Source organism: Mesorhizobium sp. B2-5-4, from assembly GCF_006441095.1.
Taxonomy (GTDB): domain Bacteria; phylum Pseudomonadota; class Alphaproteobacteria; order Rhizobiales; family Rhizobiaceae; genus Mesorhizobium; species Mesorhizobium salmacidum.
On the sequence record NZ_VFUR01000003.1, the window covers coordinates 1 to 112,487 of the forward strand.

Below are 112,487 nucleotides of genomic sequence, written 5' to 3' on the forward strand. Positions count from 1 at the left end.
TCGCTGGACTGCCTTCCCAAAGAATCTCTTCTCAGACCAATTTCAACTCCCAAAACGCCATATGCGATTCCCCTGCCCTCAAGGGGGAGATGTCCGGCAGGACAGAGGGGGGCGCTGTCCTGGGCGCTGTCCCGCCAACATCTCGAAATTTCGGCTAGGTGTTGACCCCGAGCTCGACCAGCCGCTCGACGCAAGACTCCTCGGCCTGATCGAGTTCGGCCAGCGTCTCCTCGAGGTCCCGGCGCTTTTGCCTGAGGTCCTCGCGCTTTTCCTCGATGCGCTTGATCATCAGCTTGAGCTGCCCGACCTCGCCCGGCGGCTCCTTGTACATCTGGATGATCTCGCGGATCTCGTTGATCGAGAAGCCGAGCCGTTTTCCGCGCATGATTTGCCGGATGAGGTGACGGTCGGAAGGGCGAAACAGCCGCGTACGGCCGCGCCGCACCGGCTGCACCAGTCCCTCGTCTTCGTAAAAACGCAGCGTCCGCGTCGACACGTCGAATTCGCGGGTCAGTTCGGTGATCGAATAATATTCCCGCATTGTCACTCCATGCCGGAATTCCGGGTGATCGCCATGCGGCGTCGCCCATCTGTCCCGAACCAAACCCTTGCCCGCCGGAATCGACGCGGCACCCCGCACGAGCCTCGCACGGCATTTACGTAAAAGTCAATTAAGACGCTTACCGGACGCCGAACCACCAGGTCGCAAGGCCGAGGAAGGCAAAGAATCCAACGACATCGGTAACGGTGGTGACGAAAACCGCCGAAGCGACCGCGGGATCGACCTTGAACCGGTCGAGCAGCAACGGGATCAGGATGCCGGCAAGGGCCGCCACGAACATGTTGATGATCATCGCCGCCGCGATGATGCCGCCCAGATTGGGGTCATGGAACCAGACAGCCGCGACGATGCCGATCAGGATCGCGAAGACGATGCCGTTGATGAAGCCGACGCCCATTTCGCGGCGGATAATGCGGCCGGCATTGTAGATGTCGAGATCCCTGGTCGCCAGCGCCCGCACGGTGACGGTCATGGTCTGCGAACCAGCATTGCCGCCCATGCCGGCCACGATCGGCATCAGCACGGCGAGGGCGACGATATGCTCGATCGTGCGATCGAACAGGCCGATCACCGATGCCGCCAAAAATGCCGTCAGCAGATTGACGAGCAGCCAGGGAACGCGCGAGCGCGAGGTCGCCAGAATGCTGTCGGAGAGCTCCTCGTCGCCGACGCCGCCCATGCGCAGCAGGTCCTCCTCCGCTTCCTGCTGGATGACGTCGACGACGTCGTCGATGGTCAGCACGCCGACCAGCCGCTCGTTCTCGTCGACGACGGCGGCCGACAAAAGGTCGTATTGTTCGAAGTCCCGCGCCGCCTCTTCCTGGTCCATGGTGGCCGGGATGGCGTGCCGCGTCTCATGCATGACTTCCTCGACCTTGACCGCGCGCTTGGTGCGCAGGATCTGGTCGAGATCGATGGCGCCCAACAGCTTGAAGGTCGGATCGATGACGAAGATCTGGCTGAAGCGGTCGGGAAGGTTCTTGTCCTCGCGCATGTAGTCGATGGTCTGGCCGATGGTCCAGAAAGGCGGCACCGCGACGAACTCGGTCTGCATGCGCCGCCCGGCGGTCTCTTCCGGGTAGTCGAGCGAACGGCGCAGCCTGATCCGCTCGGTGAACGGCAGCTGCGACAGGATCTCGTCCTGGTCTTCCGGTTCCAGGTCTTCGAGGATGTAGACCGCATCGTCGGAATCGAGTGCCTGCACGGCTTGCGCGATCTGCGCATTGGGCAGGTTATCGACGATATCCATGCGGATCGCCTCGTCGACTTCGGTCAGCGCGGAAAAATCGAAGTCGGCGCCCAGCAGCTCGACCAGCGCGCGCCGCTGTTCGGGGTGCAGCGCCTCGATGAGGTCGCCAAGTTCCGACTGATGCAGGTCGTCGACTTGGCGCTTGAGGGTCAGCGTATCGCGATCGGCGATCGCCGCACCAATCTGGGCAAGGAAGGACGATAGGACGGCACCGTCCTCGCCATAGATATCAGCGTGGTGCTCGTCGGCGGCCCTGGCGCCGGTCGTCCGTTCGTCCTGGCCTTCCACCAGCGCCTCCCGCCATCAGAATCCGGAAAAGGTGCAAATCAGGTCTAGACCATGAGTCCGCAAAGTGGAAACCGGTTTTCGGTCCGGTGCCCATACAAAAGTGACGGCGACCCGGAACGCTTCAACTTCGCAACATGTTCTTCCAACGCACGGGAATTTCAGGCCAAACACATGCCTGCCCGCTCACCGATGCCGAGTTGTCATGCCCGCGCGAACTGTCGATTTCATCAAAAGCAGGCCACGCTTCGGCTTCCTGCGGCGCGACAGCCGATGTCGCTGGGGAAAGAGCACCCCCGCGCCATTGGAGCAGAATCGTCATGATGCAGGTCCAGGCATCGGCTGGCCCGCCAGGCCGCAACAAAAAGCCGGAAGCCCTTGAAGATCAGGTCACGGACAGAGAACAAGGCAATCGAAGAGCGGCGCGTTCGCGTGGTCGTGGCCGAACGCAATCCGCTCGTCATATCGGCTCTGCGCGAAATGCTGGACTGCGACGGGCGCTTCGAACTTTTGGCCTCGGTACAAAGCGGCAGGCATTTCCTGGAGCTTGCAGCGGTACAGGAGTTCGATGTCGCCGTGATCGGCTGGAAGCTCTCCGACATGGACGGCGCGGACGTCCTGGCCGAGGTCCAGGGCCGCAAGCTCAACATCCGCATCGCGATCTTCTCAAATGACCATGACATCGGTATCCTGAAACAGTGTGTGCGCCTCGGCGCGCAAGGCTACTGCTTCCAGTTCGACGATCCCGCCATCATTTTCGACACGATCCTGGCTGTCGCGCACGGCCGCATCTGCATCCCCTATATCGACATCAACAAGGTCAACGACACGCCTCTGTCCCGGCTTACCGTGCGCGAGCGTGAACTGCTGGCGGTACTGTCAGATGGCTGGACCAATTTGCAGATCGCGACCCGGACCGGGATCTCCGAGAATACGGTGAAGTACCATCTCAAGAATCTCTACGACAAGCTGGACGTCCGCAACCGCGCCATGGCGGTCGCGCTCTATTCACGAGAGAGGCGCAGCCAGAAGCAGCCTTTCGGGTAGGGCAACCGGGTAGGCCATACCCACCCGCACGCGGCAAGTTCTTACCCGCCAAGGTATTGTTGACATCAGCCGTCGAAACGAAACTCCCCACCACCGCTTTGCTGGATCAGGAGGAGTTCGCACATGGCCGGTTTCACCCATCTTTTCATTCCCGGGCCGACCAATATCCCCGAACAGGTGCGGCAGGCGATGAACCTGCCGATGGAGGACATGCGCGCGGCCACCTTCCCCGACCTCACCCTGCCACTGTTCGAAGACATCAAAAGCGTCTTCAAGAACGAGACCGGCCGCGTCTTCATCTATCCGTCCTCCGGCACCGGTGCCTGGGAAGCGGCGATGACCAATGTGCTCAGCCCCGGCGACCGCGTTTTGATGTCTCGCTTCGGTCAGTTCTCCCATCTGTGGGTCGACATGGCCGAGCGGCTCGGCTTCGAGGTCGACGTGATCGACTGCGAATGGGGAACCGGCGTTCCGCTTGACCTCTATGCCGAGCGGCTGAAGGCGGACAAGACGCACCGCATCAAGGCGATCTTCTGCACCCAGAACGAGACGGCGACCGGCGTCACCAGCGACGTCGCCGGCTGCCGCGCAGCGCTCGACGATGCGAACCACCCTGCCCTGCTTTTCGTCGACGGCGTCTCGTCGATCGGCTCGATCGACTTTCGCCAGGAAGAATGGGGTGTCGACTGCGCCGTCAGCGGTTCGCAGAAAGGCTTCATGCTGCCGGCCGGCCTCGGCTTCCTGTCGGTCAGCAAGAAGGCGCTCGTGGCTTCCAGAACCGCCACCCACCAGCGCTGCTTCTTCTCCTTCGAGGACATGATCCGTGCCAACGATGCCGGCTATTTTCCCTACACGCCGGCAACACAGCTCCTGCGCGGCCTGCGCGCCTCGCTCGACCTGATCGAGGATGAAGGGCTCGACGCCATCTTCGCCCGTCACCATCGCCTCGCCGAAGGCGTGCGCAAGGCGGTCGATGCCTGGGGCCTGAAGCTCTGCGCCAAGGCGCCGAAATGGCATTCGGACACGGTCAGCGCCATCCTCGTGCCTGATGGCATCGACAGCGGCGACGTCGTCAAGCGCGCCTACCAGGCCTACCAGACGTCGCTCGGCGGCGGCCTCAACAAGGTGTTCGGCAAAGTTTTCCGCATTGGCCATCTCGGCTGGCTCAACGAGGTGATGGTGCTGGCCTCGCTGTCGTCAGCTGAGATGGCGCTGCTCGATTGCGGCGTGCGGCTGGCGCCGGGCTCCGGCGTCGGTGCCGCCATCCAGCATTTCCGCGCCTCGGCGGCAATGCCGGTCGCCGAAGCGGCCTGAGGGGACAGAAGATGAGCCACACCATCAACCACCTCAAGAAACTCAGGCTCCAGCGCAGCGAGCTGGCGGTTCCCGGCTCCAGCCCGGAGATGATCGACAAGGCGGCCAACAGCGCCGCCGACTTCGTCTTCCTCGACATCGAGGACGCTGTCGCCCCGCCCGACAAGGAACGCGCCCGCAAGAACATCATCCAGGCCCTGAACGACATCGACTGGCGCGCCAAGGGCAAGACCGTATCGGTGCGCATCAACGGCCTCGACACCCACTACATGTACCGGGACGTCGTCGACGTGATGGAACAGGCCGGCGACCGGCTGGACACCATCCTGGTGCCGAAGGTCGGCGTGCCGGCCGACCTCTATATGGTCGAGGCCATGGTCAACCAGATCGAGATGGCCAAGGGATTCAAGACCCGTGTCGGCCTGGAAGCGCTGATCGAGACCGCGCTCGGCATGGCCAATGTCGAGGCGATTGCCGCGACGCCAGGCCGGCTGGAAGCCATGCATTTCGGTGTTGCCGACTATGCCGCCAGCAACAAGGCACGCACCGTCAATATCGGCGGCCTCAACCCCGACTATCCCGGCGACCAGTGGCATTTCGCGCTGTCGCGCATGACCGTCGCCTGCCGCGCCTATGGGTTGCGCGCCATCGACGGGCCGTTCGGCGATTTCTCCGATCCGGAAGGCTACAAGGCGGCCGCCAGGCGCGCGGCCGCACTCGGTATCGAAGGCAAATGGGCGATCCATCCCTCGCAGATTGCCTTGGCCAACGAGATGTTCTCGCCGCCGGAGAAGGAAGTCACGCGCGCCCGCCGCATCCTCGAAGTGCTGAAGGAAGCCGAGGCGCAGGGCAAGGGTGCTGCCGCGCTCGACGGCAAGATGATCGACGCCGCATCGGAACGCATGGCGCGCAACGTGCTGGTGGTTAATGACGCCATCGAACGCGCCGGCCAGCTTAACTAGCCAACGAGAACCGCGCGTCGCGGCACTTCGACGATTTGGGGAGGAGAAAAAATGGACATCCACGAATATCAGGCCAAGGAACTGCTCGCCCGGCATGGAGTGCATGTGCCGCGCGGTGGCCTGGCTTACAGTCCCGAACAGGCGACCTACCGGGCGCGCGAGATCGGCGGCGGCAAATGGGTGCTGAAGGCGCAGGTTCATTCCGGTGCCCGTGGCAAGGCCGGTGGCATCAAGCTTTGCGCCAATGACGAGGAGATCTCCAGCGCCGCCGAAGCCATGCTCGGGCGCAAGCTGGTGACCCACCAGACCGGCCCGCGCGGCAAGCTGATCTCGCGCCTCTATCTGGAGGAAGCCGTCGACATCGCGCAGGAGCTCTATCTCGGCTTCGTGCTCGACCGCAAGGAAGAGCGCGTCATGATCGTCGCCTCGGCCGCCGGCGGCATTGAGATCGAGGAGATTGCCGAAAGAGCGCCGGATTCCATCATCCGTGCCACCGTCGATCCGGGCGTCGGCATGCAGCGCTTCCAGGCGCGCGAGATCGCCTTCGGGCTCGGGCTGGAGGACAGCCTGATCGGCAAGGCGACCGAGACCATCTTCAGCTGTTACCAGGTGTTCCGCGACTACGACGCCTCGATGCTGGAGATCAATCCGTTGGTGGTGACCCGCGACGGCAGCCTGGTCGCCCTCGACGCCAAGATGTCGTTCGACGAGAACGCGCTGTTCCGGCGGCCCGAAATCTCCGAATTGCGCGACAAGAGCCAGGAAGACCCGCGCGAAACCTTCGCCAGCGACCGTGGCCTCTCCTATGTCGGCCTCGACGGCAATATCGGCTGCATCATCAACGGCGCCGGGCTCGCCATGGCGACCATGGACATGATCAAGATCGCCGGCGGCGAGCCGGCGAACTTCCTCGACATCGGCGGCGGCGCTTCGCCCGAGCGGGTGGCGAAATCCTTCCGCGCGGTGCTCGGCGACAAGAATGTCGAGACCATCCTGGTCAACATCTTTGCCGGCATCAACCGTTGCGACTGGGTCGCCGAGGGCGTCATCAAGGCGATCCGCGAGGTCGGCGTCAACGTGCCGCTGGTGGTGCGGCTTTCCGGCACCAGGGCCGAGGAAGGGCGCAAGATCCTGGCCGATTCCGGCGAGGCGGTGATCGTCGCCGACACGCTCGCCGAAGCCGCCGAAAAAGCCGTCGCCGCGTGGCGCGCGGCCACCAAGAAAAAAGCAGCCTGAGGGAGGACAGAAAAATGGCAATCCTGCTCAACCGCAGCACGCGCGTCATCGTGCAAGGTTTCACCGGCAAGATCGGCAGTTTCCATGCCGAGGACATGAAGCGCTACGGCACCAAGCTCGTCGGCGGCGTCACCCCCGGCAAGGGTGGCCAGACGCATCTTGGCCTGCCGATCTTCAACACCGTCAAGGGCGCGGTGCGCGAAACCCGCGCCGAGGCGAGCATCGTCTTCGTGCCGCCGCCCTTCGCCGCCGATTCGATCATGGAGGCCGCGGATGCGGGGATAAAGCTCTGCGTCTGCATCACCGACGGCATCCCCTCGCAGGACATGATGCAGGTCAAGCGCTACATGCGCCGCTACCGCTTCGAGGACCGCATGCGGCTGGTCGGGCCGAATTGCGCCGGCATCATCACGCCCGGACAGGCGCTGATGGGCATCATGCCCGGCTCGATCTACCTTCCTGGCCGCGTCGGCATCGTCGGCCGCTCGGGCACGCTGGGCTACGAGGCCGCCTCGCAGATGAAGGCGCTCGGCATCGGTGTATCGACCAGCGTCGGCATCGGCGGCGATCCGATCAACGGCTCCTCCTTCAAGGACGTTCTGAAGCTGTTCGAGCAGGATGACGAAACCGACGCAGTGGTGATGATCGGCGAGATCGGCGGACCGCAGGAAGCGGAAGCCGCGATCTGGGCGCGTGACAATATGCGCAAGCCTCTGATCGCCTACATCGCCGGGCTTTCGGCCCCGAAAGGCCGCCGCATGGGCCATGCCGGCGCCATCATCTCGGCCTTCGGCGAGTCGGCGCAGGAGAAGGTCGAGATCCTGAAAGAGGCCGGCGTCATCATCGTGCCGACGCCGTCGTCCTTCGGCGATGTGGTGGCCGATACGCTGGAGCGAACGAAGAAGGCGGCCTAACCTTCACCAACAAGCGGCCGCGGGCCGTTGCCGAGCACGAGGCGGCGCGACTGGAATGCGCCGCCAACGGTCTCTTCCAATCAGCGGCAAGATCGAGTTGCACGACAACCAGCCAAGCGGCCTCGTCCTGACCATCGATCTGCCGAATGGACCCGAGGTCCGGCCCTTATAGGAAGGTCGGCACCGTACTCATGATCTGATGATCGCCAGATTGCCGGCGTTGACATCAAGGCGTCCGAAGGCTTGCTTCAGGAAATTTTGGTGCGGTCGAGAAGACTCGAACTTCCACGGGTTGCCCCACAGCGACCTCAACGCTGCGCGTCTACCAATTCCGCCACGACCGCACGTGGTAGGAGCCGGAACCGACCGGCTCGCGGCGTGTAGCAAATCGTTTCCGGCGAAACAAGTGCGCGATGAGCAATAATGTCCGGCAATTGGCATAACGTTCCACAGGATTGCAATGAGCATCCGGAACTGGACGTTTGCGCCTGATGTCGCCATATGGAGGCCAAAGGCATGTCGCCCAAAAGTGCAAGGCGGTTTTGGGACCACGACATGTATAAGCAAAAGCGACACACCATGACAGAACGCAGCCAGATCGCCACGTCGTTCCTCCCGTTGCCTGGTTCGGCGCCGGTAGAATGGCTGGTCGAACCTGGCCTTACCGCCTATCCCGATGCGCTGGCCTTCATGGAGGCGCGCGCCGAGGCGATCCGCAGCGGAGCCGCCGGCGAGATGGTCTGGCTGGTCGAGCATCCGCCTCTCTACACCGCCGGCACCAGCGCCCGCATCGAGGACCTGATCGAGCCTGACCGCTTTCCGGTCTTCGCGGCCGGTCGCGGCGGCGAATACACCTATCACGGGCCCGGCCAGCGGGTTGCCTATGTCATGCTCGACCTGAAGCGCCGGCGCGAGGACGTGCGCGCCTTCGTCGCCGCACTCGAACAGTGGATCATCGGTACGCTCGCCGCCTTCAACGTGCGCGGCGAGCGCCGCGAGGACCGGGTCGGTGTCTGGGTGGTGCGGCCCGATCGCCCCGCCTTGCCGGACGGCTCACTGGGCGAGGACAAGATCGCGGCAATCGGCATCAGGCTGCGGCGCTGGGTCAGTTTTCACGGCATAGCCATCAATGTCGAGCCGGACCTTTCCCATTTCGGCGGCATCGTGCCCTGCGGCGTGCAGGACCATGGCGTCACCAGCCTCGTCGACCTTGGCCTTCCCGTGACGATGGCCGATCTCGATCTCGCGCTGAAATCCGCGTTCAAGGATGTGTTCGGTGCAGCCGTGGCCTTGCCCGCCGAAGTGGCCCGCAAGACCGGCTGACCGCGCGTCAGATCAGTTGGGCCGACGCCCACAACACGCCGCAGCCATGGATGGCGAACACCGCCAGCAAGGCCCCTGCGATGACGAGACGGTCAACGGTGCCGATCGGCTCCAGTTCGTGACGTGGCTTCACGCCGCTGCCGACGGTGAGCAGGCTGAGGATCGAAAACACCGCACCGGCCGCCAGCAGGAAGCCCGACGAAAAACCAGCCCGCCAGCCGAGCGCCAGAAAGGCCGAAAGCAGCGAGAAGGACGCCAGCGCCAGGACGATTGGCCCCGGGCAGATCTGGCGCAGCACTTGGCCGCCGTCGAATTTCCACACCGGCACCAGATTGGCGATGTTGAACAGGGCCACGCAGCCCGCAAGCGCGGCCAGCAGCGCGGCCGCGGCCTTGTGGCCCTCGCCGCCGGCAAGCACGCTGGCGGCAATGACGATCGGCACCAGGAAGGCTGAGAACCCCGCCCCCATCAACGCCACGAAGGCCACTTCGAAACGGCTGTTGTAGGGCCGGCCGCCAATGGCGATGCCGCCAAGCAGCGGGATGAAGATCATCCGCGCCCTGCGATGGCCCGTCAGCCGAAACGCCGCCATGTGGCCGAGTTCGTGCAGTGCCACCACCGACGTCAGGATCGCGGCCAGCGCTAGCCCGCCGAGGTGAAGGCCGAAGAACGGCCACAGCATCAACGCCGACAGCACGGCAAAGCCGACCTGGCTCAGCGGATGCTCGAACCAGCCGCCCTTGCGGTACTGCCCGGTCCTTGCCCAACACTGCAGCTTGGAGAGCTCGCGGCGCATGGCGAAGTAACGGAACACCAGGAAAGCGACGCCGCGATACCGGTCTGTGCGGCTGAGCGTCACGCGTGTGCCGCCGCCCTGCGAAACCAGTTCGGCGGTCTCGCCATAATCCTTCCAGAACGAGCCATCGAGCGCGGTGTCCTCGATCACCCGCATCGAGAAGCGGCTGCCTTCGACGACGTCTTCAAACCGCGCCCTGCGCTCGATCGGCTTGCCGTCGCGGCCTTCCCACGACAGCATGATGCGGGCCACGCCCCCTTCGTCCAGCGGCTGCGCCGACAGGATCTCGCCGGACCAGCCGGCATCGCTGCCAAGTGGCCACAGCGCTTGCCACAGGCGCTGCCGGTCCATTGCCACGACGCGGCTCGACCGGACCGTGCGCAAACCGAGCGGCACGGTCATCAAGAGAAAGATCAGCCCGAGATTGCTGGCCACGAGAATGGCCGTGACGATAGGCGACACCTGGACGTTGCTCCTGCCTGGAGGCGCACCCTAACGTCGCGGCGGCAAGAAAAGCTTAACGGCGGAGCGGCTTACGGCCATCGGGAAATAGCGATGGCGGATGCCGCGAACTCACATGGCTCCGATCCAGATCGCCATGGAAACAAGAAACGCACTCATGCAAACCAGCGAGATGACATCCTGAACCAAATCGGTCATAACTCTCTCCTGTTGTGGATATGTTTCTAATTTGTTCTAATTTTGTTCCATTGTCAACGAACAGAATCCGACCGCATCCAAAATCTCCGGGCGATCAGATCGGCAGAGTTAAGAAAAGGTTGACAGCCCGCGCCTATCAACAGGCAGGGGAAATGGCGGGCGTCGGGCACTCGCGAAACACGCAGGTGTTGAGTTTCAGGTCAGGCCGGCAACACCTGACGCACAGACTAAAGCGGCACCACCTTGCCGTCGGAGAGTGTGACGCGCCGGTCCATGCGCGATGCCAGTTCGTGATTGTGGGTGGCGATCAGCGCGGCGAGACCCGATTGCCGCACCAGCGCCTCCAGCGCCTCGAACACATAGGAGGCGGTGACCGGGTCCAGATTGCCGGTCGGCTCGTCGGCGAGCAGCACCAGCGGCGCATTGGCGACAGCTCGCGCAATGGCGACACGCTGCTGCTCGCCGCCGGACAGCTCGGATGGTCGGTGCGACGCCCGCTTGCCGATCTGCATGTAGTCGAGCAGTTGCGCGGCGCGCTCGCCCGCTTCCTTGCGCGGCAGCCCCTTGATGAGCTGCGGCATCATGATGTTTTCCAGCGCCGAAAACTCCGGCAGCAAATGATGGAACTGATAGACGAAGCCGACATCGTTGCGGCGGATCGAGGTGCGCTCGTCGTCGGACAACCGGCCGCAGGCGCGGCCGGACAAGATCACGTCTCCGGCGTCGGGACGCTCCAGCAGGCCCGCCGTATGCAGCAGCGTCGACTTGCCGGTGCCCGACGGCGCCACCAACGCCACCATTTCGCCGCGCCGCAGCGAGAAGTCGGCGCCGTTCAGGATGGTGAGCTTGCGCGGCCCCTGGACATAGTGCCGCTCGACGCTCTTCAGCTCGATAATGACCTCGGCCACTACTCATACCTCAACGCTTCGACCGGATCGAGGCGGGCCGCCCGCCAGGCTGGAAACACCGTTGCCAGGAAGGACAACGCCAGCGCCATGATGATGACGTAGGTCGTCTCGCGCGGATCCATCTTGGCCGGCAACTGGCTGAGGAAATACAGCTCCGGATTGAACAGCACCTTGCCGGTCATCCAGGAGAAGAACTGGCGGATCGATTCGATGTTGGTGCAGATCAGGACGCCGAGCAGCACGCCGGCGAGCGTGCCCGTCACGCCGATCGCCGCTCCAGTCATCAGGAAGATGCGCAGGATGGCGCTGCGCGAGGCGCCCATGGTGCGCAGGATGGCGATGTCATGCCCCTTGTCCTTCACTAGCATGATCAGTCCGGAAATAATGTTGAGCGCCGCCACCAGCACGATCAGCGTCAGGATCATGAACATCACGTTGCGCTCGACCTGAAGGGCGGAAAAGAAGGTCTCGTTGCGCTGGCGCCAGTCGACGAGGTCGATGGGGCGTTGCGCCGCCTCTTCCACCTTCGGTTTCAGCGCATCGACATCATCGGGATTGTCGACATAGATCTCGATCGTCTGCGCCCGGCCGTCCATGTTGAAATAGAGCTGCGCTTCGGAGAACGGCATGTAGACGATGGAGCTGTCATACTCCGACATGCCGACTTCGAAGATCGCGGCGATCTTGTAGCCCTTCATGCGCGGTGTGGTGCCGAGCGGCGTCACATCCCCGTCCGGCGAGATCAAGGTGATGGTATCGCCGAGCGCCAAGCCGAGATTCTCGGCCATGCGCTTGCCGATGGCGACGCCCTCGCCGGTATCGAAATCGGCGAGCGTGCCTTGCTTGATGTTGCTGGCCACGATGGCGATCTTGCCGAGGTCTGCACCCCTGATACCGCGCACCAGCGCGCCGGTCCCGCCGCCGACATTGCCTTGCGCCAGCACCTGGCCATCGATCAGCGGAATAGCGTATTTGACGCCGGACACGCCGTTGATGCGGCTGGCGACCTGGGCATAGTCCTCGAGTGGCGAATCGAGCGGCTGCACGATCAGATGGCCGTTGACGCCGAGTATGCGCGTCAAAAGCTCGGCGCGGAACCCGTTCATCACGGCCATGACCACGATCAGCGTGGCGACGCCCAGCATGATGCCGAGAAAGGAGATCGAGGCGATCACCGAGATCACCGTCTCCTTGCGCCGCGAGCGCAAATAGCGCCACGCAACCGTGCGTTCGAAGATTGAGAACGGGCCGGCGCCCGCCGATCTCGCTGCCGCCGCCTCGCTCATGCGGCGGCACCGAAGCGTTTTGCCGCGTCGGCGATCGGCAGCGTCACGCGCTCGCCGCTCTTGCGATTCTTGATCTCGACCTCGCCGGCGGCCACGCCGCGCGGCCCGACAATCACTTGCCAGGGCAGGCCGATCAGGTCCGCGGTGGCGAATTTGCCGCCCGGCCGCTGGTCCGTATCGTCGTAGAGAAGGTCCTTGCCGGCGGCCGTGAAGGCAGCGTTGAGCTCGTCGCAGACGCGGTCGCAGTCGGCGTCGCCCGCCTTCATGTTGATCAGGCCGATATCGAACGGCGCCACCGCTTCCGGCCAGATAATGCCGTTCTCGTCGTGGCTGGCCTCGATGATCGCCGCGACCAGCCGCGACGGGCCGATGCCGTAGGAGCCGCCGGAGGCGAAATGATCCTTGCCGTCGGGGCCGGTCACCTTGGCGCCCATCGGCTTGGAGTATTTCTCGCCGAAGTGGAAGATATGGCCGACCTCGATGCCGCGCGCCGAGACCCGGTCACTTGTCGGGACCTTCTCCCAGGCCGCCTCGTCATGCATCTCGTCGGTAGCGGCGTAAGGCGTCGTCCACGTCTTGACGATGTCCGATATCTCGCCGTCATTGGCGAAGTCGGTGTTCGCGCCAGGCACGGCAAGCGACAGATAATCGCGATGGCAGAAAACCTGGCTCTCGCCTGTATCGGCCAGGATGATGAACTCATGGCTGAGATCGCCGCCGATCGGTCCGGTATCGGCCCGCATCGGGATTGCCTGCAGGCCCATGCGGGTGAAGGTCCGGAGATAGGACACGAACATCCTGTTATAGGCGGCCCGCGCGCCCTCGAAGTCGAGATCGAAGGAATAGGCGTCCTTCATCAGGAATTCGCGCGAACGCATCACGCCGAAGCGCGGCCGCACCTCGTCACGGAACTTCCACTGGATGTGGTAGAGGTTGAGCGGCAGGTCCTTGTAGGACTTGACGTAGGCGCGAAAAATCTCGGTGACCATTTCCTCGTTGGTCGGTCCGTAGAGCATGTCGCGGTCCTGACGGTCCTTGATGCGCAGCATCTCCTTGCCGTAGTCGTTGTAACGGCCGCTCTCGCGCCACAGATCGGCCGACTGGATGGTCGGCATCAGGATCTCCAGCGCGCCGGCGCGGTTTTGCTCCTCGCGGATGATCTTGCAGACCTTGTCCAGCACCCGCTTGCCCAGCGGCAGCCAGGAAAAACTGCCCTGCCCCTGCTGTCGGATCATGCCGGCGCGCAGCATCAGCCGATGCGAGACGATTTCGGCCTCGCGCGGATTTTCTTTAAGGATAGGCAGGAAATAGCGCGACAAACGCATGGACTGGTCCGTGAATGAGAATGGCCACGCCAGAATCGGCGGGGCGCAGGCTTGCTTGCCCCGGCTTCATAGCGATTTCATGACCGAATGGAAACCCGGCCATCCCACCACATCAGCCCCTTCCGTCCCGGAATCCCGCGCTCCGGATCAGTCCGCGCCGACAATGGAACGCACCGATCCTCTTCGGATTTGCCCACCAATTCTTTGCGCGCGTCAATCGCGAACATGCCGCAAAGGCTCTATCAACCCTGGCTATCCGTTTCAAAAGCAAAGCCTGCCGCACTATTGTGCAGTGCAGCACGAGAATGCCCGTTTCAAGGCAAAATTCTTCGTGACATTTTCATTTCCGTTAGGCTAATGTGCCCCGATAACCGAGAGGGCAGAAACAAATCTGCCTTCCTACGCGGTCAAAGTCTTGGGAGGATGCGATCTAGGCGCGGTTATTCGCTGCCGCCGGACACCGGAAACAGATCGGACGCGTTTAATTGCAAGGCCTTGTGCCTTGCATTTTTTTTGTGCAATCATCTGGTTAGCGCCGCGAATTGCCAGGCTACATGACCTTGCGTCAGCAGCCCGTGGCCGGCAGGCGGGGCGGCATCTCAATATCATCCGCAGCGCTCCGATCTCGTTGGAGCACCTTTGGGGAGCAGCCTTACCGGGCGCTCTATTTCGCTGGGGTCTGGCCGAAATCCGGCACGATGTGCGGGATGTCGTTGAGGCTATACCCCAGCCCGTGCGTCAAACCGTAGAAAATGCCCATCAGGATCGCCGTCGCGATGGTGGTGCGGATCACGGCACGCAACATATGCGGCCCGCGCGGCGCGCTCGCAACCGTGCCCAGCGTCACGTCATGATCGTCATCCTGCGTCTTGACGCTGAACGGCAGAACGGCAAACAGCACCACCCACCAAGTCGCGAAAAACAGGGCGGTGAACGAGACCCAGCTCATGATTGCTCCAGTTCGATCAGCGTACCGAAGAAATCCTTCGGATGCAGGAATAACACCGGCTTGCCATGCGCACCTGACTTGGGATTGCCGTCGCCAAGCACGCGGGCGCCGGCAGCCTTGAGCTGGTCGCGCGCGGCCAGGATATCGTCGACCTCGTAGCAGAGATGATGCATGCCGCCCGATGGGTTCTTCGCCAGGAATGCCGCGATCGGCGAGTTCTCGCCGAGCGGCTCCAGCAATTCGATCTTGGTGTTGCCGACATTGACGAACACCACGGCGACGCCATGCTCCGGCAAAGCCTGCGGCTCGGTCACTTCGGCGCCGAGTGTGTTGCGGTAAGCGGCAATGGCGGCAGTCAAATCCGGCACCGCAAGCGCGACATGGTTCAGTCGTCCGAGCATGGCGAGCTTTTTTCTCCCAGGTCCAAGGTTGGCGTCATACGTCAAATCAACCGAGACCGACAGCCTTTCACGAGGAGCGCACTGTCGCACCTGTTGCAAACGACATCAGCGAAGTACAAACGGCAATGTCCGGAATCAGCCCTGCCCGCGCCCGCGTGTTCACTTTCGATCTCGGGTCGTTCAAAGTTGCCGCTTTGCTCGACGCCGTTGATATCAGAGACAAGCTTGCATCGGCCTTCGCGGCCGGACAGCCGCCGGCGGCCGTGCACGAACTCGCGGTCTCGAATTTCATCGACCCGGATCGCTACGAACATTGCTTCGTCCCGACGCTGGTCGACACCGGTTCCGAAAAGATCCTGTTCGACACTGGCTGCGGAGATGAAGACAGTTCACTTCTGGGCTGTCTGCAAGCCCTTGGGCTCGGCCCCGATGACATCGATGTCGTGGTCATCACGCACGGGCATCCGGACCACATTGGCGGGCTTGTCCGGAACGGCGAACCGGTTTTCAGCCGGGCGCGCTATGTATTCGGCGCGGCGGAATTCGCCTTCTGGACCGAAGGAAATGCTGTGCGCGCGGCCAGGTTGGCCAACCGTGATCTCTTCAGGCGGATTTGCACCGGACTGGCCGATCGCGCGACATTCATAGCGCCTGGAGACGAAGTGATGCCGGGCATCACTGCCATCGATGCAGCCGGTCACTCTCCCGGGCTTTTGGCCTTCCTTGTCGAAAGCGGCGGGCAGCAATTGCTAATCTGGTCGGACGCTTTCCTGCACTATGTCGTGTCCATCCAGCATCCGGAGTGGCATGCCGATTTCGACGACGACAAGGAAAGGGCAATCGAGACCCGCAAGCGGCTGCTGAGGATGGCTTCGGAACGACGCCTGCTCGTCGCAGGTCATCACATGCCGTTTCCGGGCCTGGGCTATGTCGGGCAGATAGGCGGGTCCTTTCGCTGGATTCCGGTCAGCTATCAGTTGAACGTCTGACCAGCCCTGCCCCTCTCAACGGGTGACGAAAACAGTCACCAACGGTTTCTTGCCCCAGGCTTCGTTCGCCGCGCCGCGTACCGCGCGCCGCACCGCCTCCTGCACCAGGTCGAGGTCCTTGCGGCGCTGACGGGGGATCGAATCGACCGCGCCGACGGCCGCATCGATCATCAGGTCCTCGAGCGTCTCGCCACGGGCATCGGCCTCGGCGACGCCAATTGCGACCAGATCGGGATCGCCGGCCAGTTCATACTTATCGTCGAGAACGACATTGACCGCGACATGACCGGCAAAGGACAATTTGCGCCGGTCGCGAATACCCATCGCCTGGTCGGTACCGATCAGATTGCCGTCCTTGTAGACGCGGCCGAACGGCACCTGGTCGATGATGGTCGCGGGACCCGGCGCCAGCCGCAGCATGTCGCCATCGCGCACCTGCGCCACCTGGCCGATGCCCGACATCGACATCAGCGAACCCTGCGCCACCAGATGCGCGGCCTCGCCGTGTACGGGAACGCCTATCTGCGGGCGCACCCATTCATACATCTTGCGCAGTTCGCTGCGCCGGGGATGGCCGGAGACATGCACCAGCGCATCGCCGTCCTCGATGATCTTGATGCCGAGATCGATCAGGCGGTTCTTGATTTCGAGGATCGCCTTTTCGTTACCGGGAATGGTGCGCGAAGAAAACACCACCGTGTCGCCCGCCGTCAGCGACACCGATTTCATCTCATCGCGCGACAGTTTCGCCAGCGCCGCCAGCGGCTCGCCCTGGCTGCCGGTGCAGATGATGACCAGGTTCTCGCGCGGGATGAAACCGAAATCCTCCTCGGCGATGAACTCCGGCAGACCGTCCATGTAGCCAAGCTCGTCAGCGACATCGATGACGCGCTTCAGCGAGCGGCCTAGCACCAGGCACTGGCGGCCGGCATCGCGCGCCGCCCGGGCGATCGAGACGATACGTCCGACATTGGAGGAAAAAGTGGTGACGGCGACGCGGCCCTTGGCGGCCTGGATGACACCTTTCAGGCCCTCGCCCACGGCCACTTCCGAGGGTGAATCGCCTTCGCGCAGCGCGTTGGTCGAATCGCAGATCAGCGCCAGCACGCCCTTGTCGCCATAGGCGCGGAAACGCGCCTCATCGGTCTTGGGTCCGATCGTCGGTTCCGGATCGATCTTCCAGTCGCCGGTATGGATGACGGTGCCGGCCGGCGAGGTGATCGCCAGCGACATCGGCTCGGGGATGGAATGCGCCACCGGAATGGCTTCGATCTCGAAGGGACCGACGGTGAACTTTTCGCCGGCCCGGTAGATCGACAGCGGGATCTTCGGTGCGCCCTGCTCGCCCTGCCGCTTGGCTTCCAGCAGCCCGGCGCTGAATGGCGTCATCCAGACCGGCGCCTTCAGCTTCGGCCAAGTGTCGAGCAGCGCACCGTAGTGGTCCTCATGCGCGTGGGTGATGATGATGCCGCGCAAATTGGCGAGGTTCTCCTCGATAAAGCGCGTGTCGGGCAGGATCAGGTCGACGCCCGGATGCGCCGCGTCGGGAAAGGTGACGCCGACATCGATCACGATCCACTCGCGCGCGCTCGGCGGGCCGTAGCCGTAGAGGGCGAAGTTCATGCCGATCTCGCCGACGCCGCCAAGCGGCACGAAGACGAGTTCGGCGTTGTCCGCTTTCGCCATGATTTTTCCCTTCCTGGCCCTCAGGCCAAGCCGTTAAAGCAATTCCAGCAAAAGTGTCTAACCGTTTTCAGCCCGGAATTGCTCAAGAACAAAACTATACCCGCGCGGACGCGACCGCGCCGAAATGCACATCGCCGGCGGCGATCGTCAGAACAGACCCTTCATCGTCGCGGATCACGAAACGGCAGTCCTCGTCAATGGTCTCGAAGACGCCGCGCACCACATTACCGTCAATTCTGACAGCAACCTCGCCGCCAAGGCCAGCTGCGCGGGCCAGCCAACGCTTCCTGACGGCGGCAAGGCCACGCCCTTCGTCCCAAAGGCGGGCATTCTCGCTCCAGGCATCCGACAGCGCCAGAAACAGCGTTTCGGCATCGCAAGCCGCACCCAACGCATGAAGCGATGTCGCGGGATACGGCAAATCCTGCGGGTGCGCCACCACGTTGACACCGATGCCTACCGCCACCGCGAAACGGCCACCATCAAGCATCGCCGACTCCAAGAGGATGCCGGCGAGCTTGGCCCCGGAGGCGAGCACGTCGTTTGGCCATTTCAGCTCGAAGCGGTTCCGTCCCTGGCTCGCACCGTCGAGACCTATCGCGATGCGGCTCTTCGGCACCACCGCGTCGAGCGCGTCCGCCAGCGCCAGCCCGGCGACAAAGCCGAGCGTCGCGGCCAGGCGAAGCTCGCCGGCGGTGATGACAAGCAGCGTCGCCGCCAGATTGCCTTCCGGCGTTGCCCAGGCACGGCCACGCCGGCCGCGCCCGCTTTCCTGTTTTTTGGAAACGACCCAGAGCTTGCCCGGGTCGCCCGCCCGGGCATGGTCCAGCGCCAGCGCGTTGGTGGAGCCGACACTGTCATGCGCTTCGAGCCGGAACCCTTCCGACGCCGAGGTTGGAGCCAGCCGAAATGCCATCCCGTCAGAAAAATGTCTTGGCGGCGGCTTCGGCATAGGTGCCGATCGGCCCGCCGATCAGCACATAGAACAGCACGAACGCGCCACTGACGCCGAGCACGACACGCAATTCGCTGGCCATCGGCACGAAGCCGCCGACCGGCTCATCGAACCACATGATCTTGATGATGCGCAGATAATAGTAGGCGCCCACCACCGAGGCCAGCACGCCGATGATCGCCAGCGCGTAGAGATTGGCGTTGATGGCTGCGAGGAAGACGTACCACTTCCCCCAGAAGCCGGCGAGCGGCGGAATGCCGGCCAGCGAGAACATCAGGACCGTCAGGATCGTCGCCATCACAGGGTTGGTCGACGACAGGCCGGCGAGATCGCTGATCTGCTCGACATTACCTTCCTTGCGCCGCATGGCGAGGATGAAGGCGAAGGTGCCCAACGTCATCACCAGGTAGATCAGCATATAGATGGCGACGCCGCGCACACCGGCCTGGCTGTTGGCGGCGAGGCCGACCAGCGCGTAGCCCATATGGCCGATCGAGGAATAGGCCATCAGCCGCTTGATGTTGGTCTGGCCGATGGCGGCGAAAGCGCCAAGCGCCATCGAGGCGATCGAGATGAAGACGATGATCTGCTGCCAGTCGGAAGCGATCGGCTTGAACGCGCCCATGGTGACGCGCACGATCAGCGCCATCGCCGCCATTTTCGGCGCTGCCGCCAGGAAGGCCGTCACCGGCGTCGGCGCACCTTCATAGACGTCTGGCGTCCACATGTGGAACGGCACCGCCGAGATCTTGAAGGCAAGCCCGGCCAGCACGAAGACGAGGCCGACGACGAGGCCAAGCTGGCGCTCGCCGCCGCCAAGTGCGGTGGCGATCTCCTGGAAACCGGTGTTGCCGGTGTAACCATAGACCAGGCTGATACCATAGAGCAGCATGCCCGAGGACAGCGCGCCGAGGACGAAATATTTCAGGCCTGCCTCGGTCGAACGCAGATTGTCGCGGTTGATCGCCGCCAGCACGTAGATCGCCAGCGACTGCAGTTCGAGGCCGAGATAGAGCCCGATCATGCCGTTGGCCGAGATCATCAGCATCATGCCGAGCGTGCAAAGCAGGATCAGCACCGGATATTCGAACTTGTCGAAACGCTCCGCCTTGGCAAAGCGCATCGACATGATGAGCGTCACCGCCGAACCGACCAGCGCCAGCACCTTCATGAAGCGGGCGAAGGAATCCTGGATGAAGGCATTGCCATAGGCGGTGCCCTGCCCGGCGTGGAAGATCAGCCAGGCGCCTGCGATCACCAGCACGGCGACGGCAAGGCCGGTCACCGTATTGGCGGTGTTGGAACGCGAATAGGCCCCGACCATCAGCAGCGCGAGCGCGCCGATGGCAAGGATCAGCTCGGGCGTCGAGAGCGACAGGCTGGAGAGAAGGTCCGGCGTCATGGTTCGCAAAACCCCTGGGTCAGTTCGCCGCCGCGGTCTGCGCGGCGCCGATGGATGCGGTGACATTGGTGACGAGCGACTTGACCGACTGGGCCGTCGCGTCGAAGACGGGTGCGGGATAGACGCCGAAGAAGATGACCAGCACGACCAACGGATAGATGATCGCCTTCTCGCGGGTCGACAGATCGAGCAGTCCCTTCAGGCTGTCCTTGGTTAGTGCGCCGAAGATCACCCGACGATAGAGCCAAAGCGCGTAGGCGGCCGATAGGATGACGCCGGTGGCGGCGAAGAACGCCACCCAGGTGTTGACGCGGAACACGCCGAGCATGGTCAGGAACTCGCCGACGAAGCCTGACGTGCCAGGCAGGCCGACATTGGCCATGGTGAAGATCATGAACACGGTGGCGTATTTCGGCATGTTGTTGACGAGGCCGCCATAGGCGGCGATCTCGCGGGTATGCATGCGGTCATAGATGACGCCGACGCACAGGAACAGCGCGCCCGAGACCAGGCCGTGGCTGAGCATCTGGAAGATCGCGCCCTGCACGCCTTCCTGGTTCATGGCGAAGATGCCCATGGTGACGAAGCCCATATGGGCGACCGAGGAATAGGCGATCAGCTTCTTCATGTCCTCCTGCATCAGCGCCACCAGCGAGGTGTAGATGATGGCGACGACCGAAAGCGTGAACACCAGCGGCGCGAACATCTCTGACGCCAGCGGGAACATCGGCAGGGAGAAGCGCAGGAAGCCGTACCCGCCCATTTTCAAGAGGATGGCGGCCAGGATGACCGAGCCTGCCGTCGGCGCCTCGACATGCGCGTCGGGCAGCCAGGTATGTACCGGCCACATCGGCATCTTCACCGCGAAGGAGGCGAAGAAGGCGAGCCACAACCAGGTCTGCATGTTGGCCGGGAAGTTGTGCGTCAAAAGCGTCGGGATGTCGGTGGTGCCGGACTGGAAGAACATCGCCATGATGGCGAGCAGCATCAGCACCGAGCCGGCCAGCGTATAGAGGAAGAATTTGAACGAGGCGTAGACGCGCCGCTTGCCGCCCCACACGCCGATGATGATGAACATCGGGATCAGGCCGGCTTCGAAGAAGACGTAGAACAGCACGATGTCCAAAGCGCAGAACACGCCGATCATCAGCGTTTCCAGAAGCAGGAAGGCAATCATGTAGGCCTTGACGCGCTTCTCGATCGCTTCCCACGACGCCAGGATGCAAAGCGGCATCAGGAAGGTCGTCAGGATGACGAACAGCATGGAAATGCCATCGACGCCCAAATGGTAGGAAATGCCGGAGTCGAGCCAGGCGACCTTTTCGACGTACTGGAAGCCGGCCTGCGAATTGTCGAAGCCGGTCCAGATCAACAGCGACACCAGGAAGGTGAACGCCGTGGTTATGAACGCAATCGCGCGGATGTTGCGGCGCGCGTTTTCGCTGTCATCGTTGATGAACAGGATCAGCAGCACACCAACCAGCGGTAGGAAGGTGACCAGCGAGAGGATTGGCCAGGCGGTCATCAGAGCATCATCCAGGTGACGAGTGCGGCAACGCCGATCAGCATGGCGAAGGCATAGTGATAGAGATAGCCGGTCTGCAGCTTGACGACGCGGTTGGTGACATCGACGACGCGCGCCGAAATGCCGTCCGGCCCGAGCCCGTCGATGATGGTCCCGTCACCGGTCTTCCACAGGAAGGAACCGAGACGCTTGGCCGGCCGGACGAACAGGAAGTCGTAAAGCTCGTCGAAATACCACTTGTTGAGCAGGAAGGCGTAGAGTCCGCGATGCTGGGCAGCGAGATTCCTCGGCATTTCCGGGGACCGGATGTAGAACTGCCAGGCCACCGCGAGCCCTATCAGCATGGCGACGAAGGGCGAGAGCTCGACCCACAGCGGCAGTTCGTGGATCTCGTGCAGGATGTGGTTGTCCGCCAGCGTGAACAGCGAGGCCTTCCAGAATTCGGCATAGCCCTCGCCGATGAAGGCGCCGTGGAAGATGATGCCGGCAAACAAAGCGCCGGCCGCCAGGATGAACAGCGGCACCAGCATCACCGGCGGTGATTCATGGACGTGATGCATCACCTCGTGGCTCGCCCGCGGCTCGCCATGGAAGGTCATGAAGATCAGCCGCCAGGAGTAGAAGGAGGTGAAGCCGGCGGCGATGACCAGGGCCACGAAGGCCAGCCCCGCGACCGAATTGTGCCCGGCAAAGGCCGTCTCGATGATGGCGTCCTTGGAGAAGAAGCCGGCGGTACCGATAACGGTCACCGGAATGCCGACGCCCGTCAGCGCCAGAGTGCCGATCACCATCATCCAGTAGGTGGTCGGGATCAGCTTCCTCAAGCCGCCCATCTTGCGCATGTCCTGCTCGTCGGAGACGGCATGGATGACCGAGCCCGAGCCAAGGAACAGCAGCGCCTTGAAGAAGGCGTGCGTGAACAGGTGGAAGATCGCCGCGCCATAGGCGCCGACGCCGAGCGCCACGAACATGTAGCCGAGCTGCGAGCAGGTCGAATAGGCGATGACGCGCTTGATGTCGTTCTGGACCAGGCCGACGGTCGCCGCGAAGAAGGCGGTGAAGGCACCGATGAAGGTCACCACCGTCAGCGCCGAATGCGACAATTCGAACAGCGGCGACAGCCGCGCCAGCATGAACACGCCGGCGGTCACCATGGTGGCGGCATGGATGAGCGCCGACACCGGCGTCGGGCCTTCCATGGCGTCCGGCAGCCAGGTGTGCAGCGGCACCTGCGCCGACTTGCCCATGGCGCCCATGAACAGCAGCAGGCAGACGACGGTCATCGCCGCCTGCTTGTCCAGCGCATGGCCGAGGAAGGTGAGCACGGCGGCACCCTGCGGCGCGCCTTCAGCAGGAATGAACGTCGCCGCATTGGCGAAGATCGTGCCGAGATTGACCGAGCCGAACAGCACGAACAGGCCGAAAATGCCGAGCGCGAAGCCGAAATCGCCGACGCGGTTGACGACGAAGGCCTTGATGGCGGCGGCATTGGCCGACGGCTTCTTGTACCAGAAGCCGATCAGCAGGTAGGACGCGAGGCCCACCCCTTCCCAACCGAAGAACATCTGCACGAGGTTGTCGGCCGTCACCAGCATCAGCATGGCGAAGGTGAACAGCGACAGATAGGCGAAGAAGCGCGGCCGGTTCGGATCGTGGTGCATGTAGCCGATCGAATAGATGTGAACCAGCGCCGACACGGTGTTGACCACCACCAGCATCACCACTGTCAGCGTGTCGATCCGCAGCGCCCAGGAGACGTCCAGGCCGCCGGACTGGATCCAGTGCAGCACCGGCACGGTGAACACCTCGCCATGGCCGAAACCGACGCTGAAGAAGGCGACCCATGACAGCACGGCCGCGATCACCAGGAAGCCGGAGGTGATGTATTCGGATGCCTTGGCACCGAGCGACGTGCCGAACAGGCCGACGATCAGGAAGCCGAGCAGCGGAAGGAAGACGATGGCCTGATACATGGTGGTTCCGTCAACCCTTCATGGCGTTCACGTCTTCGACCGCGATCGAGCCACGGTTGCGGAAGAAGACGACGAGAATGGCAAGTCCGATTGCGGCCTCAGCCGCCGCGACCGTCAGCACGAACAGCGCGAACACCTGGCCGACCAGATCGCCGAGCGCCGCCGAAAAGGCGACGAAGTTGATATTGACGGCGAGCAGGATCAATTCGATCGACATCAGGATGACGATGATGTTGCGGCGGTTGAGGAAGATGCCGAACACGCCGAGCGTGAACAGGATCGCCGATACGGCCAGATAATGTGCGATGCCGACGACCATCTCAGACTCCTTCGCCCGACTTGACCTTGCGGATTTCCATGCCGGTCGCCGGCGTGCGGCCGACCTGGGCTGCGATCGACTGCCGCTTGACTCCTTCCTTGTGGCGTAGCGTCAGGACGATGGCGCCGATCATGGCGACCAGCAGGATGAGGCCCGAAATCTGGAAGTAGTAGAGGTAGTCGGTATAGAGGATGTCGCCGAGCGCTGCTGTATTCGAGCGCGCGGCGAGATCCGGAATGGGCTTTGCGACCGTCGAGGCGAGCTTCGGCGCGAAGGTGTAGCCGCCCAGCACGACGATCAGCTCCGCCGCCAGGATCAGCCCGACCATCGCACCGATCGGCGCGTATTGCAGGGCTCCTTCCTTCATCTCGGCGAAGTCGACGTCGAGCATCATGACGACGAACAGGAACAGCACCATGACGGCGCCGACATAGACGACAAGCAGGATCATCGCCAGGAACTCGGCGCCGGTCAGCATGAACAGGCCGGCCGCGTTGAAGAAGGTCAGGATCAGGAACAGCACCGAATGCACGGGGTTGCGCGACGAAATGACCATGAACGCCGACGCCACCGCGACAAAGGCGAAGAGGTAGAAAAAGGCCGCCTCTAGTCCACTCAGCATTGGGGATCCCCCGGGTTCCTGTCCGGACACGACGCTTGCGCCTATCCGATTTTCTGCCGCCGCCTCCGGCTGGCAAGTTGCTTGTCCTTAGACGAGGCCCCTCGCCCCGTCCATGCGTCAAATGTCAGCGATACGGCGCATCCAGCGAGATGTTGCGCGCCAGTTCGCGCTCCCACCGGTCGCCATTCGCCAGCAGCCTGTCCTTGTCGTAGTAGAGTTCCTCGCGCGTCTCCGTCGCGAATTCGAAATTCGGCCCCTCGACGATGGCGTCGACCGGGCAGGCTTCCTGGCAGAAGCCGCAATAAATGCACTTCACCATGTCGATGTCGTAACGCACCGTGCGGCGCGTGCCGTCATTGCGGCGCGGGCCGGCCTCGATGGTGATCGCCTGCGCCGGGCAGATCGCCTCGCACAGCTTGCAGGCGATGCAGCGTTCCTCGCCGTTGGGATAGCGGCGCAGCGCATGCTCGCCCCGGAAGCGCGGGCTGATCGGCCCCTTTTCGTGCGGATAGTTGATCGTCTCCTTCGGCGCGAAGAACTGGCGCATCGACAGGAAGAAGGCGCTGACGAAATCCTGCAGCAGCAGCGATTTTGCGGCTTGAGACAAAGCGGACATCACGCAAACCCCGTGATCTTGAGGAAGGCCGCCGTGGCGACGACCATGAACAGCGAGATCGGCAGGAACACTTTCCAGCCCAGCCGCATCAGCTGGTCGTAGCGGTAGCGCGGCACGAAGGCCTTCACCATCGAGATGCCGAAGAAGACGAAGCAAACCTTCAGCACGAACCAGATCACGCCGGGCACCCAGGTGAAAGGCGCGAAGTCGAAGGGCGGCAGCCAGCCGCCGAGGAACAGGATGGTGGCCAGCGCGCACATCAGCACGATGGCGACATATTCGCCGAGGAAGAACAGCAGGAACGGCGTCGACGAATATTCGACCATGTGGCCGGCGACCAGCTCCGATTCGGCTTCGACCAGATCGAAAGGCGGACGGTTCGTCTCGGCCAGCGCCGAGATGAAGAAGATGATGAACATCGGGAACAGCGCCAGCCAGTTCCAGTCGAGGAACGTGTTGGGCAGGCCAAGCCGCGTACCGAGCCCACCCTGCTGCGACAGCACGATATCGCTGAGGTTGAGCGAGCCGGCGGTGAGCAGCACGGTGACGATGACGAAGCCGATCGAGACTTCATAGGACACCATCTGGGCCGCCGACCGCAGCGCACCGAGGAACGGATATTTCGAGTTGGACGCCCAGCCGCCCATGATTACGCCATAGACCTCGAGCGACGAGATGGCGAAGACATAAAGGATGCCGACATTGACGTTGGCGATCGCCCAACCCTGGCTGACCGGAATGACCGCCCAGGCCGAGATCGCCAGCACGGCCGAGACCAGCGGCGCCAGCAGGAAGACGCCCTTATTGGCGCCTGACGGGATGACCGGCTCCTTGAAGACGAACTTCAACAAATCGGCGAAGGCCTGCAGCGTGCCCCAGGGGCCGACGACGTTCGGACCACGGCGAAGCTGCACGGCCGCCCAGATCTTGCGGTCGGCGTAAAGGATGTAGGCGACGAAGATCAGCAGCACGACGATCAGCACGACTGACTTCAGCAGGATCAGCAGCGCCGGCAGCACGTAGAAGGAGAAGAAGGTGTCCATGCTTATTCCGCCGCCTGCTTGAAGCCGCTCTTGGCCAGTGCCGAGCATTCCGCCATCACGGCCGATGCCCGCGCGATCGGATTGGTCAGATAGAAATCCTTGACCGGCGAGGTGAAGGTGCCCTTGTTCAGCCGTCCGCCTAGCTTCGCGACCCTGGCGATGTCCTCGGCATTACCAGCCGCGACCTGGTCGATGCGGGCGAGATGCGGGTATTCGCCATAAAGCTTGGCACGCAGTTGCGGCAGCGAATCGAACGGCAGTTTCTTGCCCAGCACGTCGGACAGTGCCCTGAGGATCGCCCAGTCCTCGCGCGCATCCCCCGGTGCGAAGCCGGCGCGGTTGGTCTGCTGCACGCGCCCTTCCGTGTTGACATAGGTGGCCGACTTTTCGGTATAGGCCGCCGCCGGCAGAATGACATTGGCGCGGTGTGCGCCGGCGTCGCCATGCGTGCCGACATAGACGACGAAGGCGCCGCCGGTCTTGCTCATGTCGATCTCGTCGGCACCGAGCAGGAACAGCACGTCCGTCTCACCCAGCATGCCGGCAACGGCCTTGCCGCCCTCGCCCGGTACGAAGCCGAGGTCGAGGCCGCCGACGCGCGCGGCTGCAGTGTGCAGCACGGCGAAGCCGTTCCAGTCGGCGCGGGCAGCATTGACGGCAGCGGCGAGCCTGGCCGCCTGGCCGAGCACGGCCGCGCCATCGGCGCGCGCCAGGGCGCCCTGGCCGACGATGATCAGCGGGTGTGTCGCCTTCTTCAGCGTCTGGAAGAACTTGCCGTTGCCATCCGCCAGATCCTTCAGCGAATCCGGCCCGGCACCCAGCTGTTCGTAGCCATAGCGCGTGTCGCCGACTTCGCCGATGACGCCGACCGGCAGATTGCCGAGGCGCCAGCGCTTTCGGATGCGGGCATTGAGCACCGAAGCCTCGAAGCGCGGATTGGCGCCGATGATCAGCACCGCGTCCGCCTGCTCGATGCCTTCGATGGTCGGGTTGAAGATATAGCTGGCGCGTCCGAGCGCCGGATCGAGCGCGGCGCCATCCTGGCGGCAATCGATGTTCTTCGAACCGAGCGAAGCCATCAAAAGCTTCAGCGCAAAGATTTCCTCGACCGCCGCGAGATCGCCCGCGATCGCGCCGATCTTCTCAGGCGTCGTCTTCGAAACCGCGTCCTTGATCGATGCGAACGCTTCGGCCCAGCTCGCCGGAACCAGCTTGCCGTCCTTGCGCACATAGGGGCGGTCGAGGCGCTGCGTGCGCAGGCCGTCCCAGATGAAGCGGGTCTTGTCGGAAATCCATTCCTCGTTCACGGCCTCGTTGACGCGCGGCAGGATGCGCATCACTTCGCGCCCGCGGCTATCGACGCGGATCGCCGAGCCGACGGCATCCATGACGTCGATGGATTCGGTCTTGGTCAGCTCCCACGGCCGCGCCTGGAAGGCGAAAGGCTTCGAGGTCAGCGCGCCGACCGGGCAGAGATCGATGACATTGCCCTGCAGTTCCGAGGTCATTGCCTGCTCGAGATAGGTAGTGATCTCGGCATCCTCGCCACGGCCGATGAGGCCAAGTTCGGAAATGCCGGCTACCTCGGTGGTGAAGCGGACGCAACGCGTGCAGTGGATGCAGCGGTTCATCACCGTCTTGACCAGCGGGCCGATATACTTGTCTTCCACCGCGCGCTTGTTCTCGTGGTAGCGCGAGGAATCGACGCCGAAGGCCATCGCCTGGTCCTGCAGGTCGCACTCGCCGCCCTGGTCGCAGATCGGGCAATCCAGCGGGTGGTTGATCAGCAGGAATTCCATCACGCCTTCCCGGGCCTTCTTGACCATGGGCGTGTTGGTGAAGATTTCCGGCGGCTCGCCGTTCGGACCGGGGCGCAGGTCGCGCACGCCCATGGCGCAGGAGGCCTGCGGCTTGGGCGGCCCGCCCTTCACCTCGATCAGGCACATGCGGCAATTGCCGGCGATCGACAGCCGCTCGTGGAAGCAGAAGCGCGGCACTTCCGCGCCCGCGTCCTCGGCCGCCTGCAGCAGCGTGTAATGGTCGGGTACAGTGATTTCTTTCCCGTCGACCTTGAGCTTTGCCATTTGTCTCAAACCCCTGCGGATTTCCCGCAATCTCATTTCCCGGACGCGACAGAACCAGCGCCCGATATTCCGTTTACTTCTTGGCGGCCAGCGCCGCGGCCTGGGCAGTCCAGCCGTCGCGGCCGATACGGCCGTTGAACGACAGATAATCGTCGACCCAGGCGATCTCCTGCGGCGACCATGCCGCGATCTGGGCGAACGTCCAGATACCGAGACCGTTCAGCACTTTTTCCAGCTTCGGACCGATGCCCGATATCGCCTTGAGGTCGGACGGCTTCGCGGGCTTCGCCATGGCCTTGGGCTGACGGAAATCCTCGGGCAGCAGCACATCGGCGGCCTCGCTTGTTGCCGGAGCGGCGCTTGCGGTCGGCGCGATGATGGCGGTTTCCCTGGCTGCGATATCGGTGACTTCCTGGGCGAACGACTGCGCCTCGGCAATCACGGTCTTCGCCGTCGCCCGCGCCCTGGTGGATGACGAGTTCGCGTCCTCGAATTGCTCGACGCGTGCTTCGAAATGCTCGATCAGCGGCTGCATGAGGCGCTGTGACGCCTCGGCGGCTCCCGAAAGCGCGCCCATCCAGACGCCGAACGCATGATTGGCGAGCCCCATGCCAAGCGCCGACATCGCCACCGCACCCGCCACAGGGTGCGCGAAAAGGTTGACGGCGTTGGCCATCTCCTTCGGCAGCATCCTGGTCAGGTCTTGGTTCATCTTCTCGATCTGGTCCAAATTGGGCATCAATGGGTAGGGTGTCGAATACGGCGCCATAGAGTTCTCCTGGTCGATTCTTCGTTCGTCCCGCCCCGTTTTCTTCCCGAGTTCAAAAGTTTCTTTTTATTCCGCCGCCACCATCACCGGTTCGGCCCGGTGCGCGTTGCGCGAAAATTCGTCGATACGCCGCTCCACCTCGCCGCGGAAATGCCGCATCAGGCCCTGGATCGGCCATGCCGCCGCATCGCCCAGCGCGCAGATCGTGTGGCCCTCGACCTGCTTGGTGACGTCGAGCAGCATGTCGATCTCGCGCTTCTGCGCCTCGCCGCGCACCAGCCGCTCCATCACCCGCCACATCCAGCCGGTACCCTCGCGGCACGGCGTGCACTGGCCGCAGCTTTCATGCTTGTAGAAGTAGGAAAGCCGCGCGATCGCCTTCACGACATCGGTCGACTTGTCCATGACGATGACGGCCGCCGTGCCGAGGCCGGATTTGAGATCGCGCAACGCGTCGAAATCCATCGGCGTGTCGATGATCTGCTCCGCCGGCACCAGCGGCACCGAGGCGCCGCCCGGAATGACCGCGAGCAGATTGTCCCAGCCGCCGCGGATGCCGCCGCAATGCGTCTCGATCAGTTCGCGGAACGGGATCGACATCGCTTCTTCGACGGTGCACGGATTGTTGACATGGCCGGAGACGCAGAACAGCTTGGTGCCGACATTGTTGGGCCGGCCGAAGGACGAGAACCACGCAGCCCCGCGGCGCAGGATGGTCGGCGCCACCGCGATCGATTCGACATTGTTGACCGTCGTCGGGCAACCATAAAGGCCGACATTGGCCGGGAATGGCGGCTTCAGCCGGGGCTGGCCCTTCTTGCCTTCGAGGCTTTCCAGCAGCGCCGTTTCCTCGCCGCAGATATAGGCGCCGGCGCCGTGATGCATATAGATTTCGAAATCATAGCCCGACGTATTGTTCTTGCCGATCAGCTTGGCCTCGTAGGCCTCCTCGATCGCTCGCTGCAGCGCCTCGCGCTCGCGGATGAATTCTCCGCGTACATAGATGTAGGCGGCAATCGCGCCCATGGCGAAGCCGGCCAGGAACGCGCCTTCGACCAGCGTGTGCGGGTCGTTGCGCAGGATATCGCGGTCCTTGCAGGTGCCGGGCTCGGATTCGTCGGCATTGATGACGAGATAGCTCGGCCGGCCGTCGCTCTGCTTGGGCATGAACGACCATTTCAGGCCGGTCGGAAAGCCGGCGCCGCCGCGTCCGCGCAAGCCCGACGCCTTCATCTCGTTGACGATCCACTCACGCCCCTTGGCGACGATGCCGGGCGTGTTGTCCCAGGCGCCGCGCGCCATGGCACCGGCCAGCGACTTGTCGAAGAGGCCGTAGATATTGGTGAAGATGCGGTCTTTGTCCTGAAGCATTTTTTCGTCCCTCAGACCGGCTTCTTGCCGAAGACGCGGATGTATTCGGCGACGCCGCCCTTCGCGAGCGCCTTGGCTTGGCGGACCCAGTCGTCGCGGTCGATGCGGCCCTGGAAGGAGAGATAGCCGTCGACCCACTCTCGTTCGGCCTTCTTCCACGACGCGACCTGCGCGAAGGTGAAGATGCCCAGCGTGTGCAGGATACCCTCGATCTTCGGACCGACCCCGGAGATCAGCTTGAGATCGTCGACCGCGGCCGGCCTGTCGATACCGGCCGGACGGTTCTTGTCCTCCAGCGATGGTTTTGCCGGCTTTGCGACTGGCACCTTGGCTTCCGGCGCCTTGAAGGCCGATGCCGGTTCGGCCCTGACCGTCGGTCCACTGCGCTGCTTGGAGACCTTCTCCACTTCCGGCGCCGCCTTGTTGGCATTGGCGGCCGAATGCAGCGGCGCAGAAACGCTCGCCGCCTTCTCCGTCGCCGGCGCCACCTTGGCCTTTGAAGGCGTCTTCAACACCGGGCTGGTCTCAGGCGCGTCGGTCTTCGGCTTGCTGGCATTGGACGGCGCGACAGGGGCACCAGCCGCCGGTGGCGGCACCGGCGCCGCGATGATCGCGCCGGGTGCTGCCTTGGCAGCCTTGGCTGCTTCCCGGGCCTCCCGATCGCGGGTCGACTTGAGGATAGCCTTTTCGCTCTTGAGCGTCGTCAAACCGGAGGCCGGCTCCGAGCCTGTACGGCCATTCTGCGGTCCGGGCGCCACCGAGGCCCCCTTGCCGGCATCGTAGAGATCGATGATTTCGGCCAGCCGTTCCGGCGTCAGATCCTCGAACGTGTCCTTGAACACCATGACCATCGGCGCGTTGACGCAGGCGCCGAGACACTCCACCTCCTCCCACGACAAGGTGCCCTTGTCGTTGGTATGGAACTGCTCGTGATGGATTTTCGAACGACACACATCCATCAGCGCTTCCGAGCCGCGCAGCATGCACGGCGTGGTGCCGCAAACCTGGATGTGCGCGCGTGTGCCGACGGGATTCAACTGATACTGCGTGTAGAAGGTCGCGACCTCGAGCCCGCGAATACGGGGCATGTCGAGCATGTCGGAGATGGTCTCGATCGCCGCCTTGGTGACCCAGCCTTCCTGCTCCTGCGCCAGCATCAAAAGCGGAATGATCGCCGACTGCTCGCGGCCCTTGGGGTATTTCTTGATCCATTGCTTGGCAGCCGCCGCATTCGCCCGGTTGAAGGCGAAGGAGGCTGGCTGGACGCTGGCTTCTGCGAGACGGCGGACTGACATTTAGCGATCGACCTCACCAAACACGATGTCGAGGGAGCCAAGAACGGCGGTGACGTCGGCCAGCAGGTGGCCGCGGCAGAGGAAATCCATGGCTTGCAGATGCGCGAAACCAGGTGCGCGCAGCTTGCAGCGGTAGGGCTTGTTGGTGCCGTCGGAGACCAGATAGACGCCGAACTCCCCCTTCGGCGCCTCCACCGCCGCATAGACCTCGCCGGCCGGCACGCGATAGCCTTCGGTGTAGAGCTTGAAGTGATGGATCAGCGCTTCCATCGAGCGCTTCATCGCCGCGCGCTTGGGCGGCACCACCTTGCCGTCGAGGTTCGACACCGGACCGGTGCTCTCCTTGCCGAGCAGCAGGTCGACGCATTGGCGCATGATCCGCGCCGACTGGCGCATTTCTTCCATGCGCAGGAGATAACGGTCGAAGCAGTCGCCGTTCTTGCCGATCGGGATGTCGAAATCCATTTCCGAATAGCATTCATAGGGCTGCGACTTGCGCAGGTCCCAAGGCGAACCCGAGCCGCGCACCATGACGCCCGAAAAGCCCCAGGCCCAGGCGTCGGCCAGCGAAACAATGCCGATATCGACATTACGCTGCTTGAAGATGCGGTTGCCGGTGAGCAACTTGTCGAGGTCATCGAGCGATTTCAGGAACGGGTCGATCCATTTGCCGATGTCCTCGACCAGTTGGCGCGGCAGGTCCTGGTGGACGCCGCCGGGACGGAAATAGGCCGCATGCATGCGCGAGCCGGAGGCCCGCTCATAAAACACCATCAGCTTTTCGCGCTCGACGAAACCCCACAGCGGCGGCGTCAGGGCGCCGACGTCCATCGCCTGCGTCGTCACATTGAGGATGTGCGACATGATGCGGCCGATTTCGCAATAGAGCACGCGGATCAGTTGGCCGCGCCTCGGCACCTCGATGCCGAGCAGGCGCTCGGCGGCGAGCGCGAAGGCATGCTCCTGGTTCATCGGGGCGCAATAGTCGAGCCGGTCGAGATAAGGCACCGCCTGCAGATAGGTCTTGGCCTCGATCAGCTTTTCCGTACCACGATGCAGCAGGCCGATATGCGGATCGACGCGATCGACGACTTCGCCGTCGAGTTCGAGCACCAACCTCAAAACACCATGCGCCGCAGGGTGTTGAGGGCCGAAATTGATGTTGAAATTGCGGACGGAGGTTTCGGCCATTTACTGCTTTGCCTTCTCATCCCCGGGCAGCACATAGTCGGTGCCTTCCCAAGGGGAAAGAAAATCGAAATTGCGGAATTCCTGCTTCAGTTCCACAGGCTCATAGATCACGCGCTTGGCCTCGTCGTCGTAGCGCACTTCGACGAAACCGGTCAGCGGGAAATCCTTGCGCAGCGGATGGCCTTCGAACCCGTAATCGGTCAGCAGGCGGCGCAGGTCCGGGTGGCCCGAGAACAGCACGCCATAGAGATCGTAGGTCTCGCGCTCGAACCAGTCGGCGCCTGGATAAACGCCGGTGATCGACGGCACCATCGTCTCTTCGTCGGCCTGCACCTTGACCCGGATGCGGACATTCTGTTTCGGCGACAGCAGATGGTAGACGACGTCGAAGCGCTTGGCCCGCGACGGATAGTCGGCGCCGCAGACATCGATGATCGAGATGAACTGGCAGCGCGCATCGTCGCGCAGGAAGGTCATCACTTCGACCAGGTCGCGCGGCTCGACATTGATGGAGAGCTCGCCATAGGCGAGCACCGCGTCATTGACGCGGCCGATCAGCTTTTCGCCGAGATAGGTCGACAGTTCGGTAAGGGATGCGGCCATGGATTTACCGTTCGATCGTGCCGGTGCGGCGGATTTTCTTCTGCAGCAGAAGAATGCCGTAGAGCAGGGCTTCGGCGCTCGGCGGGCAGCCGGGCACATAGATGTCGACCGGCACGACCCGGTCGCAGCCGCGCACCACCGAATAGGAATAGTGGTAGTAGCCGCCGCCATTGGCGCAGGAGCCCATCGAGATGACGTAGCGTGGCTCCGGCATCTGGTCGTAGACCTTGCGCAACGCCGGCGCCATCTTGTTGGTCAGCGTGCCAGCCACGATCATGATGTCGGACTGGCGCGGAGACGCGCGCGGCGCGACACCGAAGCGCTCCGAATCGTAGCGCGGCATCGAGGTGTGGATCATTTCGACCGCGCAGCACGCCAGACCGAAGGTCATGAACATCAGCGAACCGCTGCGCGCCCAGGTGATCAGCGCCTCGGTCGAGGTGACCAGAAAACCCTTGTCGGCAAGCTCGTTGTTGATTTCGAGGAAGAAGGGATCGTCCTCCCCCACCGGCTTGCCGGTGTTGGGATCAATGATACCCTTGGGCTTCGGCGCGACGAGGGTGCCTGAACTGTCGTTCAATCCCATTCCAGCGCTCCTTTTTTCCATTCATAGGCAAAGCCGATGGTCAGCACCGCCAAAAACACCATCATTGACCAGAAACCGAGCATGCCAATCTTCGAGAAGGACACCGCCCAGGGGAAGAGGAAGGCTACTTCCAGGTCGAAGATGATGAACAGGATCGACACCAGATAGAAGCGGATGTCGAATTTCATGCGGGCATCGTCGAACGAGTTGAATCCGCATTCATAGGCGGACAGCTTCTCGGGATCCGGGTTGCGGTAGGCTACCAGGAAGGGCGCAGCCAGCAGCGCCAGACCGACCACCAGCGCCACGCCGATAAACAGGACGATGGGCAGGTACGAACTGAGGAGTGCGTTCATGCAGCGGCTTTCCGTTGGCGCCAATCCACGTTGATTACAGCACCGGAGCTTAATGCGGAAGCGTGACAGTTTAACCGCTGAACCGTTTTAAGGAGCCTATGCTGCAACGCGGCGAGGGTTAGCGCAGCACTTCCAGCGAAGCAAGTCAAACCTTGTTCAAAACACCGAGCTGGACGGCAATCCGGGAGAAACTGGTCCCATACGCTCCTGTTTGATTTCCTTCGCCATTTACTCCACTTTTCTCTCCTGACAGGGTTGCCGCCAAAACCCTGCTAGCATGGGCTGGAATCACGCCTCGCAACGACGTTAGACAGGTCCATCAGAGACGCATCCGCATGAAGGAAAAGATCTCGCTTGCCGCCGCCCGGCGCATCGCGCTCGCCGCTCAAGGGTTTCTCGATCCCCGCCCCGCCGGTACGCCCGACCGCCGCCACTTCGCCCGCGTTCTGTCCCGCACCGGCCTGCTGCAGATCGATTCCGTCAGTGCGGTGGTTCGTGCCCATTACATGCCGCTCTATTCGCGTCTTGGCCCCTATCCCCTCGCTTTGCTCGACAACGCCGCCGTGACCCGCAAGCGCACGGTCTTCGAATACTGGGCGCATGAGGCCTCGTTCCTGCCGGTCGAGACCTACCCGCTGATGCGCTGGCGCATGCAGCGCGCCGAGCAAGGCGATGAAATGTATCTGGGGCTGGCCAAATGGGGCCGCGAGCACGCCGCCTACGTAGAAGAGATCTACCGCGAGGTCGTCCAGCGCGGCCCGGTCGCCGCTTCCGCGCTGGAGGGCCAGAAAGGCTCCGGCGGCTGGTGGGGCTGGAGCCACGCCAAGCATGCCTTCGAATGGCTGTTCTGGGCCGGGCGCATCACCACGGCGCACCGGCGCGGCTTCGAGCGCTTCTACGACCTGCCAGAGCGCGTGCTGCCGCAGGCGATTCTCGACCTGCCAGTACCGGCCGCCGAGGACGCGCATCGTGAATTGCTGCGCATCTCCGCCCGCGCCCACGGCATCGCGACATCAGGCGACCTGCGCGACTATTTTCGACTCTCCCCCGCCGACATGAAAGGCCGCCTGGAGGAACTGGTCGAACTCGGCGAGTTGCTGCCGGTCCGCGTCGAGGGCTGGGACAAGCCGGCTTACCTCTATAGGGACGCGCGATTGCCACGCAAGATCGAGGCCCGCGCCCTGCTGGCGCCGTTCGACCCCGTTGTCTTCGAGCGCTCGCGCTCAGAGCGGCTGTTCAATTTTCACTACCGGATCGAGATCTACACGCCGGCCGACAAGCGCCAATACGGCTATTATGTCCTGCCCTTCCTGCTCGGCGACAGGATCGTGGCGCGCGTCGACCTCAAGGCAGACCGGCCGGCAAGTGTCCTGCGTGCCCATGCTGCTTACGCCGAGCCCGGCGCACCGCCCGATACCGCCGCTCAGCTCTTCGAGGAATTGAAGCAGATGCAGGGCTGGCTTGGCCTCGAACGCATCGAAGTGACGCCTGCCGGCGACCTGGGCCCGGCGCTGTCCGACATCGCAGTGTCGTAAGCTCGCGTTGACACCGCTGCCCGCAAGAGCCTAAATCGGATCCAGACGGTCTCCTCTCGGCAAAGGGAGGAGCCAAGAGGGAATGCGGTGCGGGATTGAAAATCCCAAATCCGCGGCTGTCCCCGCAACTGTGAGCGAAGAGCCAAGGCCGAAAGCCACTGGGATTGTCCCGGGAAGGCGGCTACCCAAGGCGATGACCCGCGAGCCAGGAGACCTGCCGTCTGGAATGCAAGTATCCGATCGCCCGGCGGGTTTTCCGGGCAAGGAGCCTGATTTGGATCGCGACAGCAGTTTTTCGGCTGAAACAATGGACATTTCGTCCGGCGAGGATGATTCCCTGGCCGGCATCACTGTCATCGTCTGCGCCTCCTGTCGCGACGAGAGCGGCTCCGACGCCCGTCCCCGGGCCGGCGAACTTTTGGCCGAAGATACGCGCCGAGCCGCCTCGGGCGACAACATCCGCATCCGCACCGTCGAATGCCTCGGCAATTGCAAACGTCGACTGAGCGCCGCGATCCTGCGTGACGGCTGCTGGAGCTATGTATTCGGCGATCTGACCAGGACCAGCGGCGCCGATCTCGTCACTGGCGCGAAACTCTTCGCCACCTCCAGCGACGGCCTCATTCCCTGGCGGGGCCGGCCCGATAGCCTCAAGCGCGGCCTCGTGGCCCGCATCCCTCCCCTCGACATGCTGAAAGACTTGATATGACCGCATCCGTTTCCCGCGTTCCCTGCACCGTCGTCACCGGCTTCCTCGGCGCCGGCAAGACGACCCTGGTCCGCCATCTCCTGGAAAACGCCGGCGGCAAGCGTATCGCGATCATTGTCAACGAATTCGGTGACATCGGCATCGACGGCGAAATCCTGAAAGGCTGTGGCATCGACACCTGCCCAGAGGAAAACATCGTCGAGTTGGCCAATGGCTGCATCTGCTGCACCGTCGCCGACGATTTCGTGCCGGCGCTCGACCAGATCCTGTCGCTGACGCCGAAGGTCGACCATATCCTGATCGAAACCTCGGGCCTCGCTTTGCCCAAGCCGCTGGTCCAGGCTTTCCAGTGGCCGACAGTGAAGAGCCGGGTGACCGTCGACGGCGTCATCGCCGTGGTCGACGGTCCCGCACTTGCCGAAGGCCGCGTCGCCAACGACATGGACGCCCTGCAGGCGCAGCGCGCCGGGGATGAAAGCCTCGACCATGATGATCCTGTCGAGGAGGTGTTCGAGGATCAGATCGCCTGCGCCGACCTGATCATCCTGTCGAAGAGCGACCTGATGGACGCCGAGGGCTCAGCCCGCGCCCATGCCATCATTGGCGAACACTCCGCCCGCGCAGTGAAGATCGTGCCGACGTCTTATGGCAAGGTCGATCCCTCCGTACTGCTCGGGCTCGGTCTCGCCGTCGAGGACGACATCGAGAACCGAAAATCCCATCATGACGGCGCGTTCGACCACGAGCATGACGACTTCGACACGTTCATCGTCGACATCCCCTCGATCGCCAATCCCGACGACCTGGCAAAACGCGTCGCCGCCGCCGCCGAACAGGAAAACGTGCTGCGGGTGAAAGGCTTCGTCGAGGTCGGTGGCAAGCCGATGCGGCTCCTGCTGCAGGCCGTCGGCCAGCGCGTCAATCATTACTACGACCGGGCCTGGACCGCCGGGGACGACCGCCGCTCGCGCCTCGTCGTCATCGGCCTCAAGGGGCTGAACCGTCCGGCGATCGAACGTATCCTCGCCGGCTGATTTCAGGCACGGGCCGCGATGCACATCCTCACCACGACCTCCGCCTCGCTCGACGACCTCGCCGAGCCTGTCGATCTCCGGCAGGCGCCGGCGGATATCGTGGCCTTGTCCTTCACCGACAGCGATCTCGCCGGACTGGCGGCGGCATGGAAGGCCGACGCCGATCGCCTGCCGTCGATGCGGCTCGCCGCACTGCGCGACCTGCGCCATCCCATGTCCGTCGATCTCTGGATCGACAGCGTCGCCCGCCATGCCAAGGTCATCATGGTGCGCATCCTCGGCGGCTACGACTGGTGGCGCTATGGCTGCGACCAGCTCGCGGCAATCGCCCGCGAGCGCGACATAAGACTGGCACTGCTTCCGGGTGAAAGCCATGACGAGGATCTCAGGCTGATCGAAGCCTCGACGCTGCCGCGCGCCGAACTCGACGGCCTGCTCGGCTATTTCCGCGAGGGCGGCCCGGCCAATATGAGCGCCCTGGTGCACAGGCTGGCAGGCCTGGCTGGACAAGATATGCCCGTCGCCAGTCCGGTCAGCGTGCCGAAAGCTGGTTACTATCAATCTGGATTGGGGGTCGCAGAACAGCCGGACCTTTCAAATGCCAGCACTCCCATCATCCCGATTCTCTTCTACCGATCGATGCTGCTTGCAGCCGATGTCGCCCCGATCGATGCGCTGGCCGAGACTTTACACTCCCAGGGACTGGCACCGGTCCCGATCTTCGTTTCCAGTCTCAAGGATCCGGTGTCCCTGGCGTTCGTCGAAAATACCATCGCATCGCTGAAACCCGCCGCCATCATCACCGCGACCGCTTTCGCTTCTGGCGCCGAGCCCGGCGTGGAAACCCTGTTCGACCGCGCCGGCGTGCCTGTCTTCCAGGTCATCGTCGCCACCACGCGCCGCGACGTGTGGGAAAACAATCAGCGCGGACTGGCGCCCGCCGACCTTGCCATGCATGTCGTGCTGCCCGAACTCGACGGCCGCATCCTTGCCGGTGCCATCTCTTTCAAGGGCGAGAGCGATGTCGACCCGGCGCTGGGCCACCGCGCCTTGGCCAACCGGCCGGAACTGGATCGTGTTGAGCAAGTGGCTAGCCGCGTAGCGGCCTTCATCCGTTTGCAGCAGACTCCGCGCGCCGAACGCAAGCTGGCAATCCTCATTCCCGATTATCCCAGTGCTCCCGGCCGCACCGGCTATGCGGTCGGGCTGGATGTGCCGTCCAGCGTCATCGCCATGCTGCGGGACTTGAGCGAACAGGGCTATGCCGTTGACGCGATACCGCAAACGCCGCGTGAATTGCTGGATTTGCTGGAGCGCGGCGACGGTGGGCTGAGGCTGGACGACTATCACTCCTTTTCGACGGAGTTGCTGGCAACGGCAATTGCTGCGGTAGAGGCTGCTTGGGGCAGAGCGGAAGATGAGACAGGTCTTCGCGAGGCGCCCCCCTCTGTCCTGCCAGAGGGGGGCGCCTCGCGAAGACCTTCGCTATCAGGCAAAAAACACTTCGCCTTCCGCGCCGCGCATTTCGGCAACATCACCGTCGCACTCGCCCCTGACCGTGGCCGTTCCGCGGACCGCCGCGCCGACTACCACGATCCGACGCTGCCTCCGCGCCACGCTTTGATCGCGTTCGGCCTGTGGCTGCGCGAATCGCTCGGCGTCCACGCTCTCATCCATGTCGGCGCCCACGGCACGCTGGAATGGCTGCCCGGCAAGACCGTCGCGCTTTCGCAAGCCTGCTTCCCCGAGATCGTCACCGGCCCCCTGCCCGTCATCTATCCCTTCATCGTCTCCAACCCCGGCGAAGCGGCACAGGCCAAACGGCGCATTGCCGCGGTCACGCTTGGTCATCTGCCGCCGCCGCTGACAGGCGCCGGACTGGACGAGGACCAGCACAAGCTCGAACGGCTGGTCGACGAATATGCCCAGGCCGACGGCCTCGACCGCCGTCGTCGTGACCGGCTGGCGAAACAGATTGTCGAAACCGCGCAAAAGACCGGCCTCGCTTCCGAAGCCGGCGTCGCCGAGACCGACGCGCCCGACGAAGCACTGCGCCGCATCGATGCCTGGCTCTGCGATCTCAAGGATTTTGCCATCAAGGACGGTCTGCATATCTATGGTCGCGCCCCAGACGACGAGCCCGATCCCATGCGCCGGCAAAGCGCGGAAGCCGAGAAGGCCGCGCTGCTCGCCGCGCTCGATGGCCGTCACGTCAAGGCGGGCCCGGCCGGAGCGTCCGCGCGCGGGCGCTCCGATGTCTTGCCCACCGGCCGCAACCTGTTCACGTCGGACCCGCGCACCATGCCGACCCCGACCGCCTATGATCTCGGCAAGGCGGCGGCGGAAGAAGTGGTGCGCGCCTACATGCAATCGCATGGCGATTGGCCGCGCTCCCTGGTGACAGACCTCTGGGGCTCGGCCTCGCTGCGCACCGGCGGTGAGGAGATCGCGCAGGGCCTTGCGTTGATGGGCTGCCGGCCGCAATGGGATACCGCGACCGGCCGCATCAACGGCATCGAGGTGTTGCCGCCGGCGACGCTCGGCCGCCCGCGCGTCGACGTCACCTGGCGCATATCAGGCCTGTTCCGCGACATGTTCCCGACCCAGATCGCACTGATCGACGCCGCCGCCAACGCCGTTGCAGCGCGCGACGAGGACGAATCAGAAAACCCGCTCGCCGCCAGGACCCGCGCCGACGGCAAGGTCAGCCCGCGCATCTTCGGCACCTCGCCCGGCACTTACGGCGCCGGCATCGAAGAGATTTTGTCCAGCGGCGACTGGGCGGCGCGCGAAGAAATCGGCCGCGCCTATCTCGACGCCACCTCGCATGCCTATGGCGGCGCCGGCGGCGAAGGGGTCTCGGCACCCGGAGCGTTTGAAGGCCGCATCGCCGAAGCCGATCTTCTGGTCCACACCGGCGACGACCCCGGCCGCGACATTCTCGAAGGTTCCGCCGACGTCGCCTTCATCGGCGGCTTTTCGGCCGCCTTGGCCACACTCGGCAGGAACGCCGACGTCATCGTGCTCGACACCACGGACCCGCAGAAGCCGAAACCGCGATCGGTTGGCGAAGCGGTGTCGCGCGTGGTGCGTGCCCGTGCCGTCAACGCCCGCTTCATATCAGGGCAGATCCGCCACGGTCCGCGCGGCGCCTCCGAATTCGCCGAGACGGTCGACCGGCTGGTCGGCTTCGCCGAGGCCACCCATGCCATTTCAGGCGCGTTGATCGAGGCCGTGCATGATGCCTATCTCGGTGACGCCGAGGTTCGCGCCTTCATCCTGCGCGAAAATCCCGCCGCCGCCAAAGTCATCGCCGAGCGCTTCCTGTCGGCACGCCGGCGCGGCCTCTGGCATCCCTTGCGCAATTCCATCGACGACGATCTCGCCGCGCTGATTGCCGAGGCCAACGCGCTCGGGGTCGCGGCATGAACGCCTTCTTGCGCCGTGGCGCCTGCCCTGCTTTGTCGGCGCCGATGCAGACAGGTGACGGCCTGCTGGTGCGGCTCAACCCGGTCTCCGGAGGCCTATCGCCGAGGCTCTTGATCGAGCTGGCCGAAGCCGCCTTGCGGCACGGCAACGGCATCATGGAAGTAACGGCGCGCGGCAGCATGCAGATACGCGGCCTGACAATGGAAAGCGCTGCGTTGCTGGCAGCGGAGGTCGATGCGCTGGGCATCGCGGTGCGCACCGGCGTCCCGGTCGAGACCGGCCCGCTGGCCGGCATTGACCCGCGGGAGATCGCCGATCCGAGGCCGATGGCTGAGTGCATTCGGATGGGCATTGAAGAAGCCGGGCTGGCAATAAGGTTGGGGCCGAAGGTTGCGGTGGTCGTTGACGGCGGTGGGCAACTGACGCTGGATGCGGTGACGGCGGATGTGCGGCTCGCTGCAACGCGGACCGATGTGGGGATCCAGTGGCGGGTGTCCGTCGCGGGTGATGGGCAGACCGCCAAGCCACTCGCTGTGGCGGATGAGGATGCGGCGCGCGACATTGCTGTCGCGGCGTTGCGGATGGTTGCCGAGAAAGGCCGCGAGGCGCACACGCGGGATTTGTCGAGGCGGCAATTGGAGTCTCTTGCAGGCTGGCACTCTATGGCGCCCCCCTCTGTCCTGCCGGAGGGGGGCGCCGTAGAGCGCTTTCATTCGCCCATTGGCTATTTCAGCCTGGGTAAAGGCCACGCCCTCGGCATCGGCCTAGCCTACGGCAGCATGCCGGCGGACAAAATCATCGGCCTCGCGCAAAAAGCTCTCGCCCTCGGCGCAACCGAAATCCGCCTCGTCCCAGGCCGCGCCCTGCTGTTCCTGGGCCAGCCGGCGGACGCCAAACAATCCCTTCATGACACCGCCGCCACCCTTGGCTTCGTCACCTCCCCCGCCGACCCGCGCACGCGCATCGCGGCCTGCCCGGGCACGCCGGCCTGCGCGTCCGGCCGGATCGCGACCCGCGACATCGCCGAGGCGATTGCCGCCGAGAACGCGGACATCCTCGACTTTACCCTGCACGTTTCCGGCTGCGCCAAGGGCTGCGCACATCCCGGCCCAGCAGCACTAACAATTGTCGGCGGTGAAAATGGAGCCGGACTTGTCGTGAACGCGACGGCAAAGGCCCTTCCTGCCGGCTACAGGCCGGGCTATGACGCCGCGCGCGGCATCAGCCGCGTCGCGGCGATGATCCGCAGCGCACGATTTCAAGGTGAAACCGCCGCCGCTTGCCTGACAAGGCTAGGACCGGCCGGCATCGCTGAGACCTACAAACAGGAATGAGCATGGCCGCCTACGACTATATCCACGACGGCACCGCGATTTACGAGCGCTCCTTCGCCATTATTCGCGCCGAGGCTGATCTGTCGCGCTTCTCCGAAGCCGAGGCCGATGTCGCCATCCGCATGATCCATGCCTGCGGCCAGGTCGAGGCAGCAAGTCGTTTCGTTTTCTCCCCCGATTTCGTCACCGCCGCCCGCACCGCTCTGGCCGCCGGCGCGCCGATCTTCTGCGACGCGGAAATGGTCTCGCATGGCGTCACCCGTGCCCGGCTGCCGGCCGGCAATGAGGTGATCTGCACCTTGCGCGACCCGCGCACGCACGACATCGCCAGGGAGATCGGCAACACCCGCTCGGCCGCCGCGATCGACCTTTGGGGCGAGCGTATGGCCGGTTCGGTCGTCGCCATCGGCAATGCGCCGACCGCACTCTTCTACCTGCTGGAAAAGCTGCGCGATGGCGCGCCCAAGCCGGCCGCCATTATCGGCATGCCGGTCGGTTTTGTCGGTGCTGCCGAATCCAAGGATGCCCTGGCCGAAAATTCCTATGGCGTACCGTACGCCACCGTGCGCGGCAGGCTTGGCGGCAGCGCGATGACCGCCGCAGCACTCAATTCACTGGCGAGGCCGGGCCTGTGAACGCGCTCCCCAAAGGCCGTCTCGTCGGCGTCGGCACCGGTCCCGGCGACCCCGAATTGCTGACGCTGAAGGCCGCACGGACCTTGGCCGAAGCCGATGTCGTGGCTTATTTCGCCAAACGCGGCAACAACAGCAATGCGCGCGCCATCGTCGAGGCGCGCTTCCGGCCCGACATGCTGGAACTGCCGCTGCTCTATCCCGTGACCACCGAGATCGACAAGGATCACGACGATTACCGCTCGCAGATATCAGGTTTCTACGAGGAGTCGGCCGACAGGGTCGCCGAGCACCTCGACGCCGGCAAGATGGTTGCCGTGCTCTCCGAAGGCGACCCGCTGTTCTACGGCTCCTACATGCACCTGCATGTGCGCCTTGCACATCGCTACCCGACCGAGGTCATTCCCGGCATCACCGCCATGTCCGGCTGCTGGTCGCAGACCGGCGTGCCGATCGTCCAGGGCGACGACGTGCTGACCGTGCTGCCTGGCACGATGAGCGAATTCGACCTGACGCGCCGCCTCGCCGACACCGACGCTGCCGTCATCATGAAGGTCGGCCGCAACCTGCCCAAGATCAAGCGCGCGCTGGAGGCGACCGGCAAACTGACGCGTGCCGTCTACGTCGAGCGCGGCACCATGGCCGGCAGCGTCTCGATGAAGCTTGCCGACAAACCGGACGACAAGGCGCCCTATTTCGCCATCGTGCTGGTTGCTGGCTGGTCCGGTCGACCCGGCGTGGCTGGAGCGCAGGCATGAGCGGCCGTCTCACCGTCATCGGCCTCGGGCCCGGCAATGCCGACCAGGTCACGCCGCAAGCCAGCCGCGCTATCGCGGAGGCAAAATTCTTCTATGGCTACAAGCCCTATCTCGACCGGCTCGACCTGCGCCCGGACCAGACCCGCGTCGCTTCCGACAACCGTGAGGAACTCGCCCGCTCCAAGGAGGCCCTGACCAAGGCAGCCGAGGGCCACGACGTCGCCGTGGTATCCGGTGGCGATCCCGGCGTCTTCGCCATGGCCGCGGCGGTCTGTGAGGCGATCGAGGCCGGTCCGGCCGAATGGCGTGCGGTCGATGTGATCATCGTGCCTGGCGTCACCGCCATGCTGGCGGTCGCCGCCCGCATCGGCGCGCCGCTCGGCCACGACTTCTGCGCCATTTCGCTATCCGACAATCTGAAGCCTTGGGATCTAATCGAGCTGCGTCTGCTGGCGGCGGCCGGCGCCGGCTTCGTCATCGCGCTCTACAACCCGATCAGCAAGGCGCGTCCCTGGCAACTTGGCCGCGCCTTCGAATGCCTGACCGCCATCCTGCCCGGCACGACGCCGGTGATCTTCGGCCGCGCCGCCGGCCGCCCGGACGAGCGCATCGAGGTCTATCTGCTGGCCGATGTCGACGCAGAAAAGGCCGACATGGCGACCTGTATCATCATCGGCTCGCCGGAGACCCGGATCATCAAGCGCGGCGACAAGCCGGCGCTGGTCTACACGCCGCGCTCGGCATCGGGCTCCACAAAATGAGGCACCATCGCGGCCAGCGCTTCTACGGTTTCAGCCGAAGGCACGTCCGGCAGATCGGGCCTGCGCACCATGACCACCTCGAGGCCGAGCGTTCGCGCCGCGGCAATCTTCCCGTGTGTCGCCGCGCCACCGCTGTTCTTCGATACCACGACATCGATCCGATGCTCTTCGAGCAGCACGCGCTCGTCGGTCTCGCCAAACGGTCCGCGCGCCAACAGGTACGCGGCATCGGCAACCGCCAGCTTCGGCTCGACCGGATCGACGCTGCGGATGAGATAATGGTGCTGGGGCGCTGCCTCGAAGGCGGCGACCTCCTGGCGGCCCAGCGCCAGAAACACACGGCGCGGCACATCGCCAAGCGCCCGCGCGGCCTCGGCAACGCTGTTGACCTCAAGCCAGCGGTCGCCTTGGCCGGCCTCCCACCCCGGGCGCCGCAGGGCGAGGATCGGCACGCCGGTCTTGCGCGCGGCCATCGCTGCATTGGCGGAGATTCGCGCCGCGTAGGGGTGCGTGGCGTCGATCAGCAGACCAGTGCCTGTCTCGCTGAGATAAGCAGCCAGACCATCGACGCCGCCGAATCCTCCGCTTCGCACGGGCACACCCTGCGCGACCGGGCTTTGCGTGCGGCCGGCCAAGGAAAGCGTGACCGAGCAATCGGCGCGCGCCGCCAGTTCTCCGGCCAGTTGCCGGGCTCCGGTGGTACCGCCAAGGATCAGAATGCGGTGGGTCATCATGCCTGCTAAGGGTCCGAGCGGCGCCAAGCTCAACTCGAGATGGCTCACCATCGTCGGCATCGGCGAGGACGGTTTAGCGGGTCTCGGCGACGAGGCCAAGCGGCGGATCGCCGAGGCGGAGTTCATCTTCGGTGGCAAGCGGCACCTGGCGCTCGTCGCTTCCTTCGCCAGGGGCAAGCAGCGACCCTGGCCGGTTCCGTTCGATGCCGGAATGGCCGAGGTCTTGGCGCTTGCCGGCGGAAACGTCTGCGTGCTCGCCTCCGGCGACCCGTTCTTCCACGGGGTCGGCGCTACCCTCGCCCGCAAGGTCAACCCGCGCGAGATGTATGTCATCCCAGCGCCGTCAGCCCTTTCGCTGGCAGCCGCCCGTCTTGGCTGGGCGCTGCAGGACATCGAGATCATCTCACTGCACAGCCACCCGATCGACCTGATTCGCCCGCTGCTGCAGCCCAACGCACGCATCCTGGCGCTGACATCGGATGGCGATGCACCTGCTGCAATTGGGCGCCTGCTTACCGAACTAGACTTCGGCACTTCGCGGTTGACGGTCTTGGAAGCGTTAGGCGGGCCGAAGGAGACGTTGCGTTCGGTTCGTGCCGACGCCTTCAACCTCGAAAACATCAATCCACTCAACGTGCTGGCCATCGAAATTGATTCGAACCCGCAAGCGCGCGTGCTGTCGCTCACATCAGGCCTTGCCGATCATCTGTTCGAGCATGACGGCCAGATCACCAAACGCGAAATCCGCGCCGTAACCCTGTCGGCGCTGGCGCCGAGGCGCGGCGAATTGCTGTGGGATATCGGCGCCGGTTCAGGCTCGATTGGCATCGAATGGATGCTCGCCCACCCTTCGATGCGCGCCATCGCCATCGAGGCCGATCCGGCCCGCGCCGCCCGCATCGGCCACAACGCCGTTGCCTGCGGCGTTCCCGGCCTCGTCATTGTGGAAGGCAGCGCGCCCAAGGCACTGGCCAGGCTAGAGACGCCCGATGCCGTCTTCATCGGTGGCGGTGGCAGCGACGCCGGCGTCTTGACCGCCGCCACCAAGGCCTTGCGCGCCGGCGGCCGTCTTGTCGCCAACGCGGTGACGCTGGAAATGGAAGCCCTGCTTCTCGCCCAGCACACAAAGCGCGGCGGCGATCTCACCCGCATTGGCATCTCCCGCGCTTCGCCGGTCGGCTCCATGCAGGCATGGCGGCCGGCCATGCCTGTCACGCAATGGAGCTGGGTGAAGCCATGATGGTCGCGGGCATCGGCAGCCGAAAGGGCGTCACCGTCGAGGACGTGCTCGCGGCGATAGAAACCGCGCTCGAAGCGCATGGCCTGGCGATGTCGGCTCTTTCGGCACTGGCCACCGCGGCGCTCAAGAAGGACGAAGACGCGATCGCTGCCGCTGGTCGCAAGCTGAACCTTCCCGTCATCATCGTCGATAACGCAGCCCTTCAGGCCGCCTCGCCGCGGACGCTCAGCAACTCCAGTCTCTCGCGGGACTTGGCCGGCACCCCATCGGTCTCGGAAGCCTCCGCCCTTGCCGTCGCCGGCCAAGGCGCCAGCCTGCTTGGTCCGCGCACTGTGCTCGGCGCGGTCACCTGCGCCATCGCCATCAGCGGAGACGCGCCATGACCGTCCATTTCATCGGCGCCGGCCCAGGTGCGGCCGACCTCATCACGCTGCGTGGCGCAAGGCTCCTGGCGAGTTGCCCGGTCTGCCTCCATGCCGGGTCGATCGTCGCGCCGGAATTGCTGCAGCATTGCGCGCCGGGAACAAAATTGATCGACACCGCGCCGATGTCGCTGGACGAGATCGAGGCTGAATATGTGGCGGCCCACAAGGCCGGCCATGACGTTGCCCGCCTGCACTCCGGCGACCTGTCGGTGTGGAGCGCTGTCGCCGAGCAGATCCGCCGGCTGGAAAAGCATGGCATCCCCTACACGATGACCCCGGGCGTCCCGTCCTTCGCCGCCGCCGCCGCAGCACTTCGCCGCGAGCTGACCATTCCCGAAGTCGCGCAAAGCCTGGTGCTGACCCGCGTTTCCGGACGTGCGTCGAAAATGCCGCCCGGCGAAACGCTGGCCGCCTTCGGCCGCACCGGCGCCACGCTGGCCATTCATCTTGCCATCCACGCCATCGATCGCGTCGTCGCCGAACTGACGCCGCATTATGGCGGCGATTGCCCGGTCGCGATCGTCTTCCGCGCGTCCTGGCCGGATGAGCGGGTGCTCACCGGCACGCTGGAGACCATCGAGGCAAAGCTCGCCGCCGATCCGATGGAGCGTACGGCGCTCATCTTCGTCGGCCGCTCGCTGGCGGCGGAAGGCTTTGGCGAGAGTTCATTATACGACGCCCATTATCAGCGGCGTTTTCGCGGACGGGACGGATTGTGAGCGGCAGCACCAGCAACAAAGGCGGAAACGCCACGCTCGAAGGGGCGCTCGCGCGCCTGAACTTCAAGCCTCGTCCGCTTGAGCCGGGCCATGTCTGGCTGGCCGGCGCCGGTCCCGGCGATCCCGGCTGCCTGACCCTGGAAGTGCTGGCGGCGCTGGCCGAAGCGGATGCGCTGGTCTACGATGCGCTGGTTTCGCCTGATGTCGTCGCTGTTGCCGCAAGTGCCGAGCTTTTCTTTGCCGGCAAGCGCGGCGGCCAGCCCTCGATGAAGCAGGACGACATCACCGCCCTGCTGGTACGGCTGGCGCGTGAAGGCCGCCGCGTCGTCAGACTGAAGGGCGGCGATCCCTATATTTTCGGCCGCGGCGGCGAAGAGGCGCTGGCGCTGGCGCGCCAAAACATCCCGTTCCGTGTGCTGCCGGGCCTGACATCGGGCCTCAGCGCGCTGGCGGCCACGGGCATCCCGGCCACCATGCGCGGCATAAACAAGGCTGTCATCCTGGCGACGGGGCATGCCGCCGGCACCGATGACGACATCGACTGGGCGGCGATCGCCCGCACCGGCCAGCCTGTGGTCGTCTATATGGGCATGGCCAATCTGCCACTGATAGCAGCCGCCTTGCTCGACGGCGGACTGGCGCCGTCGACGCCGGCGGCCGTGATTGTCGCCGCGACGACACCGCAGGAGCGAACCGTCGTGGCCACGCTCGCCACCATTGCCGAGGAAGCGGCGGCTGCCGGGCTCGCCTCACCGGCACTGATCGTCGTCGGCGGCATCGTCGCGATGCGCGCGGCATTGGCAGCGCAAGCATGACGGCGCGCGCGATCATCATCGGCGCGCCGCGCTCCGGCTCGGGCAAGACCAGCGTCACCATCGGCATTCTGCGCGCGCTCACCCGGCGCGGCCTGAAGGTGCGCGGCGCCAAATCCGGCCCGGACTATATCGACCCCGGCTTCCACACCGCCGCCACCGGCCTGTCCGGCATCAACCTCGACAGCTGGGCGATGTCACCGTCGCTGCTCAATGCGCTCGCGGCACAGGCAGCCGACGATACCGACTTCGTCATCCTCGAAAGCGCCATGGGCCTGTTCGACGGTATTCCGGCCTCGCCGGGGCGCACCGGTTCGGCCGCCGATCTTGCCCGGCTTTACGGCCTGCCGGTGCTGCTGGTGCTCGACGTGTCGGGCCAGTCGACCACGGCGGCGGCCGTCGCCAAGGGTTTTGCCATTTACGATCCGGATGTGCGCATGGCGGGTGTCGTGCTCAACCGGCTGGGCAGCGAGCGTCACCGGCGGCTGTCCGGCGACGCCATCGAGGCGATCGGCCTGCCAGTCGTCGGCGCCATCTTGCGCGATCCCACGTTGAACCTGCCCGAACGCCATCTCGGCCTCGTCCAGGCCGGCGAATATGACGATCTGATGGCGCATCTCGACCGGCTCGCCGACATGGCGGAGAAGTCGCTCGACCTCGACGCGGTCATGGCGCTGGCAACACCCCTCGCCCCGGCAGTTGGCGACTTCACCGACGCGCTGCGGCCGCCCGGCCAGCGCATCGCACTGGCCGAGGATGCCGCCTTCAGCTTCCTCTACCCGCATGTCGCCGCCTGTTGGCGCAAGGCAGGCTCGGAAATTGTCCCGTTCTCGCCGCTCGCCGACGAAGCGCCGGACGAGGATTGCGATGTCTGCTGGCTGCCCGGCGGCTATCCAGAGCTTCACGCCGGCAAGCTGGCCGCCGGCACGAATTTCCATGTGGGAATGGCGCGTTTCGCCGAGAAGAGGCCGATCCATGGTGAGTGCGGTGGCTTCATGGTGCTTGGTGAAGCGCTGGAGGATGCATCAGGCGAAACGCATCGCATGCTCGGCCTGCTCGGCCATTCCACCAGCTTCGCCAGGCGCAAGATGAATCTCGGCTACCGTGAGGCACGGCTGCGCGCCGACTGTCCGCTGGGGCCGCAAGGCGCAGTGATCCGAGGTCACGAATTCCACTATGCGCAGATGACGGCCACCGGCAATGATGAGCCGCTGGCCGACCTCGCCGACGGCCAGCGCAATCCGCTCGGCGCTTCCGGCTACCGGCGTGGCCATGTCAGTGGCACCTTCTTCCACGCCATTGCACGGGCCTAGACCATGAAGCGCCCAAGAATCACCCTGTCGCCTCGGCAAGTCCTCGATGACATCGCTTTTTGCCTGGTCTTCTTCACCCGCCTGCCACTGCCCGTCTTCGATTTTCGTGGCCGCAGCCTCGCCGCCGCGATCTGGGCCGCCCCCATTGCCGGCCTTGTCGTCGGCTTGATCGGCGCGATCGTCTTTGCCACGGCGGAACGTTTTGGCCTTGCCATAGGACCGTCGGCCGCCCTCGCCCTTGTTGCAACCGTGCTCACCACAGGCTGCCTGCATGAGGATGGGCTATCCGACGTCGCCGACGGCTTCGGTGGCGGCAAGTCGCGCGGACGCAAGCTCGAGATCATGCGCGACAGCCGCATCGGCGCCTATGGTGCCACGGCGCTGGCGCTATCGCTGCTGATCCGCTGGAGCACGCTTTCGGAACTCACCGATCCCACGCAAGCCCTCTTCGCTCTGGTGGCGGCGCATGCCGCTTCGCGCGGCATGCTCGGCGCCTTTATGCATCTTTTGCCGCCAGCGCGATCCGACGGCCTCTCGGCAGACGCCGGCACCGTCTCACTCGAAATGGCAATAGCCGGCACCGTGCTTGGCGCGATTCCACTGCTCCTGCTTGGCTCCGGCGGCGCCATCGCCGCGCTCATCCTGCTCGGCCTGCTGTTTGCTGCTTTTCACGCCCTTTGCCTCAACCAGATCAATGGCCAGACCGGCGACACGGTTGGCGCCTTGCAGCAATTGAGCGAGATCGCGGTGCTTCTCGTCGCTTCCGTCGCTCTTTCCTGATCCCCTTTTGCCTGATTCCCTTCCGGAGACCTTGCCCCCATGCCCTTCAAATCCCTCGATGAACTGCGCGCCGCCTGTCTCGACCTGCCCGCCGGCAGCGAGGCGGCCGCCAATGCCGTTGCCAGCCGCCAGGACACGCTGACCAAACCGCAAGGCAGTCTCGGCCGGCTGGAAACGATCGCCGCCTGGCTGGCGCGCTGGCAGGGCCGTGACATGCCGAAGCTCGACCGCGTGAAAGTCTTCGTCTTCGCCGGCAACCACGGCGTCACCGCGCAAGGCGTGTCGGCCTATCCTTCGGAAGTCACCGTGCAAATGGTGGCGAATTTCGCTGGCGGGGGTGCTGCCATCAACCAGCTCGCCCGCATCGCCGGCGCCGAGCTCGACGTCATCCCGCTCGACCTCGATCATCCAACCGGCGATTTCACCCAAGTGCCCGCAATGGATGAGAAACCCTTCCTCGCCGCGGTCTCGGCCGGTTACGAGGCGGTGACGAAAGATCTAGACCTCGTCTGTTTTGGCGAAATGGGCATCGGCAACACCACGCCGGCCGCCGCCATTTCGGCGGCGCTTTTCGGCGGGGGTGCCGAAAAATGGACCGGGCGCGGCACCGGCGTCGACGATGCCGGACTGAAGCGCAAGGTGGTCGCCATCGAAGCCGGCCTGAAGCGCCACGCCGCCGCCCTTGCCGATCCGCTGGGGGTCGCAGCCAGCCTCGGCGGGCGCGAACTCGCCGCCATCTTCGGCGCCACGCTCGCCGCCCGGCATCTGGGCATACCCGTGCTGCTAGACGGCTTCGTCTGCACCGCCGCCGCCGCGCCGCTGGCAAAGCTGCACCCAACCGGCCTTGCTCATACGACCGCCGCACATGTCTCCGCCGAATCGGGCCATCGCGGCCTGCTCGAAGCGCTCGCCCTGCCGCCGCTACTCGATCTCGGCATGCGGCTCGGCGAAGGCTCCGGCGCGTGCCTCGCCGTCAACATCGTGCGCTCGGCGCTGGAGTGCCATGCGAGAATGGCGAGTTTTGCCGAGGCTGGCGTGTCGGAGAAGTAATGCGCGGATCGCCTTGATGTACAAACCCTCATAAATTTTCGGAGGCCCAAAAACAGCGGGTTCGCGATGTCCTTGCTCGGAGTGAGTGAAATTTCGACCGCAAGAAGCGGCCCCGGGCGCCGCTCGGCCTTTCCGCAGGCTCAACGAAGGAGGAATATTAGCAAGAAAGAATATATTAACGACTGTGATGCAGCCTTCCAAGCGGGGACGGGAAACGCCTCCTCATCGGACGTTCCAAACGCGCGCCCTCAAGCGCCGGGACGCTCGACCAATGCGGAGCAAACGCATGAGTGTCGGAGCAGCTCTCGAACTATTGCTGCGGTTGATTCATAGCCGAGCCATGAAGTTGGCGGCGTTGCCGGAGGATGAAAGGGATATACATTACGATCTCATCCGCCGCTCATGTTGCGAAGCCGCCGAGCACATCGGGCAAAACCCCGACAAGGCAGCCATCACGGCAAACGACATGGTTGAGTTTGTTCGCGCACTGGTGGGAATCATCGAAGTGGGCTGTGGATCAGGCCAAGGGCCAAGCACCGATCGGCCGCCGCCAGCGCGACATTTTGGCAGCCGGGAGAATGGCATGACACGCGTCTAGAGCATGATGCGGAAAAGTGTCGGTGCTGGCCCAAAATATTTGGACACGGACCTCCGCCTGCATCCATCGGGGTCCCTCACCTCGTCCAACAAATTGATTTTGTTAGATTTTGGTGGGTGCGCACAGGATTGAACTGTGGACCCGCTGATTAAGAGTCAGCTGCTCTACCAACTGAGCTACGCACCCACTCGGCCGGCAAAAACCGGCGTTGGCGGGCATATAGCCGCCGATACCGGTCCTGTCCAGCCCTGCTGGAATCATTTCCCGACAAATCGCATCAAGCCTTGTCGTGCCGGGAAAGAATGCGGAGGCGATCAGACGAAAAGCTTGCCTTCCGCCACCTTGATCGCGTTGCCGCCAATGCGCGCGGACGCCAGCTTTCCGCCTTGCACGGTCAGTTCGAGGCGAATGCGCGACGGCCGCCCCATCTCCAGTCCCTGCTCGATCCACAATTGCGAAACCCCGTCCGTCGGGCCGTCGAAATGCATGATGGCGCCGGCGAAGGCCGCCGCCGCCGAACCGGTCGCCGGGTCCTCGTAGGACGGCGTGCCGGGCACGATCATGCGCACATGGAACGCGCTTTCGTGATTCACCGTTTCACGGCAATAGACGTACGGGCTGGCGAAGGCCCATTCGCTCTTGCGCGGCGCCAGTTCCGACCACGCCTGGTTGTCCAGCCGGATCCGGCCTGCCGCCTCGAGGTTGGCGACCGGGATGGTCACATAGGGCACGCCCGCCGACCAGAAGGCGACGCGGTGATTCTCGAAGCCGATCTCGTGCGGTGTCAGGCCGAGTGCCGCGCCGATCGCCTCCGGATCGGCGTCGAGCTTCAGCGGCTCCGGCAGCTTGGCGAGGTCGAATTCGGCGAAGGTGGCGCCATCGTGCTTGCTCACGGCGCAACGCACCGGACCAATGTTTTCTTCCAGCACGAAAATGCCGGCGCCGCCCTCACCGGCCAGTTCCGCCAGCGCGATTGCCGAGCCCACCGTCGGGTGGCCGGCGAACGGCATTTCATAATCGGGGGTAAAGATGCGGATGCGGTTTCGGTGCTTGGGATTGTCCGGCGGCAGCACGAAGACTGATTCGGACAGGTTGAACTCGCGCGCGATGGCTTGCATCGCGGCGGTGTCCAGACCTTTGCAATCCAACACCACCGCCAGCGGGTTGCCGGCCAGTCGCTCGGTCGTAAACACATCGTAAAGCAAGTAATTCCGGGTTTGCATTCCTGCCTCAATCCCAACATGGGCGAAATTTAATTTGATATTTGAACCGATAAGCCTGATCTGTGCACAGACAGGGACATTACGCATAATAGGGGTCCGACGTGGACCAGATTGTCAATCTGCCAAAGGCGGAATCGGATTCCGCCATTGAGACGGCGCTAGGGCTCGACCAGATCGGCCGGCGCAGGACGCGCCGCCGCGGCTGGCTCTACGCGCTGCTGGCGCTGATCGTCCTCGTCGCGGCTTTTGCCGGCTACCAATGGTATGCCGGCACGCCGACCAAGATCGACTATACGACAGTGCCGGCCGCCAAGGCCGACCTCACTGTCCAGGTTTCGGCGACTGGCACGCTGCAACCCCTCACCCAGGTCGACATATCAAGCCAGCTCTCCGGCATCATACGCTCGGTCACGGTCAACGAGAACCAGCAGGTGAAGAAGGGCGACGTGCTGGCTGCACTCGACACCGCCAAGCTGCAGGTCCAGATCGAACGGGCCGAAGCGTCCGCAAAAGGGGCGGCTGCCAATGTCGAGGACGCCCGGGTGACGCTCACCGAGAACGAGAGCGCGCGTGTCCGCGCGGCGGCCCTGACCAAGCGCGGCATGGCCACCGACCAGTCGCTCGAGGCCGCGACCGCGACCCGCGATCGCTCCAAGGCTGCACTCGACAGCGCCGAGGCCAATCTCGCCATCGCCAATGCAGACTTGAAATCGCAGCAGACCGATCTCGCCAACAGCACCATCTATGCGCCGATCGACGGCATCGTGTTGACCCGTTCGGTCGACCCCGGCCAGACGGTCGCCTCTTCGCTGCAGGCGCCGGTGCTGTTCATCATCGCCGCGGATTTGAGGAACATGGAGCTGGTGGCGGCGGTCGACGAAGCCGACATCGGCGCGGTCAAATCAGGCCAGCATGCCCGCTTCACCGTCGACGCCTTCCCCGACCGGCCGTTCGATGCCGAGATCCGCGACATTTCCTATGCCTCGGTCACGACGGATGGGGTCGTCACCTACAGTGCGCGGCTCGAGGTCGACAACAGCGAACTTCTGCTGCGCCCGGGCATGACCGCCACCGTTTCGGTCGTTACCCGGCAGGCCAAGGATGTGCTCACCGTGCCGGCCAGCGCCTTCCGCTACCGACCGGCGCAGCAGGCCCCGCGTGGCTGGAGTCTCGGCGACCTGTTCACCGGCCGCATGGGCCGCCCCGACCGCCAACGCCAGGCGGCGAAAGCCCCCACGGATGGTTCTCGTACGCTCTATGTGCTGGAGAACGGCCGGCCGCATCCGGTCAACGTCAAGATCGGCTCCACCGATGGCGAACTGACAGAGATCACCTCCGGCCTGGAGGAAGGAGCGCAGATCATCACCGCCTCGCAGTCGCGGAGCTGAGGCTATGGCCGCGGGCGCGCCCCTCATCATCTTCGACACGGTCTGGAAGAGCTACGGCCAAGGCGGAGCCAAGGTGCATGCGCTGGCCGGCGTCGACCTTGCCATTCGGCGCGGCGAATTCGTCGCCATCATGGGTCCGTCGGGCTCCGGCAAGTCAACGGCAATGAACATCATCGGTTGCCTCGACACGCCGACGGCCGGAACCTACTCCTTCATGGGCGTCGATGCCGGCCGGCTCGACCGCAACCGCCGCGCCATGTTGCGCAACCTTTATGTCGGCTTCGTCTTCCAGGGCTACAATCTCTTGGCCCGCACCACCGCGGCGGAGAACGTCGAACTGCCGCTGATCTATCGCGGCGTCGCCGCCCGCGAGCGCCGCGACCTTGCCATGCAGGCGCTGGCTGAGGTCGGCCTTGTCGGCCGCGAGCATCACACGCCGGCCGAGCTCTCCGGCGGCCAGCAGCAGCGCGTGGCGATCGCACGCGCCATCGTCACCAGGCCGACGCTGCTCGTCGCCGACGAGCCGACCGGCAATCTCGACACGGCTCGCACCCACGAAATCATGGAACTGCTGACGCGGCTGAACAAGGAGCTTGGCCTGACCGTCGCCATGGTCACGCACGAGGCCGATGTCGCCGAATATGCCGAGCGCACCATCCGCTTCCTCGACGGCTATGTCGTCTCCGACACAAGGAACATGGAGACGGCATAACCATGATCTGGGAAACCATCCGCCTCTCGCTGCGCTCGATCCGCCGCAACGTGCTGCGTTCGTTCCTGACCTTGCTGGGCATCGTCATCGGGGTCGCCGCCGTCATTGCCATGCTGACCATCGGCTCCGGCACCACGCAAAAGGTCAAGGCAGACATCTCCAAACTCGGCAGCAATCTGCTGGTCGTCCGGGCCGGGCGCCCGGCCGGTCCCGGAGGTCCGGGCGGGCTCGATCAAGCGGTGCGGCCGCTGGCGGAAAAGGACCTGGCGGCGCTGGTTGCGCATCTCTCCGGCGCGCGCGCCATCTCGCCGGCATCGCAGAAGCAGGTCCGCGTCATCTTCGGCACCGAAAGCCTGACCTCAGGCGTCACCGGCACCGACAGCGCCTATCTCGACGCGCGCGACTGGAAACTGGTGTCCGGCCGCCCGTTCAGCGATTCCGAAACCCGTTCGGGCACCGGCGTGTGCCTGATCGGCGAGACGGTGCGCCAGCAATTCTTCGGCACCGGCGATCCCGAGGGTGAGATCATCCGCGTCAACCGCACCTCCTGCAAGATCGTCGGCCTTCTCGAGCCGAAGGGCTATACCGGCTTCGGCCAGGACCAGGACAATGTCGTGCTGATGCCGCTCGCCGCCTATCAGCGCCGCATCGCCGGCAACCGCGATATCGACAACATCTACATCGCCGCCGACGACCGCACGCCGACCACCGAATTGCAGCCGCGCGTCGAGGATATTTTGCGCGATGCGCGCCGTATAACCCCGGACCGCGAAAGCGATTTCGCCATCCGCGACATGACCCAGATCGCCGACGCCATGGCCAGCGCAACCACGACGATGACCGGCATGCTGGGCGCGGTCGCCGGCGTCAGCCTGCTGGTCGGCGGCATCGGCATCATGAACATCATGCTGGTGTCGGTCACCGAGCGAACCCGCGAGATCGGCATCAGGCTCGCCATCGGCGCGCATGAAAAGCACATCCTCATCCAGTTCCTGGTCGAGGCGACGGTGCTGTCGCTGCTCGGCGGCATCATCGGCATCCTGATTGGCCTGGCGCTGGCCGGCCTCGCCTCGATGACCTTGACCATACCCTTCGCGCCGAGCCCGGCGGTCATCCTGCTCGCCGTCGGCTTCTCGGCGCTGATCGGCATGGTGTTCGGCTTCTTCCCGGCCCTGCGCGGCGCCAGGCTCGACCCGATCGACGCGCTAAGGCATGAGTAACGAGCAAGCTGCAAAGGCGCCCGGCACTCCGCGCCGGTTTTACACATCCTGCTCGAGACGATCATGCAGGATCGTGCGGCGCTTGCCGGCAGGCATCGCCGCGATACCGAAACGTAGCTCAGCCACGGTGACGGCCGATAGATGCAGGGTTTCGACGGTCTGCGCGTCGATCCATGCTGTGACACGGGGATCGGGTGGAGGTTTCCACGGTTCAGAAATTACATTGGTGTCGATGAGGATCATTCGAACCGCACCGGCTCGCCCGGTGTTTTGTCGCGAAGCTGTTGCAAGGTATCGACATCCTCTTGAGACAATCCGGCCTCGCGGCCGATGGCGGCGAGCAGGGAGCCGAGTTTGACCCGATTGGTCGGCCGCACAGCCGTTTCCAGGATTTCACGCATTTCGGCTTCGGTGCTGCGGCCGTGGTGCGCTGCCCGTACCTTCAAGGCGCGGAGCGCGCAACAGCCCGTGTACGGTTTTATCATCTGCAAGAAGCCACTCGGACCATCGCGTCTGCGATCATGACATCGGCACGAAACTTTAATTTCCGTTCGCGAAATGCCATTCGATCAGGGGCTTCATGTGCGGCGACAGACCGTCCGGCAGGTCGTCGGCATGGCGGATGATCACCGGCCCCTCGATCTCCGGATCGGCTTCGGTGGCGACGAAGGCCGCGATTCGGCGCGCGAGATCATCGGCAGGCTCGTCGACGTGATAGCGGCGGAAGATGACGGTGCCGCTTGCCGTCGACAGCGCGTGCCAGCGCACCCCGCGCCTGGCATCCGACAGGTCGAGGCCGGTCTCCTCGCGCACCTCGCGGATCATGTTGAAATCGACATCGACCAGCCCATCGCGGAAATCGGTCGGCTCGAACGAACCGGCGGCGAAATAGACCCGGCCGGCATTGACGGTTCGCGGCCCCATGCGAATCGCCACCAGCGCATTGTCGCCGGCCACCAGCACGGCATGGGCATAGGCGTGTTCGGCGCCGGAATTCTCGCGCCGCTTCCGCCACAGCATGAAGGTCGAGTAGTTGACCGCATGGCAGAGGCCAATGAGACTGCGGTCGCGATAGGCAAGTTCCGAAAGCAGAACCACGGTGCCGTCGAAGAGCGCCGGATTGGTCTCGATCTCGCTCTGCCAGTTCTCGGCGATCGCCCCGGCATTATCCACCGCGAAGGGATGCGGGCCGGCATCGAGGCGCACATCGATGGCGTCGACCGGCAGGATGACATTGCGTGGAAGATCAAAGCTCATGTCGGCTCAGGCCCCATCCTGCCCATCAGGCCCCGGGCCCATACTCCCCATCATGCCATGTCCAGCGTGATCGCCACCGGGCAGTGGTCCGAAGCCTTGGGCCGATCCCAGCCGGCGCGCGGGAAGCGCTCGACTTCCTGGCCCGCGGGAAAGATCGTGCGCCAGGGCTGACCGTTGCGGATGATGTCGGGAACCGCGGTGGCGTTCTTCGCCGCCAGTCCCCTGGAAAGCAGGATATAGTCGAGCTGGCACAGATGCCGCTCTTCGGGTCCGCGTGTGTGATAGAAGGTCCAGCGGTTCATTTCCGGCCGCCGCTCCACCACGTTTTCGCAGAAGCCGCCCGCTGTCAGCACGTTGATGCAGGACAGGTTCTCGTCAACCACCTCGAAACGGTAGCCGTCCACCTCATCGCCGGCGATCTTCACCCGCTGGCGGTAATCGTTCATGTCGCCGCAGATCGCCCAGCGCTTGTCGGCGGCATGATCCACACCGAAACGCTCCTCGATGATGCGCCGCACGGCCTGCGCTTCCGCGACGCGCACCGGCATTGTCGCTTCGCGTCCGTCGAGCCCGTTGCGGGGCGAGCCCATCGATTTGAAGTGCACGAGATAAAGCGTCATCGGTGCGCCGCCCACCTTGATGTCGACCTCCAGGCAGTCGCGCCGGAAGATGCGTTCATTGGACTGGTTGCCGAGGGCCGCCAGCTCCGGCGTATGCAACCCGAACTGCTCGTAGGTGACATAAGCGTGGCTGGTCATACGAACGAATTCGATCGGCTGTCCCTGCGCGGTTTCGTTGCGCATCATCACGGCGACATCGATGCCGCGCGAATCATTGCCCGACGTGGTGTATTTCTGGCGGTAACCCTGCCCCACCATCTTGAACAGATAGCCGTACTCGAACGCCTTCAGCGCTTCGATGTTGTCGACCTCCTGCATGCAGATGATGTCGGCGCGGGTGGCGGCGATGGCCAGTGCCGTCAGCTGGCGCGTGTCGTCGGATTGCGCGATGGCGCGCGCCTGCTCCAGTATCTTGTATTCGGCCTCGCTCTGGATATCGAACATCGCCAGCGTGCGATCCTCGTTGAGCTGGTTGCGATAGCCGGAAAAATCGAACCTGTTCATCAGGTTCTCGACATTGAAGGTGGCAAGGCGCAGCGACATGCCCTGACCTTTGCCTGCAAGAGCGGCGGAAAACAAGATCGCGGGACCACAAGCAGGGATGCTTTGGCCCTGGTGGCCTTCGCCCTATGGTTGACGGAACCTTTCCGTTCATCCGCCGTTCAGACGCAAAGGCCCACAGTAGGCTCATTCCCAGGGTAGGCGTGGGGCCTGTATCTCTTGGAGAGTGCAATGAATTCGCTCTTTTCTTCCACTGTCAAATCCGGGCTGATTGCGCTCGGTATTGTCTCCGGTATCACGGCGCCATCCGCCGCCGGTCCGATCCTGCAGCCCGATGTATCGATCCCGGCCAGCACCGCGCCAACGGTCACCCCGGTCCGCGAAGACTGGGCCGGCGGCAACAACAATGGCGGCGATTGGAGATGGCGCCGGAACTGGAACGGCGGCCACTGGAATGGTGGTGGCAACTGGAGCGGCCGCCACTGGAATGGCGGAGGCAACTGGAGCGGCCGCCACTGGAATGGTGGCGGTAACTGGAGTCGCGGCGATGACTGGCGCTGGCGCCATGGCCGCCGCCATTATCACGGCGGCTACTACGATGATGGCGCCGCCGCAATCCTCGGTCTTGGTCTGGGGCTCGGCCTTGGCAGCATGTACAACAACTATAACAACTACGATTACTATACGCCGGCGCCGCGCCGCTACTACCGCGCCGGCCGGCTTTCGAGCGCCCATGTCCGGTGGTGCTACAACCGCTACCGTTCATATCGCGCCTACGACAACACGTTCCAGCCCTATAACGGCCCGCGCCAGCAGTGCTGGTCGCCCTATAGCTGAGCTGGCTGCGGCTGATGTGGAGAAAATGAAAACGGCGCCACCTGGCGCCGTTTTTGGTTTTGATCGTTCGAAGTTAGAGGGCTTCGAGCCTGTCGATTTCGCTCAGTTCTTGGCCTTGTCGACCAGCTTGTTCTTGGAAATCCACGGCATCATCGCGCGCAGCTTGGCGCCGACTTCCTCGATCTGATGGCTGTCATTGTTGCGGCGGATGCCCTTGAAGCGCGACATGCCGGCGCGGTATTCCTGCATCCATTCCGAGGTGAATTTTCCCGTCTGGATGTCCTTTAGCACGCGCTTCATCTCGGCCTTGGTTTCGGCGGTGATGATGCGCGGGCCCGAGACATATTCGCCCCATTCGGCGGTGTTCGAGATCGAGTAGTTCATGTTGGCGATGCCTCCTTCATAGATCAGGTCGACGATCAGCTTCACCTCGTGAAGGCACTCGAAATAGGCCATTTCCGGTGCATAGCCGGCTTCCACCAGCGTCTCGAAGCCGGCGCGGATCAGTTCGACCAGGCCGCCGCACAACACGACCTGCTCGCCGAACAGGTCGGTCTCGCATTCCTCGCGGAAATTGGTCTCGATGATGCCCGAACGGCCGCCGCCGATGCCACAGGCATAGGAGAGAGCGAGGTCGAGCGCGTTGCCCGAGGCGTCCTGGTTGACGGCGACCAGGCACGGCACGCCGCCGCCCTTCTGGTATTCGCCGCGCACCGTGTGTCCCGGGCCCTTCGGCGCGATCATGACGACGTCGACGGTCGACTTTGGCTCGATGAGGCCGAAATGCACGTTGAGGCCGTGCGCGAAGGCGATCGCGGCGCCGTCGCGGATGTTCGGCGCGATCTCGTTCTTGTAGATGTCGGCCTGCAATTCGTCGGGGGTCGCCATCATCATCAGGTCGGCCCATTTGGCGGCATCGGCGACGCTCATTACCTTGAGCCCGTCGGCCTCGACCTTCTTGGCGGTCGCCGAGCCGGCCTTGAGGCCGATGGCGATCTCCTTGGCGCCGGAATCCTTGAGGTTGAGCGCATGCGCCCTGCCCTGGCTGCCATAGCCGATGATGGCGACCTTCTTGCCCTTGATCAGGTTGAGATCGGCATCACGATCGTAATAGACACGCATTTTACTTCCTTCCCGTTTTGAAGATCAAAGGCCTTGAGGCCCGGTTTTTGCTCCGAAAAGAGCGAGAAACTGTTGCGTCGCGCGCGCGGCATCGCCGCCGATCGCCGCCTCAGTCAATTCCAGCCGGTCACCGAGCAGCAGACGGATCTGCACATCCCGGCCAACCAGCCCGAAAAAGGTACGGAATGCCGTCTCGGCATCCGCAAATTCAAGGAGCCCCGCCTGCCGGCCGGCTTCCAGCACCGGCTTCAGCCGCTTGGCCAGTGCAAAGCGCCCATTCTCCAGCACGACGGCGCCGAGGTTGTCCTTACCCGACCCCGCATGACCAACCGCCACCCTATTGAGCGCGATCGAGGTATCGCTGGAGATCACCTTCAACCAGTCGGAGGCAAAGCGCTCCAGGCTCGCCGTGAGCGAGGCAAGGTCAAGCCCCTTGCCGTCGACCGAAGCCACCCGCACTTTCGAGGCCTGCCACTGCACGGTCGCCGTCAAGAGCCCGTCGCGATGGCCGAACCATTTGTAGAGTGTTTCCTTCGAGCAGCTCGCGCGACGCGCCACGGCGGTCATGGTCAGATGATCGCCCTCCTCGACCAGCAACCGCAGCGCTGCGTCCAGGACGGCCTGCTGCCGCTCCGTCAGTGCCTCGCTGTTGTCGATGTCGGGCACGCTGTGCAACACGCTCTTCCCTCGGCACGACAAAGCTGGGCGTGAATTCGACCTGCCGTACCGTACGTTACGGTTCGGAATTTCTATGACGTATTGTGTCGGCGTATGCAAGCCCTTTCGCCGCAGCGAGCTCCCCGGGACGTTCGGTGCGGCGATCTACCGTAGAAGGGATCGAAACCTACAAAGCCATGCCTTATTGTAAATCTGGCGGTAATGCGGGAAAGTAATTCTTGACCAAGCGCCACGTGAATTTCCGAACGAGCGATGCAGACTGTAACGCCATCCGACGCTGACCAATTCATAATCATTCCAGGCGAGCCCACTTTCCGGAAATCCGTGGTCCCGCCAGCAGTGGTCCAGCTTCCGGTTACGGCATATGTGAACAGACGAATGACCATCGTCGTCGGCGCTGTCTGGACATTCGTTGCGCTCATAATGGCCATTGCCGCGTTGACGTTGTTTCTCGGCACTCCCCAGATCCACCGAACGTTATTTGAAGACATGGCGTTAACGCTGTTTGGACTTTTCGCCCTTGGGCTGGTCCCGCTTGCATCGGCTGCCGCGCTTTTTTCCTTCCAGGACGCCCGATCGAATGAACCAGTTTTGACTATCGACAAACAGGGGCTGATCGACCATCGCTCTGGCTTGTCGGTCAGGTGGATGGATGTCGTGAGCGCGAGGCCAATCCATAACTGGGGCGTCACACTGCAAATGCGCGACCGCTCCCTTTTGCCCAGATCCTCGCGGCTCGGATATCCGCTTCTGATCTGGCGCAAACCTTGCGAGGTCCATGTTCAGTCTAAATTCCTGAGCACACCGGAGTACGAAATCGTCAATTCAGTATTTGGACTCGTCTGTCTAGGCGGAGGTCGGGTTTTGCCTAGCCGACTGTTCCGGCTACTCTGATTTCGAATAGGCGACAAAGATTAGTCCGCGAGCGGCGGATTGCGCAGCCGGCCGAGCATTGCCGAAAACGTATTTAATTCGACCGACGACAGCTTCGCGCCAACCAATTCCTCGATCGACCTGCCGTAAACCGCCCACATGCGGCGGCGCGTCTCCCGTCCCTTGGCCGTGACGCGGATGGTCTGGCCGCGGCCATCATCGGCCACCGGCAGTTTCTCGACCAGCCCGTCGGCCTCGAGCCGGGCCAATAGACGCGAGATGTTGTACTGCGCGAACAGGGTGCGTTCGATCAATTGAAACGGCCGCAAGCCGCCCTCGCCCACCTCGGCAAGCTCGTGCAGCACATCGTACCAGGCGAGCGGCGGCAGGCCGCCCTCCTTCAGCGCGTCTTCGGCCCGTTCCATCAGTTGGCGCGAAACCCGCATCAGGCGGGCCCAGGCCTTGATGGCATCCGGCGAAGGCTTGGCTCTTTCGGTCATGGCCCACCCTAGGCGATAGATGCAGATGCATCAAGCTTGACGACCAATGCATATGCATCTACATAAATGCAATTGCATCGATGTTGAAAGGCACATTCCTATGAAACCCGCCGACACCCTCGTTCTCGTCAGCCATCCGCTCTGCCCCTATGTCCAGCGCGCCGCGATCTCGCTGGCCGAGAAAGGTGTGCCCTTCGAGCGGATCGACATCGACCTTGCCGACAAACCGGCCTGGTTCAAGGCGCTCTCGCCGCTCGGCAAGGTGCCGCTGCTGCGCGTACGGCAAAATGGCGGCGAGACGATAATCTTCGAATCCGCGGTCATCCTCGAATTCCTCGAGGAAACGCAGGCCAATCCGCTCCACCCTGCCGACCCTTATGCCCGCGCCCGGCACCGTGCCTGGATCGAGTATGGCTCAGCCATCCTCAACGCCATCGGCCGGTTCTATTCAGCGCCGAGCGAGGCTGGATTCCTCGCCGAGTCCAGCGCGCTGTCGGCGATGTTTGACTGCATTGAGGCTGAACTCGCTAACGATACCCTGCGGAGCGGGCCATGGTTCGCTGGCAGCCGCTTTTCCCTCGTCGATGCCGTTTACGGGCCGGTCTTCCGCTATCTCGACGCTTTCGACAGGATCGGCGATTTCGGCATCCTGGACGGCAAGCCGCTTGTCCAGGCCTGGCGCAAAGCGTTGAGCGACCGCCGGTCGATCGGGCAAGCCGTGGCGCCGGACTATCCGCAGCGCCTGCATGCTTTCCTGTGGGCGAAGGGGTCTTTTCTATCGAGCCTCATTCGGCAACGCGATCCGGCCAGCGCGCTTCGGCAAGCCCAGCTCGCCTGAACGGATCGATCACCGTGCCGGCCACCATCGAGACCAGGAACCGCGGCGCCGGCGGAATCTTGGCAATCGTCGCCACCAGCCTGTCGCGGATGAAAGGCAGCGCCACGGAGTCCGACTGGTAGAAGGGCGTGAATGCCAGCGACAGCGCCTGGAAGGCCCGCACATGCCAGCGCCGCGCTTTCGCATAGCCTTCGAGAGCAGCCTCGACGCTGCCCGTTCGCGCCAGCGCATGGCTGAGCGCCGCGGCGTCGAGCAGCGCCATGTTGGCGCCCTGGCCAAGCTGCGGACTGGTCGAATGCGCGGCGTCGCCGACCACGGCCAACCGCCGGCCAACCGGAGACTTCATCGTGTGATGGCCATAGCGGGCCAGCGAGAGCTGGTCGAAACTGCCGATCTGGCTGGTGAACGCCTCGGCTTGCGGCCACAGCCGCACCACCCGCTCCTTCCAGGCATCGATGCCAAGGTTGCGCACGGCATCGGCATCCGCCGGTTTCAGGCTCCAGAAGAAGGCCGCCATCCTTTCGGCATCGGGTTCCGGCCGGCCGATCGGCAGCACGCCGATCATCACGCTGGCCTTGTCGTAGCGCTGCAGAAGCGCGTGCTCGTCAAAAGCCCTCGCCGCGCCAGCCGAGCGATGCCCAGAATGCGCCATAGGTGAGTGGTCGTGGCGCCCCGGCATTGCCGGCGCACTGCCGCAGTTTCGAACGCGAACCGCTGGCGTCGACGACAAGATCGAACGGCCCCGCCCTTCGTCCATTGCCACGGACCAGCGTCGCCCGGTCGCCGGTGTCCAAAGTCTCGATTTCGACGCCGGTTTCGATGGCGATGGTCTCACGCCGGGCAGCGCGAAACAGCACGCCGAACAGAGCCGCCCGGTGCACCGCCAGGCCGAAGCGACCGCCGTGCTGGGCGTCGTAGCGGACGTCGAGCACGGTGCGGCCGGTCGAGGCATCGGCGCCATGCAGCCGGTCGATCCTGCTGCCCAGTGCCATGATGTCGTCGAGCAGGCCGAGATCGGCAAGCACCGTCAATCCGGTCGGCTGCAGGATCAACCCGGAGCCGACCGGCTTCGGTTCCTCAAAGCGCTCGAAGATGGTGACGCGGTGCCCGGTACGTCTGAGATAGAGCGCCATGGCCAGCCCAGCCGGACCGGCGCCTGCAATTGCGATATCGTAGGAAATGCTGTTGCCCCCAAGCCGCACTGGCCGGGACAATCCTTCAGCCGCCGGATGAAATCAAGTCGCGATACCGAATGCTAACCGGCTGGGTCAAACCTGTGTCGAATCAAAGGAAGTGCGCGCGTCGCGCACCGCGTCGTGGTTGTTTTCAGCCCAATTCAACAAATGCTGCAAAGCGTCGAACATCGAGCGCCCAAGGTCGGTCAGGCTGTATTCGACACTGGGCGGCTTGGTCGGAAACACCTCGCGACGCACATAGCCGTCGCGCTGCAGATCATAGAGCGTCTGGGTCAGCATGCGCTGCGAAATGTCGGGAACCAGCCGCCGCAGCTCGCCGAAGCGATAGGGCTGCTCTGCCAGGGCCGCCGTCAACAGCGAACTCCATTTACCATTGAGCCCCTGAATGACGTCACGGACCGGGCAATCGGCAATGTTTCCGCCTTCGGTCATCGCTTTGTAGACTTCGAGTTTGGATTTCAGATTGACGGTCCGGCTGTCCATGACTGGTTCCCTGCGTGTGCCTACCTCCCCAAAAACTGCCTTCTTTACGGCGGTGGGTCAATTCCTATTTTAGTGCTGGTCTCTTTTTGAGACCGCCACCCGAACCGCCCTTCCGGCGCAATGTCAGGATCCTCCATGACCGCAACTCTTCTCGTCACCGGCGCGTCCGGCCAACTCGGCCGCAGCGTCATCAACCATCTGCTGGACACATTCGAGGTGCCGGCGGCCCGGATCATCGCCACGACCCGCACGCCCGCCAATCTTGCCGACCTGTCGGCGCGCGGCGTCACGGTTCGCGAGGCCGACTTCGACGATCGGGCCTCGCTTGCCCAAGCCTTCGCGGGCGCCGATCGGGCGCTCATCATTTCGACCAACGAGCTGGCGATCCAGGGAAAGCGGCGCGAGCAGCAGCTTGCCGCCGTGGCGGCGGCTAGGCAGGCTGGCGTCGGCCACCTGCTCTACACCTCGCTGCCCAACACGGAGCCGGGTTCGCCGGTGCTCTTTGCGCCCGACCATTACGATACCGAACAGGCGATCAAGGCGAGCGGCATCCCCTACACCATCTTCCGCAATGGCTGGTACGACGAGAACCTGTTCATGGCGATGCCGCAAATCCTCGCATCGGGCCAATGGTATACGTCCGCGGCCGACGGCGCCATTTCCTATGGCGCGCGTGACGATCTCGCCGCCGCCATAGCCGCGGGGCTGGCTTCGGACAACACCGAAAGCCAGACGTATACGCTGACCGGCCCCAGGGCCTATACGTCAGCCGAAGTCGCGGCACTTGTCACCGAAGTCACCGGCAAGCCGATCCAGGTCATTCAGCTCTCGGACGAAGCCTTGACCGAGGGGATGAAGAGCGCAGGCCTTCCCGAGCCCATCGCCCGGCTTCTCGTGTCCTTCGACGCCGCCACGCGCGCCGGCGACCTTGGCATGGTAACGGACTCGATAGAGACACTTTCCGGCCGGAAGTCAGTACCACTGAAGCAGTTCCTCGAGGCCAACAAGTCCGCATTGGCAGGCTGAAACCAGCGCGGCGGGAAGTCTTTCTCCCGCCGCGCTATTTCGGCGTTTTGACCAGCCCGAGCCGCACCAGGCTTTCCGCGGTGGCGGCCAGCGCGTCCTCGCGCGAGCGCGGCGCCCAGCCGAGCATGCGCACCGCCTTGGCGCTGGTGGCGTTCTTGACCTTGCCGAGTTCCGTCACGAGTTGCGCGGCTTCCGCGTTGAACAGCCCCACCACCCGCACCAACCAATCGGGAAGCTCCCGCGTCGTGACCCGCGAGGCGGCAGCGCCGAGCCGCGTTTTCACCGTCTGGGCGATCTCCCGCACGGTCATGAAATCGCCGGCAACGGCCAGGAAGCGCTCGCCACTGGCGGCGGGATTGGTCATTGCGCGCACATGCAGGTCCGCCACGTCGCGCGCGTCGACCACACCGAAGGACAGGCGCGGCAACCCAGGCATGGCACCATTCAGCATGCGCTGGACAAATTCGGTGGAGGTCGAATGGTCGGACCCGAGCACTGGTCCGAAAATGCCGACCGGATTGACGACGGCCAACTCCAGCTTGCCACCCTCGGCGGCGATGAAATCCCAGGCCGCGCTTTCGGCGAGCGTCTTCGACTTAACATAGGCGCTGACCTTGGCCGTTGGATCGGTCCAGCTCTCCTCGGTGAAGGGCCGGCCGCCGGGCGGCATCTTGCCATAGCCGATGGCGGCGAAGGACGATGTCAGCACGACGCGTTTGACGCCGGCGTCTCGCGCCGCCCTGAGCACGCGCAAGGCGCCTTCGCGAGCCGGGATGATCAGGTCATCCTGATGCTTCGGCACACCGGGCGGGAACGGTGACGCGACATGCAGGACATAGTCGCAGCCGGCGATAGCGTCGGGCCAGCCGGCATCGCTCATGAGGTCGGCGATGGCAAAGGAAAGCCTGTCGCCCGGCTCGCCGCCGCCGGCCTTGAGCATGGCGATAACGTCGGCTTCGCGCTTGGCGGCGCGCACCGTCGTGCGCACGCGATAGCCCGCCTTCAGCAGGGCAAGAATACAATGTGCACCGAGGAAACCCGATCCGCCTGTGACAAGCACCAATTCGCCGCCCATCTCAGCCTCCCCGTTCAGGCCGAGGCGATCGACCTCGTCAGATCGCCACCTGCGTGCCGATTTCTACCACACGGCCGGTCGGGATCTGGAAATACTCCGTCGCATCCGCCGCCGTACGCGCCAGGCCGATGAACAGCCGGTCCTGCCATAGCGGCATGCCGGAATTGGGCGAGGCCTTGAGCGAGCGCCGCGACAGGAAGAAGGACGTCGTCATAATGTCGAACTTCCAGCCCTGCTTGCGGCAGATCGCCAGTGCGCGGGGAATGTTGGGCTGTTCCATATAGCCGAAAGTCAGCGTCACCCGCATGAACAGCTCGTTGACCGTCTCCATCTTGACGCGCTCGCTGTCGGGCACCACCGGCTGAGGGGCAGTCACCACCGAAAGGATAACGTTCTGCTCGTGCAGAACCTTGTAGTGCTTGAGGCTGTGCATCAAGGCGGTCGGCGCACTGAGCGGATCGCTGGTCAGGAACACCGCGGTGCCGGATACCAGCTGCGGCTTCTTCTTCAGCAGATTGCCTGCAAGGAAATCGAGCGGGATCTCGTTGCGGCGCGTCTTGTTGAAGAGATAGCGGCTGCCGCGCACCCAAGTCCACATGCCCAGCACGATGGTGAAGGCCACGACCAGCGACGCCCAGCCGCCTTCGAACACCTTGACGATGTTGGAGGCGAAGAAGCCGACATCGATGAAGGCGAACAGCACGGTGAGCGGGATCGCCACCGACAGCTTCCACTTCCAGATACGGGTCATGATCACATAGAGCAGCACCGTCGTCACCAGCATGTTGCCGGTTACCGAGATGCCGTAGGCGGAGGCCAGCTTGCTCGATTCGCCGAAGCCGACCACCAGCATCATCACCACCAGGGCCAGCAGAAGATTGACGCGCGGCATGTAGATCTGGCCGGACTGCTTTTCCGATGTGTGCAGGATTTCCAGCCGAGGCAACATGTTGAGCTGCACCGCCTGGCGGGTCAGCGAAAAAGCCCCTGAAATGACCGCCTGGCTGGCGATGACGGTAGCCGCCGTCGCCAGCACCACCATCGGGATCAGCGTCCAACCCTCGTTCATCTCGAAGAACGGGTGCCCGACCACACCGTTCTTCGCCAGCACGAAGGCGCCCTGCCCGGCATAATTCAACAGCAGGCAGGGGAACACGATCGAAAGCCAGGCAAGCACGATCGGCTTGCGGCCGAAATGGCCGAGATCGGCATAGAGCGCTTCCGCGCCGGTCACGGCAAGGAAGATGGCGCCGATGGTGACGAAGGCGACGTCGGGCGAATGGATCAGGAAGGCGACGATATAGTGCGGACTGATCGCCCACAGGATTTCCGGATCGGCGATGATGTGCTTGAGACCGGAAAGGCCGATGGCCAGGAACCAGATCGCGGTCACCGGGCCGAAGACCAGCCCCACGCCACCGGTACCGAAACGCTGAACCGCGAATACCATGGCGAGGATGACCAGCGTCAGCGGCACGACATAGGGCTGGAAGGTGGGGGTGACGACATTCATGCCCTCGACCGCCGACAGCACCGAAATCGCCGGCGTGATGACCGCGTCGCCGAAAAACAGCGAGGCGCCGACGATGCCAATGCCGAGCATCAGCGCCGAGCGCTTCGGAAAACTGCCGCGGGCCAGCGCCATCAGCGACAGCACACCGCCCTCGCCGCGATTGTCGGCGCGCAGCACGAACATGATGTATTTGATGGTGACGATGATCGTCAGCGACCAGATGATCAGCGACAGAACACCAAGAATATCGCCACGGTCGGCAACTTGCCCGCCCGACGACGCGACCAGCGCCTCGCGGAATGCATATATCGGGCTGGTTCCGATATCGCCATAGACCACGCCGAGCGCGCCCAGCATCAACACCTTGGTGCTGTGCTGTTCGATTTCGGGATGGCTCGATTGGTCGACGGGTTCTGCCTCACTACCAGCACTGGCAAGGGCCATGTACGACACTCCGATAAACGCGCGGTGCTCTACGCTTGCTGCAATGCAATATCAAGTGCCGTAACGTTATGGCACTCATGTTGGCAGCGCGCGGCTTCTTGTGGGCGAATTCGAGCGAATGCCGGTCAATGCGACATTCGCGGGCTCATGTCCGGACCCATGGCAAAACCCGCGGGCCGGCGAGCACGTGTCTGTTAAATGGCGACCTGCGTGCCGATTTCAACGACGCGGCCGGTGGGTATCTGGAAATACTCCGTCGCGTCGGCCGCCGAGCGCGCCAAGCCGATGAACAGCCGGTCCTGCCACACCGGCATGCCTGAATTGGGCGAGGCTTTCAGCGACCGCCGCGACAGGAAGAACGACGTCGTCATGATGTCGAACTTCCAGCCCTGCTTGCGGCAGATCGCCAGCGCGCGCGGAATGTTGGGCTGTTCCATGTAGCCGAAGGTCAGCGTCACCCGCATGAACAACTCGTTGACCGTCTCCATCTTGACGCGTTCGCTGTCGGGCACGACGGGCTGCGGCGCCGTCACCACCGAAAGGATGACGTTCTGCTCGTGCAGCACCTTGTAGTGCTTGAGGCTGTGCATCAGCGCGGTCGGCGCGCTGAGCGGATCGCTGGTCAGGAACACCGCGGTGCCCGACACCAGCTGCGGCTTCTTCTTCAACAGATTGCCGGCCAGGAAATCGAGCGGGATTTCGTTGCGGCGGGTCTTGTCGAAGAGATAGCGGGTGCCGCGTATCCACGTCCACATGATCAGCCCCATCAGGCAGGCAACGGTGATCGAGACCCAGCCGCCTTCCACGATCTTCACGACATTGGCCAGGAAGAAGCCGCTGTCGATGACGCCGAACAGCAGGGTCAGCGCCAGGGCCAGCGCCAGCTTCCATTTCCACATCTTGCGCATCACCACGAACAGCAGGATCGTCGTCATCAGCATTTCGCCGGTCACCGAGATGCCATAGGCGGACGCCAGCGAACTCGAACTGCCGAAACCGACGACCAGCAGCATCACCCCCATCGCGATGAGCAGGTTGACACGCGGCATGTAGATCTGCCCGGACTGCATTTCCGACGTATGCTGCACCTCGATGCGCGGCAGAAGATTGAGCTGCACCGCCTGGCGGGTCAGCGAAAAAGCCCCTGAAATGACCGCTTGGCTGGCAATGACCGTCGCGGCCGTTGCAAGTCCCACCATCGGCATCAGTGCCCAGTCAGGCAACATCTGGAAGAACGGATTGGTCGGTTTCCCGCCATGGGCGAGCACAAAGGAGCCCTGCCCGAAATAGTTGAGCAGCAGGCAGGGGAAAACCACGGAAAACCATGCCAGCACGATCGGCTTGCGTCCGAAATGGCCGAGATCGACATAAAGCGCCTCAGCCCCGGTTACCGCCAGGAACACGGCGCCGACGGTGACAAAGGCGGCGGTCGGTGTGCTGGCCAGATAAGCGACCGCGTAATAGGGATTGATGGCAAGCAGGACCGATGGATCATCCTTCAAATGATAGATGCCGGCAACGCCGATGGCCAGGAACCACAGCGCCGTCACCGGCCCGAACACCGCCGCCACCTTTCCCGTGCCGAAGCGTTGCACGGAGAACAGGATGGCAAGGATGACCAGCGTGATCGGCACGACATAGGCGCCCAGCGTTGGGGTCACCACGGTCAGGCCTTCGACCGCCGACAGCACCGAGATGGCCGGCGTTATGATCGAATCGCCGAAAAACAGCGCCGCGCCGCAAAGGCCGATCACAAGGATCAGCCGGGCGCCTTTGGGATAGGCGCTGCGTGCCAACGACATCAGCGACAGCGTGCCGCCTTCGCCCTTGTTGTCGGCACGAAGCACGAAGGCGACGTATTTGATGGTCACGATGATCGTCAGCGCCCAGACGATCAGCGACAGCACGCCAAGCACGTGAACGCGCGTTGCGATGCCGGGCGAAGCGTGAAGCGCCTCTCGGAAGGCGTAGATCGGACTCGTGCCTATGTCGCCATAGACGACACCGAGCGCGCCCAGCATCAGAACCTTGGTGCTGTGCTGCTCGACCGCGGCATGGCTCGATTGCTCAACGGTTTCAGCCTCGCTCCCGCTATTGGCAAGGGCCATCGACCACTCTCCGACTAGCGCGCGGTGCTTTATCCATGCTGCGACACGATATCAAATGCACGCGATGGCTGCCATACCAATACGAAGCATTACCCCCTACCAGCCGCAAGCCCTGAGGAACCGGCCCACTGTGCCGGCCATGCCATACTCCAACGCGTCGGCTGTCAACCCATGTCCGATCGACACTTCGGCCAATGCCGGAATGCGCTTTGCCAGCGCGGGCAGATTGGCCACCGTCAGATCGTGCCCGGCATTGACCTGGAGACCGGCGGCAAACGCCGCGTCAGCGGTTTTTCCCAGCCTTTCCAATTCCTTGGACGCCTTACCGGAATCGGAGTGGTAGCTGCCATAAGGACCAGTATAGAGTTCGATACGATCGGCGCCCGTGTCGCGCGCGGCCGCCATGCCGGCGGGATCGGCATCGGAAAACAGCGAGACCCTGAAACCGCCCTTCTTCAGACGCTTGACGATCGGCGCCAGGAACGCCGCATCGGCGATAAAGTTCCAGCCATGGTCGGAGGTTGCCTGAGAGGGATCGTCGGGCACCAGCGTCACCTGCTCAGGCTGGTGCTTCTCCACAAGCGCCAGGAAATCCTCGTTTGGGTAGCCCTCGATGTTGAATTCCGCCTGCGGGAATTCGTCGTCGATCAGCGCCCTGATCTGGGGCAGGTCGGAATGCCGGGTGTGACGTTCGTCGGGGCGCGGATGCACCGTCAGCCCATGCGCTCCGGCGGCAAGGGCAAGGCGGCCGACGCCGATTACGCTGGGCCATGGCAGGTCGCGCCGGTTGCGCAGCATGGCGATGGCGTTGAGGTTGACGGAAAGCTTGGCGGGCATGGGCTGGCGTCCGTGAAACAGGCTATCGAGGCGCGCCACGCTCATTCGTTCCGGCACGGCGCATTTGAGACGGCGCATCTATAGCGTCTTTAACGGGAACAGATAGGGCCTTTCCGGTGTTCCAGAAGACCAACATACTCCACGAAAAGGAGGCGCTACCTTGAATTTCCTCCAATCCGTGCCGGCGATCCGCCGCATCGATACCAGCCGCGACGACCTCTTTGCCATCGATGTGGTTGGCCATGTCTCGGCCGCCGATGCCGAGAACCTGTTCGGCCTGCTCGAGGCGGCCTATTTGCTCCATCAGAGAATTGACGTGGCCGTGCGCATAGTCGATCACGAGGGCGTCGACTGGGCGGACATCTCCGATGAGACCATCAAGAAGGGTGCCGTCCACGCATTGGAACATATTGGCCGTTGCGCGGCGATCGGCGCCCCTGACTGGACGCCGAACGCACGGCGCGCCTTGCCCGCTTCGTCGCCCGTCGAATTCAGGCATTTCCAGATCGAGGACGAAGCTGCTGCCTGGGAATGGCTCGGGGCGCGACCGACGGGCCAGGAGGCCACGGCCGCTCCAGAAAGAGGATGAAACGGTTTTCCACCTACCCGCCGACCCCTTCTATCTGACGATCGTCAGTCGTTCAGCGGCCCGGGTGATGGCTGTATAAAGCCAACGCTGGCGCGTTTCCTTGAAGGCCCAGCTTTCGTCGAACAGCACGATCTCGTTCCACTGCGAACCCTGCGCCTTGTGCACGGTCAGCGCATAGCCATAGTCGAAATCATCGAAGCGCTTCTTCTGCTGCCAGGGGATTTCGGCGTCCGGATCCTCGAACGCCGCCTTGAGCAGCTTGATCTTGGCGACGCCACGATCCGGATCGTCCTCCTCGGGCGACACCAGAAGGTTGATGCCGGGCTTCACCGTCTCGCGCGACGAGGTCATCACCTTCCACAGCGAGCCGTTGAGCAGGCCTTTGGCTGGGTCGTTGCGCAGGCACACCAGCTTGTCGCCCGCTTGTGGGTAATCCGCATTGAAGCCCTTCAACTCGCGCAGGCGCTGGTTATAGCGCCGCCGCGTCCGGTTGGTGCCGACCAGCACCTGATCAGCCCTCAGCACCAGTTCCTGGTTGACGTCTTCCTTGCCGATCACCTGCGCGCTGCCATAGTCGCCGCGCATGAATTCGCGGCCCTCGCGCACATCGAGCGCCAGCCGCAGGATCGGATTGTCGCGCGCCTGCCGGTGGATCTCGGTCAGCAGAAAGTCGGGCTCGTGATCGGTGAAGAAGCCGCCGCCCGAGATCGGCGGCAACTGGCCGGGATCGCCCAGCACCAAGATCGGCGTGCCGAAACTCATCAGGTCACGGCCGAGCTGTTCGTCGACCATCGAGCATTCGTCGATGACGACCAGTTTCGCGCGCGAGATCGGGCTCTGCCGGTTGAGCGAAAAGGTCGGCGACATCGACGTCTTTCCGGTCACCTCGTCGGCCACCGATTCCTCGCCCTTGGGCCTATAGATCAGCGAATGGATGGTGCGGGCGTTGACCGCGCCCTTGGAGCGCAGCACTTGCGCCGCTTTGCCGGTGAAGGCGGCGAACTGCACCTGGCCGTCAACATGTTCGGCGAAATAGCGCGCCAGCGTCGTCTTGCCGGTGCCGGCATAGCCGAACAGCCGGAACAGCTGCGGCTTGCCGGTCTTCAGCCAGCGGGCGACCGCTTGCAGCGCCTCATCCTGTTGGGGTGAAAATTCCATCTAATCGTGTGACCGGATTCGCGAGGCAAACACAAGATAGCCGCCACCAGCATCAACATAGCGGGCGGCGAACTCCCCCCGTGGTTCCAGGCTATCAGCCGCAATCAAGAACGTAAAGGGAACGAAACAGCCTGCATTCAGTTGGCAGCGCGCGGGTCGTTGTCCAGCAGGATCGGCTTGCCATGCGGCGTGGCGTGCGCGGCACGCTCCCAGGCCCGCGCCATCGCATCGACGTCAGGCTTGGCGGCCAGCCCCTTGGAAGCAAGCAGGGTTTCAAGCGCCGCCAGCCAATGCTCGTAGTAATCATGGCCGTCCGCCGCGGCATCTGGCTTCTTCACCTCGGCGGACAGGGCATCCGCCCACTCGCTCCACGAAAACAGGCCCTTGTCGTGCAGCGCCACCGTCATGGCGAAGGCTTCGGCCTGCCATGGCGCGGCGAAAACCGGTGCGTCGAGCCCGGCGGGCAAACCGGCGGCAGGCCCCTTCACTTCACGCCGGTTCAAGATAGCTCTCCCAGGCGTCGATCGAGACGGTCAGTGTCGGGTCGGCGCCCTCGCCCCAGATTTCCGTGCCGTCGAAAACCACGGTATAGACCCATTGCGGATTCTCGCCCTGCCCATGCGCGTTGCTGTCGGGGAAGACGAAGCCGTCGCGCACGGCCTCGATCGTCCCGTTCTTGTCGCGCGCATAGCGCGGCAGCCTGGTATGGCCGGTCGGATTGAAGTTTTTGGTCCGCACCGAATCACCAGCCTTGAAGCGCGGCGCTGTCTCGACCGGCCGGTCACACGGACCTCCCTTGGCCAGTACAGCCGGAACGTTTTCCGCCTTCAGCACCCGTTTCGGAGTCGCCGCCGGATCGATCGCCTCGCCTGCCCCGAGGTCGCGTTCGCTGACGAAGCCGTGCCGCTTGAGCAGGATCTCCAGTGCCTTGATCCAGATCTGATAGTAGCTGGAGCTGTAATAGTCGGCCGGATGCAGCGATTCCCGCGCGTGCCGGCTCTCGTCGATGTTCCAGGCGCCCATGCCGCCGGCGCAGAGCGTCACGCCGAGCGCCCGCCGCTCCCACGGAGCATGGAAATAGGGTTCATCCTTTTCGGGCGCGACCGGCCCGAATCCCATCTGTCCGCCGAGATCTTGCGGCCCGTTCATGCCCGTTGACTCGCCAGCGCGGTGCCGATCATGGCATCGCGGCTCACCAGTTCCGCCAGCCGCTCCTCGCTCCAGCCTTCGGTACCCTCCGGCCGCATTGGCACGACGAGATAGCGCAGTTCCGCCGTCGAATCCCAGACGCGTATCTTCGTCCCGGCCGGCAGCACCAGCCCGAATTCCTCGAGCACGCCGCGCGGATCGATCACCGCGCGCGACCGATAGGGCGGCGCCTTGTACCACACCGGCGGCAAGCCAAGCACCGACCACGGATAACAGGAACACAGCGTGCAGACGACGAGGTTGTGGGTGTCCCCGGTGTTGAACACCGCCTGCATGTGCTCGCCTTGCCGGCCGGTATAGCTCAGCGACCCGATCGCCCCCGTCGCGTCGCGCTTCAGCCACTCGGCAAAGGCGGGATCGCTCCAGGCCTTGGCCACTACCCTGGCACCGTTGCGCGGGCCGATCTTCGTCTCGTAGGTATCGACGATGATGTCGATCGCGGCCGGATCGATCAGCCCCTTGCGGGTCAGGATGGTTTCCAGCGCCCGCACCCGCGCGGCAAACGGATCGAGTTCGTTGTCGTGGTCATGATCGTGGGACATGGCCGCAAATTACGGTTCCGATCCGCCGGCCGCAAGCTCCATGGCTTGGGCCAACAGGGACCGGAGCTTTGTCCGCCCGCTACTCGGCGGCCGTCTTCTGTGGCTCGCCCGGGATGTCGTCATTGGTGCCGAACAGCGAAGGCTGATCGCCCTCTTCGACCAGATGCAACTCGGCTTTGCGCTTCGGCATGAGCCCGACCAGCCAGCCCGAGAAATTCTCCATGTAGACATAGATCACCGGCGTCACGAACAAAGTCAGCGCTTGCGAAGCGAGCAAGCCACCGACAACGGCTACGCCCAGCGGCTGGCGAAGTTCCGCGCTGGCGCCGGTGCCGAGCGCGATCGGGAACGTGCCCATCAGTGCTGCCAGCGTCGTCATCATGATCGGCCTGAACCGCATCAGGCAGGCCTTGTGGATCGAGTCCGTGGCCGACATGCCTTCTCGTCGCAGTTCAAGCGCGACATCGACCATCATGATGCCGTTCTTCTTGACGATGCCGATCAGCATCAGGATGCCGATCACCGCGATGACGGACAGATCCATGCCGGCGAAGCGCAAGGCGACAACCGCCCCGAGCACAGCCGACGGGAGGCCCGTCAAGATGGTGAGCGGGTGGATGAAGCTCTCATACAGAATGCCGAGCACGATATAGATGGTCAGGATGGCGCCGCCGACCAGCAGGCCCTGGTTGGCGAGCGAATCCTGGAAGGTCTTGGCCGTGCCGGCGAAGGTCGTGGAGATCGCTGCCGGCATGCCGATCTGTTCTTTCAGCGCGTCGATGCGTTTCACACTGTCGCCCAGCGCCACGCCCTGCGGCAGGTTGTAGGAGATGGTCACGGCCGGAAGCTGGCCGAGCTGATTGACCGTCAAGGCGCCGGCCGTGCGATCGACCCGGGCGAAGGCGCCGAGCGGCACCAGGCTGCCGCTCGCCGTCCGCATCTGGATGGCGAGCATCCGCTCCGGCGACCATTCGATCTTGGGATCGAGTTCGGTGATGACTTCGTAGCTGTCGGCCGAGCCGAAGATCGTTGAAACCTGGTCGGTGCCGAACCCGCCATAAAGCGCCGAGCGGAGCGTGTCGGTGTCGATGCCGAGCTGCGCGGCCTTGTCGCGATCCACCACCAGCGACGCCTGCAACGCATTGTTCTGCAGGTCGCTGGTGACATCGGCGAAGGTCGCATGGTCGGCCGCCATCGCGTCATTCATCTTCTGCGCCCAGATATCGGTCTGTCCGGTATCGAGGCCCTGAACCACGAGCTGGTAGGCACTGGCCGACGACCGCGAACCGAGCCGCAGATTCTGCACCGGCTGCATGTAGGTCTCGATGCCCGCCACGCCGGCCAGTTGCTTGCGCAGGTCCGAAAGCACCTTCTCGATATCGGGACGCAGGTCCTTGCCCTTGAGCTGGACGAAGAGCTGCCCCTGGTTGAGGGCATTGTTGCCACTGCCCGCCGACCACGCCACGTGGTCGACATAGGGCGACTTCGAGAACACGCTGGCCACCTGCCCTTGCAGCTTGGCCATGGCGTCAAACGAAATGTCCTGGCGCGCGATCGTGGTCACCGAAATCTGGCCGATATCCTCCTGCGGGAAGAAGCCCTTCGGCGAGACCTCGATCAGCCACACCGAGGCTGCCGCGGTGCCGATGAAGACGAGGAACACCAGGAAGGTGTGCCGTAGACAGAAGCTCAGGATCCAGTCATAGCCGCGCGTGATGAACTCGCGCTTGTGGCCGGCGCCGTGCGCCTCGCGGTCGGCCTTGGTCACCGACAGCAGCCGCGAGCACAGCATCGGCGTCAGCGTCAGCGACACGAACATCGAGGCCAGGATGGCGACGGTCACCACCACGGCGAACTCGTTGAAGATGCGCCCGATCACGCCGCCCATCAGGAGCACCGGGATGAACACCGCCACCAGCGAGATCGAGATCGAGATGATGGTGAAGCCGATCTCGCGCGCGCCCTTCAGCGACGCATCGAAGGCCGACAGCCCGTCCTCTTCCATGTGGCGGAAGATGTTTTCGAGCATCACGATGGCATCGTCGACGACGAGGCCGACGGCGAGCGTCAGGCCCATCAGCGAGATGTTGTCGATGGAAAAGCCGAACAGGAACATCGCGCCGAGCGTGGCGATCAGCGAGATCGGCACCGCCACGGCCGGGATGATGGTCGCCGTCACCCGGCGCAGGAACACGAAGATCACCAGGACCACCAGCGCGATGGTCAACAGCAGCGTGAACTGCACGTCGTCGACGGCCTGGCGGATCGAGCTCGAGCGGTCGTTGAGCAGCTTGATCTGGGCGGCGGCCGGCATCTGGTTCTGGAAGGACGGCAGCATCGCCTTGACCTTGTCGACGACGTCGACCGTATTGGCGTCGGGCTGGCGTTGCACTGCCATGATGATCGCGCGGGTACCATCGTACCAGCTTGCGGTCGTGGTGGTCTGCACCGAATCGACGACACGGGTCACCTCGCCCAGCCGCACCGGGTGACCGTTCTTGGTGGCGATGATGAGGTTGGAGAAGCCGGCCGCACCGGTAAGCTGCGTGTTGGCGGTGATGGTCAGCTGCTGCTTGTTGTTCTGCAGCACGCCGAGCGGCGTGTTGCTGTTGGCCGAAGCCACAGCCGCTTGCAGCTGATCGATAGAAATGCCCCGCGCGGCAAGCGCGGTCGGATCGATCTGGACGCGCACTGCGTATTTCTGCTGGCCGAAGATCGACACCTGCGCGACGCCGTCGATGGTCGACAGCGACGGCGAGATGACGTTTTCGGCGAAGGCATCGAGGTCGGTCAGCGGAACCGTATCGCTGACCAGCGACATCAGCAGGATAGGCGCATCGGCCGGATTGACCTTCCGATAGCTCGGCGGCGACGTCATCTGCGGCGGCAGTGATTTCTGGGTGCGCGCGATCGCGGCTTGCACGTCGGCCGCGGCCGCATCGATATTCCGGTTGAGGACGAATTGGATGGCGATCGAGGTCTGGCCGAGCGCGTTGGTGGTCGAGATGGAATCGATGCCGGCGATGGTGGCGAACTGCTTGATCAGCGGCGTCGCCACCGATGTGGCCATGGTTTCCGGCGACGCGCCAGGCAGTGAGGCCGAGACGTTGACCACCGGAAATTCGGCGCTCGGCAATGCGGCGACCGGCAGGAATTTGTACGCGAACAGCCCGCCCAGCACGAGGGCGAACGACATCAGAAGGGTGGCGACTGGCCTGCGGATGCAGAATTCGGGGATCATTGGCCTGCCTCGCCGGCGTTGCTGGCCTGGGCGACCTTGGGCGCTTCCTTGCCTTCATGCACCGCAGCGCCGTCCTTCAGCTTTGTCTGGCCCTCGGTGACAACCCTCTCGCCGCTTTTCAGCCCCTGGCTGATGGCGCTGTTTTGGCCTTCGGTCAGCGCCACCTGCACTGGCCGCATCTCGACCGTGTTGTCCGGCTTGACCACATAGACGAACGGTCCCTTCTGGCTGGGCTGGACCGCGACGGTCGGAACCGAGGTCATCTGCGGCATGATGCCGGCGTCAAGGACGACGTTCACATACTGGCCGGGCCACAAGGAAAGATCGGCATTGGGAATGCTTGCCCGTGTGGCGATCGTGCCCGACGCGGTGTCGACGCTGGAATCCACGAAATCGAGCGTCCCCTTGCCGATCGGCGTCGGGTCGCCGCTTTGGGTCAACGTCACCGCGTTCTGCTGCGGATTGGCAAGCGCCTCGTGCAGCAGCGCAAGGTTGCTTTCCGGCAGATTGAAGTTGACCTGCAAGGGGTCCATCTGGGTGATGGTCACCAGTGGCGTCGCCGTGCTGCTGTTACCGTTGCTGACAGTCACGAGGTCGCCGACGGCGACATTCACCGCACCCAGCCTGCCGGCGATCGGCGCGGCGATGGCGGCAAAGCCGAGCTGGACATTGTCCGCGTCGATCGTTGCCTTGTCGGCATCGACGGTCGCCGCCGCCGCCTTCTGCGCGGCAACGGCCTGGTCGTAGGTCTGCTGCGTACCGGCCTGCTTGGCGACGAGGTCCTTGGCGCGCTGAAGGTCGGAATTCGAGCTGGCAAGCAGCGCCTGATCCTTGGCAAGCGCTGCCTGGTCCTTGGCGAGTTGCGCCTTCAGCGCCCGGTCGTCGAGCGAGAACAGGAGGTCGCCTGCCTTCACCATCTGCCCGTCCTTGACGTCGATCGACACGATCTGGCTGGAGACGCGCGCGTTGATGTTGACCACGGCCGGAGAGGAGACGAAGCCGATGGCATAGCGGCGGACCGGAAAGTCAGCCGTCGTTGCCGTCGCCGAAACGATAGAAGCCGAACGGGCACCATTGCCGCCACCGCCCTGTTTGCCGCCCGCCTTGTCGGCTGCCGGCTTGTCTGTCGCGGCGGCCTGCTTTGTGCCGATGATCTGCTGGGCCTTGTTCAGCGCGTCCGGCGACAGATAGAGCCAGGCCGCACCCGCACAGGCGACCGCCAGCAACGACAGAATGACTTTTCCACGCATCGACAAAAGACCTCTCCGTTCGACACGCCATAGCCAGGTGGTCGTATTCTAGCGCAATTCACGGCTCATTGCCGCGATTTCGCCGAATAGATAGGACGCGGGTTTGTCGGAAAAGGGCCAAAACACGGCATTACGAAGATTTAATGTGCACTGCACAATAGCTGTGCAGCCGGCTATCATTAAAGGCCGGAGGTCGGATGGGCTCCGAAAAATGGTCTCCGAGAGGGCAGCCTTATAATCTACCGCAACATCGGCCAAAGCGTCGCCGCCAGCAGCGCGCCCATGGCGATGTTGAACCATTTCAGCCGCACCGGATCCGAAAGGAAACCGCGCAACGCCGTGCCGAATCCAGCCCAAACCGAGACGCTGGGAAGGTTGACCACGGTGAAAGCCACACCAATCAGAATGACGGACAGGAATGGTCGTTCGGGATTGGTGTAAACGGCCATCGCGGTGATGGCCATCACCCAGGCCTTGGGGTTGACCCATTGGAAAGCCGCTGCATCGATGAACCGCATCGGCCGCGCATCCGTCTCGCCTTTGCCGCTGAGCGAGCGCGACATGGCGATCTTCCAGGCAAGGTAGAGCAGATAGACGGCACCGGCGATCTTCAGCCCGGTGTGCAGCGCGGGAAACGCGGTCAGCACCGCCCCCAGGCCGAGCCCGACGGCCAGGAGCAGCACAAGAAACCCGATACTGATGCCCAGCATGTGCGGCACGCTTCTGACCAGTCCAAAATTCACGCCTGATGCCAGCAGCATAAGATTGTTCGGCCCTGGCGTGATCGAGGTCACGAAGGCGTAGACAAGCAGTGCGAGGAATGCGTCGAGGGACATGATATCCTCCCAGATACGTCAGTGCTATTGTCTCTTTCCGACGGCTGCACAAAAGCCAGTGCCGACCGTTGGTCGCGCCAGTCCTGCACTCGTACAAAAATTCCGATGGGCTAAGTCGGCCTACATCCCCTGCGGGCCGCGGTTCATCGCCGCCACGCCGGTACGGCAGATCTCGACCAGGCCGAGCGGCTTCATAATGGCGATGAACTGGTCGAGCTTGGACCCCTTGCCGGTGATCTCGAAGATGAAATGCTCGGTGTTGGCGTCGATAACGCTGGCGCGGAAAGCGTCGGCCAGGCGCAGCGCCTCGACCCGGGCCTCGCCGGTGCCGGCAACCTTGACCAGCGCCAGTTCCCGCTCCAGCGGCCGCTCCTGCCCGAACTCGTGCGAACGCACGGTGAGATCGACCACGCGGTGCACCGGCACGATGCGCTCGAGCTGATGCTTGATCTGCTCCAGCACATGCGGCGTGCCGCGCGTCACGATAGTGATACGCGACAGGTGTTTTTCATGCTCGGTCTCCGAGACGGTCAGGCTCTCGATGTTGTAGCCACGCCCGGAAAACAGGCCGATGACCCGGGCGAGCACGCCCGGTTCGTTATCGACCAGCACGGAAAGCGTGTGGTTTTCCGGCCGTTCCGTTTCCTTGGCGATGAAGTAGGCGGAACCGGTGGGTTGAAGGTGCTGTGCGTTCATGACATGAATCTCAAATTCTGGATCTAACTATCTGTTTCCGCACGGCTTTTTGACAAGCCCTGCCTTGGCTCGTCGTCTACACCAGTTCCCGGCCTTTGGCGTCGATGGCATTGGCCACGGCCTCGTCGGTCGCCTCGTCGGGCAAAAGCATCTCGTTGTGCGCCTTGCCCGAAGGGATCATCGGGAAGCAGTTGGCGAGTGTCGCCACGCGGCAGTCGAACAGCACCGGTTTCCTGACCGAGATCATCTCCTTGATCGCGTCGTCGAGTTCGTCGGGCTTGTCGCAGCGAATGCCGTGGCCGCCATAGGCCTCGGCCAGCTTGACGAAGTCCGGCATCGCCTCGGTGTAGGAATGCGACAGCCGGTTGCCGTGCAGCAGCTGCTGCCACTGCCGCACCATGCCCATATACTGGTTGTTGAGGATGAAGATCTTGATCGGTGCGTCGTGCTGCACGGCGGCACTCATCTCCTGCATTGTCATCTGCACCGAGGCGTCGCCGGCGATGTCGACGACCAGTGCATCGGGATGCGCGATCTGCACGCCGAGCGCGGCCGGCAGGCCGTAACCCATCGTGCCCAGCCCGCCCGACGTCATCCAGCGGTTCGGCTTCTCGAAATGATAGTGCTGCGCCGCCCACATCTGATGCTGGCCGACCTCGGTGGTGATGTAGGTGTCCATGTTCTTGGTCAGTTCATAGAGCCGCTGGATGGCGTATTGCGGCATGATCACGTCGTTGTTCATCTTGAAGGCGAGTGAATCGCGCGCGCGCCATTTGGCGATCTGCTCCCACCAGGGATAGAGCGCCTTCTTGTCGGTCTTGGCGGTTGCCCGCCACAGCCGCACCATGTCTTCCAGCACCCGACCGACATCGCCGATGATAGGCACTTCGGTGTGGACGTTCTTGTTGATCGAGGACGGATCGATATCGATATGGATTTTTCGCGAATTCGGCGAGAAGGCATTCAGCCTGCCGGTGATACGGTCGTCGAAACGCGCGCCGATGCAGAGCATCACGTCGCAATCATGCATGGCCATGTTGGCTTCGTAGGTGCCGTGCATGCCCAGCATGCCCAGCCAGTTCTTGCCCGAAGCCGGATAGGCGCCGAGACCCATCAGCGTCGAGGTGATCGGGAAACCGGTGAGGTCCACCAGTTCGCGCAGGAGATGGCTCGCTTCCGCGCCGGAATTGATGACGCCGCCACCCGAATAGATGACCGGCTTCCTGGCGGTGGCCATCAGTTCGACCGCCGCCTTGATCTTGTCCAGGTCACCCTGGACCTTCGGCTGGTAGCTGGTGCGCGACGCGATCTGCGGCGGGACATAAAAGCCCTTGGCGAACTGCACGTCCTTCGGGATGTCGACCACGACCGGGCCGGGACGGCCGGTCGTCGCGACATGGAAGGCCTCGTGGATGGTCGCGGCGAGTTCGTTGACGTCCTTCACCAGCCAGTTGTGCTTGGTGCAGGGCCGCGTGATGCCGACCGTGTCGCATTCCTGGAACGCGTCGGAGCCGATCAGCGAAGTCGGCACCTGGCCGGTCAGGCAGACCAGCGGGATCGAGTCCATCAGCGCGTCCTGCAGCGGCGTCACCGCATTGGTGGCGCCGGGGCCTGATGTCACCAGCATGACACCGGCCTTGCCGGTCGAGCGCGCATAGCCCTCGGCGGCGTGGCCGGCGCCCTGTTCGTGCCGCACGAGAATGTGCTCGACCTCATCCTGCTGGAAAATCTCGTCGTAGATCGGGAGAACGGCGCCGCCCGGATAGCCGAAGACATGCTTGACGCCATTGTCCTTCAGCGCCTGCACCACCATTTCGGCGCCAGTCATTTCCCTACTTGCCATTTCGCGCCGCTCGTTCTGTCCATTGCTCATCGGTCTGGTCCCGTACTGTCGCCATTTGGGCGTTGCTGGTCGTTTAGTCGTGTTTCAGGCAATAAAAAAGGCCCCCGAGGGAGCCTGTGTGGTGCGCATGGGAGGTCTTCGCCCGGCGGTTACACCGCCTTGCCCACGCGCCTTCCTACGAGAATGAGTGCCGTTTTCATGGTGGCGGACCATAAAGGCGAACTCGCGGGGTCGTCAATGGGGGATGATGCGAATTCACTCGCCTGTGAGATAGGGCTTCGCTACGCGCTACCATAGTACAGTTGGGCCCATCCCATCGACACACACCACTATGCGACGCCGCCTGCCCCGGCCGCCCGACTGGGAGCGCCGCGTGCTCCATCCCCCGAGGATGAGCGCGCGTCGCCGATGGATACTCTCGTAGCCGCCGGCTGGGACATCTCCGAGGCGGCGCGGCGCCTCGGCGGCGACTGCACGACGGTGCATCGCCGCATGAAGCGGCTGCGGGTCGATGCTCCCAACTAGGCTGTAGACCCGCTCATAAACGGTCCTTGGCGCCGTTCTGCGACCTGTGACAAAACCGCAAGATCGGTCGAGCGCTTCAGGTCTGCCTGCCCATATTTGGTGCTGCCACGGAGAACGGAACGATGAAGGCGTCGCTTCAAAACTACCATGCCCGGATGCAACGCGTGCTGGATCACATCGACCAGCATTTGGACGGCAATCTGGACCTGGACGCGTTGAGCGGCATCGCGGCATTTTCCAAATACCATTTCCACCGGCAGTTCACGGCGACCTTCGGGTTGTCGGTGCATCGCTATGTCCAGCTTGCCCGTATGAAGCGTGCTTCGCACCGGCTGGCCTCGAACGAGGCCCAGAGCGTCACGGATATAGCGATGGATGCCGGTTACGATGCACCGGACGCCTTCGCCCGCGCCTTTCGGCAACGGTTCGGGCAATCGCCCTCGTCGTTCCGGAAGTCGCCCGACTGGGCACCGTGGCTTGCGGCCTTCGGGCCCTTGGACAACGCAAGGAGCAAGCTCATGCAGATTACCTATGAACAAGACGACGTCACGATCCGCGATATGCCTCCAACGCCGGTAGCGATCATGGAGCATCGAGGCGACCGCGCGACACTCGGCGACACCATCCAGCGGTTCATCACCTGGCGCAAGGCTGCTGGCCTGTCGCCCGAGACGAGCCCGACCTTCAACATCTTCCGTTCCGAGAGAATCCCCGCGGTTCCAGCCGATTACAGCATGGACCTGTGCGTCGGGACCGACCAGCCGATCGATGCCGATGACGAGCAGATGAAGGCTGGTGTGATCCCTGGCGGGCGCTGCGCGGTGTTGCGCGTCGTCCACAATACCCACAATCTGGAACCCGCCGCGCTCTACCTCTATCGCGACTGGCTCCCTGCCAGCGGCGAGGAAGCGCGTGACTTCCCGATCTATTGCCGACGACACTTTTCATTCTTCCCGAACGTGCCGGTGCATGACGTCGTCGTGGAATTGTTTCTGCCGCTAAAATAGCGCCCTGACGGGCCTGCCCCCCGATCGCAAGAAGTGGACAGGCCGCGATTCATCCGAATCTCGGTCTTTATGGGCTCACGGTCTGGTGTTGCATCGACTGTGGCGTACCATGGCGCACGCAACACCGCTGCAACGGCCCGCAATACCGGAATTCGTTGGGCCGACTGATTTCACTACGATTTCTACCGTGCAGCGTGGTTGGCATGCCCTTTGCGATGGCCTGAGGCACCATCTGGCGCCTGGAGGAGTCGCCATGAACCTGACAACTGGAGGAGAAACCATGCTCGAGAGAACACCCACAACGAAGGCGCAAGCGCTGCTCGACAAGTTTGGCAAGGCGCTGGATACCGGCGACATCGACGCGGCGGTCAACTGTTTCCAGGCGGATTGCTACTGGCGCGACCTCGTCACCCTCACCTGGAACCTGAGGACGATGGAGGGCCAGGACCAGGTCCGCGACATGCTGAAGGCAACGCTGGCTGAGACCCGGCCGAGCAACTGGAAAGTGGCCGACGGCGAGGAGGCGACCGAGGCGGACGGCGTCACCACCGCCTGGATCACCTTCGAGACCGAGGTGGCGCGCGGTTTCGGCCTGGTGCGGTTCAAGGGCGAGCTGATCTGGACCTTGCTCACCACCATGGCCGAACTCAAGGACCATGAGGAGAAGGCGGGCTTCACCCGGCCGCTCGGCGCCAAGCACGGCCACGGCAAGGACAGGAAATCCTGGCGCGAGGAGCGTGACGATGAACTCGCTGAACTCGGCCGCAGCAAGCAGCCCTATGTCGTGATCATCGGCGGCGGCCAAGGCGGCATCGCGCTCGGCGCGCGCCTGCGCCAGCTCGGCGTTTCAGCCATCATCATCGAGAAGAACGAGCGCCCCGGCGATTCCTGGCGCAAGCGCTACAAGTCGCTCTGCCTGCACGATCCGGTCTGGTACGACCATCTGCCCTATATCGATTTCCCCAAGAATTGGCCGGTCTTCGCGCCCAAGGACAAGATCGGCGACTGGCTCGAGATGTACACGAAGGTGATGGAGCTGAACTACTGGTCCTCCACCTCGGCGAAATCCGCGAAATACGACGAGAAGGCCAAGGAATGGACCGTTGTAGTCGAACGCGACGGCGAAGAGATCATCCTCAAGCCCAAGCAGTTGGTGCTGGCAACCGGCATGTCCGGCAAGGCGAACTGGCCGAAATACAAGGGCCAGGACATCTTCAAGGGCGAGCAGCAGCATTCCTCGACCCATCCCGGCCCGGACAAATACCGCGGCAAGAAGGTCGTGGTCATCGGCTCCAACAACTCCGCCCACGACATCTGCGCGGCTCTCTGGGAGGGTGGCGCCGACGTCACCATGGTGCAGCGTTCCTCCACGCACATCGTGAAGTCCGACACGCTTATGGATATCGGGCTGGGCGCGCTCTATTCGGAGCAAGCGGTCGAGAGCGGCATGACGACGCGCAAGGCCGACCTGATCTTCGCCTCCCTGCCCTACCACATCCTGCACGAATTCCAGATCCCGCTTTACCAGCAGATGAAGGAACGCGACGCCAACTTCTACGCGGACCTGGAAAAGGCCGGCTTCCTGCTCGACTGGGGCGATGACGGCTCGGGCCTGTTCATGAAATATCTGCGCCGCGGTTCAGGCTACTATATCGATGTCGGCGCCTGCGACCTCGTCATCGACGGCTCGATCAAGCTCAAGAGCGGACCAGGCGCGGCGGTGGAGGAGCTGACGCAAATCGGGGTCAAATTCGCCGATGGAACCGAATTGCCGGCCGATCTCGTGATCTACGCCACAGGCTACGGCTCGATGAACGGCTGGGCCGCGGACCTCATTTCCCAGGAGGTGGCGGACAAGGTCGGCAAGGTCTGGGGTCTTGGCTCCGACACCGCCAAGGATCCCGGCCCCTGGGAAGGCGAGCAGCGCAACATGTGGAAGCCGACCCAGCAGGAGGCGCTGTGGTTCCATGGCGGCAACCTCCATCAGTCGCGCCACTATTCGCAATATCTGGCGCTGCAGCTGAAGGCCAGACAGGTTGGCTTGCCCACACCGGTCTACGGATTGCAGGAGGTCCATCACAAGGGATAGCCCGTATCCCCGCATCACGATGGTGAGCCTTCGGCGACACCGAACGAAACGGCGGGAGTGAGCCCGCCGGGCTCACCGCTGGTCGGCGATGGCGTGAAACGCCCTCGTCAGCCAAACACTCGCGGCAGGTCTCCGGGCTACCGCATTCCGCCATCGAAGCAGAGGCACATGTCTCCTCCCGGTGACTGGTCAGGCGCGATTGGCGAAATCGTGCACGACGCGCTGCAGCAACGGCACATAGTCGCGAAACGCCCGCGTCCGCATATTGGCGACCTTGCCGCCCTCGTCCCAGATGCGAACCCGCACCGCTTCCTCATGGAACGGGTTCTTGCGGAACTCGGCCACCTCGTCGCCACTCATCGGTCCGCCCTGCAGCGACAGGGTGTGAACCGAAGCCGGCGACAGCTTGGAGAAATAGGTCGGGTCCGTGGCGCAGAGATAGCGCTTGGCGGCGACATGCAGCCGGACGCATTCGACGATGACCGGCGGGAAGAACGGCGCCAGCACCTCGCCGCCGGCCTCGTCATGGTGCTTGTCTTCGACATCGTCGGGCGAATAGGTGCCGAACTCGCTGGTGTAGTGGCCGATGTCGTGCAGCAGCGCGGCGGCCACCAGCACCTCGGGCGCTCGATCCTGTTCCGCCAGCCAAGCCCCCTGCAGCATGTGCTCGGACATCGTCACCGGCTCGCCGAGATAGGACTCGGCACCCCGGCGCTCGAAAATGTCGGCTATGAACTCGACGATGGTGTCCGCGTTCAGATCATGGCTGCTCATTCCGCCGCCTCCTTGAAGCCGTGTTCGATCGCCGCGAGCGTCGACAAAAGGCCGTCCTTGTCTGCGTAGCATCCCTGCAGCCAGCGCTTGCCGGTGCCGGAAAACGCCTTGCGGGCATGCATGACGCGAGTGTTGTCGACGATGAAGGCCTGTCCCGGTTCCAGCTTGAAGGTCACTTCAAAGGATGGATCCTCGATCAGCTCGGCAAAGCGGCGGTAGGCGGCGTAGTAACGATCCATGTCGGCGAACGGCACATCGACGGTCGGCGCCAGCGAGCGGTTGTTGAAGCGGATGCAGATCAGTTCGCCGTCGGGTCCAAGCTCGATCATCGGCCGTTTGGACTGCAGCCGCACGCCGGATGAACCTGCGTATTCGAACCGCGCCGCATGGGAGCTCAACAGCCGAAAACCTTCGGGGTTTTCCGCTTGCAAGGCAGCGGCGACGGCAAAGCCGTCGACCACGCTGGATTCGCCGCCCTCCACCGTGTTCTCGATGCAGGACAGGATCTGCAGCGTCGGCACCGGATCGCGATAGGGATTGTCGGTATGCGCCTGCAGGCCGAGATTGGTGTAGGCGAGGTTGTTCGGATTGACTTCGGCGCGCACGTCGAACCAGCGCCCGTAATTGGTTTCCCTGACGTAGCCGAACAGGTCGGACACCTTGCACAGCGCCCCGGATTCGGCCGGCAGCCCGTCCATCACCGCAAAGCCGTAAGTCCTTACCGCCGAAAGCCATTCGCGCAGCACACCGCGGCCATGGAAGGCCGCCGGATAGCTGGCGCGCGGCACCGAGTTCTGCATCGTCGCCCTGGTCCAGCGCTGGATGACATCGCCTGTCCAACCGGGCTGGCGTGTCTCCTCGCGATCATAGGCGTTTGCACGCAGCCAATGGGCGGGAAAGCTGACCGTCTTTCCCTCCGGTTCGAAGCTGATCTCCAGCGCCCCGGCCTTGACCGAAGCAGCGCCAATTCTCGTGCCGGCCGGAATGTCGAGGATGGTGACGAGCCGCTGGCCATTGCCGGCGCTACGCGTCTTGTCGTCCAGCGCATTGTCGCGCAGCCAGATGGCGTGAAAGCGGGTGCGCCTTCCGTCCTGCCAGCCAAGTTCGATTGTTCTGCCTTCGTCGCCGATCAGCGCGTGGGTCAACATAGAGATCAGGTCCTGTGTCTATCCGCCCACGGCCAGATCCGGGGCTTCGATTGCATGTTGAGCGGACCCCAGGCATAACTCAAATTATCATTTTTTAGCCAAAGGCCAAAATTTCATAATGGCTCGGAAAGCTATCCCCACGCTGCCTCCACTCGATTGGCTGCGCAGTTTCGAGGCTGCGGCACGGCTGTCGAATTTCACCGCGGCGGCAGCCGAACTCGGTCTGACCCAAGCGGCCGTCAGCCAGCATATCCGGCTGCTCGAGGAACGGCTGAAGACGCGGCTGTTCTCGCGGCTGGCGCGTGGAGTCGCGCTATCGCCCGAGGGCGCCGCCTACCTGCCCCACATCCAGTCGGCCTTCGCCACCATTGGCAGCAGCACCACGGAATTGTTCGAACCGCGCGCCGTCCGGACTGTCTCTATCCGGGTGCCGATCTCGTTTGCCTTGCTGGCATTGGTCCCGGCGCTGCCGGAGCTCGCCGAGGCGCTGCCGCGCGTCCAGCTCGATCTGGTGACGATCCACCGGCCGACCGACTACGATCTGCCGGGCTCGGCGCTCGACATTCGCTTCGGCAACGGATCCTTTCCTGGACGCGAGGCCGAGAGGCTGACCGCCGAGCGGCTTGTGCCGGTGGCAAGTCCGGCCCTCGCCAGTGCCGCCGACTGGATATCGCTGCCGCTGCTTCTCCTGGCCGGCGCGCGCGAGATGTGGTCGGAATGGTTCGCGGCGGCCGGATTGGCCGGCCATTCCCAGCGGTCGCATCGTTTCGACAGTTTCGTCGCCGCCATGGAGGCGGCAAGAGCCGGCGCCGGCGTGCTGCTGGGGTCCCGTCCTTTGATCGACGCGGCGCTCGACGACGGGGCGCTGGTCCCGCTTTCCGATTTTGAGCTCCCCAGCACGTCGGGGCATTTTCTGACCAGGCCGTCGACCGCGCATCTGACCAGTGCCGAGCAGGATTTCCGCCACTGGCTGCTAAAGCGCCTTGCCGGAAAAGCCCGGACCTGACTGGCGCTACGGCGACGCTGTGCCGATACGCTTCCAGTAGATTAGCGTGCCCGTCAGCCCGCCATGCGGCTTCAGCGCATAATCCGGTACCTCGCCGGCCAGGGTGAAGCCGAGCTTCTCATAAAGTCCTGAAGCACCCTCCTCCGTCGCCGTGTCCAGAACCAGCAGCGTGCGTCCCTTCTCCGCCGCGAGGCGTTCGGCGGCCCGCATCAGGCGTGTCCCGACACCCCTGCCCCGTTGCTCGGCTGATGTCATCAGCTTGGCAATCTCGGCCCGATGCGGCTGGTTGGGAGGACAGTCAAGCAGCAGCGTGACAGTGCCGACCAGAGCCCCGCCGTCCCATGCCCCAAGCACCACCCTTTGCCCTCGTGCCGCCGCGGCCAGCGACGTCTCCCAGAATGCCCTTGCCGCCTCCGGCGCCAGCGGATGCATGAAACTGACCGATCCGCCGGCGGCAACCGTTTCGACCAGCAGATCCGTCAGCAATGCGAGTGTTTCCTGGCTGGCGGTCAACGGCCCGATCTCTATGGCATTCATAGCTGGTCCTCTGGAAGCGATTGCTGGTATCGATAGCGCTGGGTCAGTCGAGATGGCTGGCACGCCGCCGCTTGCGCGCGGCCTTGATGGCGCTGATGCGTTCGGTGTCCTCTTCCCTGAGATGCCGGCCGCGCTCGAGGATTTCGAGCGTGTATTCCTCATAGGTCAGGCCCAGCCGTTCAGCCTTGTCCATGCGCATCAGCATCACTTCGCGGCTCGGCGCCTTCCATGCCTTGGCGTGCGCTGCCTGCCAGGCCAGGAAGATGTAAGGATCGCCCTTGCCCCATGGCGGCCCCTTGTAGTCGTCAAGCGGCGGCCCCCCATTATGGGAGCGCTTTGGCCGTCTTGCCATGATGTCAGCCCTTGACCAGAGCGACGAGATAGTCGGCGCCCGGCCCCAGCGCATGGAAGGTGCAGTCCGACGGTGCCCCGAGCGCCAGGCAGTCGCCCGGCTCGAGCCTGTGCACCTGATCGCCTTCGGTGAATTCGAGTTGTCCCGAGATCAGCCAGATCTGCTGCTTGATGAAAGCATAGGAAGCCGCGGGCAAGCTGACCTTCGTGCCCGCGGGCAGATGGACCTTGATCAGTTCGAGCGGCATGTCGCAGGCCGGCGACAGATGCCGCCTGACATAGCCTGTATCGGGATCGCGCCACACCGGCTGGTCGGCCGCGCGCAGCAGCCCGCCGCCTTGCAATTCCGCGCGCGCGATAAGGGTCGACAGCGTCATGCCGAAGGCCGCCGCAATGCGCACCAGAAGCGCGGCCGTCGGGCTGGTCATTCCGCGCTCGATCGTGCTCAGCATCGCCTTGGAAACGCCCGACCGTTCTGCGAGTTCGGCCAGCGACCAATCCCGCATGATCCTCTCGGCATGAATGCGCCTGCCGATGGTCGAGGAAATATCGTTCGCTATATCATCCATTCGTCCATTATAATGAAACAAAAGCGCGAGTGAAGAGCCATCTCACGATAATTTTTACGAAGGCCTTAATCCTCTCTACACCATCCGACCTCATCCGACCTTAACCCCGTTCCTGTAGCGTCCGGTCTCCAGGGAAATGGGGATTGGCCTGTCCATGTATGTCGAACGCGAGGCTTCCGTCGGAGAACCGACATCGCAGGAGCGCCGCAACGCAGAACAGAACGATCGGCGCATCCTGGGCAACGTCGTGCAATGCGACGGCGCGCGCGCCACCATCAGCGCCTATGCCGACGATGTCGACGGCGCGGTCACCGGCCTGTGGACGGTGGGCAAGATGATCTCCATCAATCTGGGCACGACGCGCACCGTTGGCCTGGTTTATGCGATCGGCAAGTCGGATCGCGCCTGGAGCAATGAGGGCCAGAACGCCATCGAGGTCAGCATCGAGCTGATCGGCGAAGTGCGCGACGGCGCCGAACCCGGTGCCAAGCCGATCTTCGACCGCGGCATCACCAGCTATCCGCATATCGGCGCCGTCGCGCACCGCATCCGCACCCGCGACCTGCAGGCGGTCTATGACCTGGCCGGCCGCCATTCCATCACCATCGGCTCCCTGGCGCAGGACGAGGCGATCGCCGCCAACATCGCCATCGACGACACGCTGGCGCGCCATTTCGCCATTGTCGGCACGACCGGCGTCGGCAAGTCCACCGCCGTGTCGCTGCTGCTGCGCAAGTCGATCGCGGCGCGACCGGACCTGCGCATCCTGATCCTCGATCCGCACAATGAGTTCGCGGCCTCGCTGCCCGAATATTGCGTAAGGGTCGATTCCAAGACGCTCGACCTGCCGTTCTGGATGTTCACGCTGGAGGAATTCGCCGAAGTGCTGTTTCGCGGACGCGAAACGGTGCCGGAAGAGATCGATGCCCTTCGCGACCTCGTTCCGCTCGCCAAGAACCTCTATCGCAACCCCGGTTCAGGCGCCTACCTGAGGCGCGGCAGCGATGCGTTGACCGCCGATACGCCGGTACCTTACCGCATCGCCGACCTGCTCAAGCAGATCGACGAGCGCATGGGCATGCTCGAAAGCAAGACCGATCGTCCTACCCTCAAATCGCTGAAGACGCGCATCGAATCGGCGGCTGCCGATCCGCGCTACCGCTTCATGTTCAATTCGCGCCTGATCGAGGACACCATCCACGAGACGATCGGCAACATCTTCCGCGTGCCGCATCATGGCCGCCCGGTAACCTGCTTCGAGATGGCCGGCATGCCCTCGGAAGTGGTCAATTCCGTCTGTTCGGTGCTGGCGCGCCTGGCCTTCGACCTCGCTTTGTGGAGCGAAGGCAAGCTGCAGCTCCTGTTTTTATGCGAGGAAGCGCATCGCTATATGCCAGCCGATCCGCGCCTCGGCTTCGCGCCGACCAGGCATGCGCTGTCGCGCATCGCCAAGGAAGGCCGAAAATATGGCTGTTATCTCGGCGTCGTCACCCAGCGCCCAGGCGAGCTGGACCCGACCATCCTGTCGCAATGCTCGACCTTCTTCGCCATGCGGCTCGCCAATGAGCAGGACCAGGCGATCATCCGCTCGGCAATCGCCGACTCGTCCGCCTCCACGCTCGCGTTCCTGTCCTCCATGGGCCAGCGCGAAGCTATCGCCTTCGGCGAAGGCGTGGCGACCACCATGCGGCTGAAATTCGAGAGATTGCCCGCTCACCTGCTTCCCGGCACGGCCAAGCGCGAGGAAGAAGTGACGTCGAAGGCCGGTGAGGTCGATCTGGTGGCGATCGTCGAGCGGCTGCGCAACGTACCGAAACCGCAGAGCCAGGCAATGGCTTTCGCCGAGGTGGTCGATTCCGGCCGGCAGGCCGGCGACCCCGACTACCGCAAAGCGCCGGCGGCGGCGCGCGTGCAGTCGGACGAAGATTTCGACACGCGCTACGGCCTCAAGCCAGCCACCTTCGGCCTGCGTCCGCAGAACGATTGAGGCTGAGCGCTGCTTTCGCGTCAAATTTCCGTGGTTCTGCTTCGTCGGAAAGCTCGGCTAAATCCCGTCAGGAAATTCGTCAGGCTGAGTCGATTGGTGTCGACTTCGAGAACCGGAGCGGAGCGGGTTCTTGGTCCGTGAGCAACGGAAGCGCAGACGTCGGCATCAAACGGCCAGCATCACGAATTTAGTGACGGGATTTTAGGCGCAGACGCGATTGCGGCCTTGCCTCTTGGCTTCGTAGAGCTGGCGGTCGGCGCGGCGGTAGAATTCCTCGGCGGTTTCCTTGCGGTCCCAGACGGCGAGGCCGACGCTGGTCGTGATCTTGAGCCGGACATTGTTGCCGGAGAGGATCGACATGTTGGCGATCGCCTTGCGGATGCGCTCGGCGAATTTGGCCAGGAGGTCCGCCTCCATGTTGGGCGTGACCACGGCGAACTCCTCACCGCCCAGGCGCGCCACCACATCGTGGAAACGTGTCATGTCCTTGAGGCATCTGGCGACAGCCTTGAGCACCTCGTCGCCGACGTCGTGGCCGTGGGTATCGTTGACCTGCTTGAAGTGGTCGAGATCGAGGATCATCAGCCCGACCGGCTTTTCGATGCGCCGGAACTCCTCGAGATATTCCTTCAGCGCGTCGTCGAAATAGCGGCGATTCTGCATGCCCGTCAGACCGTCCGTCAGGGCGGCATGCTCGAACGTCTCGGAGCGGGCACTGAGCGAAACCGTCATGGCGCGCAGCTTGCCTTCTTCCGTCGCCTGTTTGCGGATCAGCGGGTAGATGAAGAAGATGCCGAAAAACAGTGCGGTCGCGAGCAGAACGCCCGTCGCGAACAACAGCTTGTTGAGGTAGATGACCTTGTCCAGGCCCGAAGGCGTATGGAGCTCGGTGGCGAAGGATTGCAAGAGCCCATAGGCGTGCAGCGTCACCAGGCCAGCAGCGAGGATCACGAAAATAAAGACGAAAAAAGCGGATTCCGCCTTATGGAAACGCATCTGCTCCCCGATGGAAAAGTGCCCACCGACCTTATGGCAGCGACCGCCTTACGGAGCGTTAATTCCGGCAACTTCGGCGGGAACCTTGCCCTCAAGGTCAACTTTTTAGGTTGCATTAGCAACAAGTGTTTGGATCGTGGTTTCGCAATCGTCACCGGGGCGCAGTCTCTGCCATTCCGGCCCCAGCTGATGGCGAAACCAGGTCCCCTGCCGCTTGGCATATTGCCTTGTCGCGATCTTGGCGCGCTCGATCGCCTCGGGAAAGCTCGATTGCCCTGCCATCGCAGCCTGCAGTTCGCGAACCCCGATCGCCTTCATCGCCGGCAGGTCCGGATCCAGATGAAGGGTCGCAAGCTGCTTGACTTCCTCCAGCGCGCCCTTGTCCAGCATCCGGTCGAAACGTCTTTCGATGCGGTCGACCAACGCCGCCCGATCCGGCTCGATGACCAGGAAATGCGCGCTCTGCCTGTCGATCAGCGGCCGGCCGCGCTCGGCCTGCCATTCCAGGATCGATCGGCCGGACGCGTCGAGCACCTCGAGCGCCCGCACGATGCGCTGGCTGTCGGTTGGCTTCAGCTGCATGGCGGCTCTCGAATCCTCACGCAACAACAAGGCGTGCAGCTTGACCGCGCCTTGCTCTTTCAACTCATAGCGCCAGCGATCGCGGATCCGCTGCGGAATGTCGGGCATTTCCGAAATACCCTCGGTCAGCGCGCGAAAATAAAGGCCGGTGCCGCCGACGAAGATTGGCCGCCGCGAGAGTGTTCCGTCATCGATCAGTTTCATCACGTCGCGCAGCCAGGCGCCGGTCGAGTAAGCGGAGCCGGGATGGACATGCCCATAGAGAAAATGCGGCGCTCTTGCGAGCTCGGCCGCCTCCGGCCGGGCGGTCAGGACGTCGAGAACCGAATAGACCTGCATGGAATCGGTGTTGACGATGACGCCACCTGTGCGTTCGGCCAATTCGAGCGCCAGTGCCGACTTGCCGCTGGCGGTTGGTCCGGCTATCAGGATCGCGTTCTTCACGCGGCCTTCGCCCGCATCCGCGCCGGAATTCTCGATGCCGCTCGTTGCCACGCTTGTTTCCCATTCCGCTGACCGCGCTCTGTCGCCGTCGCTTGCGAATATGGCCTCACGGTCGGTGGGCGCAAGCGCTGTCGTCTGGCTGGCCGAAGGCATTGCCTGTGATCTTGCCCTGCCGCCAGAGGCGCAGGCTGATGAAACGACTGCAAGGCTTCGCGCCGCATTGGCCGTTGAGCCCATCGATGTGATCGTCCAGCAGGCTGAAACACGCCGCAAGAAAATCCTTATCGCCGATATGGATTCGACCATGATCGACCAGGAGTGCATTGACGAACTGGCCGACGAGATCGGCGTCAAGGATCACGTGGCGGCCATCACCGCGCGGTCGATGAATGGCGAGATCGCCTTCGAGCCGGCACTGCGCGAGCGCGTGGCACTGCTCAAGGGTCTCGATGCCGCCGTGGTCGAGCATATCGTCGCCAATCGGCTGACGCTGGCCTCGGGCGGCCGCGCGCTGGTCCAGACCATGCGCGCCAACGGCGCCTGGACTGCACTCGTCTCGGGCGGTTTCGAGGTCTTCACCACGCGCATCGCTGCGATGCTTGGCTTTCAGGAAAACCGCGCCAACAGCCTGCTCGACCAGGATGGACGCTTCACCGGGCTGGTCGGCGAGCCGATCCTCGGCCGCGCCGCCAAGGCCGAGGCGCTGCTCGAAATCTGCGCGCGCCTTGGCTTGACGCCGGCCGATGCCATCGCCGTTGGCGACGGCGCCAACGATCTCGACATGATCCGCCTGGCCGGCACCGGTGTCGCGCTCCATGCCAAGCCTAGCGTCGCGGCGCAGGCAAAAGTCCGGATCGACCATGCCGACCTAACCGCGCTGCTCTATCTGCAGGGCTACCGGCGGGAAGAATTCGTGCAATGAAACCAATCCGTACCAAACGACTGATCCTGCGCAATTGGGAGGATCGCGACCGCCAACTGTTCCATCGCATCAATTCCGATGAACGCGTGATGGAGTTCTTCCCGTTTCGCCGCGACCGTGCCGCCGCCGACGCCAAGATGGATGAGTTCCGCGCCGCCATCGATCGCGACGGCATTGGCTTCGCCGCCGCTGAGATCGCTGCCACGGGCGAATGCATCGGCTTTGTCGGCATAACCGGAACCGATCACCTGCCGTTCCTGCCGGCCAGCATGATCGAGATCGGTTGGCGGCTGGCGCCCGAATTTTGGGGCAAGGGCTATGTCACCGAGGCCGCCGAGGCATGGCTGGCGTACGGTTTCGAGACATTGGCCCTCGACGAAATCGTTTCCTTCGCCGTCGCCGACAACCGCCGCTCGACTGCCGTCATGGAACGTCTCGGCATGACAGCCGATCCCTCCGCCGATTTCGATCATCCCGGCATTCCCGACAGCCATCCCGCGCTCAAGCGGAATGTGTTCTACCGGCTTTCTAGCCAAGACTGGCAGGCAAGAAAAAGGGCGGCTCTCTAACCGCCCTTTCCGTCAAAATCAGGTTTTGCAGGTCCTGCCGGACATCAATCCATCCGGATTGTCACGAACCTGAGCTCACCGGTCTTCGAAGCCAGCATCAGCAGCGCATTCTTGCGCCCCTGCTCCTTCAGCGCGCCAATCCTGTCCATGACGTCCTTGGGCGTGGCGACCGATTCCTGCGCGATCTCGGTGATCACTTCGCCCGGCTGGATACCGCGTTCGGCGGCGGCGGAGTCCTTTGCCACGTCGGTGATGACGACGCCGGAGACATCTCCGGCGATGCTGAACTTCTTGCGCGTCTCGTCATTGAGTTCGCCGACCGTCATGCCAAGCACTGCGGCGGTCGAGACAGCCGGAGCCTTGTCGCCGCCCTTGTTCTGGTCGGTGTTGCCATTCTCGCCGCTGGCGAGCTTCTCGCCATCCTCGAGCCGGCCGAGCGTCACCTTCACCGTCTGCTCGACGCCCTTGCGCACGATCAGCACGTCGACGGCCTTGCCCACTGGGCTTTCGGCCACGACGCGCGGCAGGTCGCGCATTTCATGGATGTCCTTGCCGTCGAACTTGATGACGACGTCGCCGGCCTGGATGGTGCCGTTGTCGACTGGTCCGCCCTTGATGACGCCGGCCACCAGCGCGCCCTTGGCGGTCGCCATGCCCAGGCTTTCCGCGATGTCGTCCGTCACCGGCTGGATGCGCACGCCGAGCCAGCCGCGCCGCGTCTCGCCATATTGGCGCAACTGCTCGACGACGCCCGAGGCGAGCTGCGAGGGAATGGAGAAGCCGATGCCGATCGAGCCGCCGGACGGCGAAATGATCGCGGTGTTCATGCCGATGACCTCGCCGGCGCTGTTGAACAGCGGTCCGCCCGAATTGCCGCGGTTGATCGCCGCATCGGTCTGGATGAAATCGTCATAAGGGCCCGAATTGATGTCTCGGTTGCGTGCCGAGACGATGCCGACGGTGACGGTGCCGCCGAGGCCAAACGGATTGCCGACCGCCATCACCCAGTCGCCGACGCGCATCTTGGTGGAATCGCCGAATTTCACCGCCGTCAGCTTGTGGCCTTTCGGATCGACCTTCAGCACCGCGACGTCGGTCTTGGTATCGGTGCCGACCAGCGTCGCCTTCAAGGTCACGCCATCGGAAAAATTGACCTCAATGTCGTCGGCATCGGCGATCACGTGGTTGTTGGTGACGACGATGCCTTGCTCGGCGTCGATGACGAAACCCGAACCGAGCGATTGCACCTTCTGGGACCCATTGTCCTTGTCGCCACCGCGGTTCTTGAAGAAGTCGTCGAAGAAGTCCTGGAAGGGGGAGCCTTCGGGCAGCTGCGGCATCGGCACGGCGCCCGGCCCTTCGGTGCCCTTCACCGTCTGCGAGGTCGAGATGTTGACCACTGCGCCGAGCACGCCTTGCGCCAGGTCGGCGACCGAGGCAGGCCCGTCGGCGGCGAATGTCGGCGTCACGAAGGACGGGATGGCGGCAGTGCCCAGGACAAGCGCTGCCGAACCGGCGACCAACGTCCGTCGAGCGGTGCGCAAAAGGGTGTTGGATGTCATCGAGAAGCCTCCCGGCATTTCTGAAAGAGAAAAGCGCTTCGACGAAAACGCCGTGTCGCGCCATGATGGCAAGAAATACGGCACGTTTGCGGCTATGGCTATCGGCGGAGTGTAAATCGAGTGTTATTCCGCAAACCGGACGCCTTTACCCGCCCCGCACCAGCCAGACGATGCCGACACCGATGGCGATGGCGGCCAGCCCGCCAATCCGCAGTGCATTCTCCGGCATCGACAGCACTTCGCCCGCGAGCTTCCTCGCAAAGCGGGGGAAGCCGCCATAGACCAGGCCCTCTATGACAAGGACCAGGCCTATCGCCGCGAAGAAGTCCTGCACCGGCCGTTACTGGCCGGTGCTGGGCTGTGTCGTCGGCGCAGCGGGTGACGCCGCCGGCGCGGCGGGTGCCGGCGATGTCGGCTTCGCCGGCCCTTCCTTGCCGTCGGGATCGCGGAAGTAGCGGAAGAACTCCGAGCTTGGCGACAGCACCATGGTGGTCCCGGTGCTGTCCAGCGCGGTGCCATAGGCATTCATCGACCGGTAGAAGTCGAAGAAGGCCGGATCACGCTGATAGGCTCCCGCGAAGGTGGCGCTGCGCTGGGCTTCGCCCTCGCCGCGCAGGATTTCGGACTCCTTCCGCGCTTCGGCAACGATCTCGACCACTTCACGATCGGCGCGTGCCGTAATGCGCTGTGCCGCTTCGTTGCCGCGTGCCCTCAGCCGCGCGGCCTCAGCCAGGCGTTCCGCCTTCATGCGGTCGTAGGTCTGCTGTGAAACTTCGGCCGTCAGATCGGTGCGGCGGATGCGGACATCCTCGATCTGCAAGCCGAGCGATGTGGCGTCGGGCCTGAGCTGATCGCGAACTTCGCGCATCATCACGGCACGCTCTTCGGAGAGCGCGGCCTCGAAATCGCGCAGGCCGTAGACGCGGCGCAAGGCAGCGTCGAGACGCGTCCTGAGCCGCGCTTCGGCCAGTTCGATCTGACCCGACACCGCCGCACGGAAGACGCGCGGATCCGAGATGCGGTAGGCGATGAAGGCATCGACCTCATAGAACTTGCCGCCCGACACCTGGACGCGAATGTTGTCGAGATCGAAGCGCAGCACCCTGTTCTCGATCAGCTGCACCGTGTCGGCGTCGAAGAAGGAGAACGGCGCCTTGAAGTAGATGCCTGGCTCGCTCTTGACGTCAACGATCTCGCCGAAACGGAGCACCAGCGCCTGCTGGCGCGCATTGACCACGAAGACCGAGGAATAGATCAGGAACAGGATGACCGCCGCTACGACGACGAAGATGGGAAGACGGTTGGCCATCATCACTGGGTACCTCCCGTGCGCGCGGCGGGGGCAGCCGGCGCCGGCGGTTTCGGCTGCAATGCGGGCAGCGGCAGATAGGGCAGGACACCTTGTCCGTTGCCCTGCTCGACGATGACCTTGCTCGAGTCCTTCAGAACCCTCTCCATGGTTTCCAGATAAAGGCGTTTGCGCGTGACATCGGGGGCCTTGGCATATTCGTCGTAGACGGAGATGAAGCGCTGGGCCTCACCTTCGGCTTCCTGCACCACACGGTTCTTGTAGGCGGCCGCGTCTTCGCGGACCTGGGCTGCCTCGCCGCGTGCCTGGCCGAGCTTCTGGTTGGAATACTGATTGGCCTGCTCGACGAACTTGTCCTCGTCCTGCTCGGCACGCTGCACCTCGTCGAACGCATCTGCCACCTCGCGTGGCGGCGCTGCATCCTCGATAGAGACGGCGTTGACGTTGAGGCCGGCCTTGTAGCCGTCCAGCGTCGTCTGGATGATCTCGCGCACCGAGGCCGCTATGCCCTGGCGGTCGTCGCGGAAAATGTCTTGTGCCGGCCGGCGGCCGACGGCTTCGCGCATGGCGCTCTCGGCAACCTGCCGCAGCATGCCGTCCGGGTCGGAAACGTCGAACAGGTAAGCGCGGGGGTCGGAGACCTGGTAGGCCACCGAAAACTGTACATTGACGATGTTCTGGTCGCCCGAGAGCATCAGGCCGTTGCCGCTGGTGTTGCCACCGCCAATGTCGACGAGCTGCTCTGAAATCTTGGCCGTCTCGACGGTTTCAAGCGGCCACCAGTGGAAGTGCAGGCCAGGTTGGGAAAGCTCGGCCTTCGGCTTGCCAAAGCGCAGTTCGACCGCGACCTCGTCGGGCTGAACGGTATAGACCGCCTGGAAGGCCCACAGAACGACCAGCACCGCGGCGATCAGCCCAAACACGGCCGGACTGGCGCCACCGCCGCCGGGCAGCGCGCGCCTCAGCCGATCCTGGCCACGGCGAATGATGTCTTCGAGGTCGGGAGGCGACCCCTGCGGGCCGCTCGGCCCCTTGGGTCCCTGCCCCCAGGGTCCCTGATTGTTGCCGCCGCCACCCCACGGGCCGCCGCCTCCGCCACCTTTGTCGTTCCAGGGCATGAATGTCCTTTCGCTTGGAATTCCCTCAAGCGCCGCGGGTACGGCGCAAATCCAGTGTCGTTCTTCTATAGGGACGCCACGGCACGCTTTCAACGCGATGCCCGTCGACTTCATCCGTTTTGGGCCGGTAGCGACCCTTTGTCGTCCTTAAATGCCGTTTTTGTCTTCAAACCATTTCGCGGCGGCGCTCGTAAACCGTATAGCGCGTCGCATGGCTGTCCTTTTCTCCTGACGGAACCCCCTGCGAACTGACCACGTGCCATGTATCAGGGTCGATCGGCGGGAAATACGCGTCGCCGTCCACGGCGGCCAGTACATGGGTGACGTGTAGGCGGTCCGCCAGCGGCAGCGCCTGGGCATAGATTTCGCCGCCGCCGATGATGCAGACCTCGTCGACGCCTGTCATGCAGCGTCCGCGCACCGTTGCCAGCTGGATCGCGGCTTCCAGCGTATGCGCCACCTCGACGCCCTCGGCGCGCCACGCCTTGTCGCGGGTGACGACGATGTTCAGCCTGCCCGGCAGCGGCCGGCCGATGCCTTCATAGGTCTTGCGGCCCATGATGATGGGCTTGCCCATCGTGTCGGCCTTGAAGCGCTTGAGGTCGGTGGAGAGCCGCCAGGGCAACCCACCATCCCGCCCGATCACGCCGTTCTCGGCAATGGCGACGTAGATCGCGACATGCATCAATTTGCGTCCCCGCCATTGCTGTCCGACGGTTCGAGCAGGAGGATATCGATATCGTGCTCGGGATAGAAATCGTGCGCCGTCATCTCGAAACTCGTCGGCCCGACCTTTTTGACGTTATCGCCGCAGAACGAGACCAGGGCTTTCGGGTTGCCCTTGTCGACGGTCAGCTTGAACTTGCCGATGGTGCCCGCCGCCCAGTTGCCGCCGGTGGTCAGGATATAGCCGATGCGGCTTTCGTAGAATTTGGGATAGCCGTCCGCATTGTCCTTCGCCGCCTTGCGCACCGCGTTCTCGAATGTGTCGTCCATGCAGTAGCGGGTCTTGTAGGATGAATATGAGCCCTGGAACTGGCCTTCATTGTAAAAGCTGACCGACGACGTGCCGCCGACGCTCGGCTTGTAGCGGTGCGAGACATGGACGTCCTTGTTGGCCGGAAAGGTCGAGCGCCACCAATAGGTCGAGCGCAACTGCCAGAACGGCGAATAGCCGGGTTTTTGGCCACTGTCGGCTCCGGGATCCTCGATGATGATGCCGCGGTTGACCCAGTCGTCAGCCACCGCTTGCGGCAGCTTCGCCAGCGCCGCCTTGGCGGCATCGCCGAACGGATTGAAGGGCACGTTTTGCGCCTTCAAATCGGCGCTGATGTCGATGCCGAGCGCGAGCACCTTCTGCTCGAGTTTCGGCTTTGCCGGCGCGCCGTCGATCGTCACCTCGAAGCCGAGGAAGTTGTCGCTCTGGTTTTCAGGGATCGCCGGCATCTCTTCGGGATCCCCCGAAATGTCGGGCATCGGGAAGGCCACGATCGCGTCGACATCCTTGTTGGTGTTGTTGTGGAAGACGTAATCCACCGTCACCTTTTCGGGCGAGATGAAAAGATCCTCACTTTGCATCGCCACGGCATCGTTGCGCGACAGGATCAGGCCGCCGGTGCCAAGCTCGGCAACCGAATCATTGGCCAATACAGGCGCCCCCGATAGGGCCAGTACGGTGGTCAAAACATATCGCATCATGAAAGCCCCCTCGGCGAGAAATGCCCGCGGACCCTAGCCCTTTCAATGCGGCGTTTCAAAGCCCTTCCGCGTCAGTGCTCACGCACGCAGTCTGGGCACGTACGCGGTCTGGACAACCCTGCGGTCTGGACACGCATGTGGTCTGGACTAACAGGTTACGATCGGGCAGGAGTTCGCCGCATGCGCAAGCTTCTCGTCATCGGCATCGGCGCCGGCAATCCCGACCACATGACGGTTCAGGCCATATCGGGCCTGAACCGGGCGGACGTCCTGTTTATTCCCGACAAGGGCGCCGACAAGACAGACCTTGCCGACCTGCGGCGCGGCATCTGCGACCGCTTCGTCACCAACCCGACCTCACGCCGGGTCGAGTTCGACGTGCCGGTGCGCGTCGAACCAACGTCTTCCTATCGCTCGACGGTCGACGACTGGCATGAGGCGATCGCCGCCATCTACGAGGGGCTGATCCGCGACGAGATCGCCGGGGACGGTTGCGGCGCCTTCCTGATCTGGGGTGACCCCTCGCTCTACGACAGCGCCCTGCGCATCCTGGAGCGCGTGCGCCTGAGGGGCAGTGTCGCCTTCGAGCTGGAAGTCATCCCCGGCATAACTGCCATCCAGGCGTTGGCCGCCAGCCACAAAACGGCGCTGAACCGCATCGGCGATCCTGTGCTGATCACCACCGGCCGCCGCCTGACCGAGGAAGGCATGCCGGACAATGCCGGCAGCGCCGTCGTCATGCTCGACGGCAAATGCGCCTTCAACACGCTGGCCGACCAGAACCTTTTCATCCAATGGGGCGCCTATCTCGGCACGCCGGACGAGATCATCATCTCCGGCCGCCTGGGCGATGTCGGCGCCGAAATCGAGAAGCGCCGCGACGAAGCCCGCCGGGAAAAAGGCTGGATCATGGACACGTATTTGCTGCGGAAGCAGGAGTAGTAGTGAGTAGTGAAGCCAACCAGCTACTGACTACTGACTGTTCCCTACCCCGCTTCAATCTCGGCCTGCAGCGCATCCATATGCGTCGCCGCCGCGGCGGACGCCGCGCGCTCGATGGCGCGAAAGCGGCTGACCACCGCCAGGCCGACCGTCGTCAGCTGCGCCCCGCCGCCCTTGCGGCCGCCGGTCTGCGCCGAAACCAGCGGCTTGCCGAACACCCGGTTCATGTCCTCGACCAGATCCCAGGCGTGCTTGTAGGACATCTCCATGCCGCGCGCGGCGGCCGAGATCGAACCGAACGTGGCGATGTGCTCCAGAAGCTCGATCTTGCCAGGGCCTATCCGTCCGTCCGGATCGAGATTTATCCGCAAGCTCAGCGACGGCATTTTTGCTCCTCCGCGATCGCTTCAGCTTCGGCGACCGTTATTCCAAAACAATATAGCGGCGATCACCACCCCTGTCAGCCGTCGACCTCGAGCGGCAAGCCGGCGCCGGTGTTCGCCCGGTCGAAGCTCACGGTCTTGACCACCGCGAAGACCTTGTCGCCAAGCCGCAGCTTCAGCGCCTGCCGCGATTGTTCCGTGATGCGAGCCAGCACGGTTGCGCCATCGCAGTCGATGCCGATCTCGACCGTCGGCCCTTCGCCCGGGCTGATCGCGACGATAGTGCCCGGCAAGATGTTGAGTGCACTGAGGCCCGTCGGTTTTTCCGTGGCGATCATCACGTCGCGAGCGCGAATGCGGATACGCACCGGAGCCCCGGGTTTCATCTCAAGGCGCGGCACGCGGATCTCGCCGGCGGCCGAACCGAGCACGGTCATGCCGAAAGTCTCATCGTGACGCAGCACCTTCGTATCCAGCACGGCGCCACCCTCGCCGCGCTCTTCGGCCGGCAACAGGTCGAGCCTTTGCATGACTGCCTCGGTCGGCCCCCTGGCGATGACCTTGCCCTGCGCCAGCATCACCACGTCGCTGGCCAGCCGCGCCACCTCGCCAACCGAATGGCTGACATAGACGATCGGGATCTTCGTTTCGTCGCGCAACCGCTCGATATAGGGCAGGATCTCGGCCTTTCGGGCTTCGTCGAGCGAGGCCAGCGGCTCGTCCATGAGCAGCAGCCTGGGGCTGGCAAGCAGCGCCCTGCCGATCGCCACGCGTTGTTTCTCGCCGCCCGAGAGTTTTGCCGGCCGTCGCCCAAGCAGCGGGCCGATGCCGAGCAGTTCGACAACACTGTCCATATCCGCGTAGCGTTCCAGCGCTGGCGTGAACCAACGGCCGTAGCGCAGATTGCTCATCACGCTCATATGCGGAAACAGGCGCGCATCCTGGAACACCATGCCGATGCGGCGCTTGTGCCTTGGCACGAAAATGCCGGCACCGGTGTCGGCCAGCACGCGGCCGTCGACCTCGATGCGCCCCTGGTCCGGCCGGATCAGCCCGGCAATCATGTTGATCAGCGTCGTCTTGCCCGAACCGGATGGCCCGAACAGCGCCGTCAGCCGTCCGGCGCTCTCGAAGTGGGCGTCGACGGCGAAATCGCCAAGCCGATGTCCGATGTCGACAAGGACGCTCATTCGATGTCCATCTGCCGGCCGACGCGCCGCGCCAGCACTTCCGAGGCGACCAGTGCCGCCATCGAAATGATGATGGAAATCAGCGTCAGCCGCAGCGCCCCTTCGTCGCCGCCCGGCACCTGGGTAAAGGTGTAGATTGCCGTCGGCAGCGTCTGCGTCTCGTTGGGGATGTTGGAGACAAAAGTGATCGTGGCGCCGAACTCGCCCATCGCCTTGGCGAAGGACAGGATGGCGCCGGCGATCAGCCCAGGCAGGATCAGCGGCAGCGTGATGGTGCCGAACACCCACAGAGGGTTGGCGCCGAGCGTGCCCGCGGCCGCCTCCATCTTGCGGTCCACCGCCTCGATCGACAGCCGAATCGCGCGCACCATCAGGGGAAAGCCCATGACGCCGCAGGCAAGGGCGGCACCCGTCCAGCGAAACGAGAAGACGATGCCGAAATATTCGGCGAGGAATGCACCGGCCGGGCCGCGCCTGCCGAAAGTCAAAAGCAAGAGATAACCGGTCACCACGGGGGGCAGGATCAGCGGCAGATGCACCAGCCCGTTGAGCAGTGTCTTGCCCCAGAATTTCCCCCGGGCAAGCAGCAGCGCGATCGCTATGCCCGGCGGCAGACTGGCCAGCATCGCAGCCGTCGCCACCTTGATGGACAGCCGGACCGCATTCCATTCGTCGGGAGTGAGGTCCAGCAGCCAGGTCATGTTGCGGTATCGGGGCCTTTTCGAGCTCAGTTGCTCGGCGTGAGCACGGTGAAACCCTGTTCCCTAAAGAGTGCGCCGGCCTTGGCGGATTGCAGGCACTTCAGGAAGGCCGGTGTATCCTTGTCCTTCGAATCGGCGGTCTGGGCAACCGGATAGATGATCGGCGGGTGTGAATCCTCTGGGAAGGTGCCGACCACCTTGACGCCCTTTTCGGCGTGCGCGTCGGTGGCATAGACGATACCGAGGGCTGCTTCGCCGGTCGAAACCAGCTTCAGGGCCGCACGGACATTCTCGGCCTGCGCCACCTTGCCCTCGACCGAGGGCCAGACGCCGAGCGATTCGAGTGCCGCCTTGCCGTATTTGCCGGCCGGCACGGCCTTGAAGTCGCCCATGGCGAGTTTGCCGTCGCCGACCAGCTTGGCGAGATCGAAGCCCTTCTCGATCTTGGCTTCGACAGTCGAATCCTTCGGCGCCACCAGCACGATCTTGTTGCCGAGCAACTTCACTTCCGTATTGGGCCTGGTCAGCTTTTTGTCGGAGAGATATTTCATCCAGTCGAGATCGGCCGGGATGAAGACGTCGGCCGGTGCCCCGCCCTCGATCTGCTTGGCCAGCGCCGAACTCGCGGCATAGGAGACGGTCGCGGTCTCGCCGACATCGGCTTCGCAGGCCTTGTTCACCGCGTCGAGCGCGTCCTTGAGGCTGGCAGCCGCGAACACCACGACCTTGTCCTCCGCGTGCGCTGCCGGGCTAGCCGCCATCAACGCCGCTGCAAAACCGCTAATGGCGATCGTCCTCAACCCGAAACCTTTGCGCGTCACCGAAAACTCTCCCTGGGTTTGAAATCCGGTCGGCTCGAAGCCTGCAGGCCGATATATCCGCATGGATATAACAAGGGAAGGCCTGGCATTGCCGGAATGCACCTGTTCGAGGGTTGTTCTGCTAAGATCTTCGATCGCCAACGAAGCCGTCGCGACCTCAAGCTCGAAAAAAGGGTAAGGAGGCCTATGCCGTGGTCAAGGCTTCGGACGTGATGGTCGGCATCGACTGAAAAGCCGCGGCTCAGACCGCTATCGGCGCCTTGATCGAGGCATCGGCGACATAGTTTTCCAGCCGGAAATCCTCGAAGCGGAAGGCGAACAGGTCCTTCACTTCCGGATTGATCCACATCGTCGGCAGCGCCCTCGGCGTGCGCTGCAACTGTTCGCGCGCCTGCTCGAAATGATTAGAGTAGAGATGCGCGTCGCCGAGCGTGTGGACGAAATCGCCTGGCTTCAGCCCCGTCACCTGCGCCACCATCAGCGTCAGCAGCGCATAGGACGCGATGTTGAACGGCACGCCGAGGAAGATGTCGGCGGAGCGCTGGTAGAGCTGGCAGGAAAGCCGGCCTTCGGACACGTAGAACTGGAACAGGCAGTGGCAAGGCGGCAACGCCATGGCTTCCACCTCGGCGGGATTCCAGGCCGAGACGATCAGTCGCCGCGATTGAGGATTGCGGCGGATCTCCTTGAGAAGATTGGCGATCTGGTCTATCGAACCGCCGTGGCCGTCCGGCCAGGACCGCCACTGCTTGCCGTAGACCGGACCAAGGTCGCCATTCTCGTCGGCCCATTCGTCCCAGATCGAAACGCCATGGTCCGTCAAGTACTTGATGTTGGTGTCGCCGGCCAGGAACCACAGCAGTTCATGGATGATCGACTTCAGGTGCAGCTTCTTGGTGGTGGTGACCGGAAAACCGCGCGCGAGATCGAAGCGCATCTGGTAGCCGAAGACGGAGCGCGTGCCGGTACCGGTACGGTCGCCGCGATCGGCGCCGTTGTCGAGCACGTGCTGCAAGAGGTCGAGATACTGGCGCATCGGTTCCGGGCTCGATTCGAGATTTCGCCGATCATAGCGCATGTAGGCGCTGACGCCACGCTTGTCTGAAGTTTCCCCATCCAGGGGAGAAACTGTTTCAGCGCTTGCTCTGGCGAACCGGAAACGCGGAAAGTCGCCAGCCGGCCGCCAGAATGGAGTGACCCAAAAAAGTCCTAGAGGGAGCTGAGCTTGCCCAGATCCTTGGCCACCAGATAGTAAAAGGTCACGCGGTTCTTGGTGTTGTCGGCGTGCATCGTCTTGCAGGTCTTCTCGATCGCAGCGTCGGCTTTCGCCCCGTCGCTGACGCCGAGCTTCTTGGCCACCCAGCTCTCCTTGACCCGCGCCAATTCCTTTGGGTCCGTGCAGGACACCAGCGAGGAATCGCGGTTCCTCAGCGCAATGCCGAGATGCTTGACGATCTTTTCGACCGCATCGGCGTTTGCCGCGGCGTCATACTTCTTCACATCCGCAAGATAGTCGGCCATCAAAATTCCCCCTCGTCGGCGCCACGGATCCGATCGATGAGGGCTGTGGCGCTTGGCAACTTGTGCGCTAGGTCGGTAACTCCTCACCGCTCGCAAAGCTTCGGTTGAGACCGCGCCCAAGTCAACCCTCGGCGTCGCGATTTGACACAGGGACAAACCACCATTGCGGCCTTTCATTTCCACGCAACGCCCCCTATATTCGTTTTGTCGGCTTGACCGACTATGGCGATAAATGGGCGATGAAATAAGCCGTTCGGACCCGGGGGCGGTACCCGGCGCCTCCACCAAAAGCCGCTGTCGACGATAGAGCGGTTTTTGCTGGGGGCGAAATAGGATCGACGAAGGTGTAAAGATCGTACTTTTGCCCGGCATTGTACCACCGTTATCGGGCTAAACTTGTAGTTGCCAACGACAACTATGCGGAAGCACGTCTCGCTGCTTAATGCAGTGCGATAGCTTCAAATCAAGCCCTAGGGGTTCGCACTTCTAGGCGGGGTTCGGAGGTACCTGGCAACAGAAACCTCCACTTTTCCCCCTTCAATTTGCGTCACGCACAACGGCTCGTGCCGACGAAACTTCGCGCCTCTTCACCCAGGACGAAGAGCGCAGGCAAACGCTCGACGGGGCCGAGCGCACTTGCCAATCAGTGGCCGACGTTTGTCCGAACTTGGCTACGAATTGGTGATCTTGCCGCTTGCGCCAGTCGAGGAGCGCGTGCGCTTCCTCCTCGACGCTGCTGGATTGTCGCTGACATCGCGAGCATAAAGCGGCCGGACCACCGGCCCGGCCTTTCATGCGCGTTGTTGGAACCCGGCGAAACATTGTGGATTGAACCGACATCTTGGAGATCGGAAACATGGCGCTCAAGCGGATGGACAATGTAGGAATCGTCGTCGAGGACCTCGGAGTGACGATCGATTTCTTTCGCGAACTCGGCCTCGAGCTCGAAGGGCGGGCCACGATCGAAGGAGAATGGGCCGGGCGTGTCACCGGACTGGGCGATCAGCATGTCGAGATTGCCATGATGCGCACGCCGGACGGCCACAGCCGGCTGGAGCTCTCCCGCTTCCTCACGCCGCCTGTCGTCGCGGATCACCGGAATGCCCCGGTCAACGCCCTGGGCTACCTCCGCGTCATGTTCACCGTGGACGACATCGACGATACGCTTGAACGGCTCCGCACGCGCGGCGCGCAGCTCGTGGGTGAAGTGGTCCGGTATAAGGATGTGTATCGGCTCTGCTACATCCGTGGGCCCGAAGGGCTTCTCATCGGACTCGCCCAGGAACTCAGCTGAGCGCCAGAGAGCAGTCGTGAACCCCGGGCAAACGCCGGTTTTGCGCCGGGATAAACGACTGCAGCTTGTGTCGTCCGCAATGCCTCCGGCACAAAAAAGGCCGGGATCGACCCGGCCTTTCCTGATTCATCGAGGGTTTGCCTATTCCGCCGGCGCTTCGACCGCTTCCCGCGAGCGGCCAAGCGTGACCTTCGCCAGCGCGAACGATACCACCGCGCAGAGCGTGATGCCGGCGACCATCGGAAACGGCGTGCCGTCGAAGAACACGCCGGCAACGCCCATGGCAAGCGCGCCGATGGCAAAGTGCAGCGTGCCCATCAGTGCCGACGCCGTGCCGGCGATCTCGCCATGCTCTTCCATCGCCAGCACCGATGTGGTCGGGATAACCAGGCCGAGGAAGCCGTAGCCGACGAACAGCAGGGCCGCCATCACATCGAGCCGGTCGACGCCCGTCGCCATGATGGCGAACAGCACAACCATCGTCGTGGCGTAGCCGGTCACCGCCACCCACACCACGCGCTTCAGCCCGAACCGTTCGGAAAGCAGGCCGGTCAGTTGCGACATGCCGATGAAGGCAACCGCATTGATCGAGAAGAACACGCTATAGACCGAAGGCGACAGCCCATAATGGTCGATCAGGATGAAGGACGAGCTCGACAGGTAGACGAAGAAGCTCGCAATGCCGAAGCCGGCGATCGCCACCAGGCCGAGGAAATTACGGTCGCCCATCAGGAAGCGGTAGCCGGCGAGCGCGGTTCCGAAGGAGGAACCGACCCGTTCTTCCGCCGGCCGCGTCTCTTTCAGCGAGGTGGCCAGGAGAATGGTGGCGAGCACGGCCGCGCCGGTTACCGTCCAGAATACGGCGCGCCAGCCGAAATTCTCGATGATCTGGCTGCCGGTCAGCGGCGCCAGGATCGGCGACACCGAAAACACCAGCATCAGCAGCGACATCAGCTTGGCGGCCTCATTGCCGGTGTGCAGATCACGCACGATGGCGCGCGGAATGGCCATGCCGGCGCTGGCGCCAAGACCTTGCAGGAAGCGGAAGGCGATCAGCCACTCGATGGTCGGCGCCATTGCCGAGCCGATGCCGCCGACCATGAACAGCGCCAGGCCGCCATAGAGCGGCAGCTTGCGGCCGACCATGTCGGAGAACGGCCCAACGACGATCTGGCCGAAGCCCATCGACAGGAAGAAGATCAAAAGGCTCATCTGCACGGCGGCGGTGCCGGCATGCAGATCTGTGCCGATCGACGGCAGTGCGGGCAGATACATGTCGATGGCGAACGGGCCGATGGCGGACAACAGGCCGAGTACGACCGCGATGCGGAGGAATTTGGGACTCATGATATTGGCTTCTTTCGAATCTGGTTATCGCCGCTAGGCGACGTCTACCCCAGGACGTTCCATCCCGTGGGATTCCGACTCCTGGAGAGAATTTATTCGTCCCTCTGGAGTGAAATCCCCTAATGTCGTGTCCACAAATTTAGACAGCCTTGTCTAAATCGTCAATCACCTCTATATAGATTTTCATGAGACCGGGCGTTTCTCCTGACACTTTCCCGCCACGCGGCCACGAGGCCAAGCGCCTGTCGATCGTCGACGCCGCCGCCGGAGTGTTCTGCCGAGAAGGCTTCGCCGGTGCCAACATCGACCTGATCGCGATTGAGGCGGGCGTGTCACGCCAGACCGTCTACAACCACCATGGCGACAAGGAAAAGCTGTTCATCGCCGTCGTGCGCGACCTGACCGAGCGCTGCAACGCCGGCATCTTCGCCACCATTGCCACCTTCCCCGATCAGCCCGGGGATATCGAAGCGGACCTGATCGGTTTTGCCGTGCGCCTGAACCAGAATTGCATCTGCAACCGCGACGGAAAATTCCTGCGCAAGCTTATCCAGACCGAAGGCGAGCGCTATCCCGAGCTCTTTGCCGAGTGGCGTAAACAGGGCCCGGGCCGGACATGGCCGGCAATCGCCGCCCGTTTCGCCCGCCTCGCCTATGGCGGCCACCTCACGATCGACGATCCCGACGTCGCGGCACGCCAGTTCCTCGGCCTCGTCAATGCCGAATTGCAGACCACCTTCATGCTTGGCGGCACGCCGCGCGAGGACGAGGTGGTGCAATCGGCAACGAACGGCGTGCGCACCTTCCTGCGCGCT

At 63.6% G+C, this 112,487-nt stretch carries 110 protein-coding genes, 2 tRNA genes, 1 other RNA gene, 2 pseudogenes and 1 riboswitch (1 of these 116 running past the window's edge); of the genes and pseudogenes, 43 read left to right on the forward strand and 72 right to left on the reverse strand.

What is annotated here, in order from left to right; translation table 11 throughout:
- Window positions 1–154: 154 nt before the first annotated feature.
- From FJ492_RS04565 to FJ492_RS04575, 3 genes are all read right to left on the reverse strand, one after another.
- The gene (locus tag FJ492_RS04565; RefSeq protein WP_006203215.1) at window positions 155–541 is read right to left on the reverse strand and encodes a MerR family DNA-binding transcriptional regulator; all 387 of its coding nucleotides are present in this window, start codon (window positions 539–541) and stop codon (window positions 155–157) included.
- A 139-nt stretch (window positions 542–680) separates the two neighbouring features.
- On the reverse strand, window positions 681–2,099 hold the full coding sequence (gene mgtE / locus FJ492_RS04570) for a magnesium transporter (RefSeq protein WP_140716025.1): 1,419 nt from the start codon (window positions 2,097–2,099) through the stop codon (window positions 681–683).
- A 121-nt stretch (window positions 2,100–2,220) separates the two neighbouring features.
- Complete coding sequence (locus FJ492_RS04575; RefSeq protein WP_140768709.1) at window positions 2,221–2,418, reverse strand: hypothetical protein; 198 nt, start codon at window positions 2,416–2,418, stop codon at window positions 2,221–2,223.
- Window positions 2,419–2,474: 56 nt separating this feature from the next.
- Between FJ492_RS04575 and FJ492_RS04580 the strand changes: the two genes are divergently transcribed.
- The 5 genes from FJ492_RS04580 (at window position 2,475) to sucD (ending at window position 7,569) form a co-directional block, all read left to right on the forward strand.
- Window positions 2,475–3,143: a response regulator transcription factor gene (locus FJ492_RS04580; RefSeq protein ID WP_140768711.1), complete on the forward strand. Its 669-nt coding sequence runs from the start codon at window positions 2,475–2,477 to the stop codon at window positions 3,141–3,143.
- Window positions 3,144–3,266: 123 nt separating this feature from the next.
- Window positions 3,267–4,457: an aminotransferase class V-fold PLP-dependent enzyme gene (locus tag FJ492_RS04585; RefSeq protein ID WP_140502586.1), complete on the forward strand. Its 1,191-nt coding sequence runs from the start codon at window positions 3,267–3,269 to the stop codon at window positions 4,455–4,457.
- A gap of 11 nt (window positions 4,458–4,468) precedes the next feature.
- Entirely contained in the window at window positions 4,469–5,419 is a 951-nt protein-coding gene (locus FJ492_RS04590) for a CoA ester lyase (RefSeq protein ID WP_140768713.1), read from the forward strand.
- Between the two features lie 51 nt (window positions 5,420–5,470).
- A complete protein-coding gene (locus FJ492_RS04595) occupies window positions 5,471–6,655 on the forward strand; it encodes a malate--CoA ligase subunit beta (RefSeq protein WP_140502584.1) in 1,185 nt (394 codons plus the stop codon).
- A gap of 14 nt (window positions 6,656–6,669) precedes the next feature.
- Window positions 6,670–7,569, forward strand: a complete 900-nt coding sequence (gene sucD, locus FJ492_RS04600; RefSeq protein ID WP_140502582.1) for a succinate--CoA ligase subunit alpha — start codon at window positions 6,670–6,672, stop codon at window positions 7,567–7,569.
- A gap of 259 nt (window positions 7,570–7,828) precedes the next feature.
- Here sucD and FJ492_RS04605 read toward each other — a convergent pair.
- Window positions 7,829–7,913 (reverse strand) — tRNA-Leu (locus FJ492_RS04605).
- A 235-nt stretch (window positions 7,914–8,148) separates the two neighbouring features.
- Here FJ492_RS04605 and lipB point away from each other — a divergent pair.
- Window positions 8,149–8,892 (forward strand): lipoyl(octanoyl) transferase LipB, encoded by a 744-nt coding sequence (lipB, locus tag FJ492_RS04610; protein ID WP_140716019.1) that lies wholly within the window; start codon window positions 8,149–8,151, stop codon window positions 8,890–8,892.
- Window positions 8,893–8,899: 7 nt separating this feature from the next.
- On the opposite strand, the gene FJ492_RS04615 is transcribed toward lipB, so the two are convergent.
- The 6 genes from FJ492_RS04615 to mce all read right to left on the reverse strand — a co-directional run bounded on the left by FJ492_RS04615 (window position 8,900) and on the right by mce (window position 15,217).
- Window positions 8,900–10,150, reverse strand: a complete 1,251-nt coding sequence (locus tag FJ492_RS04615) for a site-2 protease family protein (RefSeq protein WP_140768715.1) — start codon at window positions 10,148–10,150, stop codon at window positions 8,900–8,902.
- Window positions 10,151–10,575: 425 nt separating this feature from the next.
- Entirely contained in the window at window positions 10,576–11,256 is a 681-nt protein-coding gene (locus tag FJ492_RS04620) for an ABC transporter ATP-binding protein (protein WP_027145277.1), read from the reverse strand.
- A complete protein-coding gene (locus FJ492_RS04625; protein WP_140768717.1) occupies window positions 11,256–12,542 on the reverse strand; it encodes a lipoprotein-releasing ABC transporter permease subunit in 1,287 nt (428 codons plus the stop codon). The genes FJ492_RS04620 and FJ492_RS04625 overlap by 1 nt, the downstream gene beginning before the upstream one ends.
- The gene (proS, locus tag FJ492_RS04630; protein ID WP_140502577.1) at window positions 12,539–13,867 is read right to left on the reverse strand and encodes a proline--tRNA ligase; all 1,329 of its coding nucleotides are present in this window, start codon (window positions 13,865–13,867) and stop codon (window positions 12,539–12,541) included. Before proS ends, FJ492_RS04625 begins: the two co-directional genes overlap by 4 nt.
- 664 nt (window positions 13,868–14,531) lie before the next feature.
- Window positions 14,532–14,816, reverse strand: a complete 285-nt coding sequence (locus FJ492_RS04635; protein ID WP_140502576.1) for a DUF1467 family protein — start codon at window positions 14,814–14,816, stop codon at window positions 14,532–14,534.
- On the reverse strand, window positions 14,813–15,217 hold the full coding sequence (mce, locus tag FJ492_RS04640) for a methylmalonyl-CoA epimerase (protein ID WP_140502575.1): 405 nt from the start codon (window positions 15,215–15,217) through the stop codon (window positions 14,813–14,815). The genes FJ492_RS04635 and mce overlap by 4 nt, the downstream gene beginning before the upstream one ends.
- 125 nt (window positions 15,218–15,342) lie before the next feature.
- Here mce and FJ492_RS04645 point away from each other — a divergent pair, with 125 nt between their 5' ends.
- A complete protein-coding gene (locus FJ492_RS04645) occupies window positions 15,343–16,206 on the forward strand; it encodes an MBL fold metallo-hydrolase (protein WP_140768719.1) in 864 nt (287 codons plus the stop codon).
- 15 nt (window positions 16,207–16,221) lie between these two features.
- On the opposite strand, the gene FJ492_RS04650 is transcribed toward FJ492_RS04645, so the two are convergent.
- The 17 genes from FJ492_RS04650 to FJ492_RS04730 form a co-directional block, all read right to left on the reverse strand.
- Window positions 16,222–17,892, reverse strand: coding sequence for a ribonuclease J (locus FJ492_RS04650; protein WP_027145283.1), 1,671 nt, complete (start codon window positions 17,890–17,892; stop codon window positions 16,222–16,224).
- 94 nt (window positions 17,893–17,986) lie between these two features.
- Window positions 17,987–18,808, reverse strand: a complete 822-nt coding sequence (locus FJ492_RS04655; RefSeq protein ID WP_140768721.1) for a biotin--[acetyl-CoA-carboxylase] ligase — start codon at window positions 18,806–18,808, stop codon at window positions 17,987–17,989.
- 4 nt (window positions 18,809–18,812) lie between these two features.
- A complete protein-coding gene (gene nuoN, locus FJ492_RS04660; protein WP_140502569.1) occupies window positions 18,813–20,249 on the reverse strand; it encodes an NADH-quinone oxidoreductase subunit NuoN in 1,437 nt (478 codons plus the stop codon).
- A 19-nt stretch (window positions 20,250–20,268) separates the two neighbouring features.
- Window positions 20,269–21,774 carry an NADH-quinone oxidoreductase subunit M gene (locus FJ492_RS04665; protein ID WP_140502568.1) on the reverse strand — a complete coding sequence of 502 codons (1,506 nt, stop codon included), beginning with the start codon at window positions 21,772–21,774 and terminating at the stop codon, window positions 20,269–20,271.
- Window positions 21,774–23,747 (reverse strand): NADH-quinone oxidoreductase subunit L, encoded by a 1,974-nt coding sequence (gene nuoL / locus FJ492_RS04670; protein WP_140768723.1) that lies wholly within the window; start codon window positions 23,745–23,747, stop codon window positions 21,774–21,776. The genes FJ492_RS04665 and nuoL overlap by 1 nt, the downstream gene beginning before the upstream one ends.
- 10 nt (window positions 23,748–23,757) lie before the next feature.
- Window positions 23,758–24,066 carry an NADH-quinone oxidoreductase subunit NuoK gene (gene nuoK / locus FJ492_RS04675; RefSeq protein WP_027145288.1) on the reverse strand — a complete coding sequence of 103 codons (309 nt, stop codon included), beginning with the start codon at window positions 24,064–24,066 and terminating at the stop codon, window positions 23,758–23,760.
- Between the two features lies 1 nt (window position 24,067).
- Window positions 24,068–24,688, reverse strand: coding sequence for an NADH-quinone oxidoreductase subunit J (locus FJ492_RS04680; RefSeq protein ID WP_027145289.1), 621 nt, complete (start codon window positions 24,686–24,688; stop codon window positions 24,068–24,070).
- 124 nt (window positions 24,689–24,812) lie between these two features.
- Entirely contained in the window at window positions 24,813–25,304 is a 492-nt protein-coding gene (nuoI, locus tag FJ492_RS04685) for an NADH-quinone oxidoreductase subunit NuoI (RefSeq protein ID WP_027025978.1), read from the reverse strand.
- Window positions 25,304–26,347: an NADH-quinone oxidoreductase subunit NuoH gene (gene nuoH / locus FJ492_RS04690; RefSeq protein ID WP_023763315.1), complete on the reverse strand. Its 1,044-nt coding sequence runs from the start codon at window positions 26,345–26,347 to the stop codon at window positions 25,304–25,306. Before nuoH ends, nuoI begins: the two co-directional genes overlap by 1 nt.
- A gap of 2 nt (window positions 26,348–26,349) precedes the next feature.
- Window positions 26,350–28,431, reverse strand: coding sequence for an NADH-quinone oxidoreductase subunit NuoG (nuoG, locus tag FJ492_RS04695; RefSeq protein WP_140716009.1), 2,082 nt, complete (start codon window positions 28,429–28,431; stop codon window positions 26,350–26,352).
- Between the two features lie 73 nt (window positions 28,432–28,504).
- Entirely contained in the window at window positions 28,505–29,200 is a 696-nt protein-coding gene (locus FJ492_RS04700; protein WP_140768725.1) for an NADH-ubiquinone dehydrogenase, read from the reverse strand.
- Between the two features lie 66 nt (window positions 29,201–29,266).
- Complete coding sequence (gene nuoF / locus FJ492_RS04705; protein ID WP_015317342.1) at window positions 29,267–30,571, reverse strand: NADH-quinone oxidoreductase subunit NuoF; 1,305 nt, start codon at window positions 30,569–30,571, stop codon at window positions 29,267–29,269.
- Between the two features lie 11 nt (window positions 30,572–30,582).
- On the reverse strand, window positions 30,583–31,866 hold the full coding sequence (locus tag FJ492_RS04710) for an NADH-quinone oxidoreductase subunit E (protein WP_140502563.1): 1,284 nt from the start codon (window positions 31,864–31,866) through the stop codon (window positions 30,583–30,585).
- Window positions 31,867–33,057 (reverse strand): NADH-quinone oxidoreductase subunit D, encoded by a 1,191-nt coding sequence (locus FJ492_RS04715; RefSeq protein ID WP_027145294.1) that lies wholly within the window; start codon window positions 33,055–33,057, stop codon window positions 31,867–31,869.
- The gene (locus FJ492_RS04720) at window positions 33,058–33,660 is read right to left on the reverse strand and encodes an NADH-quinone oxidoreductase subunit C (RefSeq protein ID WP_140502561.1); all 603 of its coding nucleotides are present in this window, start codon (window positions 33,658–33,660) and stop codon (window positions 33,058–33,060) included. It abuts the gene before it with no gap.
- Between the two features lie 4 nt (window positions 33,661–33,664).
- Complete coding sequence (locus FJ492_RS04725) at window positions 33,665–34,246, reverse strand: NADH-quinone oxidoreductase subunit B (RefSeq protein WP_027145296.1); 582 nt, start codon at window positions 34,244–34,246, stop codon at window positions 33,665–33,667.
- The gene (locus FJ492_RS04730) at window positions 34,237–34,602 is read right to left on the reverse strand and encodes an NADH-quinone oxidoreductase subunit A (protein WP_010910112.1); all 366 of its coding nucleotides are present in this window, start codon (window positions 34,600–34,602) and stop codon (window positions 34,237–34,239) included. Before FJ492_RS04730 ends, FJ492_RS04725 begins: the two co-directional genes overlap by 10 nt.
- 335 nt (window positions 34,603–34,937) lie before the next feature.
- On the opposite strand from FJ492_RS04730, the gene FJ492_RS04735 reads away from it, so the two are divergent.
- The 8 genes from FJ492_RS04735 to FJ492_RS04770 all read left to right on the forward strand — a co-directional run bounded on the left by FJ492_RS04735 (window position 34,938) and on the right by FJ492_RS04770 (window position 44,794).
- Window positions 34,938–36,137, forward strand: a complete 1,200-nt coding sequence (locus FJ492_RS04735) for a winged helix-turn-helix domain-containing protein (protein WP_140768727.1) — start codon at window positions 34,938–34,940, stop codon at window positions 36,135–36,137.
- Window positions 36,138–36,166: 29 nt separating this feature from the next.
- Window positions 36,167–36,374, forward strand: a riboswitch (cobalamin riboswitch).
- A gap of 37 nt (window positions 36,375–36,411) precedes the next feature.
- Window positions 36,412–36,846, forward strand: a complete 435-nt coding sequence (locus FJ492_RS04740) for a DUF1636 family protein (RefSeq protein WP_140768729.1) — start codon at window positions 36,412–36,414, stop codon at window positions 36,844–36,846.
- A complete protein-coding gene (gene cobW, locus FJ492_RS04745; RefSeq protein WP_140768731.1) occupies window positions 36,843–37,880 on the forward strand; it encodes a cobalamin biosynthesis protein CobW in 1,038 nt (345 codons plus the stop codon). The genes FJ492_RS04740 and cobW overlap by 4 nt, the downstream gene beginning before the upstream one ends.
- A gap of 18 nt (window positions 37,881–37,898) precedes the next feature.
- The gene (gene cobN / locus FJ492_RS04750; RefSeq protein ID WP_140768733.1) at window positions 37,899–41,309 is read left to right on the forward strand and encodes a cobaltochelatase subunit CobN; all 3,411 of its coding nucleotides are present in this window, start codon (window positions 37,899–37,901) and stop codon (window positions 41,307–41,309) included.
- Window positions 41,306–42,643 carry a precorrin-3B synthase gene (cobG, locus tag FJ492_RS04755; protein WP_140768735.1) on the forward strand — a complete coding sequence of 446 codons (1,338 nt, stop codon included), beginning with the start codon at window positions 41,306–41,308 and terminating at the stop codon, window positions 42,641–42,643. The genes cobN and cobG overlap by 4 nt, the downstream gene beginning before the upstream one ends.
- 2 nt (window positions 42,644–42,645) lie before the next feature.
- Complete coding sequence (locus FJ492_RS04760; RefSeq protein ID WP_140715993.1) at window positions 42,646–43,278, forward strand: precorrin-8X methylmutase; 633 nt, start codon at window positions 42,646–42,648, stop codon at window positions 43,276–43,278.
- Window positions 43,275–44,033: a precorrin-2 C(20)-methyltransferase gene (locus FJ492_RS04765; RefSeq protein ID WP_140747262.1), complete on the forward strand. Its 759-nt coding sequence runs from the start codon at window positions 43,275–43,277 to the stop codon at window positions 44,031–44,033. The genes FJ492_RS04760 and FJ492_RS04765 overlap by 4 nt, the downstream gene beginning before the upstream one ends.
- The gene (locus tag FJ492_RS04770; RefSeq protein WP_140502550.1) at window positions 44,030–44,794 is read left to right on the forward strand and encodes a precorrin-3B C(17)-methyltransferase; all 765 of its coding nucleotides are present in this window, start codon (window positions 44,030–44,032) and stop codon (window positions 44,792–44,794) included. Before FJ492_RS04765 ends, FJ492_RS04770 begins: the two co-directional genes overlap by 4 nt.
- On the opposite strand, the gene FJ492_RS04775 is transcribed toward FJ492_RS04770, so the two are convergent.
- Window positions 44,758–45,525, reverse strand: coding sequence for a cobalt-precorrin-6A reductase (locus FJ492_RS04775; RefSeq protein ID WP_140747269.1), 768 nt, complete (start codon window positions 45,523–45,525; stop codon window positions 44,758–44,760). The genes FJ492_RS04770 and FJ492_RS04775 overlap by 37 nt on opposite strands.
- 1 nt (window position 45,526) lies before the next feature.
- On the opposite strand from FJ492_RS04775, the gene cbiE reads away from it, so the two are divergent.
- The 8 genes from cbiE to FJ492_RS04815 all read left to right on the forward strand — a co-directional run bounded on the left by cbiE (window position 45,527) and on the right by FJ492_RS04815 (window position 52,465).
- Window positions 45,527–46,768, forward strand: coding sequence for a precorrin-6y C5,15-methyltransferase (decarboxylating) subunit CbiE (cbiE, locus tag FJ492_RS04780; RefSeq protein WP_140768737.1), 1,242 nt, complete (start codon window positions 45,527–45,529; stop codon window positions 46,766–46,768).
- On the forward strand, window positions 46,765–47,151 hold the full coding sequence (locus FJ492_RS04785) for a cobalamin biosynthesis protein (RefSeq protein WP_140768741.1): 387 nt from the start codon (window positions 46,765–46,767) through the stop codon (window positions 47,149–47,151). The genes cbiE and FJ492_RS04785 overlap by 4 nt, the downstream gene beginning before the upstream one ends.
- A complete protein-coding gene (cobM, locus tag FJ492_RS04790) occupies window positions 47,148–47,912 on the forward strand; it encodes a precorrin-4 C(11)-methyltransferase (RefSeq protein WP_140768743.1) in 765 nt (254 codons plus the stop codon). The genes FJ492_RS04785 and cobM overlap by 4 nt, the downstream gene beginning before the upstream one ends.
- Window positions 47,909–48,727 carry a uroporphyrinogen-III C-methyltransferase gene (gene cobA / locus FJ492_RS04795; protein WP_140768745.1) on the forward strand — a complete coding sequence of 273 codons (819 nt, stop codon included), beginning with the start codon at window positions 47,909–47,911 and terminating at the stop codon, window positions 48,725–48,727. The genes cobM and cobA overlap by 4 nt, the downstream gene beginning before the upstream one ends.
- Window positions 48,724–50,037, forward strand: coding sequence for a cobyrinate a,c-diamide synthase (locus FJ492_RS04800; protein ID WP_140768747.1), 1,314 nt, complete (start codon window positions 48,724–48,726; stop codon window positions 50,035–50,037). The genes cobA and FJ492_RS04800 overlap by 4 nt, the downstream gene beginning before the upstream one ends.
- Before the next feature lie 3 nt (window positions 50,038–50,040).
- Window positions 50,041–50,817 (forward strand): adenosylcobinamide-GDP ribazoletransferase, encoded by a 777-nt coding sequence (gene cobS, locus FJ492_RS04805; RefSeq protein ID WP_140768749.1) that lies wholly within the window; start codon window positions 50,041–50,043, stop codon window positions 50,815–50,817.
- Window positions 50,818–50,856: 39 nt separating this feature from the next.
- Entirely contained in the window at window positions 50,857–51,867 is a 1,011-nt protein-coding gene (gene cobT, locus FJ492_RS04810; protein WP_140768751.1) for a nicotinate-nucleotide--dimethylbenzimidazole phosphoribosyltransferase, read from the forward strand.
- A gap of 286 nt (window positions 51,868–52,153) precedes the next feature.
- Window positions 52,154–52,465 carry a hypothetical protein gene (locus FJ492_RS04815; protein ID WP_140502539.1) on the forward strand — a complete coding sequence of 104 codons (312 nt, stop codon included), beginning with the start codon at window positions 52,154–52,156 and terminating at the stop codon, window positions 52,463–52,465.
- A gap of 110 nt (window positions 52,466–52,575) precedes the next feature.
- Here FJ492_RS04815 and FJ492_RS04820 read toward each other — a convergent pair.
- Together FJ492_RS04820 and FJ492_RS04825 are read right to left on the reverse strand one after the other, a co-directional pair.
- Window positions 52,576–52,651, reverse strand: a tRNA-Lys gene (locus FJ492_RS04820).
- Window positions 52,652–52,779: 128 nt separating this feature from the next.
- Window positions 52,780–53,688, reverse strand: coding sequence for a PhzF family phenazine biosynthesis protein (locus FJ492_RS04825; protein WP_140768753.1), 909 nt, complete (start codon window positions 53,686–53,688; stop codon window positions 52,780–52,782).
- Between the two features lie 101 nt (window positions 53,689–53,789).
- Between FJ492_RS04825 and FJ492_RS04830 the strand changes: the two genes are divergently transcribed.
- The 3 genes from FJ492_RS04830 to FJ492_RS04840 are packed head-to-tail and all read left to right on the forward strand — an operon-like array spanning window position 53,790 to window position 57,008.
- Window positions 53,790–55,076: an efflux RND transporter periplasmic adaptor subunit gene (locus tag FJ492_RS04830; RefSeq protein WP_140768755.1), complete on the forward strand. Its 1,287-nt coding sequence runs from the start codon at window positions 53,790–53,792 to the stop codon at window positions 55,074–55,076.
- A gap of 4 nt (window positions 55,077–55,080) precedes the next feature.
- Window positions 55,081–55,788: an ABC transporter ATP-binding protein gene (locus FJ492_RS04835; RefSeq protein WP_140768757.1), complete on the forward strand. Its 708-nt coding sequence runs from the start codon at window positions 55,081–55,083 to the stop codon at window positions 55,786–55,788.
- A 2-nt stretch (window positions 55,789–55,790) separates the two neighbouring features.
- Window positions 55,791–57,008: an ABC transporter permease gene (locus tag FJ492_RS04840; protein WP_140502533.1), complete on the forward strand. Its 1,218-nt coding sequence runs from the start codon at window positions 55,791–55,793 to the stop codon at window positions 57,006–57,008.
- 42 nt (window positions 57,009–57,050) lie between these two features.
- Here the strand turns inward: FJ492_RS04840 and FJ492_RS04845 are convergent.
- The 4 genes and pseudogenes from FJ492_RS04845 to FJ492_RS04860 all read right to left on the reverse strand — a co-directional run.
- A pseudogene (locus FJ492_RS04845) lies at window positions 57,051–57,251 on the reverse strand (PIN domain-containing protein); the annotation flags it as partial.
- A complete protein-coding gene (locus tag FJ492_RS04850; protein WP_140502775.1) occupies window positions 57,248–57,493 on the reverse strand; it encodes a plasmid stabilization protein in 246 nt (81 codons plus the stop codon). The gene FJ492_RS04850 and the pseudogene FJ492_RS04845, both read right to left, overlap by 4 nt.
- Window positions 57,494–57,548: 55 nt before the next feature.
- Window positions 57,549–58,265: a hypothetical protein gene (locus tag FJ492_RS04855; RefSeq protein WP_140768759.1), complete on the reverse strand. Its 717-nt coding sequence runs from the start codon at window positions 58,263–58,265 to the stop codon at window positions 57,549–57,551.
- Between the two features lie 50 nt (window positions 58,266–58,315).
- A complete protein-coding gene (locus tag FJ492_RS04860) occupies window positions 58,316–59,428 on the reverse strand; it encodes an endonuclease/exonuclease/phosphatase family protein (protein WP_140747304.1) in 1,113 nt (370 codons plus the stop codon).
- A gap of 189 nt (window positions 59,429–59,617) precedes the next feature.
- On the opposite strand from FJ492_RS04860, the gene FJ492_RS04865 reads away from it, so the two are divergent.
- Window positions 59,618–60,223 carry a BA14K family protein gene (locus FJ492_RS04865; protein WP_140768761.1) on the forward strand — a complete coding sequence of 202 codons (606 nt, stop codon included), beginning with the start codon at window positions 59,618–59,620 and terminating at the stop codon, window positions 60,221–60,223.
- Window positions 60,224–60,325: 102 nt separating this feature from the next.
- Here FJ492_RS04865 and ilvC read toward each other — a convergent pair whose 3' ends face one another.
- Both ilvC and FJ492_RS04875 read right to left on the reverse strand, forming a co-directional pair.
- Window positions 60,326–61,345 carry a ketol-acid reductoisomerase gene (gene ilvC, locus FJ492_RS04870; RefSeq protein ID WP_140768763.1) on the reverse strand — a complete coding sequence of 340 codons (1,020 nt, stop codon included), beginning with the start codon at window positions 61,343–61,345 and terminating at the stop codon, window positions 60,326–60,328.
- A 24-nt stretch (window positions 61,346–61,369) separates the two neighbouring features.
- A complete protein-coding gene (locus FJ492_RS04875; protein WP_181166580.1) occupies window positions 61,370–62,023 on the reverse strand; it encodes a TetR/AcrR family transcriptional regulator in 654 nt (217 codons plus the stop codon).
- 378 nt (window positions 62,024–62,401) lie between these two features.
- Here FJ492_RS04875 and FJ492_RS04880 point away from each other — a divergent pair, with 378 nt between their 5' ends.
- Entirely contained in the window at window positions 62,402–62,917 is a 516-nt protein-coding gene (locus FJ492_RS04880; RefSeq protein ID WP_140768765.1) for a hypothetical protein, read from the forward strand.
- A gap of 20 nt (window positions 62,918–62,937) precedes the next feature.
- On the opposite strand, the gene FJ492_RS04885 is transcribed toward FJ492_RS04880, so the two are convergent.
- The gene (locus FJ492_RS04885; RefSeq protein WP_140768767.1) at window positions 62,938–63,396 is read right to left on the reverse strand and encodes a MarR family transcriptional regulator; all 459 of its coding nucleotides are present in this window, start codon (window positions 63,394–63,396) and stop codon (window positions 62,938–62,940) included.
- Between the two features lie 100 nt (window positions 63,397–63,496).
- On the opposite strand from FJ492_RS04885, the gene FJ492_RS04890 reads away from it, so the two are divergent.
- Window positions 63,497–64,234 carry a glutathione S-transferase family protein gene (locus tag FJ492_RS04890; RefSeq protein ID WP_140768769.1) on the forward strand — a complete coding sequence of 246 codons (738 nt, stop codon included), beginning with the start codon at window positions 63,497–63,499 and terminating at the stop codon, window positions 64,232–64,234.
- On the opposite strand, the pseudogene FJ492_RS04895 reads toward FJ492_RS04890, so the two are convergent.
- Window positions 64,182–65,448 (reverse strand): annotated as a pseudogene (locus tag FJ492_RS04895) (NAD(P)/FAD-dependent oxidoreductase). The gene FJ492_RS04890 and the pseudogene FJ492_RS04895 overlap by 53 nt on opposite strands.
- 54 nt (window positions 65,449–65,502) lie before the next feature.
- Window positions 65,503–65,913, reverse strand: coding sequence for a helix-turn-helix domain-containing protein (locus FJ492_RS04900; protein ID WP_140768771.1), 411 nt, complete (start codon window positions 65,911–65,913; stop codon window positions 65,503–65,505).
- A gap of 135 nt (window positions 65,914–66,048) precedes the next feature.
- On the opposite strand from FJ492_RS04900, the gene FJ492_RS04905 reads away from it, so the two are divergent.
- Window positions 66,049–66,939 carry an SDR family oxidoreductase gene (locus tag FJ492_RS04905; RefSeq protein WP_140768773.1) on the forward strand — a complete coding sequence of 297 codons (891 nt, stop codon included), beginning with the start codon at window positions 66,049–66,051 and terminating at the stop codon, window positions 66,937–66,939.
- Window positions 66,940–66,973: 34 nt separating this feature from the next.
- Here FJ492_RS04905 and FJ492_RS04910 read toward each other — a convergent pair whose 3' ends face one another.
- The 4 genes from FJ492_RS04910 to FJ492_RS04925 form a co-directional block, all read right to left on the reverse strand.
- Window positions 66,974–68,014, reverse strand: coding sequence for an aldehyde reductase (locus FJ492_RS04910; RefSeq protein ID WP_140768775.1), 1,041 nt, complete (start codon window positions 68,012–68,014; stop codon window positions 66,974–66,976).
- Between the two features lie 37 nt (window positions 68,015–68,051).
- On the reverse strand, window positions 68,052–69,971 hold the full coding sequence (locus tag FJ492_RS04915) for a potassium transporter Kup (protein ID WP_140715947.1): 1,920 nt from the start codon (window positions 69,969–69,971) through the stop codon (window positions 68,052–68,054).
- Window positions 69,972–70,165: 194 nt separating this feature from the next.
- Entirely contained in the window at window positions 70,166–72,079 is a 1,914-nt protein-coding gene (locus FJ492_RS04920) for a potassium transporter Kup (protein ID WP_140747322.1), read from the reverse strand.
- A gap of 96 nt (window positions 72,080–72,175) precedes the next feature.
- Complete coding sequence (locus FJ492_RS04925) at window positions 72,176–72,916, reverse strand: pyridoxine 5'-phosphate synthase (protein WP_140769003.1); 741 nt, start codon at window positions 72,914–72,916, stop codon at window positions 72,176–72,178.
- 160 nt (window positions 72,917–73,076) lie between these two features.
- Here FJ492_RS04925 and FJ492_RS04930 point away from each other — a divergent pair, with 160 nt between their 5' ends.
- Window positions 73,077–73,505 (forward strand): STAS/SEC14 domain-containing protein, encoded by a 429-nt coding sequence (locus FJ492_RS04930; RefSeq protein ID WP_140715939.1) that lies wholly within the window; start codon window positions 73,077–73,079, stop codon window positions 73,503–73,505.
- Window positions 73,506–73,535: 30 nt separating this feature from the next.
- Here FJ492_RS04930 and FJ492_RS04935 read toward each other — a convergent pair whose 3' ends face one another.
- From FJ492_RS04935 to FJ492_RS04975, 9 genes are all read right to left on the reverse strand, one after another.
- Complete coding sequence (locus FJ492_RS04935) at window positions 73,536–74,663, reverse strand: ATP-dependent RecD-like DNA helicase (protein ID WP_027146532.1); 1,128 nt, start codon at window positions 74,661–74,663, stop codon at window positions 73,536–73,538.
- Window positions 74,664–74,800: 137 nt separating this feature from the next.
- Window positions 74,801–75,166, reverse strand: coding sequence for a nitrile hydratase accessory protein (locus FJ492_RS04940; protein ID WP_181166581.1), 366 nt, complete (start codon window positions 75,164–75,166; stop codon window positions 74,801–74,803).
- On the reverse strand, window positions 75,153–75,812 hold the full coding sequence (gene nthB, locus FJ492_RS04945) for a nitrile hydratase subunit beta (RefSeq protein ID WP_140502513.1): 660 nt from the start codon (window positions 75,810–75,812) through the stop codon (window positions 75,153–75,155). The genes FJ492_RS04940 and nthB overlap by 14 nt, the downstream gene beginning before the upstream one ends.
- Window positions 75,809–76,414, reverse strand: coding sequence for a nitrile hydratase subunit alpha (gene nthA, locus FJ492_RS04950; protein ID WP_140768777.1), 606 nt, complete (start codon window positions 76,412–76,414; stop codon window positions 75,809–75,811). Before nthA ends, nthB begins: the two co-directional genes overlap by 4 nt.
- A gap of 79 nt (window positions 76,415–76,493) precedes the next feature.
- Complete coding sequence (locus FJ492_RS04955; RefSeq protein WP_140768779.1) at window positions 76,494–79,655, reverse strand: efflux RND transporter permease subunit; 3,162 nt, start codon at window positions 79,653–79,655, stop codon at window positions 76,494–76,496.
- Entirely contained in the window at window positions 79,652–80,905 is a 1,254-nt protein-coding gene (locus tag FJ492_RS04960) for an efflux RND transporter periplasmic adaptor subunit (RefSeq protein WP_140768781.1), read from the reverse strand. Before FJ492_RS04960 ends, FJ492_RS04955 begins: the two co-directional genes overlap by 4 nt.
- A 239-nt stretch (window positions 80,906–81,144) precedes the next feature.
- Window positions 81,145–81,741 carry a LysE family translocator gene (locus tag FJ492_RS04965; protein WP_140768783.1) on the reverse strand — a complete coding sequence of 199 codons (597 nt, stop codon included), beginning with the start codon at window positions 81,739–81,741 and terminating at the stop codon, window positions 81,145–81,147.
- A gap of 120 nt (window positions 81,742–81,861) precedes the next feature.
- A complete protein-coding gene (ilvN, locus tag FJ492_RS04970) occupies window positions 81,862–82,437 on the reverse strand; it encodes an acetolactate synthase small subunit (RefSeq protein WP_013894763.1) in 576 nt (191 codons plus the stop codon).
- Between the two features lie 76 nt (window positions 82,438–82,513).
- Window positions 82,514–84,310 carry an acetolactate synthase 3 large subunit gene (locus FJ492_RS04975; RefSeq protein WP_140768785.1) on the reverse strand — a complete coding sequence of 599 codons (1,797 nt, stop codon included), beginning with the start codon at window positions 84,308–84,310 and terminating at the stop codon, window positions 82,514–82,516.
- A gap of 378 nt (window positions 84,311–84,688) precedes the next feature.
- On the opposite strand from FJ492_RS04975, the gene FJ492_RS04980 reads away from it, so the two are divergent.
- The 3 genes from FJ492_RS04980 (at window position 84,689) to FJ492_RS04990 (ending at window position 87,901) form a co-directional block, all read left to right on the forward strand.
- Entirely contained in the window at window positions 84,689–84,805 is a 117-nt protein-coding gene (locus tag FJ492_RS04980) for a helix-turn-helix domain-containing protein (protein ID WP_140715927.1), read from the forward strand.
- A gap of 122 nt (window positions 84,806–84,927) precedes the next feature.
- Window positions 84,928–85,812 (forward strand): AraC family transcriptional regulator, encoded by an 885-nt coding sequence (locus tag FJ492_RS04985; protein ID WP_140768787.1) that lies wholly within the window; start codon window positions 84,928–84,930, stop codon window positions 85,810–85,812.
- Between the two features lie 280 nt (window positions 85,813–86,092).
- On the forward strand, window positions 86,093–87,901 hold the full coding sequence (locus FJ492_RS04990) for an NAD(P)/FAD-dependent oxidoreductase (RefSeq protein WP_140768789.1): 1,809 nt from the start codon (window positions 86,093–86,095) through the stop codon (window positions 87,899–87,901).
- 189 nt (window positions 87,902–88,090) lie between these two features.
- Here the strand turns inward: FJ492_RS04990 and FJ492_RS04995 are convergent, their stop codons facing one another.
- Complete coding sequence (locus tag FJ492_RS04995) at window positions 88,091–88,675, reverse strand: HD domain-containing protein (protein ID WP_140768791.1); 585 nt, start codon at window positions 88,673–88,675, stop codon at window positions 88,091–88,093.
- A complete protein-coding gene (locus tag FJ492_RS05000) occupies window positions 88,672–89,823 on the reverse strand; it encodes a gamma-butyrobetaine dioxygenase (RefSeq protein WP_140768793.1) in 1,152 nt (383 codons plus the stop codon). The genes FJ492_RS04995 and FJ492_RS05000 overlap by 4 nt, the downstream gene beginning before the upstream one ends.
- 118 nt (window positions 89,824–89,941) lie before the next feature.
- On the opposite strand from FJ492_RS05000, the gene FJ492_RS05005 reads away from it, so the two are divergent.
- Window positions 89,942–90,829 (forward strand): LysR substrate-binding domain-containing protein, encoded by an 888-nt coding sequence (locus FJ492_RS05005; RefSeq protein ID WP_140768795.1) that lies wholly within the window; start codon window positions 89,942–89,944, stop codon window positions 90,827–90,829.
- 6 nt (window positions 90,830–90,835) lie between these two features.
- On the opposite strand, the gene FJ492_RS05010 is transcribed toward FJ492_RS05005, so the two are convergent.
- The 3 genes from FJ492_RS05010 to FJ492_RS05020 are packed head-to-tail and all read right to left on the reverse strand — an operon-like array spanning window position 90,836 to window position 92,286.
- Window positions 90,836–91,366, reverse strand: coding sequence for a GNAT family N-acetyltransferase (locus FJ492_RS05010; RefSeq protein WP_140768797.1), 531 nt, complete (start codon window positions 91,364–91,366; stop codon window positions 90,836–90,838).
- Window positions 91,367–91,409: 43 nt separating this feature from the next.
- Window positions 91,410–91,718 (reverse strand): hypothetical protein, encoded by a 309-nt coding sequence (locus tag FJ492_RS05015; RefSeq protein WP_140768799.1) that lies wholly within the window; start codon window positions 91,716–91,718, stop codon window positions 91,410–91,412.
- A gap of 4 nt (window positions 91,719–91,722) precedes the next feature.
- Entirely contained in the window at window positions 91,723–92,286 is a 564-nt protein-coding gene (locus tag FJ492_RS05020) for an XRE family transcriptional regulator (protein WP_140768801.1), read from the reverse strand.
- Between the two features lie 154 nt (window positions 92,287–92,440).
- Here FJ492_RS05020 and FJ492_RS05025 point away from each other — a divergent pair, with 154 nt between their 5' ends.
- Window positions 92,441–94,273, forward strand: a complete 1,833-nt coding sequence (locus FJ492_RS05025; RefSeq protein WP_140502770.1) for an ATP-binding protein — start codon at window positions 92,441–92,443, stop codon at window positions 94,271–94,273.
- Window positions 94,274–94,474: 201 nt separating this feature from the next.
- Here the strand turns inward: FJ492_RS05025 and FJ492_RS05030 are convergent, their stop codons facing one another.
- Together FJ492_RS05030 and miaA are read right to left on the reverse strand one after the other, a co-directional pair.
- The gene (locus FJ492_RS05030; protein WP_027141716.1) at window positions 94,475–95,269 is read right to left on the reverse strand and encodes a GGDEF domain-containing protein; all 795 of its coding nucleotides are present in this window, start codon (window positions 95,267–95,269) and stop codon (window positions 94,475–94,477) included.
- 105 nt (window positions 95,270–95,374) lie between these two features.
- Window positions 95,375–96,346 carry a tRNA (adenosine(37)-N6)-dimethylallyltransferase MiaA gene (miaA, locus tag FJ492_RS05035; RefSeq protein ID WP_140768803.1) on the reverse strand — a complete coding sequence of 324 codons (972 nt, stop codon included), beginning with the start codon at window positions 96,344–96,346 and terminating at the stop codon, window positions 95,375–95,377.
- Between miaA and serB the strand changes: the two genes are divergently transcribed.
- Window positions 96,330–97,217 carry a phosphoserine phosphatase SerB gene (serB, locus tag FJ492_RS05040; RefSeq protein ID WP_140768805.1) on the forward strand — a complete coding sequence of 296 codons (888 nt, stop codon included), beginning with the start codon at window positions 96,330–96,332 and terminating at the stop codon, window positions 97,215–97,217. The two genes, miaA and serB, sit on opposite strands and share 17 nt — an antisense overlap.
- The gene (locus tag FJ492_RS05045; RefSeq protein ID WP_140747367.1) at window positions 97,214–97,786 is read left to right on the forward strand and encodes a GNAT family N-acetyltransferase; all 573 of its coding nucleotides are present in this window, start codon (window positions 97,214–97,216) and stop codon (window positions 97,784–97,786) included. The genes serB and FJ492_RS05045 overlap by 4 nt, the downstream gene beginning before the upstream one ends.
- A 44-nt stretch (window positions 97,787–97,830) precedes the next feature.
- Here FJ492_RS05045 and FJ492_RS05050 read toward each other — a convergent pair whose 3' ends face one another.
- Window positions 97,831–99,348 carry a DegQ family serine endoprotease gene (locus FJ492_RS05050; RefSeq protein ID WP_140768807.1) on the reverse strand — a complete coding sequence of 506 codons (1,518 nt, stop codon included), beginning with the start codon at window positions 99,346–99,348 and terminating at the stop codon, window positions 97,831–97,833.
- On the opposite strand from FJ492_RS05050, the gene FJ492_RS29430 reads away from it, so the two are divergent.
- Entirely contained in the window at window positions 99,338–99,463 is a 126-nt protein-coding gene (locus tag FJ492_RS29430; protein WP_281405555.1) for a hypothetical protein, read from the forward strand. The genes FJ492_RS05050 and FJ492_RS29430 overlap by 11 nt on opposite strands.
- A 30-nt stretch (window positions 99,464–99,493) precedes the next feature.
- Here FJ492_RS29430 and FJ492_RS05055 read toward each other — a convergent pair whose 3' ends face one another.
- The 5 genes from FJ492_RS05055 to FJ492_RS05075 all read right to left on the reverse strand — a co-directional run bounded on the left by FJ492_RS05055 (window position 99,494) and on the right by FJ492_RS05075 (window position 103,473).
- On the reverse strand, window positions 99,494–99,682 hold the full coding sequence (locus FJ492_RS05055) for a DUF2065 domain-containing protein (protein WP_027141711.1): 189 nt from the start codon (window positions 99,680–99,682) through the stop codon (window positions 99,494–99,496).
- A 6-nt stretch (window positions 99,683–99,688) separates the two neighbouring features.
- Entirely contained in the window at window positions 99,689–100,657 is a 969-nt protein-coding gene (locus FJ492_RS05060; RefSeq protein ID WP_140502769.1) for a protease modulator HflC, read from the reverse strand.
- A 2-nt stretch (window positions 100,658–100,659) separates the two neighbouring features.
- Window positions 100,660–101,775: an FtsH protease activity modulator HflK gene (gene hflK, locus FJ492_RS05065; protein ID WP_140502488.1), complete on the reverse strand. Its 1,116-nt coding sequence runs from the start codon at window positions 101,773–101,775 to the stop codon at window positions 100,660–100,662.
- Window positions 101,776–101,941: 166 nt separating this feature from the next.
- Window positions 101,942–102,460 carry a dihydrofolate reductase gene (locus FJ492_RS05070; RefSeq protein WP_140502486.1) on the reverse strand — a complete coding sequence of 173 codons (519 nt, stop codon included), beginning with the start codon at window positions 102,458–102,460 and terminating at the stop codon, window positions 101,942–101,944.
- Window positions 102,460–103,473 carry a DUF4424 domain-containing protein gene (locus FJ492_RS05075; protein WP_140768809.1) on the reverse strand — a complete coding sequence of 338 codons (1,014 nt, stop codon included), beginning with the start codon at window positions 103,471–103,473 and terminating at the stop codon, window positions 102,460–102,462. The genes FJ492_RS05070 and FJ492_RS05075 overlap by 1 nt, the downstream gene beginning before the upstream one ends.
- 180 nt (window positions 103,474–103,653) lie before the next feature.
- Between FJ492_RS05075 and cobF the strand changes: the two genes are divergently transcribed.
- Window positions 103,654–104,415, forward strand: a complete 762-nt coding sequence (gene cobF, locus FJ492_RS05080) for a precorrin-6A synthase (deacetylating) (RefSeq protein ID WP_140747379.1) — start codon at window positions 103,654–103,656, stop codon at window positions 104,413–104,415.
- Between the two features lie 44 nt (window positions 104,416–104,459).
- On the opposite strand, the gene FJ492_RS05085 is transcribed toward cobF, so the two are convergent.
- From FJ492_RS05085 to FJ492_RS05110, 6 genes are all read right to left on the reverse strand, one after another.
- Complete coding sequence (locus tag FJ492_RS05085; protein WP_127279684.1) at window positions 104,460–104,801, reverse strand: winged helix-turn-helix domain-containing protein; 342 nt, start codon at window positions 104,799–104,801, stop codon at window positions 104,460–104,462.
- A gap of 74 nt (window positions 104,802–104,875) precedes the next feature.
- The gene (modC, locus tag FJ492_RS05090; RefSeq protein WP_140768811.1) at window positions 104,876–105,988 is read right to left on the reverse strand and encodes a molybdenum ABC transporter ATP-binding protein; all 1,113 of its coding nucleotides are present in this window, start codon (window positions 105,986–105,988) and stop codon (window positions 104,876–104,878) included.
- On the reverse strand, window positions 105,985–106,689 hold the full coding sequence (gene modB / locus FJ492_RS05095) for a molybdate ABC transporter permease subunit (protein WP_140768813.1): 705 nt from the start codon (window positions 106,687–106,689) through the stop codon (window positions 105,985–105,987). The genes modC and modB overlap by 4 nt, the downstream gene beginning before the upstream one ends.
- Window positions 106,690–106,715: 26 nt before the next feature.
- Window positions 106,716–107,510 (reverse strand): molybdate ABC transporter substrate-binding protein, encoded by a 795-nt coding sequence (modA, locus tag FJ492_RS05100; protein WP_140768815.1) that lies wholly within the window; start codon window positions 107,508–107,510, stop codon window positions 106,716–106,718.
- A gap of 241 nt (window positions 107,511–107,751) precedes the next feature.
- A complete protein-coding gene (locus FJ492_RS05105; protein ID WP_140768817.1) occupies window positions 107,752–108,546 on the reverse strand; it encodes a thymidylate synthase in 795 nt (264 codons plus the stop codon).
- 173 nt (window positions 108,547–108,719) lie between these two features.
- Window positions 108,720–109,031, reverse strand: a complete 312-nt coding sequence (locus FJ492_RS05110; protein ID WP_140768819.1) for a DUF2853 family protein — start codon at window positions 109,029–109,031, stop codon at window positions 108,720–108,722.
- A gap of 167 nt (window positions 109,032–109,198) precedes the next feature.
- Here FJ492_RS05110 and ssrA point away from each other — a divergent pair.
- Both ssrA and FJ492_RS05120 read left to right on the forward strand, forming a co-directional pair.
- Window positions 109,199–109,559, forward strand: a transfer-messenger RNA (tmRNA) gene (gene ssrA, locus FJ492_RS05115).
- Window positions 109,560–109,887: 328 nt separating this feature from the next.
- Complete coding sequence (locus FJ492_RS05120; protein ID WP_140502479.1) at window positions 109,888–110,325, forward strand: VOC family protein; 438 nt, start codon at window positions 109,888–109,890, stop codon at window positions 110,323–110,325.
- Between the two features lie 141 nt (window positions 110,326–110,466).
- Here the strand turns inward: FJ492_RS05120 and FJ492_RS05125 are convergent, their stop codons facing one another.
- Entirely contained in the window at window positions 110,467–111,672 is a 1,206-nt protein-coding gene (locus FJ492_RS05125) for a multidrug effflux MFS transporter (RefSeq protein WP_140768821.1), read from the reverse strand.
- A 185-nt stretch (window positions 111,673–111,857) separates the two neighbouring features.
- Here FJ492_RS05125 and FJ492_RS05130 point away from each other — a divergent pair, with 185 nt between their 5' ends.
- A protein-coding gene (locus FJ492_RS05130) for a TetR/AcrR family transcriptional regulator (RefSeq protein WP_140768823.1) crosses the window boundary here: on the forward strand, window positions 111,858–112,487 show its 5' portion. It continues 60 nt past the right edge of the window; only the first 630 of its 690 coding nucleotides appear in the window; it begins with the start codon at window positions 111,858–111,860; its stop codon lies off the right edge, out of view.

Bases quoted from the DNA above. Each gene is read 5' to 3' on its own strand.
- modB (WP_140768813.1), bottom strand. From the start codon at position 106,689: ATGACCTGGCTGCTGGACCTCACTCCCGACGAATGGAATGCGGTCCGG.
- FJ492_RS05060 (WP_140502769.1), bottom strand. From the start codon at position 100,657: ATGGCCAACCGTCTTCCCATCTTCGTCGTCGTAGCGGCGGTCATCCTG.
- ilvN (WP_013894763.1), bottom strand. From the start codon at position 82,437: ATGAACGCACAGCACCTTCAACCCACCGGTTCCGCCTACTTCATCGCC.
- FJ492_RS04865 (WP_140768761.1), top strand. From the start codon at position 59,618: ATGAATTCGCTCTTTTCTTCCACTGTCAAATCCGGGCTGATTGCGCTC.
- FJ492_RS04715 (WP_027145294.1), bottom strand. From the start codon at position 33,057: ATGGCCGAAACCTCCGTCCGCAATTTCAACATCAATTTCGGCCCTCAA.
- cbiE (WP_140768737.1), top strand. From the start codon at position 45,527: ATGCCTGCTAAGGGTCCGAGCGGCGCCAAGCTCAACTCGAGATGGCTC.
- FJ492_RS04775 (WP_140747269.1), bottom strand. From the start codon at position 45,525: ATGACCCACCGCATTCTGATCCTTGGCGGTACCACCGGAGCCCGGCAA.
- cobN (WP_140768733.1), top strand. From the start codon at position 37,899: ATGCACATCCTCACCACGACCTCCGCCTCGCTCGACGACCTCGCCGAG.
- FJ492_RS04965 (WP_140768783.1), bottom strand. From the start codon at position 81,741: ATGTCCCTCGACGCATTCCTCGCACTGCTTGTCTACGCCTTCGTGACC.
- FJ492_RS05015 (WP_140768799.1), bottom strand. From the start codon at position 91,718: ATGGCAAGACGGCCAAAGCGCTCCCATAATGGGGGGCCGCCGCTTGAC.
- FJ492_RS05010 (WP_140768797.1), bottom strand. From the start codon at position 91,366: ATGAATGCCATAGAGATCGGGCCGTTGACCGCCAGCCAGGAAACACTC.
- cobG (WP_140768735.1), top strand. From the start codon at position 41,306: ATGAACGCCTTCTTGCGCCGTGGCGCCTGCCCTGCTTTGTCGGCGCCG.
- FJ492_RS04890 (WP_140768769.1), top strand. From the start codon at position 63,497: ATGAAACCCGCCGACACCCTCGTTCTCGTCAGCCATCCGCTCTGCCCC.
- FJ492_RS05075 (WP_140768809.1), bottom strand. From the start codon at position 103,473: ATGATGCGATATGTTTTGACCACCGTACTGGCCCTATCGGGGGCGCCT.
- FJ492_RS04815 (WP_140502539.1), top strand. From the start codon at position 52,154: ATGAGTGTCGGAGCAGCTCTCGAACTATTGCTGCGGTTGATTCATAGC.
- serB (WP_140768805.1), top strand. From the start codon at position 96,330: ATGCCGCTCGTTGCCACGCTTGTTTCCCATTCCGCTGACCGCGCTCTG.
- FJ492_RS04665 (WP_140502568.1), bottom strand. From the start codon at position 21,774: ATGACCGCCTGGCCAATCCTCTCGCTGGTCACCTTCCTACCGCTGGTT.
- nthB (WP_140502513.1), bottom strand. From the start codon at position 75,812: ATGAACGGGCCGCAAGATCTCGGCGGACAGATGGGATTCGGGCCGGTC.
- FJ492_RS05020 (WP_140768801.1), bottom strand. From the start codon at position 92,286: ATGGATGATATAGCGAACGATATTTCCTCGACCATCGGCAGGCGCATT.
- nthA (WP_140768777.1), bottom strand. From the start codon at position 76,414: ATGTCCCACGATCATGACCACGACAACGAACTCGATCCGTTTGCCGCG.
- FJ492_RS04770 (WP_140502550.1), top strand. From the start codon at position 44,030: ATGAGCGGCCGTCTCACCGTCATCGGCCTCGGGCCCGGCAATGCCGAC.
- ilvC (WP_140768763.1), bottom strand. From the start codon at position 61,345: ATGCGTGTCTATTACGATCGTGATGCCGATCTCAACCTGATCAAGGGC.
- FJ492_RS05030 (WP_027141716.1), bottom strand. From the start codon at position 95,269: ATGCGTTTCCATAAGGCGGAATCCGCTTTTTTCGTCTTTATTTTCGTG.
- FJ492_RS04985 (WP_140768787.1), top strand. From the start codon at position 84,928: ATGAAGGCGTCGCTTCAAAACTACCATGCCCGGATGCAACGCGTGCTG.
- FJ492_RS05085 (WP_127279684.1), bottom strand. From the start codon at position 104,801: ATGCCGTCGCTGAGCTTGCGGATAAATCTCGATCCGGACGGACGGATA.
- FJ492_RS04885 (WP_140768767.1), bottom strand. From the start codon at position 63,396: ATGACCGAAAGAGCCAAGCCTTCGCCGGATGCCATCAAGGCCTGGGCC.
- nuoK (WP_027145288.1), bottom strand. From the start codon at position 24,066: ATGGTCGTCGGCATCGCACATTATCTGGCCGTATCGGCGATCCTGTTC.
- FJ492_RS04700 (WP_140768725.1), bottom strand. From the start codon at position 29,200: ATGGCGCCGTATTCGACACCCTACCCATTGATGCCCAATTTGGACCAG.
- FJ492_RS04960 (WP_140768781.1), bottom strand. From the start codon at position 80,905: ATGCGTGGAAAAGTCATTCTGTCGTTGCTGGCGGTCGCCTGTGCGGGT.
- FJ492_RS04920 (WP_140747322.1), bottom strand. From the start codon at position 72,079: ATGGCCCTTGCCAATAGCGGGAGCGAGGCTGAAACCGTTGAGCAATCG.
- FJ492_RS04910 (WP_140768775.1), bottom strand. From the start codon at position 68,014: ATGGGCGGCGAATTGGTGCTTGTCACAGGCGGATCGGGTTTCCTCGGT.
- FJ492_RS04625 (WP_140768717.1), bottom strand. From the start codon at position 12,542: ATGAGCGAGGCGGCGGCAGCGAGATCGGCGGGCGCCGGCCCGTTCTCA.
- FJ492_RS04835 (WP_140768757.1), top strand. From the start codon at position 55,081: ATGGCCGCGGGCGCGCCCCTCATCATCTTCGACACGGTCTGGAAGAGC.
- cobM (WP_140768743.1), top strand. From the start codon at position 47,148: ATGACCGTCCATTTCATCGGCGCCGGCCCAGGTGCGGCCGACCTCATC.
- FJ492_RS04590 (WP_140768713.1), top strand. From the start codon at position 4,469: ATGAGCCACACCATCAACCACCTCAAGAAACTCAGGCTCCAGCGCAGC.
- FJ492_RS04825 (WP_140768753.1), bottom strand. From the start codon at position 53,688: ATGCAAACCCGGAATTACTTGCTTTACGATGTGTTTACGACCGAGCGA.
- FJ492_RS04725 (WP_027145296.1), bottom strand. From the start codon at position 34,246: ATGGGATTGAACGACAGTTCAGGCACCCTCGTCGCGCCGAAGCCCAAG.
- FJ492_RS04635 (WP_140502576.1), bottom strand. From the start codon at position 14,816: ATGAGCTGGGTCTCGTTCACCGCCCTGTTTTTCGCGACTTGGTGGGTG.
- FJ492_RS04730 (WP_010910112.1), bottom strand. From the start codon at position 34,602: ATGAACGCACTCCTCAGTTCGTACCTGCCCATCGTCCTGTTTATCGGC.
- FJ492_RS05105 (WP_140768817.1), bottom strand. From the start codon at position 108,546: ATGCGCCAGTATCTCGACCTCTTGCAGCACGTGCTCGACAACGGCGCC.
- FJ492_RS04860 (WP_140747304.1), bottom strand. From the start codon at position 59,428: ATGTCGCTGCGCCTTGCCACCTTCAATGTCGAGAACCTGATGAACAGG.
- FJ492_RS05000 (WP_140768793.1), bottom strand. From the start codon at position 89,823: ATGTTGACCCACGCGCTGATCGGCGACGAAGGCAGAACAATCGAACTT.
- FJ492_RS04935 (WP_027146532.1), bottom strand. From the start codon at position 74,663: ATGGAATTTTCACCCCAACAGGATGAGGCGCTGCAAGCGGTCGCCCGC.
- cobT (WP_140768751.1), top strand. From the start codon at position 50,857: ATGCCCTTCAAATCCCTCGATGAACTGCGCGCCGCCTGTCTCGACCTG.
- nuoF (WP_015317342.1), bottom strand. From the start codon at position 30,571: ATGCTTCAGGACAAAGACCGCATCTTCACCAATATCTACGGCCTCTTC.
- FJ492_RS04995 (WP_140768791.1), bottom strand. From the start codon at position 88,675: ATGAGCAGCCATGATCTGAACGCGGACACCATCGTCGAGTTCATAGCC.
- FJ492_RS04565 (WP_006203215.1), bottom strand. From the start codon at position 541: ATGCGGGAATATTATTCGATCACCGAACTGACCCGCGAATTCGACGTG.
- FJ492_RS05125 (WP_140768821.1), bottom strand. From the start codon at position 111,672: ATGAGTCCCAAATTCCTCCGCATCGCGGTCGTACTCGGCCTGTTGTCC.
- nuoG (WP_140716009.1), bottom strand. From the start codon at position 28,431: ATGGCAAAGCTCAAGGTCGACGGGAAAGAAATCACTGTACCCGACCAT.
- nuoH (WP_023763315.1), bottom strand. From the start codon at position 26,347: ATGGACACCTTCTTCTCCTTCTACGTGCTGCCGGCGCTGCTGATCCTG.
- nuoN (WP_140502569.1), bottom strand. From the start codon at position 20,249: ATGACGCCGGACCTTCTCTCCAGCCTGTCGCTCTCGACGCCCGAGCTG.
- cobW (WP_140768731.1), top strand. From the start codon at position 36,843: ATGACCGCATCCGTTTCCCGCGTTCCCTGCACCGTCGTCACCGGCTTC.
- sucD (WP_140502582.1), top strand. From the start codon at position 6,670: ATGGCAATCCTGCTCAACCGCAGCACGCGCGTCATCGTGCAAGGTTTC.
- FJ492_RS05045 (WP_140747367.1), top strand. From the start codon at position 97,214: ATGAAACCAATCCGTACCAAACGACTGATCCTGCGCAATTGGGAGGAT.
- FJ492_RS04785 (WP_140768741.1), top strand. From the start codon at position 46,765: ATGATGGTCGCGGGCATCGGCAGCCGAAAGGGCGTCACCGTCGAGGAC.
- lipB (WP_140716019.1), top strand. From the start codon at position 8,149: ATGACAGAACGCAGCCAGATCGCCACGTCGTTCCTCCCGTTGCCTGGT.
- FJ492_RS04975 (WP_140768785.1), bottom strand. From the start codon at position 84,310: ATGAGCAATGGACAGAACGAGCGGCGCGAAATGGCAAGTAGGGAAATG.
- FJ492_RS04735 (WP_140768727.1), top strand. From the start codon at position 34,938: ATGAAGGAAAAGATCTCGCTTGCCGCCGCCCGGCGCATCGCGCTCGCC.
- mce (WP_140502575.1), bottom strand. From the start codon at position 15,217: ATGCTCGGACGACTGAACCATGTCGCGCTTGCGGTGCCGGATTTGACT.
- FJ492_RS04955 (WP_140768779.1), bottom strand. From the start codon at position 79,655: ATGATCCCCGAATTCTGCATCCGCAGGCCAGTCGCCACCCTTCTGATG.
- FJ492_RS04980 (WP_140715927.1), top strand. From the start codon at position 84,689: ATGGATACTCTCGTAGCCGCCGGCTGGGACATCTCCGAGGCGGCGCGG.
- FJ492_RS05120 (WP_140502479.1), top strand. From the start codon at position 109,888: ATGGCGCTCAAGCGGATGGACAATGTAGGAATCGTCGTCGAGGACCTC.
- FJ492_RS04655 (WP_140768721.1), bottom strand. From the start codon at position 18,808: ATGGCATTTCGGCTGGCTCCAACCTCGGCGTCGGAAGGGTTCCGGCTC.
- FJ492_RS04585 (WP_140502586.1), top strand. From the start codon at position 3,267: ATGGCCGGTTTCACCCATCTTTTCATTCCCGGGCCGACCAATATCCCC.
- FJ492_RS04850 (WP_140502775.1), bottom strand. From the start codon at position 57,493: ATGATAAAACCGTACACGGGCTGTTGCGCGCTCCGCGCCTTGAAGGTA.
- modC (WP_140768811.1), bottom strand. From the start codon at position 105,988: ATGAGCGTCCTTGTCGACATCGGACATCGGCTTGGCGATTTCGCCGTC.
- FJ492_RS04575 (WP_140768709.1), bottom strand. From the start codon at position 2,418: ATGACGATTCTGCTCCAATGGCGCGGGGGTGCTCTTTCCCCAGCGACA.
- FJ492_RS04800 (WP_140768747.1), top strand. From the start codon at position 48,724: ATGACGGCGCGCGCGATCATCATCGGCGCGCCGCGCTCCGGCTCGGGC.
- FJ492_RS04925 (WP_140769003.1), bottom strand. From the start codon at position 72,916: ATGCCCGCCAAGCTTTCCGTCAACCTCAACGCCATCGCCATGCTGCGC.
- FJ492_RS04840 (WP_140502533.1), top strand. From the start codon at position 55,791: ATGATCTGGGAAACCATCCGCCTCTCGCTGCGCTCGATCCGCCGCAAC.
- nuoL (WP_140768723.1), bottom strand. From the start codon at position 23,747: ATGTATCAGGCCATCGTCTTCCTTCCGCTGCTCGGCTTCCTGATCGTC.
- proS (WP_140502577.1), bottom strand. From the start codon at position 13,867: ATGCGTTTGTCGCGCTATTTCCTGCCTATCCTTAAAGAAAATCCGCGC.
- FJ492_RS05110 (WP_140768819.1), bottom strand. From the start codon at position 109,031: ATGGCCGACTATCTTGCGGATGTGAAGAAGTATGACGCCGCGGCAAAC.
- FJ492_RS04900 (WP_140768771.1), bottom strand. From the start codon at position 65,913: ATGGACAGCCGGACCGTCAATCTGAAATCCAAACTCGAAGTCTACAAA.
- FJ492_RS04645 (WP_140768719.1), top strand. From the start codon at position 15,343: ATGTCCGGAATCAGCCCTGCCCGCGCCCGCGTGTTCACTTTCGATCTC.
- FJ492_RS04650 (WP_027145283.1), bottom strand. From the start codon at position 17,892: ATGGCGAAAGCGGACAACGCCGAACTCGTCTTCGTGCCGCTTGGCGGC.
- FJ492_RS04915 (WP_140715947.1), bottom strand. From the start codon at position 69,971: ATGGCCCTTGCCAGTGCTGGTAGTGAGGCAGAACCCGTCGACCAATCG.
- FJ492_RS05070 (WP_140502486.1), bottom strand. From the start codon at position 102,460: ATGCATGTCGCGATCTACGTCGCCATTGCCGAGAACGGCGTGATCGGG.
- cobF (WP_140747379.1), top strand. From the start codon at position 103,654: ATGCGCAAGCTTCTCGTCATCGGCATCGGCGCCGGCAATCCCGACCAC.
- FJ492_RS05005 (WP_140768795.1), top strand. From the start codon at position 89,942: ATGGCTCGGAAAGCTATCCCCACGCTGCCTCCACTCGATTGGCTGCGC.
- FJ492_RS04680 (WP_027145289.1), bottom strand. From the start codon at position 24,688: ATGCTGAGTGGACTAGAGGCGGCCTTTTTCTACCTCTTCGCCTTTGTC.
- cobS (WP_140768749.1), top strand. From the start codon at position 50,041: ATGAAGCGCCCAAGAATCACCCTGTCGCCTCGGCAAGTCCTCGATGAC.
- FJ492_RS05025 (WP_140502770.1), top strand. From the start codon at position 92,441: ATGTATGTCGAACGCGAGGCTTCCGTCGGAGAACCGACATCGCAGGAG.
- FJ492_RS04905 (WP_140768773.1), top strand. From the start codon at position 66,049: ATGACCGCAACTCTTCTCGTCACCGGCGCGTCCGGCCAACTCGGCCGC.
- hflK (WP_140502488.1), bottom strand. From the start codon at position 101,775: ATGCCCTGGAACGACAAAGGTGGCGGAGGCGGCGGCCCGTGGGGTGGC.
- FJ492_RS05050 (WP_140768807.1), bottom strand. From the start codon at position 99,348: ATGACATCCAACACCCTTTTGCGCACCGCTCGACGGACGTTGGTCGCC.
- FJ492_RS04880 (WP_140768765.1), top strand. From the start codon at position 62,402: ATGACCATCGTCGTCGGCGCTGTCTGGACATTCGTTGCGCTCATAATG.
- nuoI (WP_027025978.1), bottom strand. From the start codon at position 25,304: ATGTCCGCTTTGTCTCAAGCCGCAAAATCGCTGCTGCTGCAGGATTTC.
- FJ492_RS04710 (WP_140502563.1), bottom strand. From the start codon at position 31,866: ATGTCAGTCCGCCGTCTCGCAGAAGCCAGCGTCCAGCCAGCCTCCTTC.
- FJ492_RS04855 (WP_140768759.1), bottom strand. From the start codon at position 58,265: ATGAGCTTTGATCTTCCACGCAATGTCATCCTGCCGGTCGACGCCATC.
- FJ492_RS04595 (WP_140502584.1), top strand. From the start codon at position 5,471: ATGGACATCCACGAATATCAGGCCAAGGAACTGCTCGCCCGGCATGGA.
- FJ492_RS04990 (WP_140768789.1), top strand. From the start codon at position 86,093: ATGCTCGAGAGAACACCCACAACGAAGGCGCAAGCGCTGCTCGACAAG.
- FJ492_RS04720 (WP_140502561.1), bottom strand. From the start codon at position 33,660: ATGGCCGCATCCCTTACCGAACTGTCGACCTATCTCGGCGAAAAGCTG.
- FJ492_RS04760 (WP_140715993.1), top strand. From the start codon at position 42,646: ATGGCCGCCTACGACTATATCCACGACGGCACCGCGATTTACGAGCGC.